Annotated in this window: 100 protein-coding genes and 6 tRNA genes (2 of these 106 running past the window's edge); 59 read left to right on the top strand and 47 right to left on the bottom strand. The window is 69.0% G+C overall.

Annotated features, from left to right (window positions below; all coding sequences use genetic code 11):
- Both ABEU20_RS20175 and ABEU20_RS20170 read left to right on the top strand, forming a co-directional pair.
- Positions 1–226, top strand: the 3' end of a protein-coding gene (locus ABEU20_RS20175) for a MarR family winged helix-turn-helix transcriptional regulator (protein ID WP_420166143.1). The gene continues 257 nt to the left of window position 1, outside the view; only the last 226 of its 483 coding nucleotides appear in the window; its start codon lies beyond the left edge, outside the window; its stop codon occupies positions 224–226.
- Entirely contained in the window at positions 223–1,821 is a 1,599-nt protein-coding gene (locus ABEU20_RS20170; RefSeq protein WP_420166142.1) for an MDR family MFS transporter, read from the top strand. The genes ABEU20_RS20175 and ABEU20_RS20170 overlap by 4 nt, the downstream gene beginning before the upstream one ends.
- 75 nt (positions 1,822–1,896) lie before the next feature.
- On the opposite strand, the gene ABEU20_RS20165 is transcribed toward ABEU20_RS20170, so the two are convergent.
- The 3 genes from ABEU20_RS20165 to glsA form a co-directional block, all read right to left on the bottom strand.
- On the bottom strand, positions 1,897–2,727 hold the full coding sequence (locus ABEU20_RS20165) for an ABC transporter permease (RefSeq protein ID WP_420166141.1): 831 nt from the start codon (positions 2,725–2,727) through the stop codon (positions 1,897–1,899).
- Complete coding sequence (locus ABEU20_RS20160; RefSeq protein ID WP_420166140.1) at positions 2,724–3,722, bottom strand: ATP-binding cassette domain-containing protein; 999 nt, start codon at positions 3,720–3,722, stop codon at positions 2,724–2,726. The genes ABEU20_RS20165 and ABEU20_RS20160 overlap by 4 nt, the downstream gene beginning before the upstream one ends.
- Before the next feature lie 135 nt (positions 3,723–3,857).
- Positions 3,858–5,678: a glutaminase A gene (glsA, locus tag ABEU20_RS20155; RefSeq protein ID WP_420166139.1), complete on the bottom strand. Its 1,821-nt coding sequence runs from the start codon at positions 5,676–5,678 to the stop codon at positions 3,858–3,860.
- A 165-nt stretch (positions 5,679–5,843) separates the two neighbouring features.
- Between glsA and dxs the strand changes: the two genes are divergently transcribed.
- A complete protein-coding gene (gene dxs / locus ABEU20_RS20150; protein ID WP_420166279.1) occupies positions 5,844–7,787 on the top strand; it encodes a 1-deoxy-D-xylulose-5-phosphate synthase in 1,944 nt (647 codons plus the stop codon).
- A gap of 6 nt (positions 7,788–7,793) precedes the next feature.
- Here the strand turns inward: dxs and ABEU20_RS20145 are convergent, their stop codons facing one another.
- Entirely contained in the window at positions 7,794–9,389 is a 1,596-nt protein-coding gene (locus tag ABEU20_RS20145) for an oleate hydratase (protein ID WP_420166138.1), read from the bottom strand.
- Between the two features lie 222 nt (positions 9,390–9,611).
- Between ABEU20_RS20145 and ABEU20_RS20140 the strand changes: the two genes are divergently transcribed.
- The gene (locus ABEU20_RS20140) at positions 9,612–10,427 is read left to right on the top strand and encodes a pentapeptide repeat-containing protein (protein ID WP_420166137.1); all 816 of its coding nucleotides are present in this window, start codon (positions 9,612–9,614) and stop codon (positions 10,425–10,427) included.
- 1 nt (position 10,428) lies between these two features.
- On the opposite strand, the gene ABEU20_RS20135 is transcribed toward ABEU20_RS20140, so the two are convergent.
- From ABEU20_RS20135 to ABEU20_RS20115, 5 genes are all read right to left on the bottom strand, one after another.
- Positions 10,429–11,865 carry a sugar porter family MFS transporter gene (locus tag ABEU20_RS20135; protein WP_420166136.1) on the bottom strand — a complete coding sequence of 479 codons (1,437 nt, stop codon included), beginning with the start codon at positions 11,863–11,865 and terminating at the stop codon, positions 10,429–10,431.
- 95 nt (positions 11,866–11,960) lie between these two features.
- Positions 11,961–12,977, bottom strand: a complete 1,017-nt coding sequence (locus ABEU20_RS20130; protein ID WP_420166135.1) for an iron-siderophore ABC transporter substrate-binding protein — start codon at positions 12,975–12,977, stop codon at positions 11,961–11,963.
- 102 nt (positions 12,978–13,079) lie between these two features.
- Positions 13,080–15,185 carry a 3-hydroxyacyl-CoA dehydrogenase NAD-binding domain-containing protein gene (locus tag ABEU20_RS20125; protein WP_420166134.1) on the bottom strand — a complete coding sequence of 702 codons (2,106 nt, stop codon included), beginning with the start codon at positions 15,183–15,185 and terminating at the stop codon, positions 13,080–13,082.
- Positions 15,186–16,418: a thiolase family protein gene (locus tag ABEU20_RS20120; RefSeq protein WP_420166133.1), complete on the bottom strand. Its 1,233-nt coding sequence runs from the start codon at positions 16,416–16,418 to the stop codon at positions 15,186–15,188.
- Positions 16,419–16,538: 120 nt separating this feature from the next.
- Positions 16,539–17,780, bottom strand: a complete 1,242-nt coding sequence (locus ABEU20_RS20115; protein WP_420166132.1) for an HRDC domain-containing protein — start codon at positions 17,778–17,780, stop codon at positions 16,539–16,541.
- A 267-nt stretch (positions 17,781–18,047) separates the two neighbouring features.
- Between ABEU20_RS20115 and ABEU20_RS20110 the strand changes: the two genes are divergently transcribed.
- Positions 18,048–18,899, top strand: coding sequence for an alpha/beta fold hydrolase (locus tag ABEU20_RS20110; protein WP_420166131.1), 852 nt, complete (start codon positions 18,048–18,050; stop codon positions 18,897–18,899).
- Here the strand turns inward: ABEU20_RS20110 and ABEU20_RS20105 are convergent.
- Complete coding sequence (locus ABEU20_RS20105) at positions 18,844–20,271, bottom strand: WS/DGAT/MGAT family O-acyltransferase (RefSeq protein WP_420166130.1); 1,428 nt, start codon at positions 20,269–20,271, stop codon at positions 18,844–18,846. The genes ABEU20_RS20110 and ABEU20_RS20105 overlap by 56 nt on opposite strands.
- 150 nt (positions 20,272–20,421) lie before the next feature.
- Between ABEU20_RS20105 and ABEU20_RS20100 the strand changes: the two genes are divergently transcribed.
- The gene (locus ABEU20_RS20100) at positions 20,422–21,600 is read left to right on the top strand and encodes an alpha/beta hydrolase (protein WP_420166129.1); all 1,179 of its coding nucleotides are present in this window, start codon (positions 20,422–20,424) and stop codon (positions 21,598–21,600) included.
- Here ABEU20_RS20100 and ABEU20_RS20095 read toward each other — a convergent pair.
- On the bottom strand, positions 21,597–22,196 hold the full coding sequence (locus ABEU20_RS20095; RefSeq protein WP_420166128.1) for a DUF3000 domain-containing protein: 600 nt from the start codon (positions 22,194–22,196) through the stop codon (positions 21,597–21,599). The two genes, ABEU20_RS20100 and ABEU20_RS20095, sit on opposite strands and share 4 nt — an antisense overlap.
- Positions 22,197–22,314: 118 nt before the next feature.
- On the opposite strand from ABEU20_RS20095, the gene hemE reads away from it, so the two are divergent.
- The 7 genes from hemE (at position 22,315) to ABEU20_RS20060 (ending at position 29,708) form a co-directional block, all read left to right on the top strand.
- The gene (hemE, locus tag ABEU20_RS20090) at positions 22,315–23,382 is read left to right on the top strand and encodes a uroporphyrinogen decarboxylase (RefSeq protein ID WP_420166278.1); all 1,068 of its coding nucleotides are present in this window, start codon (positions 22,315–22,317) and stop codon (positions 23,380–23,382) included.
- Complete coding sequence (locus ABEU20_RS20085; RefSeq protein WP_420166127.1) at positions 23,379–24,743, top strand: protoporphyrinogen oxidase; 1,365 nt, start codon at positions 23,379–23,381, stop codon at positions 24,741–24,743. Before hemE ends, ABEU20_RS20085 begins: the two co-directional genes overlap by 4 nt.
- Positions 24,744–24,747: 4 nt before the next feature.
- Entirely contained in the window at positions 24,748–25,443 is a 696-nt protein-coding gene (hemQ, locus tag ABEU20_RS20080; RefSeq protein ID WP_420166126.1) for a hydrogen peroxide-dependent heme synthase, read from the top strand.
- Between the two features lie 121 nt (positions 25,444–25,564).
- On the top strand, positions 25,565–25,999 hold the full coding sequence (locus ABEU20_RS20075; protein ID WP_420166125.1) for a hypothetical protein: 435 nt from the start codon (positions 25,565–25,567) through the stop codon (positions 25,997–25,999).
- 50 nt (positions 26,000–26,049) lie between these two features.
- Entirely contained in the window at positions 26,050–28,320 is a 2,271-nt protein-coding gene (locus ABEU20_RS20070; protein WP_420166277.1) for a molybdopterin guanine dinucleotide-containing S/N-oxide reductase, read from the top strand.
- Between the two features lie 36 nt (positions 28,321–28,356).
- Positions 28,357–28,707: a GntR family transcriptional regulator gene (locus ABEU20_RS20065; RefSeq protein WP_420166124.1), complete on the top strand. Its 351-nt coding sequence runs from the start codon at positions 28,357–28,359 to the stop codon at positions 28,705–28,707.
- Positions 28,704–29,708 carry a DUF1648 domain-containing protein gene (locus ABEU20_RS20060; RefSeq protein ID WP_420166123.1) on the top strand — a complete coding sequence of 335 codons (1,005 nt, stop codon included), beginning with the start codon at positions 28,704–28,706 and terminating at the stop codon, positions 29,706–29,708. The genes ABEU20_RS20065 and ABEU20_RS20060 overlap by 4 nt, the downstream gene beginning before the upstream one ends.
- On the opposite strand, the gene ABEU20_RS20055 is transcribed toward ABEU20_RS20060, so the two are convergent.
- The 6 genes from ABEU20_RS20055 to ABEU20_RS20030 form a co-directional block, all read right to left on the bottom strand.
- Positions 29,654–30,346, bottom strand: coding sequence for a hypothetical protein (locus tag ABEU20_RS20055; RefSeq protein ID WP_420166122.1), 693 nt, complete (start codon positions 30,344–30,346; stop codon positions 29,654–29,656). The two genes, ABEU20_RS20060 and ABEU20_RS20055, sit on opposite strands and share 55 nt — an antisense overlap.
- The gene (locus tag ABEU20_RS20050; RefSeq protein WP_420166121.1) at positions 30,343–30,705 is read right to left on the bottom strand and encodes a PadR family transcriptional regulator; all 363 of its coding nucleotides are present in this window, start codon (positions 30,703–30,705) and stop codon (positions 30,343–30,345) included. Before ABEU20_RS20050 ends, ABEU20_RS20055 begins: the two co-directional genes overlap by 4 nt.
- 150 nt (positions 30,706–30,855) lie before the next feature.
- Entirely contained in the window at positions 30,856–31,293 is a 438-nt protein-coding gene (msrB, locus tag ABEU20_RS20045; protein ID WP_420166120.1) for a peptide-methionine (R)-S-oxide reductase MsrB, read from the bottom strand.
- Between the two features lie 31 nt (positions 31,294–31,324).
- Positions 31,325–32,578 (bottom strand): glycosyltransferase family 87 protein, encoded by a 1,254-nt coding sequence (locus ABEU20_RS20040; RefSeq protein WP_420166119.1) that lies wholly within the window; start codon positions 32,576–32,578, stop codon positions 31,325–31,327.
- A gap of 52 nt (positions 32,579–32,630) precedes the next feature.
- The gene (locus ABEU20_RS20035; RefSeq protein WP_420166118.1) at positions 32,631–34,172 is read right to left on the bottom strand and encodes an alpha/beta fold hydrolase; all 1,542 of its coding nucleotides are present in this window, start codon (positions 34,170–34,172) and stop codon (positions 32,631–32,633) included.
- A 29-nt stretch (positions 34,173–34,201) separates the two neighbouring features.
- On the bottom strand, positions 34,202–34,990 hold the full coding sequence (locus tag ABEU20_RS20030) for a pyrimidine reductase family protein (protein WP_420166117.1): 789 nt from the start codon (positions 34,988–34,990) through the stop codon (positions 34,202–34,204).
- A gap of 22 nt (positions 34,991–35,012) precedes the next feature.
- Between ABEU20_RS20030 and zapE the strand changes: the two genes are divergently transcribed.
- The gene (zapE, locus tag ABEU20_RS20025) at positions 35,013–36,026 is read left to right on the top strand and encodes a cell division protein ZapE (protein WP_420166116.1); all 1,014 of its coding nucleotides are present in this window, start codon (positions 35,013–35,015) and stop codon (positions 36,024–36,026) included.
- 27 nt (positions 36,027–36,053) lie between these two features.
- Here the strand turns inward: zapE and ABEU20_RS20020 are convergent, their stop codons facing one another.
- Both ABEU20_RS20020 and ABEU20_RS20015 read right to left on the bottom strand, forming a co-directional pair.
- Complete coding sequence (locus ABEU20_RS20020; RefSeq protein WP_420166115.1) at positions 36,054–36,584, bottom strand: GNAT family N-acetyltransferase; 531 nt, start codon at positions 36,582–36,584, stop codon at positions 36,054–36,056.
- A 63-nt stretch (positions 36,585–36,647) separates the two neighbouring features.
- The gene (locus ABEU20_RS20015; protein ID WP_420166114.1) at positions 36,648–37,850 is read right to left on the bottom strand and encodes an MFS transporter; all 1,203 of its coding nucleotides are present in this window, start codon (positions 37,848–37,850) and stop codon (positions 36,648–36,650) included.
- Positions 37,851–37,908: 58 nt separating this feature from the next.
- Here ABEU20_RS20015 and ABEU20_RS20010 point away from each other — a divergent pair, with 58 nt between their 5' ends.
- Complete coding sequence (locus ABEU20_RS20010) at positions 37,909–39,294, top strand: GH1 family beta-glucosidase (RefSeq protein WP_420166276.1); 1,386 nt, start codon at positions 37,909–37,911, stop codon at positions 39,292–39,294.
- A 191-nt stretch (positions 39,295–39,485) separates the two neighbouring features.
- Here the strand turns inward: ABEU20_RS20010 and ABEU20_RS20005 are convergent.
- The 5 genes from ABEU20_RS20005 to ABEU20_RS19985 all read right to left on the bottom strand — a co-directional run bounded on the left by ABEU20_RS20005 (position 39,486) and on the right by ABEU20_RS19985 (position 39,995).
- Positions 39,486–39,560 (bottom strand) — tRNA-Val (locus ABEU20_RS20005).
- 59 nt (positions 39,561–39,619) lie between these two features.
- Positions 39,620–39,695 (bottom strand) — tRNA-Gly (locus ABEU20_RS20000).
- 55 nt (positions 39,696–39,750) lie between these two features.
- A tRNA-Val gene (locus ABEU20_RS19995) sits at positions 39,751–39,825 on the bottom strand.
- 1 nt (position 39,826) lies between these two features.
- A tRNA-Cys gene (locus tag ABEU20_RS19990) sits at positions 39,827–39,897 on the bottom strand.
- Between the two features lie 25 nt (positions 39,898–39,922).
- Positions 39,923–39,995: transfer RNA gene (locus tag ABEU20_RS19985), tRNA-Gly, on the bottom strand.
- 528 nt (positions 39,996–40,523) lie between these two features.
- On the opposite strand from ABEU20_RS19985, the gene ABEU20_RS19980 reads away from it, so the two are divergent.
- Positions 40,524–40,595, top strand: a tRNA-Val gene (locus ABEU20_RS19980).
- Between the two features lie 88 nt (positions 40,596–40,683).
- On the opposite strand, the gene ABEU20_RS19975 is transcribed toward ABEU20_RS19980, so the two are convergent.
- Positions 40,684–41,409: an SIMPL domain-containing protein gene (locus ABEU20_RS19975; RefSeq protein ID WP_420166113.1), complete on the bottom strand. Its 726-nt coding sequence runs from the start codon at positions 41,407–41,409 to the stop codon at positions 40,684–40,686.
- Positions 41,410–41,540: 131 nt separating this feature from the next.
- Here ABEU20_RS19975 and ABEU20_RS19970 point away from each other — a divergent pair, with 131 nt between their 5' ends.
- The 10 genes from ABEU20_RS19970 (at position 41,541) to pdxT (ending at position 51,312) form a co-directional block, all read left to right on the top strand.
- Positions 41,541–42,029 carry a TIGR02611 family protein gene (locus ABEU20_RS19970; RefSeq protein ID WP_420166275.1) on the top strand — a complete coding sequence of 163 codons (489 nt, stop codon included), beginning with the start codon at positions 41,541–41,543 and terminating at the stop codon, positions 42,027–42,029.
- 110 nt (positions 42,030–42,139) lie between these two features.
- The gene (gene thrS / locus ABEU20_RS19965) at positions 42,140–44,191 is read left to right on the top strand and encodes a threonine--tRNA ligase (protein ID WP_420166112.1); all 2,052 of its coding nucleotides are present in this window, start codon (positions 42,140–42,142) and stop codon (positions 44,189–44,191) included.
- Positions 44,188–44,748 (top strand): HIT family protein, encoded by a 561-nt coding sequence (locus ABEU20_RS19960; protein WP_420166111.1) that lies wholly within the window; start codon positions 44,188–44,190, stop codon positions 44,746–44,748. Before thrS ends, ABEU20_RS19960 begins: the two co-directional genes overlap by 4 nt.
- A gap of 94 nt (positions 44,749–44,842) precedes the next feature.
- A complete protein-coding gene (gene pgsA / locus ABEU20_RS19955) occupies positions 44,843–45,532 on the top strand; it encodes a phosphatidylinositol phosphate synthase (protein WP_420166110.1) in 690 nt (229 codons plus the stop codon).
- Entirely contained in the window at positions 45,529–46,434 is a 906-nt protein-coding gene (locus tag ABEU20_RS19950; RefSeq protein WP_420166109.1) for a phosphatidylinositol mannoside acyltransferase, read from the top strand. The genes pgsA and ABEU20_RS19950 overlap by 4 nt, the downstream gene beginning before the upstream one ends.
- Positions 46,431–47,558, top strand: coding sequence for a glycosyltransferase family 4 protein (locus tag ABEU20_RS19945; protein WP_420166108.1), 1,128 nt, complete (start codon positions 46,431–46,433; stop codon positions 47,556–47,558). The genes ABEU20_RS19950 and ABEU20_RS19945 overlap by 4 nt, the downstream gene beginning before the upstream one ends.
- On the top strand, positions 47,555–48,571 hold the full coding sequence (locus ABEU20_RS19940) for an NUDIX hydrolase (RefSeq protein ID WP_420166107.1): 1,017 nt from the start codon (positions 47,555–47,557) through the stop codon (positions 48,569–48,571). The genes ABEU20_RS19945 and ABEU20_RS19940 overlap by 4 nt, the downstream gene beginning before the upstream one ends.
- 205 nt (positions 48,572–48,776) lie before the next feature.
- Entirely contained in the window at positions 48,777–49,679 is a 903-nt protein-coding gene (gene pdxS / locus ABEU20_RS19935) for a pyridoxal 5'-phosphate synthase lyase subunit PdxS (protein ID WP_420166106.1), read from the top strand.
- A gap of 107 nt (positions 49,680–49,786) precedes the next feature.
- The gene (locus ABEU20_RS19930) at positions 49,787–50,608 is read left to right on the top strand and encodes an acyl-CoA thioesterase (protein WP_420166105.1); all 822 of its coding nucleotides are present in this window, start codon (positions 49,787–49,789) and stop codon (positions 50,606–50,608) included.
- 98 nt (positions 50,609–50,706) lie between these two features.
- A complete protein-coding gene (gene pdxT / locus ABEU20_RS19925) occupies positions 50,707–51,312 on the top strand; it encodes a pyridoxal 5'-phosphate synthase glutaminase subunit PdxT (RefSeq protein WP_420166104.1) in 606 nt (201 codons plus the stop codon).
- A gap of 27 nt (positions 51,313–51,339) precedes the next feature.
- Here pdxT and ABEU20_RS19920 read toward each other — a convergent pair whose 3' ends face one another.
- Positions 51,340–52,374: an alpha/beta hydrolase gene (locus ABEU20_RS19920; RefSeq protein WP_420166103.1), complete on the bottom strand. Its 1,035-nt coding sequence runs from the start codon at positions 52,372–52,374 to the stop codon at positions 51,340–51,342.
- A 293-nt stretch (positions 52,375–52,667) separates the two neighbouring features.
- Here ABEU20_RS19920 and ABEU20_RS19915 point away from each other — a divergent pair, with 293 nt between their 5' ends.
- The 10 genes from ABEU20_RS19915 (at position 52,668) to ABEU20_RS19870 (ending at position 64,064) form a co-directional block, all read left to right on the top strand.
- Entirely contained in the window at positions 52,668–53,420 is a 753-nt protein-coding gene (locus ABEU20_RS19915; RefSeq protein WP_420166102.1) for a YebC/PmpR family DNA-binding transcriptional regulator, read from the top strand.
- 97 nt (positions 53,421–53,517) lie between these two features.
- Complete coding sequence (ruvC, locus tag ABEU20_RS19910; RefSeq protein ID WP_420166101.1) at positions 53,518–54,093, top strand: crossover junction endodeoxyribonuclease RuvC; 576 nt, start codon at positions 53,518–53,520, stop codon at positions 54,091–54,093.
- On the top strand, positions 54,090–54,695 hold the full coding sequence (ruvA, locus tag ABEU20_RS19905; protein WP_420166100.1) for a Holliday junction branch migration protein RuvA: 606 nt from the start codon (positions 54,090–54,092) through the stop codon (positions 54,693–54,695). Before ruvC ends, ruvA begins: the two co-directional genes overlap by 4 nt.
- A gap of 14 nt (positions 54,696–54,709) precedes the next feature.
- The gene (gene ruvB / locus ABEU20_RS19900) at positions 54,710–55,816 is read left to right on the top strand and encodes a Holliday junction branch migration DNA helicase RuvB (RefSeq protein WP_420166274.1); all 1,107 of its coding nucleotides are present in this window, start codon (positions 54,710–54,712) and stop codon (positions 55,814–55,816) included.
- Between the two features lie 176 nt (positions 55,817–55,992).
- Positions 55,993–56,325 (top strand): preprotein translocase subunit YajC, encoded by a 333-nt coding sequence (yajC, locus tag ABEU20_RS19895; protein ID WP_420166099.1) that lies wholly within the window; start codon positions 55,993–55,995, stop codon positions 56,323–56,325.
- A gap of 132 nt (positions 56,326–56,457) precedes the next feature.
- A complete protein-coding gene (gene secD, locus ABEU20_RS19890) occupies positions 56,458–58,143 on the top strand; it encodes a protein translocase subunit SecD (protein WP_420166098.1) in 1,686 nt (561 codons plus the stop codon).
- 2 nt (positions 58,144–58,145) lie between these two features.
- Entirely contained in the window at positions 58,146–59,321 is a 1,176-nt protein-coding gene (gene secF, locus ABEU20_RS19885) for a protein translocase subunit SecF (protein WP_420166097.1), read from the top strand.
- 1 nt (position 59,322) lies between these two features.
- Complete coding sequence (locus tag ABEU20_RS19880; protein WP_420166096.1) at positions 59,323–61,071, top strand: ABC transporter substrate-binding protein; 1,749 nt, start codon at positions 59,323–59,325, stop codon at positions 61,069–61,071.
- Between the two features lie 8 nt (positions 61,072–61,079).
- Entirely contained in the window at positions 61,080–61,646 is a 567-nt protein-coding gene (locus ABEU20_RS19875) for an adenine phosphoribosyltransferase (protein WP_420166095.1), read from the top strand.
- An 81-nt stretch (positions 61,647–61,727) separates the two neighbouring features.
- Positions 61,728–64,064, top strand: coding sequence for a RelA/SpoT family protein (locus ABEU20_RS19870; protein ID WP_420166094.1), 2,337 nt, complete (start codon positions 61,728–61,730; stop codon positions 64,062–64,064).
- A gap of 87 nt (positions 64,065–64,151) precedes the next feature.
- Here the strand turns inward: ABEU20_RS19870 and ABEU20_RS19865 are convergent, their stop codons facing one another.
- Both ABEU20_RS19865 and ABEU20_RS19860 read right to left on the bottom strand, forming a co-directional pair.
- On the bottom strand, positions 64,152–64,946 hold the full coding sequence (locus ABEU20_RS19865; RefSeq protein WP_420166093.1) for a peptidylprolyl isomerase: 795 nt from the start codon (positions 64,944–64,946) through the stop codon (positions 64,152–64,154).
- Positions 64,946–65,800, bottom strand: coding sequence for a peptidylprolyl isomerase (locus tag ABEU20_RS19860; RefSeq protein ID WP_420166092.1), 855 nt, complete (start codon positions 65,798–65,800; stop codon positions 64,946–64,948). Before ABEU20_RS19860 ends, ABEU20_RS19865 begins: the two co-directional genes overlap by 1 nt.
- 195 nt (positions 65,801–65,995) lie before the next feature.
- On the opposite strand from ABEU20_RS19860, the gene ABEU20_RS19855 reads away from it, so the two are divergent.
- The 5 genes from ABEU20_RS19855 to ABEU20_RS19835 all read left to right on the top strand — a co-directional run bounded on the left by ABEU20_RS19855 (position 65,996) and on the right by ABEU20_RS19835 (position 72,419).
- Complete coding sequence (locus ABEU20_RS19855) at positions 65,996–66,676, top strand: MBL fold metallo-hydrolase (RefSeq protein WP_420166091.1); 681 nt, start codon at positions 65,996–65,998, stop codon at positions 66,674–66,676.
- A gap of 15 nt (positions 66,677–66,691) precedes the next feature.
- Positions 66,692–67,972, top strand: a complete 1,281-nt coding sequence (gene hisS, locus ABEU20_RS19850; RefSeq protein WP_420166090.1) for a histidine--tRNA ligase — start codon at positions 66,692–66,694, stop codon at positions 67,970–67,972.
- 46 nt (positions 67,973–68,018) lie between these two features.
- Positions 68,019–68,600, top strand: coding sequence for a hypothetical protein (locus ABEU20_RS19845; RefSeq protein ID WP_420166273.1), 582 nt, complete (start codon positions 68,019–68,021; stop codon positions 68,598–68,600).
- Between the two features lie 105 nt (positions 68,601–68,705).
- A complete protein-coding gene (locus ABEU20_RS19840) occupies positions 68,706–71,309 on the top strand; it encodes a helix-turn-helix transcriptional regulator (protein WP_420166089.1) in 2,604 nt (867 codons plus the stop codon).
- Between the two features lie 105 nt (positions 71,310–71,414).
- Positions 71,415–72,419, top strand: coding sequence for a malate dehydrogenase (locus ABEU20_RS19835; protein WP_420166088.1), 1,005 nt, complete (start codon positions 71,415–71,417; stop codon positions 72,417–72,419).
- A 41-nt stretch (positions 72,420–72,460) separates the two neighbouring features.
- Here the strand turns inward: ABEU20_RS19835 and ABEU20_RS19830 are convergent, their stop codons facing one another.
- From ABEU20_RS19830 to ABEU20_RS19820, 3 genes are all read right to left on the bottom strand, one after another.
- Positions 72,461–73,822, bottom strand: a complete 1,362-nt coding sequence (locus ABEU20_RS19830) for a hypothetical protein (RefSeq protein ID WP_420166087.1) — start codon at positions 73,820–73,822, stop codon at positions 72,461–72,463.
- A complete protein-coding gene (locus tag ABEU20_RS19825) occupies positions 73,819–74,130 on the bottom strand; it encodes a type VII secretion target (RefSeq protein ID WP_420166086.1) in 312 nt (103 codons plus the stop codon). The genes ABEU20_RS19830 and ABEU20_RS19825 overlap by 4 nt, the downstream gene beginning before the upstream one ends.
- A gap of 81 nt (positions 74,131–74,211) precedes the next feature.
- Positions 74,212–74,919, bottom strand: a complete 708-nt coding sequence (locus ABEU20_RS19820; protein ID WP_420166085.1) for a TetR/AcrR family transcriptional regulator — start codon at positions 74,917–74,919, stop codon at positions 74,212–74,214.
- Between the two features lie 243 nt (positions 74,920–75,162).
- Here ABEU20_RS19820 and ABEU20_RS19815 point away from each other — a divergent pair, with 243 nt between their 5' ends.
- From ABEU20_RS19815 to ABEU20_RS19785, 7 genes are all read left to right on the top strand, one after another.
- The gene (locus ABEU20_RS19815) at positions 75,163–76,698 is read left to right on the top strand and encodes an amino acid permease (protein ID WP_420166084.1); all 1,536 of its coding nucleotides are present in this window, start codon (positions 75,163–75,165) and stop codon (positions 76,696–76,698) included.
- Between the two features lie 4 nt (positions 76,699–76,702).
- Positions 76,703–77,590, top strand: coding sequence for an urea amidolyase associated protein UAAP1 (locus tag ABEU20_RS19810; protein WP_420166272.1), 888 nt, complete (start codon positions 76,703–76,705; stop codon positions 77,588–77,590).
- A complete protein-coding gene (locus ABEU20_RS19805; protein WP_420166083.1) occupies positions 77,587–78,249 on the top strand; it encodes an urea amidolyase associated protein UAAP2 in 663 nt (220 codons plus the stop codon). The genes ABEU20_RS19810 and ABEU20_RS19805 overlap by 4 nt, the downstream gene beginning before the upstream one ends.
- On the top strand, positions 78,246–80,231 hold the full coding sequence (locus ABEU20_RS19800; protein ID WP_420166082.1) for a 5-oxoprolinase/urea amidolyase family protein: 1,986 nt from the start codon (positions 78,246–78,248) through the stop codon (positions 80,229–80,231). Before ABEU20_RS19805 ends, ABEU20_RS19800 begins: the two co-directional genes overlap by 4 nt.
- A 153-nt stretch (positions 80,232–80,384) precedes the next feature.
- Positions 80,385–81,869: an MFS transporter gene (locus tag ABEU20_RS19795; protein WP_420166081.1), complete on the top strand. Its 1,485-nt coding sequence runs from the start codon at positions 80,385–80,387 to the stop codon at positions 81,867–81,869.
- Positions 81,870–81,883: 14 nt separating this feature from the next.
- Positions 81,884–82,441 (top strand): TetR/AcrR family transcriptional regulator, encoded by a 558-nt coding sequence (locus ABEU20_RS19790; RefSeq protein ID WP_420166080.1) that lies wholly within the window; start codon positions 81,884–81,886, stop codon positions 82,439–82,441.
- Positions 82,442–82,946: 505 nt separating this feature from the next.
- Complete coding sequence (locus ABEU20_RS19785; RefSeq protein ID WP_420166079.1) at positions 82,947–83,510, top strand: hypothetical protein; 564 nt, start codon at positions 82,947–82,949, stop codon at positions 83,508–83,510.
- A gap of 165 nt (positions 83,511–83,675) precedes the next feature.
- Here the strand turns inward: ABEU20_RS19785 and ABEU20_RS19780 are convergent, their stop codons facing one another.
- From ABEU20_RS19780 to ABEU20_RS19765, 4 genes are all read right to left on the bottom strand, one after another.
- Positions 83,676–84,518, bottom strand: coding sequence for a F510_1955 family glycosylhydrolase (locus tag ABEU20_RS19780; RefSeq protein WP_420166078.1), 843 nt, complete (start codon positions 84,516–84,518; stop codon positions 83,676–83,678).
- A 53-nt stretch (positions 84,519–84,571) separates the two neighbouring features.
- A complete protein-coding gene (locus tag ABEU20_RS19775) occupies positions 84,572–86,131 on the bottom strand; it encodes a multicopper oxidase family protein (protein ID WP_420166077.1) in 1,560 nt (519 codons plus the stop codon).
- Positions 86,132–86,265: 134 nt separating this feature from the next.
- Positions 86,266–87,213, bottom strand: coding sequence for a M56 family metallopeptidase (locus ABEU20_RS19770; protein ID WP_420166076.1), 948 nt, complete (start codon positions 87,211–87,213; stop codon positions 86,266–86,268).
- The gene (locus tag ABEU20_RS19765; RefSeq protein WP_420166075.1) at positions 87,210–87,587 is read right to left on the bottom strand and encodes a BlaI/MecI/CopY family transcriptional regulator; all 378 of its coding nucleotides are present in this window, start codon (positions 87,585–87,587) and stop codon (positions 87,210–87,212) included. The genes ABEU20_RS19770 and ABEU20_RS19765 overlap by 4 nt, the downstream gene beginning before the upstream one ends.
- Before the next feature lie 558 nt (positions 87,588–88,145).
- Here ABEU20_RS19765 and ABEU20_RS19760 point away from each other — a divergent pair.
- A complete protein-coding gene (locus tag ABEU20_RS19760) occupies positions 88,146–88,790 on the top strand; it encodes a M23 family metallopeptidase (RefSeq protein ID WP_420166074.1) in 645 nt (214 codons plus the stop codon).
- A 73-nt stretch (positions 88,791–88,863) separates the two neighbouring features.
- Here ABEU20_RS19760 and ABEU20_RS19755 read toward each other — a convergent pair whose 3' ends face one another.
- On the bottom strand, positions 88,864–89,229 hold the full coding sequence (locus tag ABEU20_RS19755; RefSeq protein WP_420166073.1) for a RidA family protein: 366 nt from the start codon (positions 89,227–89,229) through the stop codon (positions 88,864–88,866).
- Between the two features lie 118 nt (positions 89,230–89,347).
- Between ABEU20_RS19755 and ABEU20_RS19750 the strand changes: the two genes are divergently transcribed.
- Positions 89,348–90,373 carry an Rv2578c family radical SAM protein gene (locus ABEU20_RS19750; protein WP_420166072.1) on the top strand — a complete coding sequence of 342 codons (1,026 nt, stop codon included), beginning with the start codon at positions 89,348–89,350 and terminating at the stop codon, positions 90,371–90,373.
- A 22-nt stretch (positions 90,374–90,395) separates the two neighbouring features.
- Here the strand turns inward: ABEU20_RS19750 and ABEU20_RS19745 are convergent, their stop codons facing one another.
- The gene (locus tag ABEU20_RS19745; protein WP_420166071.1) at positions 90,396–91,547 is read right to left on the bottom strand and encodes an acetyl-CoA C-acetyltransferase; all 1,152 of its coding nucleotides are present in this window, start codon (positions 91,545–91,547) and stop codon (positions 90,396–90,398) included.
- Positions 91,548–91,707: 160 nt separating this feature from the next.
- On the opposite strand from ABEU20_RS19745, the gene ABEU20_RS19740 reads away from it, so the two are divergent.
- Positions 91,708–92,871 carry an AI-2E family transporter gene (locus ABEU20_RS19740; protein WP_420166070.1) on the top strand — a complete coding sequence of 388 codons (1,164 nt, stop codon included), beginning with the start codon at positions 91,708–91,710 and terminating at the stop codon, positions 92,869–92,871.
- A 5-nt stretch (positions 92,872–92,876) separates the two neighbouring features.
- On the opposite strand, the gene ABEU20_RS19735 is transcribed toward ABEU20_RS19740, so the two are convergent.
- Both ABEU20_RS19735 and ypfJ read right to left on the bottom strand, forming a co-directional pair.
- The gene (locus ABEU20_RS19735) at positions 92,877–94,391 is read right to left on the bottom strand and encodes an AMP-binding protein (protein WP_420166271.1); all 1,515 of its coding nucleotides are present in this window, start codon (positions 94,389–94,391) and stop codon (positions 92,877–92,879) included.
- Positions 94,392–94,458: 67 nt separating this feature from the next.
- Positions 94,459–95,400 (bottom strand): KPN_02809 family neutral zinc metallopeptidase, encoded by a 942-nt coding sequence (gene ypfJ / locus ABEU20_RS19730; RefSeq protein ID WP_420166069.1) that lies wholly within the window; start codon positions 95,398–95,400, stop codon positions 94,459–94,461.
- 193 nt (positions 95,401–95,593) lie between these two features.
- On the opposite strand from ypfJ, the gene aspS reads away from it, so the two are divergent.
- The 3 genes from aspS to ABEU20_RS19715 are packed head-to-tail and all read left to right on the top strand — an operon-like array spanning position 95,594 to position 99,592.
- Positions 95,594–97,375 (top strand): aspartate--tRNA ligase, encoded by a 1,782-nt coding sequence (gene aspS, locus ABEU20_RS19725; RefSeq protein ID WP_420166068.1) that lies wholly within the window; start codon positions 95,594–95,596, stop codon positions 97,373–97,375.
- 24 nt (positions 97,376–97,399) lie between these two features.
- Entirely contained in the window at positions 97,400–98,365 is a 966-nt protein-coding gene (locus ABEU20_RS19720; RefSeq protein WP_420166067.1) for a DUF389 domain-containing protein, read from the top strand.
- A gap of 48 nt (positions 98,366–98,413) precedes the next feature.
- Positions 98,414–99,592: a phosphotransferase family protein gene (locus tag ABEU20_RS19715; RefSeq protein ID WP_420166066.1), complete on the top strand. Its 1,179-nt coding sequence runs from the start codon at positions 98,414–98,416 to the stop codon at positions 99,590–99,592.
- 7 nt (positions 99,593–99,599) lie between these two features.
- Here ABEU20_RS19715 and ABEU20_RS19710 read toward each other — a convergent pair whose 3' ends face one another.
- Positions 99,600–100,346 (bottom strand): TetR/AcrR family transcriptional regulator, encoded by a 747-nt coding sequence (locus tag ABEU20_RS19710; protein WP_420166065.1) that lies wholly within the window; start codon positions 100,344–100,346, stop codon positions 99,600–99,602.
- A gap of 156 nt (positions 100,347–100,502) precedes the next feature.
- Between ABEU20_RS19710 and ABEU20_RS19705 the strand changes: the two genes are divergently transcribed.
- Positions 100,503–101,183 carry a PIG-L deacetylase family protein gene (locus ABEU20_RS19705; RefSeq protein WP_420166064.1) on the top strand — a complete coding sequence of 227 codons (681 nt, stop codon included), beginning with the start codon at positions 100,503–100,505 and terminating at the stop codon, positions 101,181–101,183.
- Positions 101,184–101,281: 98 nt separating this feature from the next.
- On the top strand, positions 101,282–101,440 hold the full coding sequence (locus tag ABEU20_RS19700) for a hypothetical protein (protein ID WP_420166063.1): 159 nt from the start codon (positions 101,282–101,284) through the stop codon (positions 101,438–101,440).
- A gap of 49 nt (positions 101,441–101,489) precedes the next feature.
- Here ABEU20_RS19700 and ABEU20_RS19695 read toward each other — a convergent pair whose 3' ends face one another.
- The 7 genes from ABEU20_RS19695 to ABEU20_RS19665 all read right to left on the bottom strand — a co-directional run bounded on the left by ABEU20_RS19695 (position 101,490) and on the right by ABEU20_RS19665 (position 111,158).
- Positions 101,490–103,127 (bottom strand): ABC transporter ATP-binding protein, encoded by a 1,638-nt coding sequence (locus ABEU20_RS19695; RefSeq protein WP_420166062.1) that lies wholly within the window; start codon positions 103,125–103,127, stop codon positions 101,490–101,492.
- A 22-nt stretch (positions 103,128–103,149) separates the two neighbouring features.
- A complete protein-coding gene (locus ABEU20_RS19690; protein ID WP_420166270.1) occupies positions 103,150–104,004 on the bottom strand; it encodes an ABC transporter permease in 855 nt (284 codons plus the stop codon).
- 8 nt (positions 104,005–104,012) lie between these two features.
- Positions 104,013–104,972, bottom strand: a complete 960-nt coding sequence (locus ABEU20_RS19685; protein WP_420166061.1) for an ABC transporter permease — start codon at positions 104,970–104,972, stop codon at positions 104,013–104,015.
- Positions 104,973–104,978: 6 nt separating this feature from the next.
- Entirely contained in the window at positions 104,979–106,553 is a 1,575-nt protein-coding gene (locus tag ABEU20_RS19680; RefSeq protein ID WP_420166060.1) for an ABC transporter substrate-binding protein, read from the bottom strand.
- A gap of 247 nt (positions 106,554–106,800) precedes the next feature.
- Positions 106,801–109,131, bottom strand: coding sequence for an arylsulfatase (locus tag ABEU20_RS19675; RefSeq protein ID WP_420166059.1), 2,331 nt, complete (start codon positions 109,129–109,131; stop codon positions 106,801–106,803).
- Positions 109,132–109,341: 210 nt separating this feature from the next.
- Positions 109,342–110,307 carry a TauD/TfdA dioxygenase family protein gene (locus tag ABEU20_RS19670; RefSeq protein WP_420166058.1) on the bottom strand — a complete coding sequence of 322 codons (966 nt, stop codon included), beginning with the start codon at positions 110,305–110,307 and terminating at the stop codon, positions 109,342–109,344.
- A gap of 44 nt (positions 110,308–110,351) precedes the next feature.
- The gene (locus ABEU20_RS19665) at positions 110,352–111,158 is read right to left on the bottom strand and encodes a TauD/TfdA dioxygenase family protein (RefSeq protein ID WP_420166057.1); all 807 of its coding nucleotides are present in this window, start codon (positions 111,156–111,158) and stop codon (positions 110,352–110,354) included.
- A 195-nt stretch (positions 111,159–111,353) separates the two neighbouring features.
- Between ABEU20_RS19665 and ABEU20_RS19660 the strand changes: the two genes are divergently transcribed.
- The 3 genes from ABEU20_RS19660 to alaS all read left to right on the top strand — a co-directional run.
- Positions 111,354–112,007 (top strand): helix-turn-helix domain-containing protein, encoded by a 654-nt coding sequence (locus tag ABEU20_RS19660; protein ID WP_420166056.1) that lies wholly within the window; start codon positions 111,354–111,356, stop codon positions 112,005–112,007.
- A gap of 45 nt (positions 112,008–112,052) precedes the next feature.
- Positions 112,053–113,459 (top strand): replication-associated recombination protein A, encoded by a 1,407-nt coding sequence (locus ABEU20_RS19655; RefSeq protein WP_420166055.1) that lies wholly within the window; start codon positions 112,053–112,055, stop codon positions 113,457–113,459.
- 151 nt (positions 113,460–113,610) lie between these two features.
- A protein-coding gene (gene alaS / locus ABEU20_RS19650; RefSeq protein ID WP_420166054.1) for an alanine--tRNA ligase crosses the window boundary here: on the top strand, positions 113,611–115,343 show its 5' portion. It continues 940 nt past the right edge of the window; the window shows 1,733 of its 2,673 coding nt (coding positions 1–1,733); the start codon lies at positions 113,611–113,613; the stop codon falls past the right edge of the window.

Below are 115,343 nucleotides of genomic sequence, written 5' to 3'. Positions count from 1 at the left end.
CGACGACAGGCGGGCTTTCCGCGTGCAGGTCTCCGAAAAGGGGGACGAGGTGTTGCAGACCGTCAAGGAACGAAGGTCCGCGCGACTGCGCACCCTGCTCGGCCAGTGGAGTCAAGAGGAGGCGGCGGCGGCGTTGTCCGCCGTCGAACGACTCACCGACTCGCTCACCGCGCGTCCGGATCCCTCGCTTCTAGTAGCCGATCAATGTGGGAGAGCACTTCGATGACGACACCAGTGGGGGAGAGCCGGGCAGGCACCGGCGAGGAGGCGATGACCCATCGCCAGATTCTCGAGGTCCTGGCGGGCCTCATCGCGGCGCTGTTCACGGCACTGCTGAGTTCGACCATCGTCTCGACGGCGTTGCCGACGATCATCGGTGAGCTGAAGGGCAACCAGACCCAGTACGCGTGGGTCATCACCACCGCGCTGCTGGCCAACGCGGCATCGACCCCGATCTGGGGCAAGCTCGCCGACCTGTTCAACAAGAAGATCCTGGTCCAGACGTCGATCGTGATCTTCGTGATCGGCTCGATCATTGCCGGCTTCGCGCACAACGTGCCGGTGCTGCTGGCCGCGCGCGTCGTGCAGGGCATCGGCATGGGTGGCCTGACCGCCCTCGTCGTCGCGATCATCGGCAGCATCATCCCGCCGCGCGACCGCGGTCGCTACTCCGGCTACATGGGTGCCGCGATGGCGGTGTCGATGTCGGGTGGCCCCATCCTCGGCGGCGTGATCGTCGACAGCCCGCTGGGCTGGCGCTGGTGCTTCTTCGTGTGCGTGCCGATCGCCGTGATCGCCCTGTTCCTGCTGCAGCGCACGCTGCACATCGCCACCGAGCGCAAGAGCGATGTCTCCATCGACTGGCTGGGCGCAACGTTGCTCACCGCGGGCGTCAGCATCCTCCTGATCTGGGTGTCGTTCGCGGGCAAGGCGGACTACTACGCCTGGATCTCGAAGGAGTCGGCGCTCTACGTCGGCGTCGGTGTCCTGTTGCTGATCGCGACCGTGATCGTGGAGTCGAAGGTGAAGTCGCCGATCATTCCGCTCGCCATCATCACCGAGAAGACGACCGGTCTGGCGATCATCGCCTCCATCGCGGTCGGTGTCGGCATGTTCGGTGCCACGACGTTCCTCGGCCAGTACTTCCAGACGGCGCGCGGACACTCCCCGACGATCGCCGGTGTCCTGACCATTCCGATGGTGATGGGCATGCTGGTCTCGTCGGTGGTCTCGGGCCAGCTGATCACCCGATTCGGTAAGTGGAAGCCGTTCATCGTCGGTGGCGCGGTGCTGCTGGTCGTCGGCTTCGGACTGCTCGGCACGATCGATCACGAGACCAGCCTGTGGCTGATCGGCGTGTACATCGCGATCGTCGGCGTCGGTGTCGGCAGCCTGATGCAGAACCTGGTGCTCGCCGTCCAGAACACCGTCAGCGTGCAGAACATCGGCTCGGCGAGTAGCTCGGTCGCGTTCTTCCGGACCTTCGGTGGCGCGATCGGTGTGTCGGTCCTCGGTTCGGTGCTCGCCACCCGGGTGACGACGCTGTCGGCCGACGGCTTCGAGAAGCTCGGCATCGACACGCACTCGCCGGGCAGCGGGGGCAACCTCGACCTCAACGCGCTGCCGGGGCCGATCGCGGACATCATCCGCGGCGCCTACGGTGACGCCACGGGCCTGCTGTTCCTGATCGCGGCCGCGGTCGCGCTGATCACGCTCGTCTGCGTGATCTTCATCCCGAACACCCCGCTCCGGAAGACCATCGACATCCAGAAGCCGACGGATTCCGACGAGGCGGCGGAGACCGCCGACGTCAACGCCTGACGTTCCGCAACACAGTCACGAAGACGGCCCGCAACCGAGACAGGTTGCGGGCCGTACTCGTCGGGGGATCCCGGTCTACGTCTTGCGGTTGTACAGCCGCATCGTCAACGGACCGAAGACGACGATGAAACCGGCGCACCAGATCAGCACGCCCGACATCTGGCCGAACTCGAAGGAGCCTTCGCAGAGCGCCCGCAGAGTGGTGACGAGGTGGCTGATCGGGTTGACCTCGACGAACGCCTGCAGCCAGCCGGGCATCGTCGAGGGGTCGACGAAGATGTTGCTGGCGAACGTGAGCGGGAACAGGATGAACATCGACACGCCCATGACGGCCTGTTCGGTCCGCATCAGCATCGCGAACATCGTCCACACCCACGACAGACTGAACGAGAACAACAGCAACAGCAGGACCGACAGCACCACTCCGACCACGCCGCCCGCCGGTCGGAAACCGAGGATCAGGCCGAGGATGAGGACGATCACCGATGCGATCGTGTAGCGGACGATGTCGCCGAACAGTGCGCCGACGAGCGGGGACGGCCGCCAGATGGGAAGTGACCGGAACCGGTCGAACACGCCCTTCTCGATGTCCTTGTTCAGTGTCAGCCCGGTGTACATCGTGATCATGACGACGGTCTGCACGAGGATGCCCGGGATGAGGAACTGGACGTAGGCGTCCGTCGAGCCGGCGAGCGCGCCGCCGAAGAGGAACGTGAACATCAGCGTGAACATGACCGGGAACATGGTCACGTCGAACAACTGCTCCGGAACATGCTTGATCTTGAGCAATGCGCGCCACCCGAACGACATCGACGTCGACAGCGCGTTCGGCCGCGGCGGCCGAGGCCCCGGCATCTGCAGGACGTTGCCGACCGCCTGCGCAGAGGTGGTGATGGTGTCGGTCATGACGGGGTCCCCTCGAAGGTGCCGGTGGCGGCAGTGGTCTCGGCGTTCTCGGCGCCGTGCCCGGTCAGGGCGAGGAACACCTCGTCGAGGCTGGGCTGGCCGAGAGCGAAGGTCGTGACAACGATGTTCTCGTCGTCGAGGGTGGCGAGCGCCCGCGCGACCCGCTGCGGATCGTCGATGCGTGCCGTGAGCGCCGCCGGATCGGATTCGAGCGAGACGGAGACGCCGAGCGTGCGTTCGAGCGTGACGGCCGCGTCGGCGCGCCGGGAGGGCTCGGCGACGCGGACGTGCAGCGCTCCGGACCCGACCGACGCCTTGAGCTGGCCGGTGGTGCCCTCGGCGATGACCTTGCCGTGGTCGATCACGGCGATCCGGTCGGCGAGCTGGTCCGCCTCGTCGAGGTACTGCGTGGTGAGCAGGACGGTGGTTCCCCCCGCCACCAGAGCGCGGACGATCTCCCACACCTGGTTGCGGCTGCGCGGATCGAGCCCGGTGGTCGGCTCGTCCAGGAAGATCAGTTCGGGGGTGACGATGATGCTCGCGGCGATGTCGATTCGTCGGCGCATACCTCCCGAGTAGGTCTTGACCTGGCGGCCGCCGGCCTCCTGGAGACCGAACGCCTCGAGGAGCTGGTCGCACCGGGAGCGTGCCGCGGCGCGCGAGTACCCGTAGAGCCGACCGAGCAGCATGAGGTTCTCGGTGCCCGTCAGATCCTCGTCGAGTGACGCGAACTGGCCGGTCAGGGAGACCTTGCCGCGGACCGTCTCGGCCTCCTTGGTGACGTCGTGTCCCAGCACCCGCGCCGAACCGCCGTCGATCGGCAGCAGCGTCGCGAGCATGCGGATCGTGGTCGTCTTCCCGGCGCCGTTGGGCCCGAGCACGCCGTACACGCCGCCCGTCGGAACGGCCAGGTCGACGCCGTCGACGGCGGTGTTGGAGCCGAAGCGTTTGACCAGTCCAGTGGTCTCGATGGCCAGTGCGGTGCCAGATCTCATGTGGTCCCCGTGGTCTCGTGTGGGCAATGTCGCAACTCGGTCGTCGTTCCAGCCTGTCGGATCCCGAGGGGCGGCGCAATCGATTTCCGGAGCATCGGACCGTCCCGTGTCCTCGGCGGTGGCCACGGGTCGGCGTCAGATCCGCCCGTGCTGCTCGAAGGTTCGCACCAGCACCTCGAGCTGTCCGTACGCGACCGCCGCCAGGCGTTCGAGAAGCGCGGACTTGACCTCCGGCGCCGCGGTCAGCCGGGCGAACCCGTCGGGCGGAAGAACGGCGAGGGTGAGTGTGGTGTCGGCGCGGACGTCGTTGAGATACGTCGAATCGAGCAGGGTCGGCATCTCCCCGAACGACATGCCGGCCGACAGCGTCGTGATCCGGTGAACCGAGCCGTCCTCGGACGTCACGGCGGTACTCGCGCGCCCCGAGAGAATGAGGTGGATGCCCGACGCGGGTGCGCCGCGCCGGGCGACCACCTCGCCGCGGGCGACGGTCCGCAGTTCCAGTTCGTCGGTGAAACGCTCGAACTGGTCGGTGGTGAGGTCGGCCAGGAGTGGATGCTGCTCGAGCTCGATCGTCTCCGGTTGCCGGCCGACGCCGCAGTGTCTGTCGAGCAGGACGTCCTCGCACCAGCGCGCCGCCGCGTCGGGGTCCGCGAACACTCGTCCGTGCGGATCGTCGGGGGACAGGCTCGACGTGGCGTGCCCGAACAGGGCGTCGGGGTCGACGAGGGCCGTGCGGCAGCCGGCGGCGGCGAGGTCGGCCCGCAGCAGTTCGATCATGCGGCGGGCGATGCCGCTGACGTCGTCGACCCGGCGTACGTCGACCACGACCACCTCGAGGTCCGCTCGTTCGGCATCGATCTCGCGCACCGCCGTCTCGGCACCGGCGAACAGCAGGTCGCCGTGCAGTTCGTAGATTCGTCCACGATCGCCGAAGGCCTCCAGTGACAGTTGCTCGGACTCGGTGCGCCGCGTGCGCGAGGGGGCCTCGACGATGCTGTAGCGCGCCCTGATCGACGAGCGGGCCGCCCGGGTGACGTGCAGGAAGTGCAGTTCCAGGTCCCGGGAGAGTTCGCGGCAGGCCTGCACGCCGCGGACGCTGTTGCCGTGCCGATCCAGGCGGGGCGAGTAGACCGCGATTCCCAATTGCCCCGGTAGGACAGCGAGGACGCCGCCGCCGACCCCGCTCTTGGCGGGCATACCGACCTCGGTCACCCATTCACCGGCGGCGTCGTACATCCCGCACGTCGTCATGACGCTGAGCACCCGCTCGACCAGCGCCGGGTTGAGGACCCGGTCGCGAGTCGACGGGTTGACGCCGTTGTTGGCGAGGGTGGCGGCCATGAGGGCCAGGTCGCGGCACGTGACCTCGATCGAGCACTGCCGGAAGTACACGTCGACGGCGTCGTCCGGATCGTCGGTGATGACGCCGAAGGACCGCAGCATGTAGCCGATCGCGCGATTGCGGTGTCCGGTGCGGGCCTCGGAGCGGTAGACGGCCTCGTCGAGGCCGAGGTTGCGTCCTGCGCACCGCGAATAGAGTGCGCGGATTCGTTCGAACTGCTCGGCCGGATTCGCGCCCTGCACGAGCGATGCCGCGGTGATCGCGCCGGCGTTGATCATCGGATTGCGCGGACGTTCGGTGTCCGGGTCGAGACTGATCTCGTTGAACGGCTCACCGGACGGTTCGACGTCGATCTTCTCGGCGACGGCGTCGACGCCGTGGTCGGCGAGGGCGAGCGCGTAGGTGAACGGCTTCGAGATGGACTGGATCGTGAACGGCACCGACGTGTCGCCGACCTCGTATACGTGGCCGTCGCCCGTGGCCACGGCGATACCGAAGCCGTCGGGGGCGACCGCGGCCAACTCCGGGATGTAGTCGGCGACCTCCCCGCTCGGGTTGGTTCGGACGACGTCGTACACGCGGGTGATGAACTCGTCCACAACGTTGCCCATGGAGCAACAGTAGGATGAGCGCACAGTCTTGGTTGTGTCATCCGGCACGGATCGCCGCGGCGGTGTCGTGGGAATCGATGCCGGACGGCACCGTTCCAGGCGGCTCCGTAGACTTGTCGGGCTGTCGTGTGACAGCCCGTGAACCTGCTGGAGGGAGCGATCTCGTTGGGTGTCCTTGCCCGCATCCAGACGCCTGACGACCTGCGTCGGCTCGACCCGGAGGAGCTCCGCGAGCTCGCCTCGGAGATCCGTGAGTTCCTGGTGCAGAAGGTGTCCGCGACCGGCGGCCATCTCGGTCCCAACCTGGGTGTCGTCGAGCTGACGCTCGCGCTGCACCGGGTGTTCGAATCCCCCTCCGACCCGATCGTCTTCGACACGGGCCACCAGGCCTACGTCCACAAGATCCTGACGGGCCGCAAGGACGAGTTCGATTCCCTGCGCAAGCAGGGCGGTCTGTCCGGTTACCCGTCGCGCGCCGAGAGCGAGCACGACTGGGTCGAGTCGTCGCACGCGTCCGCGGCGCTCTCGTACGCGGACGGCCTCGCCAAGGCCTTCGAGCTGTCCGGGCAGCACGACCGCCACGTCGTGGCCGTGGTGGGCGACGGTGCCCTGACCGGCGGTATGTGTTGGGAGGCGCTCAACAACATCGCGGCGGGCAAGGACCGGTCGGTCGTCATCGTCGTCAACGACAACGGCCGGTCGTACGCGCCCACCATCGGCGGCCTGGCCGACCATCTCGCGTCGCTGCGTCTGCAGCCCGGTTACGAGCGGATCCTCGACAACGGTCGTCGCATGGTCAAGAGGATGCCGTGGGTCGGACGCGCCGCCTACCAGTTGCTGCACGGCATGAAGGCCGGCCTCAAGGACGCCGTCAGCCCGCAGGTCATGTTCACCGACCTCGGCATCAAGTACCTCGGCCCCGTCGACGGGCACGACGAGGCCGCGATGGAGTCCGCGTTGCGCCGCGCGAAGGCGTTCGGTGGGCCGGTGATCGTGCACGCGGTCACCCGCAAGGGCATGGGCTACGCACCCGCGGAGAATCATCTCGCCGACCAGATGCACGCCACCGGAGTCATCGACCCGCTCACGGGCCGCGCCCGGGGGACGTCGGCCCCGGACTGGACGTCGGTCTTCTCGGCCGAGCTGATCGCGCAGGCCGAGCAGCGTGACGACGTCGTCGCGATCACCGCCGCGATGCCCGGCCCTACCGGGCTGGCTGCGTTCGGTGAGCGGTTCCCGGAGCGGATGTTCGACGTCGGCATCGCCGAGCAGCACGCCGTCACCTCGGCCGCGGGTCTCGCGCTCGGCGGGATGCATCCCGTCGTCGCGATCTACTCGACGTTCCTCAACCGGGCGTTCGATCAGCTGCTCATGGACGTCGCGCTGCTCAGGCAGCCCGTGACGATCGTGCTCGACCGTTCCGGGGTGACGGGCGCCGACGGTGCCAGCCACAACGGCATGTGGGACCTGTCGCTGCTCGGCATCGTCCCCGGCATACGAGTGGCGGCCCCGCGCGACGCGGCAACGCTGCGGGAAGAGTTGGACGAGGCGCTGGCGGTGAACGACGGGCCGACGGTGATCCGATTCCCGAAGGGCGCTGTCGGTGACGACGTCCCGGCGGTCCGCCGCCTCGACGGCGTGGTGGATGTGCTGCAGATGCCGGAGGATGATCGCGGCGACGTGCTGCTCGTCGCGGTGGGCTCGTTCGCCGGCGTCGCGCTGGAGGCCGCCGAGCGGCTCGCCCAGCACGGCATCACCGCAGCGGTGATCGACCCGCGGTGGGTCCTGCCCGTGCCCGAGTCCGTGATCAAGCTCGCCGAGAGCTTTCGGATGGTCGTCACGATCGAGGACAGCGGCCTGCACGGCGGTATCGGGTCCTCGGTGTCGGCGGCGCTCCGCGCGGCCGGTGTCGACGTCCCGTGCCGGGATCTCGGTGTGCCGCAGCAGTTCCTCGACCATGCGTCACGGGACCAGATCCACCGCGAACTCGGCCTCACTGCGCAGGACATCACCCGGCAGGTCACCGGTTGGGTCGTGGGACTGGACCGGGCGCGCCCCGGCGGGGGAATCGACGAGGGCGCGGACAGGTCGAACCCGGCCATCGGTTGACGGGATCTACCGGAAGGCCGCTTCCAGGGCCTTGACCCCGACCTTGGGGTCGAGCAGCCCGTGGTAGATCGGCGGGATCGCCTTGTCGACGGCGAACAGCGTGTAGACGGCGTGCATCGCGCCGTGCACCGAGTACTCGACGGTGAACACGACGTCCTCGGGCAGGGACGTGAACTGTCCGAGGAACGCGAAGTTCTGCGCCCCGTCGGGGACCACCTTCGGGCGATCCTCCGGGACGCGGCGGCTGAACAGGGCTGACGCGTACGGCATCATCACCGTCGTCACATCGGTGGTGGCCAGCACCTCGTCGAGCATGTCCTCGAAGCCGTACTGGTGGATCAGTTCGGTGAGGATCTCCGTGCCGGTGGCCTCCGACATCTTCTTCTTGACGTAATCGCCCTCGTTGTCGATCTCGAAGCCGTACCCCCACAGGGTGTAGATGTTCTCGGGTTGCTGCGCAAAGTGCGGTTGGTAGGCGATCACGGTCGACAGGTGCCAACCCGACTCGAACCACGTGGTCAGCGCGCCGGTCCCGGGTTCGTTGCCCGTGTAGTCGGTGATGCGGCGGAGCAGTCTGTCGCCGCGCATGGTGAGGGTGAACGACTCCCACTTGTTCTCGTCGACGTTGCCGTAGAAGGTGTTGGGGCGGCCGAAGTCGGATGCCTTCTTCGCGACCTCTTCCCACAGCGACCAGCTGCGGTCGACGCGGTCACGGATCAGTGCGGGTACGTCGTCGTTGCCCCCGTAGGTGGTGTCGGCCGTGATCGACCCGAGAGTGGCGAACATGTAGTCGTTCTCGCCCAGTTCGATGGCCGACGGGCCGCTCGCATCCTCGATGTGCAGCCGGGTCGCGCGGCGGGGCTGTCCGGCCTGGGCGAAGTCGATGTCGACCACCCGCGTCGCGAAACGGACGTCGACACCCTGGGTCCACATCCAGCGTTGCAGCGGGACGACCATCGAGTCGTACTGGTTGTAGACCGTGCGCCGGACGCCGGAGAGTGTGTGGATGCGGGGGAACTCCTGGACGAAGCGCAGGAAGTAGCGGCGCAGTTCGGCAGCGGAATGCCACTTCTGGAACGCGAACGTGGTGCGCCACATCTGCCAGAAGTTGGTGGTGAAGAAGTGATCACCGAACATCTCGTCGATGCGGCGGGCGCCGAGGGCCCGTTCGGGCAGGCCGAGCAGCCGCATCATCTCGAGCCGATCCCTGTTGTCGAGCCCCAGTTGCGACGCGTCGATGATGTTGTGCCGCGAATCGATCAGGCGCGCTTTGTCGTCGGTCCGGACCTTGTCGTTGAAGTCGCGGATCTCCTGCCGGACGCTGATGTCGGGGTTCTCGAGCGACGGGATCGACTCGAACAGATTCCACGTGCACCGGTACGCCTCCTCCTCGAGCATGCGTCCGCCGCGCGTGACCCAGCCGTCGGTGACGGCGGGGGATCGGGCACCGTCGAGCGAGCCGCCTTCGATGTCGAGTTGTTCGAGAATGTGGACGTTCTCGCCGGGGACTCCGGCGTCCCGGATCGCGAACGCTGCAGCCGCCATTCCGGCGATGCCGCCGCCGACGATCCAGATGTGGGCCGCTTTCGGGTCGACGCTCATGGGTTCCTCCCGCCGCGGCACGCCCGGTGGCACTCGTCCCGACCACGCCGGTGCCGCTCGGTGCGGCGTCGAGGGGAGCCACGACCAGTGTCGGCCGGGTCGTTCACGCCCGTCAACCGGTGGGCGAGGGCGGCGAGGCGAGTATCGCTGTCCGGCAATTGATTTGCCTGCATGGCCTGGATCGTGCGGAAATGGTGGTCCCCGATCCGTCAGGAGGTCCCGGTGCCGGAGCCGATCGTGTCGTCCGAGTTGGTCTCGGAGTGTTCGAGCTGTTTCGGTCTGTGCTGTGTCGCGCTACCGTTCGCCGCGTCGACCGACTTCGCCGTGGACAAGCCTGGGGGTGTGCCGTGCCGCAATCTGCTGGCCGATTCCCGGTGCGGGATCCACCCGCAGTTGCGGGACAAGGGTTTCACCGGATGCACCGTGTACGACTGCTTCGGCGCCGGCCAGCGGGTCTCGCAGGTGACGTTCGGCGGCACGAGTTGGCGCGAGGACCCGGACGTGGCGCGCGAGATGTTCGACGTGTTCCCGGTGATGCGGCAGCTCCACGAATTGCTGTGGTACCTGGACGAGTCGCTGCGGCTGCGTGTCGCGGAGCGGCTGCGTCCCGCGCTGGCGGCGTTGCGGGCCGAGACCGAGACCCTCACCGAGCAGTCGGCGGACGTGCTCACGGACCTCGACGTGGGCGCGCAGCGTGATGCAGTGAACGTGCTGCTCCTGCAGGTGAGCGAGTTGGTTCGGGCGCAGGCCCCGCGCCGTGGCCGGAATGGTCGCGGCGCCGATCTGGTGGGGGCGAAACTGGCGGGGAAGGATCTGCGCGGCGCGAACCTGCGGGGTGCGTGGCTGATCGGTGCGGACCTGCGAAGGGCGGATCTCCGGTGGGCCGACCTCATCGGTGCGGATCTGCGCGGCGCGGACGTCGGCGGGGCGGACATGTCCGGCGCGCTCTTCCTGACCCAGTTCCAGGTCAACGCGGCGCGTGGCGACGCGCGGACGGCACTGCCGGACGCGTTGTCGCGTCCGTCGCACTGGGGGTAGCTCAGCCGGCCTGTTCGAGGGTGCGCCCGCGGGTCTCGGTGACGAACCTGGTCACCACGAAGATGGAGACGACGGCCATCACCGCGTATCCGCCGTAGGTGAGCGACAGGTTCCAGTCCGCGAGCGACGGGAACGTGGCGGACACCAGGAAGTTGGCGACCCAGTTGGACGCGGTGGCGATTCCCACCGCGGCAGCGCGGACCCGGTTGGGGAACAGTTCGCTGATGAGCACCCACACGACCGGCCCCCACGACAGCGCGAAGAAGAAGACGAAGGCGTTGGCCGCGATCAGGGCGACGGTGCCGGAGGCGCCCTCGAGCGTGGCGACCGACTCGCCGATCTCGTTCGTCGTCACTGTTGCCGAATGGAAACAAATGGCAGCGGTGGCGAGGGACACCGCCATGCCCACCGACCCGATCAACAACAGGGGTTTGCGGCCGATGCGATCGATCACCGCGATCGCGACGAACGTGCCGATGATGTTGACGAGCGCGCTGACGACGCTGATCAGCAGCGAGCGGTCCTCGCCGAAGCCGACGGCCTGCCACAGCGTGCTCGAGTAGTAGAAGATCACGTTGATGCCCACGAACTGCTGGAGCGCAGCGAGCGCGATCCCCACCCACACCAGCGCCGAGACACCGGTGCTCTTGGCGAAGAGGGCCCGCACGCCCACCCGCGAACGCTCGGCTCCCAGAGAGGTCCGAATCTCCTCGATCCGGTGGCCGACGGCCTCCGCGTCCCCGCCCTCGAGTTCGCCGATGACCTTGCGTGCGGCGTCCTCCCGCCCGCAGCGGACGAGGTGTCGGGGCGACTCGGGGATCGTGAACGTCATGACGAGATAGAGCAGCGCGGGGATCGCTTCGATCGCGAGCATCCACTGCCACGCCTCGATGCCGAGGAGCACTCCGCGGCCACCGCCGGCGGCCTGGGAGATCGCGTAGTTGACGAGTTGGGAGACGGCGATGCCGAGCACGATCGCCAACTGGTACATCGAACCCAGGCGTCCCCGGATCGCGGCCGGGGCGATCTCCGCGATGTAGGCAGGTGCGATCACCGAAGCGAAACCGACTGCTACGCCGCCGAGTACGCGCCACAGCGTGAGGTCGACGATTCCGAACGGGAACGCCGAACCCAGGGCGCCGACGACGAACAACGCCGCCGCGATCTGCATGACGCGGATGCGGCCGAGGCGGTCGGCGATGGTGCCGGCGACCCAGGCGCCGAGCGCGGCCCCCAACAGGGTCAACGACACTGACAGCCCGGTCGCACCGGCCCCGATGTCGTAACGGTCGCGAATCGCGTTCACAGCACCGTTGATGACGGCGGTGTCGTAGCCGAACAGGAAGCCGCCGAGCGCGGCGGCCGCCGAGAAGAGCACGGCCAGCCCGACGGCCGCGTGAGCGGCCGGGGGCTGGCCTGTGGTGTCGAGGTTCGACATAGCTCGCCTCCCGCCGAAAGGAATGGTTCAGACGGGACGCTACGCCGAATTCGGTTGTCGCGGGGATCAACCGGACCGGGCGCTACGGCAGGTCGTCAGCCGACCTTCTCGGCGGCCTCGGACAGCTGCGGGGTGATCTTGTCGATGACCCACGGCGTCGCCAGGACGCCGGTGCGGCTCAGGCCGGCGACGACCTGGGTGTCGGACAGCGCGACGGCGCTGCCGCGCTGGACGGCCTTCAGCGAGCTGAAGCCGGGGTTCGCTGCGGCCTCGCTCTGATCGGAGACGAACGCGATGACGACATCGGCGTCGACCTCGTTGATGCGTTCGGCGGAGATGCTCGCGAAGAAGCTGTCGGGATCGCTGTCGGCGGCGATCTTCTCGACGCCGGGCGAGTTCACGAAACCGAGCTCGGTGAGGACCTGGACGCGCGGATCGGTCGGCTTGTAGACGTTGACCTGACCGTTGGTGGTGTCGAGATTGATCACCGAGAGGGTCTTGCCGGCGAACTCGGGATGCGCGGCCGCGGTGTCGGCGAGCATCTTGTCCATGCCGTCGATGAGGTCGGCGGCCTCGCCGGACTTGCCCATCGCCCGACCGACGATGGTGGTCTGGTCCTGCCACGTGGTCTGCCACGCCTTGCCGGGGTAGGCGACGGTGGGAGCGAGTGCGGACAGCTGACCGTACGTGGCCTGGTCGAAGCCCTCGTACGGCGCCAGGATCGCGTCCGGTCCCAGCGTGGCGATCGCCTCGATCGGCGTCGACGAGGTGGTGTCGAGGAGCGTGGTCCTGCTCGCGTCGAACTTGTCGGCCAGCCACGGCATGACACCGTTCTCGTCGGCGCCGTAGGAGTTCTTCGGCATACCGACCGGGGTGCCGCCGAGCGCGTACACGATGTCCTCGGCGTTCCAGCCGAGGGTGACGATCCGCTCGGGGGCCGCATCGATGGTGGTGGAGCCGAAGGTGTTCGCGATCGTGACGGGGAAGGCCCCGTCGGATGCCGCGTCGGCCGAGGTCGAATCGTCGCTGGACGAGCAGCCGGCGACGAGTGCGGTCGCGCTCAGCGCGGCGATGGTGGCGGCGATCCGACGCCGCTTGGTGAACGCGAACACCTGCAGACTCCTTCGTTGGGGTGAAGGGAAGCCTAACCTAGTGTGTGACGGCGCGAAGGGCGCGCCCCCGAAGCGGGAGCACGCCCTTCACGTGTGGGTGGGTCAGACGCTCGCAACGCCCTCGGCCAGGAACGTCTTGCCGTTCACGGCCTCCGACGTGCCGGTGCGGTCCAGGTACGGCGTGATGCCGCCGTTCCAGAAGCCGAAGCCGCCGCCGAGAATCAGGCACAGGTCGATGTCCTCGGGAGCGGCGACGACGCCCTCCTCGAGCATGATCGCGATCTCCTCGGCGAAGGCGCGGCGGGTGCGCTCGAGCACCTCCTCCGACGTCGACGGGTTGTCGCCCTGCTGCCACAGCGCGGCAACCTCGGGATCGACGACCTGACCCTTGTCGGTCCAGGTCCACACACCGGGCTTGCGCGCCTCGACGATCGCCTCGAGACCGGGCGACGGCTTGAACCGCTCCGGGTAGGCGGCGTTCAGCGTTTCGCCGGTGTGCAGCGCGATGGCCGGCCCGACGAGCGCGAGCAGCGTGAACGGCGTCATCGGCATGCCGAGTTCGGCGATCGCGTTGTCGGCCACGTCGAACGGCGTGCCCTCGTCGACCGCGTTCATGACCTCGCCGAGCGCGCGGATGAGCAGGCGGTTGAACACGAAGCCGGGCAGGTCGGCGGAGCCGACGGCCGACTTCTTGAGCGCCTTCGCGGTAGCGAACGCCGTTGCCAGAGTGGCGTCGTCGGTCTTCTCGCCCTTGATGACCTCGAGGAGCGGGAGCACGGCGACCGGGTTGAAGAAGTGGAAGCCCACGACCCGCTCGGGGTGCTTCAGGTCCGCGGCCATCTCGGTGATCGACAGCGACGAGGTGTTGGTCGCCAGCACGGTTTCGGGGGAGATGTGCTCCTCGAGCTCGGCGAAGACCTTCTTCTTGACGTCCATGTTCTCGAAGACGGCCTCGATGACGAAGTCGGTGTTCGCGAACGCGGCCTTGTCGAGCGAGCCGGTGACCAGGGCCTTGAGTCGGTTCGCGCCGTCCGGCGACAGGCGGCCCTTGGCGAGCAGCTTGTCGATCTCGCCGTGCACGTAGCCGACGCCCTTGTCGATGCGCTCCTGGTCGATGTCGGTGAGGATGACCGGCACCTTGAGCTGCTTGACGAACAACATCGCCAGCTGGCTCGCCATGAGGCCGGCGCCGACGATGCCGACACCGGAGATCTTGCGCGCCAACGACTTGTCCGGCGCTCCGGCCGGGCGCTTCGCGCGGCGGTTCACCAGATCGAAGGCGTACAGTCCGGCGCGCAGCTCGTCGGTCATGAGCAGATCGGCCAGCGCGTCGTCCTCGGCCGCGAAACCGGCGTCGAGCGACTTCGCGTCGGTGAGGTCGGTGGTGCGGGCCAGCTCGAGCAGCTCGACCGTGCGCACCGCGCCCGGCGCGTTGTTCTTGGTCTTGCCCTCGACGATCGCCTTGGCGCGAGCGATGGCCTCGTCCCACCCCGCGCCGCGGTCGATCTCCGGGCGAGCCGGGGTGATGTCGCCGGCGAGGACCTTCGCTGCCCAGGCCAGCGACTGCTCGATGAAGTCGGCGGAGCCGAGCACGACGTCGGCGATGCCGAGGTCGAGCGCCTTCTTCGAGTTGATGACCTTGCCGTTGTTGAGCGGGTTCTCGATCGCGACGGTGACGGCGCCCGCCGGCCCGATCAGGTTGGGCAGCAACTGGGTTCCGCCCCAGCCGGGGACCAGGCCCAGCATGGCCTCGGGCAGCCCGAGCGCGCCGACGTTGTCGGCGAAGGTGCGGTAGTGGCAGTGCAGCCCGACCTCGAGGCCGCCGCCGAGGGCGACGCCGTTCACGAACGCGAACGTCGGCACCTCGGACTCACGCAGGCGGCGGAACACCTTGTGTCCCAGGCGACCGAGCTCGAGGCCCTGCTCGCGGGTGGTGATGGACGGGACGCCCTTGAGGTCGGCGCCGGCCGCGAAGATGAACGGCTTGCCGGTGACGGCGATCGCGGCGGGATCGGCCTCGAAGGCCTCGCCCAGTGCCTTGTCGAACGCCAGCAGTCCGCGCGGACCGAAGGAGTTCGGCTTGGTGTGGTCGAAGCCGTTGTCGAGGGTGATCAGCGCGACCGGGCCGTCGATGCCCGGGACCGAGATCAGTTTGGTGTAGGCATTGGTGACGACCTCGTCGGCGAATGCGGTTGCGATGTCGGTCATTTACTTGGCTCCCGGCTCTTGGATCGACGCAGCGTAGTCGGCATGGTTGGGGTTCTCCCAGATGACGGTGCCGCCCATACCGAGGCCGATGCACATCGTGGTCAGGCCGTAGCGGACGCCCGGGTTCTGCGCGAACTGGCGCGAGAGCTGGGTCATCAGACGCACGCCGGACGACGCGAGCGGGTGGCCGCACGCGATGGCGCCGCCCCACTGGTTGACGCGGGGGTCGTCGTCGGCGATGCCGAAGTGCTCGAGGAACGCGAGCACCTGCACGGCGAACGCCTCGTTGATCTCGAACAGCCCGATGTCCTCGATCTTCAGACCCGTCCGGGCCAGCAGCTTCTCGGTGGCAGGCACGGGACCGATGCCCATGACCGCGGGATCGACACCCTGGAAGGCGAAGCCGACCATGCGCATGCCGACCGGCAGCCCCAGCTCCGTCGCGGTGTCCTCGCCGGCGAGGATCGCGGCGGTGGCACCGTCGTTGAGACCCGCGGCGTTACCGGCGGTGATGCGTCCGGCCGGACGGAACGGGGTCTTGAGCTTGGCGAGGTCCTCGAGCGTGGTGCCGGGACGCGGCGGCTCGTCCTCGGTGGCCAGGCCCCAGCCCGCCCCCGAGCGGGTCGCAACCGGCACGAGGGTGTCGCCGATGTGCCCGGCCTTCTTGGCGGCCTCGTACTTGTTCTGCGACGCGACGGCGTAGGCGTCGGTGCGCTCCTTGGTGATCGACGGGAACCGGTCGTGCAGGTTCTCGGCGGTGTTGCCCATCACGAGCGCGCTCGGGTCGACCAGGCGGTCGGCGAGGAAGCGCGGGTTGGGGTCGGCGCCCTCGCCCATCGGGTGGCGGCCCATGTGCTCGACACCGCCGGCGATGACGACGTCGTACTGACCGAAGCCGATGCCGGACGCGGTGGTGGTCACCGCGGTCATGGCGCCGGCACACATGCGGTCGATCGCGAAACCGGGGACCGTCTCGGGCAGGCCCGCGAGGATCGCGGACGTGCGGCCGATGGTCAGGCCCTGGTCGCCGGTCTGCGTGGTCGCGGCGATCGCGACCTCGTCGACCCGGGCGGGATCGAGCTGGGGGTTGCGGCGCAGTAGTTCGCGGATGGCCTTGACGACCAGGTCGTCGGCGCGGGTCTCGGCGTAGATGCCCTTCGGTCCGGCCTTGCCGAACGGCGTGCGGATGCCGTCGACGAAGACGACGTTTCTGGAGTTAGCGGAAGCAGCCACGCTGGATTCCTCCTGGCGGGAACGATGCGGTCACGCGGGTGCGATGACCCGACACGCACCACTGTAGCGCTAATTACCCGCCAGTAACATGTGGGGCGTCCAACCGCTCGTCTCGCCTGGTCAGGCCTTTGCGCGGATGGCCTCGACCAGGATCGGCACCAGCAGATCACGTTGCCACGGGCGTGCTCCGGCCGCGGCGAGAGCGGCGTCCACGGCGGCTGCCGCGTCGGTGTCGGACGTCGACGGCGTGGCGGGCGGTTCCCAGCAGACCCGACGCACGAGATCCGGGCTCAGCAGGTTCTCGACGGGTACGTGCACCCGCTCGCTCAGCTCCGAGATCCCAGCCTTCGCCGCGGCCAGTCGCGCCGCCGCGTCGGGATCGCGCTTGGCCCAGCGGCTCGGTGGCGGAGGGCCGGTGAACGGCTGGTTGACCGGCGGAAGCTCGCTCTGGGGCAGCATCCGCGCGCGCTCGAGTGCCCCGAGCCAGATCCGCGACGACCTCCGCTGACGCGGACCGCCGAACACGGGGAGTGCCCGCAGGGTGTCGATGCTCTTGGGATCGGCGCTCGCGGCCGTGACGATCGCCGAGTCCGGCAGGATCCGGCTGGGCGAGATGTCGCGCTTGCGGGCGATCTCGTCGCGGGTGGTCCACAGTTCCCGGACCGCGGCGAGCTGGCGCGGACTCTTGAGACTGTGGATCTGCGAGGTCCGGCGCCAGCGGTCCGGCTTGGGCTGCGGTGGCCCAGCCAGCCGAACGTGCTCGAATTCCTGTGCGGCCCAGTCCGTCTTGTCCTGCTCGGCGAGCTCCTTCGCCATCGCTTCGCGCAGTTCCAGGAGCACCTCGACATCGAGGGCGGCGTAGTTGAGCCACGCGTCCGGGAGCGGCCTGGTGGACCAGTCGGCGGCGCCGTGGCCCTTGCGCAACTCCAGTCCGAGCGTGCGCTCGACGATCGCGGCCAACCCGACGCGCTCGAACCCGGCGAGGCGTCCGGCCAGTTCGGTGTCGAACAGTGCGGCCGGCTCCAGGCCCAACTCGGCCAGGCACGGCAGATCCTGGTCGGCGGAATGCAGGACCCATTCGAGGCCGTTGATCGCGTCGCGGAGCGGTTCGAGATCGCCCGCGGTCGGAATCGGGTCGAGCAGGAACGAGCCGGCGCCCGCGCGGCGGAGCTGGACGAGGTAGGCGCGCGACGAGTAGCGGAAACCGGAGGCGCGCTCGGCGTCGACCGCCAACGGTCCCGTTCCGGCCGCGAGTCTTTCGGCGGCGTCGCGCACGCCCGCGGCGGTCTCGATCACCGGTGGCACACCGTCGGCCGGAACCAGGAGTGGCACGGGGGTGGTGGGCTCGGTGCTGTCTGGCATAGGCCAGAACTCTACGTGGGCAGAAACGATTTCCACGTCGGCGGACGCGTGTCCGTCCGTATTTCGCCGAAAAGCTGGACATGTGACCAAGAACACTGTCGTGGCGTGATTGCGCCGGTGGGCGCACCCTCGACGGCCGGGGGCTTCGGCCGGAATGCCGGAATGCTCCGCGGCAGAGCGGGTCATGAGGTAGAACAAGTTTCAGTTTTGCCGGTCCCGTTCGTGGGCAGCGCCGGCAGGGCGGGACACCAATCGAGAGGTAGTTCGATGGTCAACCTTGCGGCCGCCGTCGCTCCTGTCGGCGAGATGCCGGTCGGCTCGATGGTCGAGCTACCCGGGCGGGGCAGCACCTACGTGATCGACACGGGCGCCACCGAGCGCAATGCCGACAAGCCGACGCTCGTGCTCCTGCACGCACTCGCGTGCACCGGAACCCTGACCTGGTACCCGGCGATCGCCCGGCTCGCCGAGAAGACGCGGGTCGTGGTGCTCGATCAGCGCTGGCACGGGCGTGGCATCCGGTCGGAGCGGTTCACCCTCGAGGATTGCGCCGACGACGTAGCGGCCCTGGCCGATGTGCTCGGCCTCGACCGGGTCGTTCCCGTCGGGTACTCGATGGGCTCGCTGGTGTCGCAGCTCATGTGGAAGCGGCACCGCGATCGCGTCGCCGGCCTGGTGCTGTGCGCCGGTGCCGCGCACTTCAAGCGCAACTCCCGCGAGCGGGTCGCGCTCGAGTCCCTCAGCTACGGGCTGGGCGCCCTCAAGCCGCGCCCCGGCCCGGTGCCGGTCGGTGGACCGCGGTTCGGCGGCGACCGGGTGTGGGCGTACGCCCAGTTCCGGGAGACGAGCTACGGCGCTATCGGCCGCGCGACTGCGGAGATCGGCAAGTTCGATTCGACGGCCTGGGTGGGCGACATCGACGTCCCGACCGCCGTCGTGGTGCCCACGAAGGACCTCATCATCCCGCCGCGACGCCAGCGCTGGCTCGCGCGCCAGATCGCCGGCGCCGCGACATACGAGGTGGACTGCGGTCATTCGTCGTGCGTCATGAATGCGGATCCGTTCACCGAGGGGCTGCTGGCTGCTTCTTCTTCGGTGCTTGCGCGCGTGCAGCGCTGACCAACTCGGCGAGGGCCTCGGGGAACGCGTCCGCGAGGTCCCACAGCCGGGGCGCGAGCTCCTTGCACGAGACGAGACCCACGTCGAGCCGGCCCTCGAGCGACATCACGGTGATGTTGAGACCGGCACCGTGGAAGACCGGCCCGAGTGGATACATCTGCGTGATGCGGGCGCCCAGGAAGTAGAGCGGCATCGGCGGTCCGGGGACGTTCGAGACGACCAGGTTGTGCACCACCGGGTGCCGCTCGGCCAGCTTCAGCTTGGAGTACACGCGCATCGCGCTGCCGAACGTGGCCGGTGCCGCGAACTGCGCCCAGTCCTGCAGGAGCGTCGCGCCCAGTGATTCGGCGTGATGGTTCTTGTTGATCGCGTTGTGCTCGGCGATGAAGTGCAACCGCTCGATCGGGTCGGCGATCTCCGTGCCGAGTTGGGTGAACATCACCGAGATCTGGTTGGTGCCGGGACGATCCGACTTGTCGTGCACCGAGACCGGCACCGTCGCTACCAGCGAGCTGTCGGGGATTTCGTTGCGGTCCTCGAGGTACTTGCGGAGGGCACCCGCGCACAGGGTCAGAACGACGTCGTTGACCTTCACACCGAAGGCGTTCTTCACGAGCTTGACGTCGTCGAGGCTCAGTTCCTTGTAGGCGAGCGTCCGGCGGCCGGTGATCGCGCCGTTGAACGAGGTACGCGGCGCCGTGAACGGCGTCGGCATCGCCTCTCCCTTGCGGGCCCGGCCGATCCATCGCGGCAGCAACGTGACGCTCTCCGGTAGCAGCTTGACCATCTTGAGGGGGCGGGACGCGAACGACATCAGGCCGCCGACGGCGATATCGAGCGAACTCGCGCGGCCGGCGCCCTCGGGGAGCTGGTCGAAGTCCGGCCGGGGCGCGTCGGGTTCGAGCCCGCACAGCTGAGACATGAGATTGGAGCCGGTCACGCCGTCGACATTCGCGTGATGCATCTTCGACATGACCGCCACGGAGCCGTCCTCGAGGCCCTCGATGACGAACATCTCCCACAGCGGCCGCGAGCGGTCCATCGGCTGGCTGGCGATCGAACTGCACAGTTCGGACAGCTCGTCGCGTCCGCCGGGTGCCGGCACCGCGATTCGGTGGAAGTGCCGGTCGATGTCGAAGTCCGTGTCGTCGACCCACACCGGGTGATCCAGGTTGAAGCGGCTGTCCGCGAGCCGACGCTTGAAGCTGGGCATGGCTTTGACGCGAATCGCGAGTTCGTCGCGCAGTTTCGCGAAAGAATAGCCACCCGGAACCGTGGACCCGTCGAGGATGATCAGGCCGCACACGTGGAGCATCTGTGTCGGGGTTTCGAGGTAGAGGAAGCTGGCGTCCATTCCACTGAGTCTCTCCATGCAGTTAACGGTAGAACCTGTTCCAGTTTCCCGGGTGCGTTGTGACAAAGGTCATGGTTGAATGGCTTTATGTGGATCAGTAACCGGTTCCTGTTACGACAATTGGCAACTGCGGGCCTGGCAATAAATGCCCTTCGTCCGGTTCCCGGAATGCCGCTGTCGGTGCCGACCTTCCTGGCCGGCTGGCTCACCGCAGAGCTTGCTCCGCAGTTGCTCGCGGCCACGGCAGTCGACGCCGGGGTGCACGTCGCGCGCCACGGCGTGCGAGGCAAGGGCGACGCCGCCGGGGTCGCCGTCGCCGGGCTGTCCGTTGCCGGCCTCGCGGCGGTGATCGCCGCCGGACGGGGCGCACGTATGGAGGTCGAGGCCGCGCTCACGTCGGAGCTGGGACGCGACTACCGGGCCCTCGCCGGGGAATCGGCACCGGTCGTCGGGATGCCGTGGCGGCAGTTGGCGTTGCCGTTCCGGATGCGGCGCAAGGACGTCGTGCGGGTGCGCAACCTGGCGTACGCGCCGGGCGGCCGTCGGTTCCGGATCGACGTCTACCACCGCCGCGACACCCCGCAGGACGCCCCGGTCCTGCTTCAGGTGCACGGTGGTGGGTGGGTGATCGGGAGCAAGGATCATCAGGGCATCCCGCTCATGCTCGAGATGGCCTCACGCGGTTGGGTGTGCGCGGCGATCAACTATCCGCTCTCCCCGAGGGCGGTGTGGCCCGCGCACCTGATCGCGGTCAAGCAGTCGGTGGCGTGGTTGCGGGACAACGTCGCCGGCTACGGCGGCGATCCCGGCTTCGTCGCGGTCACGGGAGGCTCCGCGGGCGGGCACCTGGCGGCGATGCTGGCGTTGACCGCGAACGACCCGGGCCTGCAACCGGGCTTCGAGGACGCCGACACGTCGATCCAGGCGTGCGCCCCGCACTACGGCGTCTACGACTTCACCGGCGAGACCGGGATCAAGGCGACGCGCCAGCGTGTCGAGTCCGGACTCATGTCGATGGTCCTCGGCAAGAAGGCGCGCTTCCCCGAGGACTACGAGGCCGCGTCACCGCTCAACCACCTGCGCCGGGACGCGCCGCCGTTCTTCGTCGTGCACGGCACCAGCGATTCGTTCATCCCGGTCGGCGAGGCGCGGGAGTTCGTGCGCCGGCTGCGCGAGGTGTCGGACAACCCCGTTGCCTACGCGGAACTGAAAGGTGCGCAGCACGCGTTCGATATCTTCCCGTCGATCCGCAGTGCCGCCGTCGTGCAGGGTGTCGCCGACTTCCTGGGCTGGGCGCGGGCGTCGCAGCGAGGCGAGGACGCGCACGGGCGCGAGGACGTGGGTTAACGACTCCGCTTGCCGAGCTTGGTGACTCCGGCGGGCGGCAGGCCCGCGGCATAGGAGAGGACGTCGCAGAACGCCTCGACGTGGGAGGCCAGCTCCGTCGATGTCGCCGTCCAGGACGCCCGCAACTCCAACTGGTGTGCCCGGGGTGGGCCGGCGATGTCGCCGTAGCGCACCGAACTGGTCGCGGTCACCGTGCCGCCGAGAGCGACGATCTCGTCGGCCTTCTCGTCGAGCGCGTCGACCAGCCAACTCCATGCGACTTCGGGGAGCAGCGGATCGGCGGCGAGCGCGGGCTCGACGTCGGCCTGGATGTAGGCGACGAGCCGCATCGTCCCGTTCCACGCCTCGTCACCGTCCGGGTCGTGCAGCAGGATCAGCCTGCCGAAGGCGTCCCCCTCCGAGAACACTTCGTGCTCGCCGGTCGCGTCGCCGTCGTCGTGCCGCACCTCGGCGCCGATCGCGTAGCTGTACGGCGCGAGCCGCTGCGGGGGCCGGATCGGACCGACCTCGATTTCCGGGCGAACCACAGCCGAGTTCATCGCGTCGACGGCGGCGCGGAACTGGGCGGGTTCGTTGGGTAATCCCGGGGTCGTCACACCAGCGGACGTTAGACGGCTCACCTGGTGGCGCGGTGGAGGCGCGCCGATTCTGCCCCGGCGCCGGGTCATGGCAGCATGGACCCCGATGAGCGGCTTGGAAGATACGAATGCAGGGATGACCGGGCGCGCCGAGTACCCCGCCAGGCGGGTTCTCGACGACGCACCGTTGTTGGCGGCGGCCACGGGCCGTCCGGTGAAGCATCGACCCGTGTGGTTCATGCGTCAGGCCGGACGCTCGTTGCCCGAGTACCGGGAGATCCGGGCGGGAATCGGGATGCTCGAGTCCTGCTTCGATCCGGAGTTGGTCTGCGAGATCACCATGCAGCCCGTTCGCCGGCACAAGGTCGACGCGGCGATCCTGTTCTCCGACATCGTGGTTCCGCTCAAGGCGGCCGGTATCGACCTCGACATCAAGGCCGGCATCGGTCCCGTCGTGGAGAACCCGGTGCGGACGGTCGCCGATGTCGCCGCCCTGCCGCGGTTGGTGCCCGACGAGGTCGGCGCGGTCGCGCAGGCCGTCCGGCTGCTCACTGCCGAGCTGGGCGAGACGGCGCTGATCGGTTTCGCCGGAGCGCCGTTCACGCTTGCGTCGTACCTCGTCGAGGGCGGCCCGAGCCGCAATCACGAGCGCACCAAGGCGCTCATGCACGCCGACGCCAAGACGTGGCACGCGTTGCTCGGGCGCATCACCGACATCACGATCGCGTTCCTGCAGGCGCAGCTGCACGCCGGCGTCGATGCGGTCCAGCTGTTCGATTCGTGGGCGGGCGCACTGTCGCTGGCCGAGTACCGCGAATTCGTGCTGCCGCACTCCGAGCGCGTGTTCGCCGAGGTCGAGTCCGCGCACGTGCCGCGTATCCACTTCGGTGTCGGCACGGGCGAGCTGCTCGGTGCGATGGGAGAGGCCGGCGCCGACGTCGTCGGTGTCGACTGGCGCATCCCGCTCGACGTGGCCGCCCGCCGCGTCGGTCCGGGCAAGGCCCTGCAGGGCAATCTGGATCCGGCCGTGCTGTTCGCCGGCTGGGACGCGACCGAGAAGGAAGTTCGGCGCATCTGCCGCGAGGCGGACGCCGCCCTCGCCGCCGGGGCAACCGGGCACATCTTCAACCTCGGACACGGGGTTCTGCCGGACACCGATCCGGCCATCCTGACCGACGTCGTGGAGCTGGTGCATTCGCTGTGACCGGTAGGCGAGTCTCGGTCGCTGTCGTCGGTGGCGGCGTCACCGGGCTCGTCGCCGCATTTCGGTTGCGTCAGCAGCTGGGCGCCGACGCCGAGATCACCGTCGTGGAGGCGGGATCGCGGCTCGGCGGCAAGCTGCGGACGGTGCCCCTCGGTGACGGGCCCGTCGACGTCGGCGCGGAGGCGTTCATCGCGCGTCGTCCCGAGGTGGCCGAGTTGCTCGTCGAACTCGGCATCGAGGACCAGCTGGTCCATCCCGCCGGGCGGCAGCCGCTGATCTGGTCGGAGGGCGCGCTGCACCCGCTGCCCACGCGCACGCTCATGGGCATCCCGTCGACTGCACAGTCGGTCGAAGGGCTCGTGGATGCCGACACCCTCGCGCGCATCACGGCCGAGCCCACGGTCCCGTTCGACTGGGACGCGTCCGCCGATATCGACGTCGCGTCGCTGGTCGGCAGCCGGTTCGGCGAGCAGGTAGTCCGCCGGTCCGTGGACCCGCTACTCGGCGGGGTCTACTCGGGCCTGGCCGAATCGATCGGTGTGCGGGCTGCGCTGCCGGCGCTGGCAGCCGCTCTCGACGCCGGGGCGACGAGCCTCACCGCCGCCGTCACGGCGGCGCTGCCGACACCGTCACCCGGACCGGTGTTCGGCACCCTGCGCGACGGCTACGGCACCCTGCTCGACGCGCTGCGCGCCGCGGCCCGGCCGCACACCATCCTGGACGCCGCGGCGACCGATCTGCGCCGGGCCGGCGACGGGTGGTGGCTCGACCCGATCGGGCACGTCGACGGCGTCCTGCTCGCTGCGCCCGCTCCCGACATGATTCGCCTGGTCGCGGCCGCGGCACCGCGGCTGGCCGCCGCTGCCTCCGGCATCGAACTCGCGTCCTCCGCGGTCGTCGCGCTCGCTCTGCCGAACGACGCCGGGGTTCCGGAGAACTCCGGCATCCTCGTCGCGACGGGGGAGTCGTTGGGCGCCAAGGCATTCACGCTGTCGAGCCGCAAGTGGCCGCACCTGGCCGACCGTGAGGTCACGCTGGTGCGGGCGTCGTACGGCAGATTCGGGGACGCCGCCGTCGTCGACAACAGCGATGAACAGCTGATCGCGAAGGCGCGCGCCGACCTCGAGACGGTGACCGGGGTGTCGACCGAACCGGTGGACGTGTTCGTCCAGCGCTGGCACGGTGGTCTGCCGCAGTACGCGCCCGGTCACCTCGAGCGGGTCGCGGCCATCGAGTCCGCCGCCGACGGTGTGGACGGGCTCGAGGTCGCGGGCGCCTACCTGCACGGGGTCGGGGTTCCGGCCTGCGTCGCGTCGGCAACGACGGCCGCGACACGGCTCGCGGCCCGAGTGGCAGTATGAGGCCATGGCACGCCTCGATTTCGACAAGCTCAATTCCACCCTTCGCTACGCGATGTTCTCGGTCTTCCAGGTCCAGCCGGGCGTCCTCGGTGAGGACCGCGCCGCCGCGGTGAAGAACGCGCAGGACTTCTTCGCGTCCTACGAGGACACCGACACCGTCGTTCGCGGTATCTACGATGTCGCGGGTGTCCGCGCCGATGCCGACTTCATGATCTGGACGCACGCCGAGCACCTCGAGGATCTGCAGAAGCTGTACGCGGACTTCCGGCGCACCACCGACCTGGGACAGTCCAGCGACCCGGTGTGGTCCAACGTCGCGCTGCACCGCCCGGCCGAGTTCAACAAGAGCCACGTCCCGGCGTTCATCGCGGGCGAGGAGCCGGGCGACTACATCTGTGTCTACCCGTTCGTGCGCTCGTACGAGTGGTACCTGCTGCCCGACGCCGACCGTCGCAAGATGCTCGCCGATCACGGCATGGCCGGCCGCACCTACCCCGACGTCCGCGCCAACACGGTTCCGGCGTTCGCGCTCGGCGACTACGAGTGGATCCTCGCGTTCGAGGCCCCGAAGCTGGACCGCATCGTCGACCTCATGCGCGACCTGCGCGCCACCGAGGCCCGCATGCACGTGCGCGAGGAGACCCCGTTCTTCACCGGTCCGCGCGTCAGCGTCGAGCAGCTGGTCAACTCGCTGCCCTGATCTGATGCGACAACACCCCGCACCGGACAGGTGCGGGGTGTTGTCGCGTTCGGGGCGGTCCGAGGCGGCGTAGTGGCCGTACGATGAGTCCACGTCGGGGCCCACGAGAAGGGGCAGCGCGATGCGGATTTCACCACGGTTCCTCGGTTCCGGTGTTCTGGCGGTCGGCGTGGCTGCAGGTCTCGCGATGACGCCGATGTCCACTGCCTCGGCTGCGCCGACCGTCAACGCCTTCCAGATCCCCCTCGTCGTCAACACCGGCATCTGGGCGTGCAGCGGGATCCACACGTTTTGCTCCTACACCCCGGTTGCGATCACCGGGGAGGTCCCGGGAATGGTGACGTTCCCCGCTCGATACCCGGCGGAGCCGGGACGCCCGGCCGTCACGGGCAGCTATTACCTGCACTGGCGGAACCTGGCCACCGGCGCATTCGGGATGTCGGTGGTCCCGAACAGTGAGGCGGTGAGCGTGCACACCGGGGTCGGTCCGGTGGCGGCCTCTGTGACGGCGGAGGGTCAGGCGATCGCCGGCGCAGGCGTGTTCATCGTGCCCTGAGACACGCTGGCAGACTGAGGACCGTGAGTTCGGCGGCGCGGTACCAGCACATGGCGCACTGGGGCATGTTCGACGTCGAGTCCGTGGACGGTGACGTGAGCGCCGTGCACCCGTATGCGGGGGACGCCGATCCGTCCCCGATCCTCGGTAACCTGCCCGGGTCGGTGCGGCACCGAGCACGCGTCGCCGGTCCTGCGGTGCGGCGGGGCTGGCTCGAGTCCGGCCCCGGGCCGTCGGACATCCGTGGCGCCGACGAGTTCGTGGCGGTGTCGTGGGACGCGCTGACCGAGCTGCTGGCGCGCGAGTTGCGTCGCGTCGTCGACGAGCACGGCAACCGCGCGATCTTCGGCGGCTCCTACGGCTGGGCCAGCGCCGGCCGGTTCCACCACGCGCAGAGCCAGGTGCACCGGTTCCTCAACATGCTCGGCGGGTACACCCGGTCGGTGCACACGTACTCGCTCGGCGCGACCGGCGTCATCATGCCGCGGGTGGTCGGCACGCACTGGAAGCTGTTCGCCCGCTCCACCAACTGGGACGTCATCGCCGCCAACACGGATCTGATGGTGTGCTTCGGTGGGGTGCCGCTCAAGAACACCGCCGTCAACGGCGGTGGCACCAGCGAGCATCCGACGCGTGGCGCTCTCGACCGGCTGCGCGAGCGCGGCGGTGAGGTGGTCTCGATCAGCCCACTGCGCGACGATCTGCACGGCCGGTGCGAATGGATCGCGCCCGTCCCCGGATCCGACGTCGCGATCATGCTCGGCCTCGCACACGTGCTGGCGTCGGAGGGCCTGCACGACAAGGACTTCCTCGACCGCTACTGCGTGGGCTACGAGCGGTTCGAGAGCTACCTGCTCGGGATCGACGACGGCGTCGCCAAGACGCCGGAGTGGGCGTCGGCGCTGTCGGGGATGCCCTCCGAACAGATTGTCGCGCTGGCCCGCCGGATGGCCGCGGGCCGGACGATGGTCACCGTGACGTGGTCGCTCCAGCGGGTCCGGTACGGCGAGCAGGCCCCGTGGATGGGGGTCACGCTCGCCGCGATGCTCGGCCAGATCGGTCTTCCCGGAGGCGGATTCGGGCACGGCTACGGATCCATGAACGAGCCCGGACTCGCCCCGGTCCCGTATCCGCTGCCGACGCTGTTCCAGGGCAGCAACCCGGTCTCGGATCTGATCCCGGTGGCGGCGATCGCGGACCTGCTGCTACGCCCGGGGGAGGAGTTCGACTTCGACGGCCGACGCCTCACCTTCCCGGACACCCGCCTCGTGTACTGGGCCGGCGGTAATCCGTTCCATCACCACCAGGACCTCGCCCGGCTGCGCCGTGCGCTGGCGCGGCCGGACACAATCGTCGTACACGAGCCGTACTGGACTCCGATGGCCCGGCACGCCGACATCGTGGTGCCGTCGACCACGTCGCTCGAGCGCAACGATCTGGCCTGCACCCGCAACGATCCGTTGCTGGTCGCGATGCAGCAGGCGGTGCCGCGGTATGCCGACGCCCGCGACGACTACGACACGTTCGCTGCGCTTGCACACCGCCTGGGCTTCGGTGAGCGGTTCACCGAGGGCCGCACCACGCAGCAGTGGATCGAGCACCTCTACGAGCAGTGGCGCGGGTTCGTGCTGACGGACCCGGCGCACGTGGAGGCGCCCGCGTTCGACGAGTTCTGGCAGCGCGGGCACGTGCGGATGCGCACCGAGGACGGGCTCTCGCTGTTCTCCGATTTCCGGGACGATCCTCGCCGGAACCCGCTCACCACGCCGAGCGGGCGCATCGAGATCTTCTCCGCCGACATCGACAGTTTCGGTTACGACGACTGCGCCGGACACCCGCGCTGGTACGAGCCCGACGAGTGGTTGGGAGGGTCACGCGCGCAGCGGTTCCCGCTGCACCTGATCGCGAACCAGCCGCGGACCCGCCTGCACGGGCAGCTCGATCACGGCGCGACCAGTCTGGCATCGAAGATCCGTGGGCGCGAACCGATCCGGCTGCACCCCGACGACGCCGCCGAGCGGGGCCTCGCGGCCGGCGACGTGGTCCGGGTGTTCAACGACCGTGGAGCATGCCTCGCGGGTGCCGTGCTCGACGACGGCGTTCGGCGCGGGGTGGTGCAGTTGTCCACCGGCGCCTGGTACGACCCGCTCGACCCTGCCGATCCCGACTCGATGTGCGTGCACGGCAACCCCAACGTGCTGACGCCGGACGTGGGCAGCTCGCGCCTGGCCCACGGCTGCACGGGCCAGCACGTCCTGGTGCAGATCGAGCGTTTCGACGGTGAGCTGCCGCCGATCAAGGCGTTCGATCCGCCGCTCTGACTTGTTCTATTTGAACTAGAACAATATGGTGAGTGTGTGCTCATCCGTATCGATCAGTCGTCCGCCGTACCGCTGTACGAGCAGTTCGCCGCGAACGTGCGCGGCGCGATCGCCGACGGTTCCGTCGCGGCGGGGGAGCGGCTGCCCGCCGCCCGCGATCTGGCGGCGTCGCTGGACGTGAACGTCCACACCGTGCTCCGCGGATACCAGCAGTTGCGCGACGAGGGACTCATCGAACTGCGGCGCGGACGCGGTGCCGTGGTCGCCGCGGAAGCGCCGGCCCGGAGTCGGCTGCTGGACGCGGTGCGCGGGCTGGTCACGGAGGCCAAGCGTCACGGAATGAGTGCAGCCGACCTGCTGGATCTGGTGAAGAAGGAGATGACATGACCGACTCGATTCAGGCGCAGAAGGTTTCGTGGGTTCGCGGTCTTGCGGGTGCGTTGCTCGCGCCTGTCGTGGCGACCGCGACGGCCGTCGGCGTGCTGGCCGGCTGGTCGGACGAGCTACCCGACCCGGTCGCGGTCCACTTCGGGCCCGGTGGAGACGCCGACGGCTTCGCGTCCCGTGCGGCGGCGCTGTGGTCGCCGCTGCTCGGGCTCGCCTTCGCGGTGATCCTCGGCGGCATCCTTCTCCTGCTCACCCGGCGGGACGTCCGGGCCGCTCGCATGGGTGCCGCGACCGCCTCGGGAGTCGGCGCCGCCGTCGCGATTCTCCCGGCCGGACTCCTCGCCGGGCAGCGGGGGTTGGACGACGCGGCCGCCGCGTCCTTCGGCGGATGGTGGCTCGCGGTCTCCGCCCTGGTGGGGGTCGTCGCGGCATTCGTCGGGACGGTGCTGGTCGGTCGGCCTCCGTCGGCGTCGGCTGCGGTGGTGCCGCCCGCAGATGCGTCTCGGCTCGATCTGACGGACACCGAGAAGGTGGTGTGGACGGGGACGGCGACGATGCCGCGGTGGCTCGCCGTGGTGCTCGCGCTGGTGCCGATCGTGATCGTCGTGTCCGTCGTCTGGACGGCGTCCGAGGACGCGGTGCCGATGCTGCTGGTCGCGGCGGCCATCGGTGCGGTCCTGATGGGCCTGACCCTCGCACCGGTACATGTCGTGGTCGACGGCCGCGGGCTCGAGACGCGCTACGTGCTCACCGGCGGTCGCCGGCGCATACGGCTCGACGAGATCGCTCGCGCCGACGTGGTGACGATCGGGCTGATCAACCGGTACGGCGGCATCGGCTATCGGGTCGGCCCCGACGGTGTCGGGCTGCTGGTCCGCCCCGGCGCGGCGCTCCGCGTCACCCGCGGTGACGGCTCCAAGTTCACCGTCACCGTCGACGGCGCGGATCAGGCTGCCGCCGTGCTCAACTCGCTCGCCGCGCGGGGGCGCGTGGCCAGGTAGCGCGCCGCGGCAGCCGTCGCGGCGAGAACCAGGCAGACGACGGTGATCACCGCGACGAACGTCGCTGGTTCGGTGCTGAAGTCGCGCACTCGTGCCGCCCCCACGCCCGCCGCCGTTGCCGCCGCGGCGCCGGCGGGCAGAGTTGCGGCAAACCACCGAGCGGTGCTCCCCGAGCGCGGATCTCCGACCAGACGCAGGGCCATGAAGGTGCCCACGACTGCAAGTAGATACGCGAGCAGTCCCGTCATCGCGTACAGCCCGAACATGAGCTGGACGGGCTCGACCATGAAGGTATCCGGGGAGAAACCGATGACGAGGATCGGCAGCAGGAGCGCAAACCCGATGGCGACACCGACGAGTGCGACCGGGACGACGACGCCGAGTCGCAGCGAGCGTCCGGACAGCCCCCGCTCGTCTGCCCACGCACGCAGCGTTTCCTCGGGGTCGTCGCCGACGACGGCGCTGGCGGACCGGCCGTCCGCGTCGGCTGCGGCGAGTTCGTCCGACAGTTCGGTGAGCAGTGCGCGGCGGTCCGAAGGGCGTACGCCGGCTCTGCGCCAGACGCGTCCGGCATCCCGGAGAATGAGCGGGTCGGCCTCCGTACCCGGCGATGTACGCCCGGCGTTTGCCTCGGTCATGCGATTTCCTCCCCAGGTTTGGCTTCCGTTATCGGCGCCAGCAGCGCGGTGACACCCCTCGCCACCGTGAACCACTCGGCGGTGCCCTCCGCGAGTGCCGTCCGGCCGTCGTTGGTCAACGAGTAGTACTTCCGTGGCGGCCCCGAGTCGGATCGGCGGCTCTCGGATTCGACCAATCCAGCCTTCTCGAGGCGGGCGAGCAGCGGATAGGACGACCCTCCCGCGACCAGCAGATCCCGCTCGGCCAGTCGCTCGGTGAGTTCGTAGCCGTAGACGGGTTTCTCCTTCAGCAGGGCGAGCAGGCAGAGGTCGAGTACCCCCCGCAGGATCAGGCTGCGGCGCTCTACCGAAGGACTCATGCAGAGCAAGGTAGCACTACCGTGGTAAGCAAGGTAGTGAAATGCCGTTATGCCCCTACGGGCGTGGTCGAACACCGCCCCGCGCCCGAACTGACCCGCCGCGCCCGCGATCGCGCGGGCGGGAGACGAGTTCGGGAGCGGGGCCGACGACTAGGAACCGTCGGTCGGCTGCAGCGTGAGCGAGATGCTGTTGATGCAGTACCGCTGGTCGGTGGGCGTGGGGTAGCCCTCGCCCTCGAAGACGTGACCGAGGTGGCTGTGGCAGTTGCTGCACAGCACCTCGACGCGGTGCATGCCGAGCGAGTCGTCGGCCCGCAGGATCACCGCGTCGGAGTCGGCCGGGTCGAAGAACGACGGCCAGCCGCAGTGGGAGTCGAACTTCTCGGTGCTGCGGAACAGTTCGGCCCCGCACGCCCGACAGTTGTAGACGCCCTCGGTCTTGGTGTCCGTGTACTCGCCGACGTGCGGCGCCTCGGTGCCCGCTTGCCGGAGGACGCGGTACTCCTCGGGCGTGAGGTTCGCGCGCCATTCACCGTCGTTGCGGCGGAACTTCGGTTCGGGCAGGCCGGAATCCTGTGTGGAACTCATGCCACCACGCTAATACGTTCCGCCCGGCGGCTCAGACCTTCGCGGGCACGGTCGCGTCGGTAGGTGCGTCGACGGCGACGAGGAAATCGGGATCGATCCCCTTGTCGAGGCGACCCTCGCGCTTCGCGGTGAGGTAGCGATTGACCAGGACCGAGAAGATCACCACGATCAGCAGGCTCCAGCCGTACGTGGGCTTGAGGTACTCGACGGCGCGACCCTCCTCGACGAACCGGGTCGAGAACCAGGCGTCGGCGCTGAGGAATCCGTACGCGGCGAGCCACGCCGGCCAGTTCCGCATCACGCTGTTGCGCAAGACCACCGTCATCAGTAGCGGGAACAGCAGCATCGAGTAGTACATCTGGCCCAGCGACAGCAACAGGAACGACCCCACCATGAGCAACCCGGCCGTGGTGGTGACGAAGAACAGTTCGTCGTGACGGTAGTAGCGGTACAGCAGCCACAACGACACCGCGCCCATCGCCGCGAACGCGATCCGCAGCGCCCAGATCATCCCGACCGGCAGGCCGAAGTAGGTGCCATTGCCGACGATCGCGCTGTTGAAGTAGTCGCGCGACTCCATCAGGTACGGGAACGTGTGGTCGATGAACGCCATCGGGTCGGCGGCCAGTGGCCACGCCACAGCCATGAGGACCAACGGGATGCCGATCGCGGTGACGAACACCTTCCACTGGCCCCGCACGAGGGGTAGCAGCAGCAGCGGCGCGAGAATCGGCTTGATCGCGAAGGTGAGGCCGATCGCGGCCCCGGCCCACAGGTCCTTCTTGCGGAGAAGCAGGAACAGGAACGCCACCTCGGCAAGCAGGATGAGGCCGTTGATGTTCGAGAAGATCAGCGTGTTCGACACGGTCTCCGTGGAGAAGGCGGCGAAGATCAGGATCGGCGCGGCGATCGAGGTCCACGCGAGATCGAACATCTTCAACAGGATGAACAACGCGATGATCACCGCTACCGCGTTGGCCAGGATGAACAGCCAACGGGACTTCTCGGGATCGAGCACCGCGATCGGTGCCAGCAGCATGGTGCCGCTCGGTGGGTAGAGGTAGTGCGGATCCACCGAGTTGAAGTTGGCGGTGTAGACGTCCTGACGATTGAGGAACGCCAACGCTGCGTTGTAGACCGGCGCGTAGTCGTCGGTGATCGAACCGTTGACAGCCTTGACGACTATCCGGTGGATCACTGTCATCACGGCCAGAGGCCACATGACGAAATTGATGACCTCGGCGGTGGTGCGGCCCGTACGCGGCTCGAATCGTCGAAGGAACACTACGGCACGGTACACCGCCGCCGAGATTGTCGGGGTCGGCCACCCCGGACGGTCACGCGGGGCACATCCCCGCGTTCGGCGGTAGGGCTCCGGATTCGACGTAGCGCGAGAGGAACTGGCGCGCACAGTCCGAGTGTGTCGTCACGGGATGGCCGTAGCCTTCCCACGTGAGACCCGACCACGTGGCGCCCGCGCTCGTGAGCGTTCCGGTCACGGTCGGCAGTCCGGCGTTACCGACGATCGGATCCGCCGCGCCGGACAGCACCAGGACGGGCACCGGGACGCTGCTCGGCAGTGCCGGCGGCGGCATCGTCGGCCACGCCGAGCAACGCAGCAACTCCAGGGCCGCGTCGGAGCCGAAGGTGGGGTAGCGGGCGCCCCACTCGGTCTGCAGTTCGCGGGCGCGACCGGGTCCGGGCCACTGCTGACCGTCGCTGCACCGGGCGACGAACTGGCCGTCGGTGCCGACTGCTGCATCGGTAGTCGCCACGAGACCCGACAACGGCGCCACTTCGCCCCGCCCGGCGCCGGCGAGGACGTCGGACAGTTCCCGGACACGGTCCGGCTGATCGCTGCGCGGCGAGCCGAGGAACGCGGTGATCGTCGTGAGCAACGCGCTCGCCGACACCGTGCCGAGGTCGCCCGAGGCGGCCTTGTCGCGCAGTGCGATCACCGCCGCGGACGGATCGGGTCCGAGTGAGCAGTCGAGGGCGGCGCAGCGGCGCGCGAACGCCGCAAGTGCGGCCTCCTGCCCCTGCACGCGCTGTTCGGCCACGGTGGGCGAGTTCGCCGTCGTCGCGGGCGGCGAGTCGAGTACCAGGCGTCCGACCCGATCCGGGAACCGCGCCGCGTACGCCAGAGCGATCGACGCGCCGTTCCCGGTGCCGATCAGGCCCAGTCGGTCGACCTGCCAGGTGCGGCGCAACTGCTCGAGATCCTCCGCCGCATGCGCGGTGTCGAAGGCGAGTGCGGCGGGTTGCAGCGTGTCGGTGCAGGCCGTGGTGGCCTGACGACTCGCGTCCGCGACCCGGTCGGCATCGGCGGGGGTGCCGGCGGACTGCCCCAGGTCGGCGAGCGCCCGGCGGTCGAAGGTGCGGCCGCAGTCGATCGGCGTCGACGACCCGGTGCCGCGTCGGTCCACCGCCACGATCGGATGCCGCTCGAGCAGACCGGCGGCGGGGCCGACCGCGAGGGCGGCCAGTGTCGTCGCCGACGCGATGTCGGAACCGGAGGACAGAACGAGCGGGGCCGCGTCGGCGGGTGTCGCGGCGAGCCGGGCTCGGAGCGCGCCCACCTCGATCGTGCCCGAGGCCGGGCCGGTCGGGTCGATCGGCGCGGTGTAGCCGGCGCACTCCAGAACGAGACCGGCGGGGCCCGCGCCGAGCCCGAGACGCGTGAGTGTCGGCGCCGTGCAGTCGGACCACGCCAGGTCGCGGGTCGGCGGCTGCAACTCCGGTGCCTGCTGCGTCGAATCCGACGTCGGCGCGGATCCGCTGCCGTGTTCGACGACGGCGACGTCCGGGCGGATCGACGGTCCGGCACCACACGCGGTGCACACGGCCAGCACGATCGCGACGATCCCGATTCTCCGCATGCCGGACAGCGTGCCAGGTCGGTGACGGGTCACGCGCGCACCCACCGGGCCAGCAGCGTCCCGTCGCTGTCGGCCACCAGATGCTTCCGCGTCATCGCGGTCGGAACGGCGGCGGGGGAGACGGCGATCCGGCCCGCGCTGCCGCCGACGAGGTAGGGCGAGGTCGTCAGGCACAGCTCGTCCACGACGCCGTCCCCGATCAGGGTGCCGAACAGCGCGGGGCCACCCTCGCACAGGACGCGCAGTAGCCCCCGCCGGGCGAGTGCGGCCACGAGATCGGGTCCGCCGACCTCGCGTTCGGCGACGATCTCGACGTCGGCGCCGGCGTCCCGGAGGCGTTGCAGGCGTTGGGTGTCGGCGGCCGCGGAGGTCAAGACGATCGGTGGGACCGTGGTGTCGGTGAACAGCCGCGACTCGGGATCCAGCCGGGCGCCGGCGGTGACGACCGCGATCGGCGGGACCGCGGCCAGGCCCGCCCGCTCACGCCGCGCGACCGACGCCGGACCGGTGCGGGCGCCTCCGTAGTTCTCGCTGCGCGCGGTACCGGCGCCGACCAGGACGACGTCCGCGAGCTCGCGCAGCATCCCGAAGACGCGCTTGTCGGCGGGTGTTCCGAGGCCGGCGCTGACGCCGTCGACGGTCACGGCGCCGTCGATGCTCGACACGAAATTGGCGCGGACCCACGGCCGGTCGAGACGGTCCGGGTATCCGTACAGTGAACGGAGGTCGTCGTCGCTCAGCTGCGGCGGCTGCCCGCCGTTGCCTTCGTCCCGTGTGAGGTAGGTCGCAAAATCCAGACGGTGCACGTGTTCGATCACAGCACGTCGATACGCTCAGTGCATGCATGCACGTCTTGTCGATCGCAATCCGGTGGTGCCGGCCGATCAATTGGTTGCTCAGATGGTGCCGCCGGCGATGTTCGACGACGTCAGTTTCGCGTCCTACATCCCGGATCCGAAGGAGCCGAGCCAGGCCGCCGCGGTCCACAAGGCCGAGGAATTCGCCGGCAAGGTCGCCAAGATCCGCGCTGGTGGCCGCCGTGGACTGTTCGGTAAGAAGGCGCCGTCCACCGGTGCCGGTCTCTACCTCGACGGCGGCTTCGGTGTCGGCAAGACCCACCTGCTGGCGTCGATCTTCCACAGCTCGCCCTCGCCCAAGGCGTTCGGCACCTTCGTGGAGTTGACGCATGTCGTCGGCGCGCTCGGCTTCAACAAGGCCGTCGAAGAGCTCTCCTCGCACAGCGTGCTGTGCATCGACGAGTTCGAACTCGACGATCCGGGCGACACGATGCTCGTCTCGCGCCTGCTCACCGAGCTGTCGGCGCGCGGCGTCTCCATCGTCGCGACGTCGAACACCCTGCCCGGTCAGCTGGGCGAAGGCCGTTTCGCGGCGCAGGACTTCCTGCGTGAGATCAAGAAGCTCGGCTCGATCTTCGAGACCATCCGTGTCGACGGCCCCGACTACCGTCACCGTGACCTGCCGCCGGCCCCCGAGCCGACCGACGACGCCGACCTGATCGAGCGCGCCGATGCGATCGACGGTGCCACGCTCGACGACTTCGACGAGCTGTGCGCGCATCTGAGCACGCTCCACCCGTCGCGCTACGGCAAGTTGATCGAGGGCGTTCCCGCGGTGTTCATCAAGGGCGTTCACCCGGCCGCCGACCAGTCGGTCGCACTGCGCCTGGTGGTCCTCGCCGACCGCCTGTACGACGCGAGCATCCCGGTCACGGTCTCGGGTGCCAAGCTCGACGAGATCTTCACTCCGGAGATGCTGGCCGGCGGCTACAAGAAGAAGTACCTCCGCGCCACGTCGCGACTGCTCGCGCTCTCCCGTTTCGAGGTCGCGGCCTAGTTCGAACCTCCTGATGCAGCGCGGCCGTCAGAGGCTGCGCTGCATCACGAAGTCGTGGTGGGTCTGGGCGCCCACCCGGAACGTCTTGGTTCCGACCTTCTCGAAGCCGTTCTTGACGTAGAACCGCTGGGCCCGCTCGTTCTCCTGGTTGACGCCGAGCCACACGCCGGCACAGTTCGCGTTCCGCGCATGATCCACCGCCGCGTCCATCAGTGCCGCGGAGACGCCGGATCCGTGCCGGTCGGGCAGCACGTACAACTTGCTGATCTCCGTGGTGGGGCGCAGCGACAGCGCGGACCGGATGTCGTCGTCCTCGGGTGTTCCGTCGACGAGCATCACGTACCCGACGATCTCACCGTTGCTGGTCGCCTTGAGGACCGTGCGCGCCGGGTCGGTGAGGTATGCGCTGAACTTCTCGGCCGAGAGCACCTCGTCGATGAACGCCGCGATGTCCTCCTTGGTGGCGTGCGGGGGGCACGCGAGCGGGAAGGTCACCGCGGCGACGTCGGCGAGCGCCTCGGCGTCCCAGAGTCCGGCGCGGTCCACGGAAATCGTCACAGCTTCACCTCGAGTACGTCGGGTCCGTCCCGGTAAGTACACCACCTTCCGGGCCGGTCCCGGTCACGCGCCGGTGGGTGCGGACTCGGTCCGGGCGTCGCCGGACCGTGCTCGTGTCGGGGCGAAGGCGGGCGCGAGCACGAACAACACGACCGCGAACAGCAGGGGCGCCACGAACCCGATCCGGAGATCGGACAGCGCCGCGATCCCGCCGATGACACCACCGGCGATGACCGTGCCCGCGTAGTTGAAGAGGTTGATCCGCGCCACCACCGCGTCGGTCTGGTCCGGGGGCGCCAACCGGCCGGCGGCGCTGAAGCTGAGCGGCGCGATCACCGGCGCACCGAGGCCGACGATGAAGAATCCCGCGATGGCGACCGCGGGGGAGGGCGCGAGGACCGCGATCAGCAGACCGACGACGCTGATCGCGGCACCGACGCGCACGACCGCGATCTCGCCGAACCGGCGCACCCAGTAGTCCCCGGTCAGCCGTGAGATCAGTGCAGTCACCTGGTAGGCGCCCATCGCGAGGGCGGCGGTGCCGGCGTCGGACAGCAGCACCTCCTTGAGATACAGCGGCGAGTATGTGCCGATGCCGAAGTCGATCGCGTAGAAGAGCATCATTGCGATGCCGAGCGCCAGGAACGGGCGCAGCGGCACGGTCAGCGGTGCCGTGGCCGAGGTCTCGGCGCGCTCGTGTCCGGTGCGCAGCAGTCGCGGCCCGATCCATGCGCAGATCCCGGCGACCAGTGCTGCGGCAAGCAGCACCGACAGCTTGACCGACAGGTCGAGTGCCGAGCAGGCAGCGACATAGCCGGCGCCGACGATCGCCCCGACGCTCCACGAGGCATGGAACGACGAGAGGATGACCCGGCCGTAGGCGTGCTGGATGGACACGGCCTGCATGTTCGCTGCCGCGTCGACCATGCCGAGTCCGATGCCGTACAGCGCGAAGGCGGCGAGGAAGGCCGGTGTCGACGTCGTCATCGCGATGACCGCCGCGCCCACCGCGATGACGAACAGTCCGCTGCGCAGCGTGGTCCGGCTCGAGGTGGCCTTCGCGAGTTGTTCGGCCAGGACGCTGCCGACGCCGGCGACGATCGAGATTCCGACCACTGTGACGGCGACCAGGGTGTCGCTGAAGCCGAGGTTGTCCTTGAACTGCGGGAGTTGGGTGAGCAGCACCGCCAACAGGAACCCCTGCAAGCCGAACGCGACAGCCGTCGAGACGCGCGCCCCGCTAAGGGTTTTCGTGTTTCGAATCACTGAACGAGTGTCCAACATTCGGCTCCGTTTCGTGGCGTTCTCTGCTTCACTGCTCATCATGGCGGCAGAGCATCCGATTCCAGAGTTCCCCGACGGTTTCGTCTTCGGTGTCGCCGCGGCGGCGTACCAGATCGAAGGGGCGGTCGGTGAGGACGGCCGAGGCCGGTCCATCTGGGACGAGTTCTGTTCGGTCCCCGGCAAAGTCGTACGAGAAGAGACCGGCGACGTCGCGACCGACCACTACCACCGGTACCGCGAGGACGTCGCGCTCATGCGCGACCTCGGCATCGACTCGTACCGACTGTCGGTGGCGTGGCCCCGGATCCAGCCGGCGGGCAAGGGTGCCGTCAACGCCGCCGGACTCGACTTCTACGACCGGCTGATCGACGAACTGTGTACGGCCGGTATCTCTCCGGCCGTCACCCTGTTCCACTGGGATCTGCCGCAGGCGTTGCAGGACGACGGCGGCTGGCTGAACCGGGAGACGTCGTACCGCCTGTCCGAGTACGCGGCGATCGTGGGGGAGCGACTCGGCGACCGGGTCGGAATGTGGATGCCGCTCAACGAGCCCGTCGTCCACACCCTCTACGGCCACGCGCTCGGTGTCCACGCGCCGGGACTCGAACTCGGGTTCGGCGCCCTGCAGGCCGCGCACCATCAACTCCTCGGACACGGGCTGTCGGTGCAGGCACTGCGGTCGGCCGGGTGCGCGAACATCGGGATCGCGTCGAATCATGCGCCGGTCCACGCCGCGACCGACGCCGAGGCGGACGTCGAGGCCGCGGACGTCTACGACCACATCGTCAACTGGACGTTCGCGGACCCCGTGCTGCTCGGCAAGTACCCCGCGGACGAACTCGCCGCGCTCCTCACCGGGCCGGTCGACGACGACCTCGCGGTCATCGCGCAACCACTGGATTGGTTCGGAATCAACTATTACGAGCCGACACTGATCGCCGCCCCGCGCGACGGCGAGGGCACGGAGGGGGTCCTGGAGGTCGACCTGCCGCCGGGCATGCCTTTCGCGCCGGTCGCGCTCGAGGGCTACCCGAGGACCGATTTCGGGTGGCCCATCGTTCCCGACGGGCTCGCGGAAATCCTGACGATCTTCCGCGACCGCTTCGGTGCGGCACTTCCGCCGGTGTACATCACCGAGAGCGGGTGCTCGTTCCATGATCCGGCCCCGGACGCTGCCGGCCGGGTTCGCGACGAGCGTCGCATCGCCTATCACGCCGACCACCTCGCCGCGGTACGTGCCGCGATGGATGCCGGCGTCGACGTCCGCGGTTACTTCGTGTGGTCGATCCTCGACAACTTCGAGTGGGCCGCCGGGTATCGCGAGCGGTTCGGTCTGGTGCACGTGGACTACGACACTCTGGTGCGAACCCCGAAGGATTCCTTCCGGTGGTTCCAGCAGTTGCTCGCCGCGCGACCGAAGTCCTGAACTGGCGATCGACGGCGGAAAGGAACGAGCCCCAGCCGTGGATGGGGGGTCATGGCTGGGGCTCCGCACCATCGGGGGGATGGCATGTCCGACGATACCTGAGGGGTTCCTCATGTTCGAGTCGAACGTAGCCGACGAACGCGACCCCACATACGAAAAGAGGCACCTCGCAAGGAGGTGCCTCTTCTCGGTGGTGCGCGATACTGGGATTGAACCAGTGACCTCTTCCGTGTCAGGGAAGCGCTCTCCCGCTGAGCTAATCGCGCGGGTCTTGAATCGAAGATCCCGAAGAGCGGGTTCTCCTGATCGGCCCAGGGGTCGATCGTGGAGCGGATGACGGGATTCGAACCCGCGACCCTCACCTTGGCAAGGTGATGCGCTACCAGCTGCGCTACATCCGCATGGTCTTGCATATTCTGACACTCAAGTCTCTCAGCAGCGTACTGCTTCGAAACTTGGTGCGCGATACTGGGATTGAACCAGTGACCTCTTCCGTGTCAGGGAAGCGCTCTCCCGCTGAGCTAATCGCGCGAGGTGGAGACGGGAATCGAACCCGTGTGCACGGCTTTGCAGGCCGTTGCCTCACCACTCGGCCACTCCACCATGAAAGGTCGAGTCCAACCTCTCGAGCGGATGACGGGATTCGAACCCGCGACCCTCACCTTGGCAAGGTGATGCGCTACCAGCTGCGCTACATCCGCATTTCGCTCCGGTGGGGCGTTTCGGCCTCTCCGGTGCTGCTCCGGTGGGCGTTTCCGCTTTCCCGGTGCGGTGAGAACATTAGCGGACCATTTGAGAAAGGCACAAATCGCGAGGTCAGGGCCGAAAACGGGGATCCGGGGGGCTCTGTGGGGGTGCATTTCCCGGTGTATTTGGCGATAACCGACCTGCCGCTTCGAACTTTGCGGTCCGAAATTCGTCGAAGGCTCGGCCGCGAGGGCACCGGGGAGGAGCCGGTTCGATGCCCGAAGTGTCGAGAGGTGGATGCGGGCCGGTGAGTGTCGGAGGGAGTGCCTCGTCGTCGCGCCCGTGAGCTCCTCTCACGCGCCCGCGCACGTGCGCGTGAGAAGGCGGCAGGCGTGGCGCAGGGCCGGCGTCCGGAACGCCGTCCCGAGCCGGAGTGAGGGTCGTCGGCAAGGCGGAAACGAATGACAACCAGGGGATTCGTGTTCGGCGCAGGTGCGTGTTAGTGTTTCGTCTCGTTCGACCGCGAGCATTCGGCGCGGTTCGGTCCCGTGGCTCAGTGGAAGAGCGTCCCGTTCACACCGGGGAGGTCGCTGGTTCGATCCCAGCCGGGACCACAGGAAGAAAGCCCCATCCGGAAGTCCGGATGGGGCTTTCTTGTTCTCGACCTTCGACCCGCCCCGCCGAAGCGGGCGGATCGGTCGATCAGTCGATGTCGTACGTGATCGCCACATTCACAGTCAGTTCCTGCGAACCTGCCTGGATCGGCACGGCATCCGCCAGCGCCATGTCGGGTGCGCGCATGAAGGGATTCGGCGCACCTTGCGTCTGCGGAACCTCGACGATCGAGCGCACCTTCCCGAGTGTCACGCCGGCCGCATCCGCCATCTGTCGGGCCTGCTCCTGCGCCTGCTGGACGGCGCGGCTGCGTGCCTCGGCTCGCAGGTCGCTGTCGTCGGCGATGGAGAAACTCGTCTGCCGCACCCGGATGGCGTCCCCGGTGGCGGCCGCGGCCGCGTCGATGACCGCGCCCGCCTGGGAGATGTCGTGCAGGGTCGCGGTCACCTGGTTGCTGACCTGGTAGCCGTTGATCCTGCCGCTCTGCTCCCAGGTCGGATCGACTGTCAACTCACTGGTGCGAATGTCCTCGGTGGCGACGCCCTTGCTCTTCAGGGTCTCGATGAGGGCGGTGGCTCGCTGCGAGTTGTCCTGCAGTGCGGCCTGCGCCTCGGTTGCCTGGGTCTGCACGCCCAGTGTCACGGTCAGCGTGTCGGGGGTGCCCGCGATCGTGCCGGTGCCCTGGGCGCTGATCCCAGTCTGCTGGGTGCCCGGTGAGTCCGACGATCCGGAGGCGCAACCTGTCAGAACCAGTAGGCCGGTGGCCGCCGCTGCGACCGTCGCGATGGTGCGCTTCGTCTTGATTGTTGGCATCGGATCACTATTTCGGACCGAGGTGTCCACCGAGGCCGATTCGTCTGAATCGAACTCCCGGCCGGTCCGGGTCCGTCGGTACTCTCGAGGTACGCCGGTGGGCAACCGGCGCGGACGACGACGCGACGGTGGTGCGGATCATGGACGGTCAGGCGGTGAGCAAGCCCGTGCACGAGGACGCGCCGGAGGGGTCGTCCGAACGCGACGGATTCCATCCCATCGAGGACGCCGAGAACCGCTGGCTCCGCTGGCGCCGGCGAATCGCCCGAAACACGTCGTTGAACCTCGCCTACCGAATCGGGGTCGGGGTCGTCGGTGCCGTAGTGCTCGCCGTCGGCATCGTCACGATTCCCTATCCCGGACCGGGATGGCTGATCGTGTTCGCCGGGCTGGGCATCCTGGCCTCGGAGTTCGCGTGGGCCTACCGGCTTCTCCACTGGGCGCGCGCCCGCTACGACCGCTTCATGGTCTGGTTCTCCCACCAGTCCACCTTCGTCAAGGGCCTCGGGTTGCTGTTCACCACCGCCGTCGTTCTCGCGACGCTGTGGATCCTCGGGACCTTCGGACTGGTCGGCGGCTGGGTGGGCCTCGAACAGCCGTGGTTGGAGAGCCCTCTGTAGCGCTCGGGTGGCCGGGCCGTGGGACGGTTCCCCGAGTTGATCGGCCATGCCGATAACATGGGATCGCCCCTCATCCGGGGGCACACCCTCATACATAGGAGCGCATCGCCGTGACCACGCCCGCATCCGTCACCCCAGCCGCACGTGTCCAGGTGCCAGCCGGGACCACTGCGGGCACGGCGGTTCGCGATGCCGGACTCCCCGTCAAGGGGCCCGAGACGATCGTCGTCGTCCGTGATGCCGAGGGCAACCTCAAGGACCTGTCGTGGACGCCGGACGTCGACGTCGAGGTCGAGGCCGTCGCCGCCGACACCGAGGACGGCCGCAGCGTGATCCGGCACTCGGCCGCCCACGTCCTGGCGCAGGCCGTCCAGCAGGAGTTCCCGGACGCCAAGCTCGGCATCGGCCCGCCGATCAAGGACGGCTTCTACTACGACTTCCAGGTGGAGCGTCCCTTCACGCCGGAGGACCTCGCGAAGCTCGAGAAGCGCATGAAGAAGATCGTCAAGGACGCACAGCGGTTCTCCCGTCGCGTCGTCGACGATCTCGACGATGCCCGAGCGGAGCTCGCGAACGAGCCGTTCAAGCTCGAGCTCATCGACGACAAGTCGGGCATCGACGACCCGGAGGTCATGGAGGTCGGCGGCGGCGAGCTGACGATCTACGACAACCTCAACCCGCGTACGGGCGAGGTGATCTGGAAGGACCTGTGCCGCGGTCCGCACATCCCGACCACGAAGTTCATCCCGGCGTTCAAGATCACGCGCAGCTCGGCGGCCTACTGGCGCGGCGATCAGAGCCGTGAGGATCTGCAGCGCGTCTACGGCACCGCGTGGGAGTCGACCGAGGCGCTCGACAAGCACCTCGAGTTGCTGGCCGAGGCCGAGCGTCGCGACCATCGCAAGCTCGGTGCCGAACTCGATCTGTTCTCGTTCCCAGACGAACTGGGCTCGGGCCTGCCGGTGTTCCATCCCAAGGGCGGCATCATCCGTCAGGAGATGGAGAACTACTCGCGCAAGCGGCACGTCGAGGAGGGCTACGAGTTCGTCTACTCGCCCCACATCACCAAGGGGCATCTGTACGAGGTCTCCGGTCACCTCGACTGGTACAAGGACGGCATGTTCCCGGCGATGCACATCGACGAGGAGCTCAACGAGGACGGCACGGTCCGCAAGCCGGGCCAGGACTACTACCTCAAGCCGATGAACTGCCCGATGCACAATCTCGTGTTCGGGTCGCGGGGTCGCTCCTACCGGGAGCTGCCGTTGCGTCTGTTCGAGTTCGGCTCGGTGTACCGCTACGAGAAGTCCGGCGTCGTGCACGGACTCACCCGCGTCCGCGGCATGACGCAGGACGACGCGCACATCTACTGCACCAAGGAGCAGATGCGCGACGAGCTGACCACGACGCTGAAGTTCGTCCTGGGTCTGCTGAAGGACTACGGTCTCGACGACTTCTACCTCGAGCTGTCGACGAAGAACCCCGAGAAGTTCGTGGGTGACGACGCGCTGTGGGAGGAAGCCACCGAGACGCTGCGCGAGGTCGGCGAGGCGTCGGGCCTGAACCTGGTGCCGGACCCGGGCGGAGCCGCGTTCTACGGCCCCAAGATCTCGGTGCAGGTCCAGGATGCGCTGGGGCGCAGCTGGCAGATGTCGACCATCCAGCTCGACTTCAACCTGCCCGAGCGTTTCGACCTCGAGTACACCGGCAGTGACGGCACCAAGCAGCGTCCGGTCATGATCCACCGCGCGCTGTTCGGCTCGATCGAGCGTTTCTTCGGTGTCCTCACCGAGCACTACGCGGGAGCGTTCCCGGCGTGGCTGGCGCCCGTCCAGGTGGTGGGCATCCCGGTCGCCGAGGCGTTCGAGGACCACCTGTTCGACGTCGTCAAGCAGCTCAAGGCCGTCGGCGTGCGCGCCGAGGTCGACGTCAGCGACGACCGCATGCAGAAGAAGATCCGCAACCACACCACCCAGAAGGTGCCGTTCATGCTGCTCGCAGGCGAGCGTGACGTCGAAGCGGGGGCGGTGAGCTTCCGCTTCCGGGACGGCACCCAGGTCAACGGCGTGCCGGTCGCGGATGCGGTCGAGACGATCGCGGCGTGGATCGGTCGTCGCGAGAATGCTTCGCCCACAGCGGAACTCGTGGGCGGTGCCCAGTGACCGACCAGGCGGACGGCAACACCGACAACGGCACCCTCGTCGACACCGGCCCGGGTGATCCGGACCGGCTGCAGCGACTGTGGTCGCCGCACCGGATGTCGTACATCGCAGAGGCTCCCAAGGCGTCGAAGTCGAGCGAGGGGCCCTTCAGCGAGATCCCGAAGATGAGCGACGAGGAAGGCCTGATTGTCGCCCGGGGCGAGGCGGTGTACGCGGTTCTGAACCTGTACCCGTACAACCCGGGCCACCTGATGGTGGTGCCGTATCGCCGGGTCGCGGCACTCGAGGACCTCACCTCGGAGGAGAGCACCGAGTTGATGGCGTTCACGCAGCAGGCGATCCGGGTGATCAAGCGGGTGTCGAATCCGGACGGGTTCAACGTCGGGCTCAACCTCGGTGCGGCGGCGGGCGGTTCGCTCGCCGAACACCTGCACCAGCACATCGTTCCCCGGTGGGGTGGCGATGCGAACTTCATCACCGTCCTTGGCGGCGCGAAGGTGATGCCGCAGTTGCTCCGGGAGACCCGGGCGCTGCTCGCGGGGGCCTGGGACGCGTGATCTCCAAGGGCCGGCGGGGAAATCGCATGGCAGGATCGGATACGGGGTCCGCTGGGGCGCGCCACCGCGGTAGGTCGGGAGAGGGGGGAGAGGGATGCTGAGCTTCTTCGGGCGTGCGTCGGTGTCCAAGGTGACGGCACCGATGGGCAAGGCGTTGGTGAAGACGGGTCTCACACCCGATGCGGTGACCGTGATCGGCACCGTGGCCAGCATCGCGGGCGCATTGACGCTGTTCCCTTCCGGCCATTTGTTCTGGGGAGCCATGTTCATCTGGTTCTTCGTCATGTTCGACATGCTCGACGGCGCCATGGCCCGCGCGCGCGGCGGCGGAACACGCTACGGGGCAGTGCTCGACGCCACGTGCGACCGGATCGCCGACGGTGCCATCTTCTCGGGGCTCGCGTGGTGGGCGGTCTACCACGAGGGCAGCAAGAGCCTGCTGGTCGCAACGCTGATCTGTCTCGTGAGCTCCCAGGTGATCTCGTACGCGAAGGCACGTGCCGAAGCGAGCGGGTTGTCCGCGGACGGCGGCCTGATCGAGCGACCGGACCGGTTGATCATCGTCCTCGTGGGTGCCGGGTTCACCGGTATCGCAGGTCATTTCGACATTGCCTGGTTCCACTGGTCGGTCTACGTCGCGATGTGGGTCCTCGCGGCGGCGAGCATCGTCACGGTGTTCCAGCGGGTGCTCGCAGTGCGCAACTCCGCCGGCGCGCGTGACGTCCTGCCGATTTCGCCGAAGAACGACGAGCAGACCTCCGGTGCAGGGGAGGCGTCGACGTGAGTCTCGCCGAGCGGGCCGCCGACCTCGGTTACGCGACGGGGTGGCGTGTGGTTCGGGCCCTGCCCGAACGGGCGGCCGTCTCGATCTTCGATGCGGGCGCCGATTTCGCGGCGCGCCGCAAGGGCGGCCCACAGCAGTTGCGGCGCAACCTCGCCCGCGTGCTGGCTGTCGCTCCCGAGGACGTGCCGGACGATCTGATCCGGGATTCTCTGCGCTCCTACGCCCGGTATTGGCGCGAGGCTTTCCGCCTGCCGTCGATGGATCTGGCCGCGACGGCGGCCGCCGTCGACTCGAGTGTCGAGGGCCAGGAGTATCTCGAGCAGGCGATGGAAGCCGGCAAGGGTGCCATCCTGGCGCTGCCGCACAGTGGCAACTGGGACATGGCCGGGGTGTGGTGCACGCAGAGGTGGGGCGGCCTGTCGACCGTCGCCGAGCGGCTGAAGCCCGAGTCGCTGTATCTCCGGTTCGTCGACTATCGCGAGAGCCTCGGATTCGAGATCTTTCCGCTGAGCGGTGGTGAGGCACCCCCGTTCGTCGAACTGACGCACCGGCTGCAGGCGAACAAGGTCGTGTGTCTGCTCGGCGAGCGGGATCTCGCCGCGAAAGGCGTGCCGGTCACCTTCTTCGGAGAGCCGACCCGCATGCCCGCAGGGCCGGCCAAGCTCGCGATCGAGACCGGCGCGGTCCTGCTGCCCGTGCACTGCTGGTTCACCGACGGTGGTTGGGGATTCTCGATCGATCCGCCGATCGACGTCTCGGTCGGGCTCGACCGGGCCACGCAGTCGCTGGCCGACCGTTTCGCCGCGAACATCGCTGCCCACCCCGCGGACTGGCACATGCTCCAGCCGCTCTGGCTCGACGACCTCTCCGAGGCTCGTCGCGCCCGCATGGAGTCGCGATGAAGATCGGAATGGTCTGCCCGTACTCCTTCGACGTGCCGGGCGGCGTGCAGGCGCACGTCGTCGAGTTGGCCCAGGTGTTCATCGAGCGTGGGCACAAGGTGAGTGTGCTGGCACCGGCGTCGGAGGGCACGGAACTGCCGGACTTCGTCGTTTCTGCCGGCCGCGCGGTCGCGATTCCCTACAACGGATCGGTTGCACGCCTGACGTTCGGGCCCGTCTCGTACTCGCGGGTGCGACGGTGGATCGCCGACAACGACTTCGACGTGCTCCACATCCACGAACCCAACGCGCCGAGCCTGTCGATGCTCGCGATGAAGATCGCTGAGGGGCCCATCGTCGCGACGTTCCACACGTCGACCACGAAGTCGCTGGTGCTCAGCACCTTCCAGGGTGTTCTCCAGCCGTACCTCGAGAAGATCAGTGGCCGGATCGCGGTGTCCGAGCTGGCCCGGCGGTGGCAGGTCGAGTCCCTGGGCTCGGACGCGGTGGAGATCCCCAACGGCGTCGACGTGCCGGCCTTCGCGAACGCCGCGCCGCTGCCCGGATACCCACGATCCGGACCGACGGTGCTGTTCCTCGGTCGCTACGACGAGCCACGCAAGGGCATGGCGGTGTTGCTCGGCGCACTGCCCACGCTGGTCGAGAAGTACCCGGACCTCGAGATCCTGGTGGTCGGGCGCGGTGACGAGGAGAAACTGCGCAAGGAGGCCGGACGCCATGCCGGACATCTGCGCCTGCTCGGCCAGGTGAGCGACGCGGAGAAGGCGTCGGCCCTGCGCAGTGCCGACGTGTACTGCGCGCCCAACCTCGGCGGTGAGAGCTTCGGCATCGTGCTCGTCGAGGCGATGGCGGCCGGAACTCCCGTCGTGGCAAGCGAACTCGATGCGTTCCGCCGCGTTCTGCGCGACGGCACCGCGGGCCTGCTCGTCCCGGTCGGCGATTCGGTGGCTCTCGCGGCCGCGCTCGATTCCGTGCTCGGTGACGACGACCGGCGCCGGTCTCTGACCGACGTCGCGAGTGTCGTCGTCGGCGAGTACGACTGGCCTGTGGTGGCCGAGCAGATCCTGCGGGTGTACGAGACGGTGACCGTCGGATCGACCGGTGTGCGAGAGGTGCGTTCGTGACCTTCTCGGCTATGACCATCCTGATCCTCGCGTTGATCGCGGCTGCCGTCGCGGTCGTGGGGGCGTGGGCGTACGGCACGGCGAACCGGCTCGACCGCCTGCACGTGCGTTCCGATCTGTCGTGGCAGGCGCTGGACGCGGCTCTTGCCCGACGGGCTGTCGTGGTCCGGGCCATCGCGGCCGCGATGGCGTCGGCACCGGGCGAGAGCAGACGCCTGTCGACGCTCGCCGGTCAGGCGGAACGCGCGGAACGATTCCAGCGGGAGTCGGCGGAGAACGCGCTCTCGGGCGCGCTGGCGACCCTCGACGCCCACGCGTTGCCGCCGCAGCTGGTGGCCGAACTGGCCGACGCCGAGGCGCGGGTGCTGATCGCGCGGCGGTTCCACAACGACGCGGTGCGCGACACTCTCGCGCTGCGGACCCGCAGACCCGTCCGCTGGCTGCATCTGGGCGGTACGGCGCCGCTGCCGACCTACTTCGAGATCGCGGAGCGGACGGAGCCGTCCGGTCTGCAACTCGACGAGGTCCGCACGTCGGCGCGTGTCGTGATGCTGGGCGATCGCGGCCGGGTGCTGCTGGTGCGAGGTCACGACCCCGACAAGCCCGACACGTCGTTCTGGTTCACGATCGGCGGCGCCGTCGAGACGGGGGAGACCCTCCGTGCCGCGGCTGTCCGTGAGATCCACGAGGAGACCGGTCTGACGGTGGAGCCCGACTCCCTGCGGGGGCCGTTGTGGCGCCGGGTGGCGATCTTCCCGTTCGCCGGCGAACTGATCCGGTCGGAGGAGCTGTTCTTCGCCGTCCGTACCGAGGAGTTCGTCCCGCATCGGGGTGGTTTCACGGAACTCGAGCAGCGCACGATCCTCGAGCACCGGTGGTGCACCGCCGCCGAGATCCGGGCCATCCAGGGCGGCGGCGAGGCCGTGTACCCGCAGGACCTGCCCGAGCTGCTCGACGAGGCCAATCTGGCGGTCGTCCGGCGCGACGAACCCGAGGTGCGCGCCATCCGCTGACGCGCCGTCGTGACGGTCTCCGATCGGTGCGGACACCTATGACCGTCGCCACAACAGGCCAGGTATCGGGCACTGGCTATGGGGCGGCTCGGGGCGTCGTCATAGAATTGCCCACGCGCTGTGGCACTGCGAGCTCGAGCTGGGCTGAGCTGGTCCCGGCGTGTCAGACATTTCCCCGAAGCCGGCGAGAACCCAGGAGTTTGCTGTGAGCACCCCCGACACCACCCCCACTACCGGCACGGCGCGCGTCAAGCGGGGCATGGCCGAGATGCTCAAGGGCGGCGTCATCATGGACGTGGTCACCGCCGAGCAGGCCAAGATCGCCGAGGACGCCGGCGCTGTCGCGGTCATGGCGCTCGAGCGTGTGCCCGCCGACATCCGCGCCCAGGGCGGCGTCTCGCGCATGTCGGATCCGGACATGATCGACGGCATCATCGAGGCCGTCTCCATCCCGGTCATGGCCAAGGCCCGCATCGGCCACTTCGTCGAGGCCCAGATCCTGCAGTCGCTGGGTGTCGACTACGTCGACGAGTCCGAGGTCCTCACCCCGGCCGACTACGAGAACCACATCGACAAGTTCGCCTTCACCGTCCCGTTCGTGTGTGGCGCCACCAACCTCGGTGAGGCCCTGCGCCGCATCAACGAGGGCGCGGCGATGATCCGATCCAAGGGCGAGGCCGGCACCGGCGACGTCTCCAACGCCACCACCCACATGCGCAAGATCCGGCAGGAGATCCGCCGCCTGACCTCGCTGCCCGAGGACGAGCTGTACGTCGCGGCCAAGGAACTGCAGGCTCCCTACGATCTCGTCGTCGAGGTCGCCAAGGCCGGCAAGCTGCCCGTCACCCTGTTCACCGCCGGCGGCATCGCGACCCCCGCCGATGCGGCGATGATGATGCAGCTCGGCGCCGAGGGCGTGTTCGTCGGCTCGGGCATCTTCAAGTCCGGCAACCCCGCCGAGCGGGCCGCCGCGATCGTCAAGGCCACCACCTTCCACGACGACCCGGACGTGCTCGCCAAGGTCTCCCGCGGCCTGGGCGAGGCCATGGTCGGCATCAACGTCGACGACATCCCCCAGCCCCACCGCCTCGCCGAGCGCGGCTGGTGATCTTCGGCCGGTAGACAACCGACACGACGAACGCGGTGACGGCCCGGTGTGGCCGCCACCGCGTTCGTGCGTTGCTAGCCTGAGCGGATTCGGCGGAAGGGGCCCAGATGGCGAAGATCGAGCAGATCCTGGAACTCGAGCGGCTCGAGCGGGACATCTTCCGTGGGATCGCCACGGAGACGATGCTGCCGCGCACCTTCGGGGGCCAGGTCGCCGGTCAGGCGCTCGTGTCCGCCGTGCGGACAGTGGACGAGCACTTCCACGTGCATTCGCTGCACGGCTACTTCTTGCGCCCGGGCAATCCGGTGATGCCGATCGTGTACCTCGTCGACCGGATTCGTGACGGCAGATCGTTCACGACCCGACGCGTCACCGCCGTGCAGGACGGTCAGGCGATCTTCACGATGTCGGCGTCGTTCCACGTCCTCGACGAGGGCATCGAGCACGAGGACGTGATGCCGCCCGTTCCGGCTCCCGAGGATCTGCTCGACGCCGCGTCGCTCGCGTCCGAGGAGAAGTCGTGGGAGTTCCGGGAATGGGCCGACTGGGATCTGCGGTACGTGCCGGCCGAGCAGATTCAGCGTCGGAGGGGTGTGCCGGTGCAGCAGCAGGTCTGGTTCCGCTCCCGGGAGGAGCTTCCGGACGATCCGGTCTTCCACATCTGCACGCTCGCCTACATGAGTGACATGACACTGCTGGCGTCGGCGAGTACCACCCACCCCGACACCCCGATCCAGAGCGCGTCACTCGACCACGCGCTGTGGTTCATGCGCCCGTTCCGGGCCGACGACTGGCTGCTCTACGACCAGTCCTCACCGTCGGCGGGGTTCGGGCGCGCGCTGACTCAGGGACGCATCTTCAACCGCGAGGGCCATCTGGTCGCCGCAGTGGTGCAGGAAGGGCTCACGAGGTTTCTGCGGCGCGACTGACCGCGATCCGTGCACCGTCGGCGGATGTGAACTGCGGGAGTGGTGGCTGATAGCGTTTCCGAAGTCAACAAGCGTCGAACAGTGCAGGACTTCCACTCGTGACCAATCAACCGACGATCGGCGTGCTCGCACTTCAGGGCGATGTCCGCGAACACCTCGCGGCACTCGAATCCAGTGGGGCCCGTGCGATCGGCGTTCGCCGTCTGTCCGAACTCGAATCCGTCGACGGTCTGGTGATCCCGGGCGGCGAATCGACCACGATGAGCCGCCTGCTGTCGGTGTTCGAACTGCTCGAGCCGCTCCGTGCCCGCCTGAAGGACGGAATGCCCGCCTACGGCTCGTGTGCCGGGATGATTCTGCTGGCGAGCGAGATCCTCGACACCCGTCCGGACGCGCAGCACCTCGACGGGCTCGACATCACGGTGCGTCGCAACGCGTTCGGTCGTCAGGTCGACTCGTTCGAGGCCGACCTCGACTTCACCGGGATCGACGGAGATCCGGTGCGCGCGGTGTTCATCCGCGCGCCGTGGGTCGAGCGGGTCGGACCAGGGGTCGACGTACTGGCCCGGGTGCCGGAAGGCCCCGCCGCCGACCACATCGTGGCCGTGCGGCAGGGCCCTGTCCTGGCAACCTCGTTCCATCCGGAGGTCACCGGCGACGGTCGAGTCCACCAGCTGTTCGTGGACATGGTGCGGGGGAACTGACGCCCCGCACCGGTCACCGTCCGGTGGTCACCACGCGTTGAGAGCGTCGAGGATCTGAGGACGCGACTTCCACAGCTCTGCGGACCAGTAACCCCACGCGTGAGTGCCGTCGGACGTGAAGTCGTACGTCGCAGGGATCCCGAGGCTGTTCAGCCGCGCCTCGAAGGCGCGGGTGTTCATCAGCGCCAGCGACTCGAGGCCCATCGCGTTGGATGTGTTGAACGACGTCACCGAACCCGACGAGCCGAGCGATCCGCGCAGGTCGGACGAGCCGAGCGACCCCAGCAGCGCGCCCGGTGCGTCGTACTCGCCCGGCAAGCCGTTGCCCGACGAGATGTACATCGACAGCCCCTTCAGCATCGGGGCGAACACGAACGGGTCGTTGCGCATCCAGCGGCTGTCCCAGGGCGGGCCCCACATCGCGTCGGAGTTGTACCCACCGGAGTCGAGCATCGCGATGCGGATCATCTCGCGCATGCCGGGCGCCGACAGGTTGAGATAGCCCGAGTAGGAGCCCGCGAACTTGAACTGGTCGCGGTGATACGCGGCAAGCGTGAGTGCGGCGGACCCACCCATCGACAGGCCCGTCACCGCGTTGTTGGTGCGCGAGACGCCACGGGTCTCCAGGTAGGCGGGAAGTTCCTGGGTCAGGAACGTCTCCCACTTGTAGGTGACCTTCTGCCCGTTGAAGTTGCTCGGCGCGTACCAGTCCGTATAGAAGCTGGACTGGCCGCCGACCGGCATCACGAGCGTGACGTTGTCGACGGCGAACTGCTCGAGCGCGTTGGTCTCGAACGACCACGCGTTGCGATCGTCGCGCGCCCGCATGCCGTCGAGCAGATAGAGCGCGGCGTTGCCGCCGCGCGCCGCCCACTGGATCTGGACCTTGATCGGGCCCATCGACGAGTTGACCCATGCTTCCTCGTAGCCACCCCACGGGGCGGCGTTCGCGGTGGTCGTCCCCGACACCGCCGTCAGTGCGGGCAGCAGTAGAGCCGCTGCGGTGATTCCGATCAGTCGCTTCTTCAGACGGTGGGTGAATCCCGGTCTGTGAATGCGCATTCGTTCGCCTTTCCCCCACGATCCCGGCACCTGTATGTCCGCGCCCCCGCGCGAGAGACGCCGTCCGTCGTTCTCGATGTCACATCGTAGATGTCTCTGGAAGAGTCCATTGCGGACGACCCGCTGTCCTCGGAACGTCGGCAACATCTACCGGATCGTAACCTTCGGGAAGAGGCGGTGTGTCCGGTACGGACGGGTGTGCAGGTAGCATCGAACCTCCGACAAGCGTGCAGTGGAATTGCCGTGGCTTTGTCGTATCTGCCACGGTGCACTGCAGGAAGGGGCACCCACGAATGAGCGGCCACTCCAAATGGGCCACCACCAAGCACAAGAAGGCCGTGATCGACGCCAAGCGCGGCAAGATGTTCGCGAAGCTGATCAAGAACATCGAGGTGGCAGCTCGTACGGGTGGCGGCGATCCGTCGGGTAATCCCACCCTGTACGACGCCATCCAGAAGGCCAAGAAGAGCTCGGTCCCCAACGACAACATCGAGCGCGCCCGCAAGCGCGGTGGTGGTGAGGAAGCCGGCGGCGCCGACTGGCAGACCATCATGTACGAGGGTTACGGCCCCAACGGTGTCGCCGTACTCATCGAATGCCTCACGGACAACCGCAACCGTGCTGCCGGCGAGGTTCGCACCGCGATGACCCGCAACGGCGGCAACATGGCCGACCCCGGGTCGGTCTCGTACCTGTTCACCCGCAAGGGCGTCGTGGTGCTCGAGAAGAACGGTCGCACCGAGGACGACCTCTTGGAGATCGTGCTCGAGGCGGGCGCCGAGGAGATCAACGATCTCGGGGACAGCTTCGAGATCGTGTGCGAGGCCGGCGACCTGATCCCGGTCCGTACCGCGCTCGTCGACGCCGGTGTCGACTACGAGTCCGCCGATCCGGACTTCCGTGCGTCCGTCGAGGTTCCGGTCGACGCCGAGGGTGCCCGCAAGGTGTTCAAGCTCGTCGACGCCCTCGAGGACTCCGACGACGTCCAGAACGTCTACACCAACGTCGACGTCTCCGACGAGGTGCTCGCCGAACTCGACGCCTAGTCGCCCGCAGCGCCGACTGCGTGTTGGTGCATCGTCACGCGCCCACCTCCCGCTATGCTCGAACAACTGTTCGGAAAGTAGTGCGAGAGGTGGGCGCGTGCGCGTTCTGGGTGTCGACCCCGGCCTGACGCGGTGCGGATTCGGCGTCGTGGATGCCGGCCGCGGCCGGGAGGTGATACCGGTGGCGGTCGACGTCGTGCGGACCCCGCCCGACATGGAACTCGCATCGCGACTGCTGCGGATCTCCGACGCCGCGGACGAGTGGCTCGAACGGTTCCGCCCCGGCGTCGTCGCCGTCGAGCGGGTGTTCGCGCAGCACAACGTGCGGACCGCGATGGGAACCGCGCAGGCGGGCGGCGTCGTCGCGCTCGCCGCGGCGAGGCGCGGTATCCCTGTGTGTTTTCACACGCCGAGCCAGGTGAAGGCCGCGGTGACCGGCAGCGGCACCGCGGACAAGAAGCAGGTCACCGCGATGGTCACCCGCATCCTCGGGCTCGACACCGCACCGAAGCCGGCCGATGCGGCCGACGCGCTCGCACTTGCGATCTGCCATTGTTGGCGCGCGCCGATGCTCGATCGGATGGCGGCGGCCGAGGCGGCGGCGGCCGAGCAGAAGCGGCGGTACGAGGCACGGCTGAAGGAAATTGCGGCCGGAAAGGCAGGGACACGGTGATCGCTTCGGTTCGAGGGGAAGTACTCGAGGTCGGACTGGACCACGCGGTGCTCGAGGCCGCGGGTGTCGGGTACCGCGTCAATGCGACACCCGCCACGCTCGCGACGCTGCGGCGAGGCGACGAGTCACGTCTGTTGACCGCGATGATCGTCCGCGAGGACTCGATGACGCTGTACGGCTTTGCCGATGCCGAGTCGCGCGACCTGTTCGGTCTGCTGCAGACGGTGTCCGGGGTGGGACCGCGTCTGGCGATGGCGATACTCGCGGTGCTCGAACCCGAGGCGCTCCGGAAGGCGCTTGCCGAGGGCAATGTCACCGCACTGACCCGCGTGCCGGGCATCGGCAAGCGCGGCGCCGAACGCATGGTCGTCGAGCTCCGCGACAAGGTCGAGGCCGTCGCGGTCACGGGCGAGCTGCCGGGCGCGGGTGCCGCCACGTCGGCGAGTGTCGTCCGTGACCAGGTGGTCGAGGCGCTGACCGGGCTCGGCTTCCGACTCGATCACGCCGAGAAGGCCACCGATACCGTCGTGGCCGCGGATCCCGAGGCTCCGACGTCCGCGGTGCTGCGCTCGGCGCTCGCACTGCTCGGCAAGACGCGATGATCTTCGGCGACGGCATGGACGGTGGCGGCGAGCCGGAGGACGAGTCGGCCGTCACCGCGAACTTCGTCTCCGCGGACGGCGAGATCGAGGCGAGCCTGCGGCCCAAGAGCCTGAGCGACTTCATCGGCCAGCCGCGGGTTCGCGAACAGCTGCAGTTGGTGCTCACCGGCGCGAAGATGCGTGGTGGGACGCCCGACCACGTGCTGCTGTCCGGGCCTCCCGGCCTGGGTAAGACGAGCATGGCGATGATCATCGCCACGGAACTCGGTACGTCCCTGCGCCTCACGTCGGGGCCGGCTCTCGAACGCGCGGGCGACCTGGCGGCGATGCTCAGCAATCTCGTCGAGGGCGATGTGCTGTTCATCGACGAGATCCACCGCATGGCCCGCCCCGCCGAGGAGATGCTGTACCTCGCGATGGAGGACTTCCGCGTCGACGTCGTCGTGGGCAAGGGGCCGGGTGCCACGTCGATTCCCCTCGAGGTCGCGCCGTTCACGCTCGTCGGAGCCACCACCCGGTCGGGTGCGCTCACCGGGCCGCTCCGCGACCGGTTCGGCTTCACCGCGCACATGGATTTCTACGAGCCGCACGAACTGCAGCTCATCCTGCTCCGCTCGGCGGGCATCCTCGGCATCGAACTCGGCGAGGATGCGAGCGCGGAGATCGCCGGGCGCTCGCGGGGCACGCCGCGAATCGCGAACCGGCTGCTGCGCCGGGTCCGCGACTACGCAGAGGTCCGCGCCGACGGCATCATCACTCGCGAGATCGCGCAGGCTGCCCTCGCGGTGTACGACGTGGATCCGCTCGGCCTGGACCGGTTGGACCGAGCCGTGCTGGGCGCACTGGTCCGGAGCTTCGGTGGTGGGCCGGTGGGAGTGTCGACCCTCGCCGTCGCGGTGGGGGAGGAGCCGTCGACCGTCGAGGAGGTGTGCGAGCCGTTCCTGGTGCGCGCGGGCATGATCGCCCGGACACCCCGTGGTCGCGTCGCGACGGCGGCCGCATGGGCGCAACTCGGGCTCACTCCGCCCCCGGACGCCGCGGTCGGCGGAATCGAGGTGCGGGCCCGTGAGCCGCAGCTCGGCCTCTTCGATCCGAACGACACCGAGAGGGATGAATCCTGAGGTGATTCGCCGTTCGGCAACCAGCGTTGTTCGATATGAGCGAAATGCCATCGGTGACGATTTCCCTTTCGATCGACCCGCTAGTGGCACACTGGTCACTGCGCGGCACCGACCGGTTCCGTGATCATCGCCGTGTGTAACGCCTTACATGACGAAACCCGAGGACTGACTTCCCGATGGAATTGCTGTTTCCGCTTCTGATTCTTGCTCTGCTCGTGCCGATGTTTCTCGGCATCAGGCGCCAGAAGAAGGAGATGCAGAAGACGTCCGATCTTCAGGAATCCCTGAAGATCGGCGACCGTGTCATGACCACTGCCGGCCTGCACGCGACGGTGGCCGGGCTGGACGAGGGAACGGTCGACCTGGAGATCGCTCCCGGCGTCGTCACCACGTGGTCGCGGATGGTCGTCCGCGAGCACCTCGTCGACGACGAGCCCGCGGAGACCGAGGCCGTCGACCACGACGACGAGACCCCGGACGAGACGCAGCGTCGCCTGAACGGCGAATAGTGCGGTAGCCGCCCTCGTCGGCAGGATTCTCCTGTCGGCGGGGGCGTGTTCGCGCTCGACTCGTCGAGTGGCTCGCTTGTCCTTGCTTTGCGTCATCACCTGAACCGCACGTACCGAGGAGACAGACAGACCGTGGCACCTTCGACAGGATCGGTGCACCCAGTGCGCGCGCTCGCCGTTTTCACGGCGCTCGTCGCGGCGCTGTATGCCCTGGTCTTCTTCACCGGAGACAAGTCCCCGACGCCCGAGCTCGGGATCGACCTGCAGGGCGGTACACGCGTCACCCTCACCGCGCGGACACCTGACGGCAGCACTCCCAGCCAGGACAGCCTCCGTCAGGCGCAGCAGATCATCGAGACGCGCGTCAACGGGCTCGGCGTCTCCGGATCCGAGGTCGTGATCGACGGCGACAACCTGGTGATCACGGTCCCGGGTGACGACAGCTCACAGGCGCGTTCGCTCGGTCAGACCGCCCGCCTCTACATCCGTCCGGTCGTCGGTTCGCAGGCGGCCGCCGCTCCGGGCGCGCAGCCGGCGCCCGCGACGCAGGCCCCGACCACTCCGGCTCCTGCTCCGACGGAGCCCGCTGCGACACCGGACGCGCAGGAGCGCCCCTTCCCGGCGCAGAGCCCCACCGATACGACCGAGCCCGCCCCGCCGGCTGCGCCGGCGCCGGGAGAGCCGGTGCCCGGTTCGCCCGAGGCTGCCGCCGCCGAGATCGCGAAGGCGAAGGAAACGCGTCAGAGCGAGGATCCGGCGGTCCAGCAGCAGGCGATGGCCACGCTCGACTGCTCGGCACCCGACCCGCTGCAGGGCAACGACGACCCGAACCTGCCGCTCGTCGCCTGCTCGACCGACGGCACCACCGTGTACCTGCTGGCGCCGAGCATCATCGACGGCCAGGAGATCTCCGACGCCACCTCCGGCTACAACACGCAGCAGTCGCGCTACGAGGTCAGCCTGAGCTTCAAGTCCAGCGGCAGCACCACGTGGGCGCAGTTCACGGGTGCGAACATCGGCAAGCAGGCCGCGTTCACCCTCGACTCGAAGGTCGTGAGCGCCCCCGTCGTGCAGGGCGCCACCCCGGCCGGTAGCTCGACGTCGATCACCGGCCAGTTCAACCAGACGCAGGCGCAGGAACTGGCGAACACGCTCAAGTACGGCTCGCTGCCGCTGTCGTTCCAGGCGTCCGAGGCCGAGACGGTCTCCGCGACGCTGGGTCTGGCGTCGCTCGAGGCGGGCCTCATCGCGGGCGCGGTGGGCCTCGTGCTGGTCCTCCTCTACTGCCTGGTCTACTACCGCATGCTGGGTGTGTTGACCGCGCTGTCGCTGGTCCTGTCGGGCGTCATGGTCTACGCCGTGATGGTCCTGCTCGGCCGCTACATCGGGTTCACGCTCGATCTCGCCGGCATCGCGGGCCTGATCATCGGTATCGGTATGACCGCGGACTCGTTCGTCGTGTTCTTCGAACGCATCAAGGACGAGATGCGCGAGGGCCGCAGTTTCCGGTCCGCCGTCCCGCGTGGCTGGGCGCGCGCCCGCCGGACGATCCTGTCCGGTAACGCGGTCAGCTTCATCGCGGCCGCGGTCCTCTACGTCCTCGCCGTGGGCCAGGTGCGCGGCTTCGCGTTCACCCTGGGCCTCACGACGATCCTCGACGTGGTCGTGGTGTTCCTGGTGACGTGGCCGCTGGTGTACATGGCGTCCAAGTCCCGCTTCTGGTCGAAGCCGAGCGTGAACGGTCTCGGTGCGGTCCAGCAGGTCGCTCGCGAGCGCAAGATGGTCGCGGCGTCGACCTCGACCTCCGAGGAGGCATGAACATGAGTGAGTCGAACACCTCCGCGACCTCCCCCGAGGCGAGCGAAGCGAACACCGGCAAGGCCCTGCTGCCGCACCACAGTTGGCTGCAGCGCCTGTACACCGGCACGGGCGGCTTCGAGGTCGTCGGGCGCCGCAAGTTCTACTACCTGCTCACCGGCGCGATCGTCGCGCTGTCGCTGCTGAGCATCGTCGTGCGCGGCTTCACGCTGGGCATCGAGTTCGAGGGCGGCACCCGTATCCAGTTCCCGACCCCCGAGGGTGTCACCACGGAACAGGTCGAGACGGTCTACTCCGACACCCTCGGCCAGGATCCGGTCTCGGTGCAGACGGTGGGCTCGGGATCGAGCTCGTCCATCGAGATCCGTTCGGAGGCCCTGGACGCCGGACAGGTCAACGAACTGCAGAACGCGCTGTACGACGAGTTCCAGCCGAAGGACAGCAACGGCAACACGTCGAAGAATGCGATCAGCGTCGCCGACGTCAGCGAGACCTGGGGCGGCCAGATCACCAAGAAGGCGCTCATCGCGCTCGTGGTGTTCCTGGTGATCGTGAGTATCTACATCGGCATCCGCTTCGAACGGGACATGGCGATCGCGGCGATCGTCTCGCTGTTCTTCGACATGGTCGTCACCGCGGGTGTGTACTCGCTGATCGGCTTCGAGGTCACGCCCGCGACGGTGATCGGTCTGCTCACGATCCTCGGCTTCTCGCTCTACGACACGGTCGTCGTGTTCGACAAGGTCGAGGAGAACACCCGAGGGATCCTGCACCTGAACCGGCGCACGTACGCCGAGCAGGCGAACCTGGCCGTCAACCAGACCCTGATGCGGTCGATCAACACCACGGTCATCTCGATCCTGCCGGTGATCGCGCTCATGGTCGTGGCCGTGTGGCTGCTCGGTATCGGCACGCTCAAGGACCTCGCGCTCGTCCAGTTGGTGGGCATCATCGTCGGCGCGTACTCGTCGATCTTCACCGCGACGCCGATGCTGGTGTCGATCAAGGAACGGTGGGGGCCGGTCGCCGCGCACACCAAGAAGGTCCTCGCCAAGCGGGCTGCCAACGACACGCGCGGCGGCTCGCCGCGGCCCGAGACCCGCGTGGCCTCGGCGGCAGCCTCGGCGCCGCGACCCGGTGCGGTACCGACCGGGAAGCGCAACAAGAAGAGGCGTTGACATGCCGGACGCCAACAGTCCCCGCCGGCTCCGCCGCCGCGCGGTCAGGTCGATCGTCGCCCTGACCGCCGCGGCCGCGGTCGGCGCGACCGCAGCGTGCAGCAGCGAACCGACCGATCAGGTGCCCTCGCTCGGCTACGCGATCGACAACGTGGTCACCACCTACAACGGCAATACCGTCGAGGGTTCGGCGACCGGCGCCCTGCAGGCGCTCGGCCGGGTCCTCACCGGTATGAGCTACACGGGCCCGGCGGGGGCGCCGGTGGCGGACACCGACTTCGGGACCGCGAACGTGATGCCCGGCGACACGCTCACCGTGCAGTACCGGCTCAATCCGTCGTCGGTCTACTCGGACGGGGTGCCGATCGCGTGTGACGACTTCGTCCTGGCGTGGGCAGCCGGCAGCGGCCGCTTCACGCGGCCCGGCGACGGAGGCCCGGCGCCGATGTTCGACGCCGCCACACGCGCCGGCTACGCCGACATCGAACGGGTCGACTGCCAGCCCGGCGCCAAGGACGTCACCGTCGTCTTCTCGCCCGGCCGCGGCTATCTCGGCTGGCGGTCGCTGTTCGGTGCCACCGAACTGATGCCGGCGCACGTGGCCGCGCAGGCCGCCGGTGTGCCGGACCTGGTCGGCGCGATCCGTTCGGGCGATGCGGACGCGGTCGGGCGGATCGCCGATTTCTGGAACACCGGTTGGCGCCTCGAGCCGGGGGACCTCGAACTGGCGAAATTCCCCTCGTCGGGTCCGTACCGGATCGAGTCGTACACGAGCGACGGCGGTCTGGTGCTCGTCGAGAACGAGCGCTGGTGGGGCGTCAAGCCGCAGACCTCACGGATCGTGGTGTGGCCCAAGGGTACGGACGTGCAATCGGGTATGGACGCCGGTGACATCGAGGTCGTCGACGTCGGTGCGGGTTCGGTGCCCGGTCTCGATCCGGACGGCGGATTCGATGTCGCGCACGAGCCGTCGCGCAGTGTGGAGCAACTCGTGCTCGCCACGCGGGGCGTGTTCGGGTCGGCCGACGCCCGTCGGGCTTTCGCGCTGTGCCTGCCGCGGCAGCGCCTGTACGACGAACTCGGTCACCCGGGGTTCGACCGCGCCGACGGGATCGGATCGGGTGTCATCGACTCCCGGATCACCGGGCCGGACACGTTGTTCTATCCGTCGGCGGTGGCCGCCGAGGGCGGCATGTACACCGATCCCGATGTGCCGGGGGCCATCGAGGCGCGCGAGGCGGCCGGACAGCAGCAGCTGACGGTCCGCATCGGGTATCTCGGTCCGGACGAGCGGCGCGCGCGCACCGTCGGGATCATCGCGGAATCCTGTGCCGGGGCGGGCGTCATCGTCGAGGACGCGGGCTCGCCCGACTTCTCTCCGACGGCGCTGCGCGGCGGTGAGGTCGACGCGGTGCTGGCCGGCACGGCGTCCGCGGCCGGTGCCGCGGGGACGGACTCGGTCGACGACCCGGCGTTCGCGCTGCGGACCGGCAACGGCGACAACTTCGGTTCCTTCTCGAACCGCCGGTTCGACCAGGTCGTCGACCAGCTCGCGGTCGACGCGTCGCTCGCCGCCCGCATGTCGCTGCTCGGCGAGGCCGAGGCGATCCTGTGGAACGAGATGCCGACGATCCCGCTGTTCGATCAGCCGCGCACGATCGCCCACTCGAAGGGCATGCATGCGGTGGTGCCCAATCCGACGAGGTCCGGTTCGGGGTGGAACATGGACAGGTGGATACTTCTCAGGTGATTTCTCAGATGGATGCACCCGAAGCCACGTCCCCGGAACTCGCCTCGGCGCTCGAGCGTGCGGGTGACGCGGTCACCCGTCTGACCCGCTGGTGCGACGACTTCCCGACCGCCGGTGTCCGCTTCGCGGACCTCACGCCGGTGTTCGCGGACGGCCCGGGGTACCGGTCGGTCATCGAGGGCCTCGCGGTGGCCGGCGCCGGTGCGGATCTGGTTGCGGGCGTCGACGCCCGCGGCTTCCTGCTCGGTGGCGGCGTCGCGATGGAACTGGGGTGTGGTGTCCTGGCGGTCCGCAAGGCCGGCAAGCTACCGCCTCCGGTGCACTCCGAGAGCTACTCGCTCGAGTACGGCGCGGCGACGTTGGAGATCCCGTGCGACGCGCCCGATCTGAAGGGGCGTCGTGTGTTCGTGATCGACGACGTCCTGGCCACCGGCGGCACGCTGCTCGCGGCCGCGGAGCTGCTGGCACGGGCGGGCGCCGAGGTGATCGGTGTGGCCGTGGTCCTCGAGATCGAGGAGTTGGGCGGGCGGGGGCGGTTCGACCGGTACCCGCTGACGTCGCTGGTCAGAGTCTGAGGACTACAGTTGTGCCTGGTGGTGTAGCAGTGCCGCCAGGTTCCGAGTGGCCGTGACAGCGCGGTGGCAGGAGGTGACGGCATGACCCAGCATCTTGATCGTTCCCAGAACACTGATGCCACGAATACCGACGGGGCGACCCCCGCCGAGAAGAGCGCGCCGGTGCCGACGTCGGCGTCGCGGCGCGTGCGGGCGCGGTTGGCTCGCCGCATCACCGGGCAGCGCAACGCGCCGATCCGGCCCGTGCTCGAGCCGCTCGTCGCGGTCCACCGCGAGTTGTATCCCAAGGCCGATTTCTCGCTGCTGCAGCGCGCGTACGACGTCGCCGAGCAGCGGCATGCGACGCAGTTCCGCAAGTCCGGCGATCCGTACATCACGCACCCGCTGGCGGTGGCCAACATCCTCGCCGAGTTGGGGATGGACACCACCACCCTGGTGGCGGCGTTGCTGCACGACACGGTCGAGGACACCGGGTACTCGCTCGAGGAGCTGACGGCGGAGTTCGGCGACGAGGTGGCGCACCTCGTCGACGGCGTCACCAAGCTGGACAAGGTCGTGCTCGGTTCGGCGGCCGAGGGCGAGACCATCCGCAAGATGATCATCGCGATGGCGCGCGACCCCCGTGTGCTGGTGATCAAGGTCGCCGATCGTCTGCACAACATGCGCACGATGCGCTTCCTCCCGCCGGAGAAGCAGGCCCGCAAGGCCCGCGAGACGTTGGAAGTGATTGCGCCGCTGGCACATCGCCTCGGCATGGCGACGGTGAAGTGGGAGCTCGAGGACCTCGCGTTCGCGATTCTGCATCCGAAGAAGTACGAGGAGATCGTGCGTCTGGTCGCCGACCGGGCGCCGTCGCGCGACACGTACCTGGCGAAGGTGCGGGCGGAGATCAACGCGACGCTGTCGGCGTCGCGGATCAACGCGGTGGTCGAGGGCCGGCCCAAGCACTACTGGTCGATCTATCAGAAGATGATCGTCAAGGGCCGCGACTTCGACGACATCCACGACCTGGTCGGTGTCCGGATCCTGTGCGACGAGATCCGGGACTGCTATGCCGCCGTCGGCGTGGTGCACTCGCTGTGGCAGCCGATGGCGGGCCGGTTCAAGGACTACATCGCGCAGCCGCGGTACGGCGTGTACCAGTCGTTGCACACGACGGTGATCGGCCCCGAGGGCAAGCCGCTCGAGGTGCAGATCCGAACACGGGACATGCACCGCACTGCGGAGTTCGGCATCGCCGCGCACTGGCGGTACAAGGAGACCAAGGGCCGGCACTCCAACGACATCGCCGAGGTCGACGACATGGCGTGGATGCGCCAGTTGCTCGACTGGCAGCGCGAGGCGGCGGACCCGGGCGAGTTCCTGGAGTCGCTGCGCTACGACCTGGCCGTCAAGGAGATCTTCGTCTTCACGCCCAAGGGTGACGTTGTGACGCTGCCGGCGGGGTCCACCCCGGTGGACTTCGCGTACGCCGTGCACACAGAGGTGGGGCACCGGTGTATCGGCGCCCGGGTCAACGGCCGGCTGGTGGCGCTCGAGCGGACGCTCGAGAACGGTGAGGTCGTCGAGGTCTTCACGTCGAAGGCTCCCAACGCCGGGCCGAGCCGCGACTGGCAGACGTTCGTGGTGTCGCCGCGCGCGAAGGCGAAGATCCGGCAGTGGTTCGCGAAGGAGCGCCGCGAGGAGGCACTCGAGGCCGGCAAGGACGCGATCGCCCGTGAGGTGCGCCGCGGCGGACTTCCGTTGCAGCGCTTGCTCAATGCCGAGGCGATGACCGCGTTGGCCCACGAGCTGCGATACACGGACGTCTCGGCGCTGTACACCGCGGTGGGCGAGCACAACGTGTCCGCACAGCACGTCGTGCAACGGCTCGTGGCGCACCTCGGTGGCGAGACCGCCGTCGAGGAGGAACTGGCGGAGCGGTCGACGCCGTCGACCATCCCGACCCGGTCCCGGACGTCCGGAGACGTCGGTGTGCTGGTGCCGGGTGCTCCGGGCACCGTCGCGAAGCTCGCCAAGTGCTGCACCCCGGTCCCGGGCGACGAGATCATGGGGTTCGTGACCCGCGGCGGCGCTGTCAGCGTGCACCGCACGGACTGCACCAACGCGACGTCGCTGCGCGAGCAGTCGGAGCGGATCATCGACGTCGAGTGGGCGCCGTCGCCGACGTCGCTGTTCCTCGTCGCGATCCAGATCGAGGCGCTCGACCGACACCGGCTGCTGTCGGACGTCACGAAGGCGCTCGCGGACGAGAAGGTCAACATCCTGTCGGCCTCGGTCACCACGTCCGGTGACCGGGTCGCCGTCAGCAAGTTCACGTTCGAGATGGGCGACCCGAAGCACCTGGGTCACGTGCTCAACGTGGTCCGCAACGTCGAGGGCGTCTACGACGTCTACCGGGTCACCTCGGCGGCCTAGGAAGCCTCGGACACGGAGCTGACACAAAGTTGAAGGGTCCCTTCGCGCGCTCCACGCGCACGAAGGGACCCTTCAGCTGTCGGGGGGTCAGGCGACCTTGGCGGTCGCGATGGTGACCGTGTCGGTCGGTGCACCGTCGCTCGGGGCGGTCGAGCCGTCGACGCCCGCCGCCGCGATCTTGTCCAGGGTCGCGAGGCCCTCGTCAGAGATGGTGCCGACCACGGTGTAGTTCGGCTGGAGCAGCGAGTCCTCGAACACCAGGAAGAACTGGCTGCCGTTGGTATCGACGCCGGCGTTGGCCATCGCGACGGTGCCGCGCGGGTACACGACGGGGTTGTTCAGCGCCGGGTCGTTCGCCGCGAACTGGTTGGTCGGGTACTCGTTGGCATACCGGTAGCCGGGTCCACCGTTTCCGCGACCGCTGGGGTCACCGCACTGGAGCATGCCGAGGCCGGGGGCAGTGGAGATCCGGTGGCAGGGCGTGTTGTCGAAGTAGCCCTGCTCGGTGAGACTGACGATGCTGTTGACGCTGCACGGCGCCTCGCCGCGGTCGAGCGTCATGCCGATCGGGCCCTGCCCGGTGGTCAATGCGACGCCGACGGTGCCCGCCGTGGACACACCGGTCCCGTTCGGCGGCTGCACGTCCTTCGCGGCCGCGCCGGCCGCCGGGTACGTGCAGTCGACGGTCGGTGCCGCCGGTGCCGACGGCGCGGGCAGCGCCGGGTACTGCGACAGGTCGATCTTCGGGGCCTCGGGGGTGGTCCACATGCTCGACGAACTCGTCGAGCCGGCGGTGTCGGACGAGTTGCCGTCGTCGCTACCGCAGGCGGTCAGGAGGAGGGCGAGGCCGAGTCCGGCCGCCGCGAATGCCGTGCGCTTCATCAATCCAACCTCACGCTCGTGATGTCGACAGGAGTGGCGGGTTTGCCGTCGGCGCCGCCGCCTTCGGCGCCCGCCGCGGCGATCTTGTCGACAGTCGCGAGCCCGGTCTCGTCGATCGTGCCGAAGACCGTGTACTGCGGCGGCAGCGTCGAGTCGCCGTAGACGAGGAAGAACTGGCTGCCGTTGGTGCCCGCACCGGCGTTGGCCATCGCGATGGTGCCGCGCTTGTAGGTGACGGGCGTCTGTGCGGCGAGGTCGTCCGGCGCGTACTGATCGGTGGGGAACTCGTTGGCGAACTGGTAGCCCGGTCCGCCGGTGCCGGTGCCGGTCGGGTCACCGCACTGCAGCACCTTCAGCGAATCGCTGGTGGTGAGGCGGTGGCAGGTGGTGGCGTCGAAGTAGCCCTGCTGGGCGAGGCTGACGAAACTGTTGACGGTGCAGGGGGACTCGGCGTTGTTCAGCGTCAGCCCGATGGGGCCCTGCGTCGTCTCCATGCTCGCACTGACCGTCGCGGGCGTCGTCGGGATTCCCTCGGCGCGCGGCGGGGTGTTCGGCTTCGCGGCCGCCTCGGCCGGGGTGTAGGCGCAGTTGACGAGATCGGGCAGCGGCTCGGCGCGTCCCGCGGGCATCGCAGCGGCGCTGGGCGTCTCGGACGCGGCGGTGTTCTCCGTCGAGTTGTCGTCCTTGCCGGACAGCGTGACGACGACGGCGCCGACCGCGACCACGACGATGGCACCGACGATCGACCCGGCGATCGTCATCTGCTTGCGCTTCCGTGCGCGTTCGGCACGCCGTTCGAGCTGGCGTTCCAGCTTTCGTTTCGCAGCCTCACGGCGCTGCTGATTGCTCGGCACTGCAGTCGTCCTCCCGTACATCTCGTTCGGTTTGTTCGGAAATCTCCCGTGGTGCCCGTCACCGCACATGGGACATGCGCGAGTCTGCCACCTCAACCTGAGAGGATCCTGGCGGGGCGACGGCCTAGGCTGTACTGATCCACTCCGGACCCCGTTCGACCCCGTTAACCGCCCCGTACTCTAGGAGTTGTCGCCGTGCTCGTCACCGGATTCCCCGCCGGAATGTTCCAGACCAACTGTTACATTCTCGCGCACGACGACTCCGGGGAGTGTGTCGTCGTCGATCCGGGCCAGGACGCGGCCGAGCCGCTGATGCAGTTTCTCGCGCAGTCGGAACTCGACCCCAAGGCGGTGCTGCTCACGCACGGTCACCTCGACCACACGTGGTCGGTGCATCCGGTGTGCGAGCACTACGGAATCCCGGCGTACATCCATCCGGAAGACCGGTACATGCTCACCGATCCGGCGCGCGGTATCGGGTCGTCGATGAGCCAGATGATCGCGGGCGTCGAGTTCCGGGAACCCGGCGAGGTGATCGAGATCGCCGACGGTGACGAGTTGACCGTCGCCGGAATCGACTTCGTCGTCGACCACACGCCCGGTCACACACAGGGTTCGGTGGTGTTCCGCACCGAGATCGAGACCGAGGACGGTCCGCTCCAGGTGGCGCTGACCGGCGACACGCTGTTCCAGGGTTCGATCGGCCGCAGCGACCTGCCCGGCGGCAACCACGACCAGTTGCTGCAGTCGATCGCGCGGAAGTTGTTGGTGCTCGACGACACCACCGCGATCCTGCCCGGGCACGGGGGCTCGAGCTCGATCGGCCAGGAACGCGCGGCCAACCCGTTCCTCGTTGGACTGACCGCCTCCCAGTAAGGAAAAGTAAGCACCGTGAGTAAGTCAGGCCTCAGCAGCTTCTCGGCGCCCAAGGGCGTTCCCGACTACGTACCGCCGCAGTCCGCGGAGTTCGTCGCCGTGCGCGACGGACTGACCCGCGCCGCCCGGCTGGCGGGCTATGGACACATCGAGCTCCCGATCTTCGAGGACACCGGGCTGTTCGCCCGCGGCGTCGGGGAGTCCACCGACGTCGTCTCGAAGGAGATGTACACGTTCGCCGACCGCGGCGACCGTTCGGTGACGCTGCGTCCCGAGGGCACGGCCGGCGTGATGCGTGCGGTGATCGAGCACGGTCTCGACCGCGGACAGCTTCCGGTCAAGCTCAGCTACGCCGGGCCCTTCTTCCGCTACGAGCGGCCGCAGGCGGGCCGCTACCGGCAGCTGCAGCAGGTCGGTGTCGAGGCGATCGGCGTCGACGACCCCGCACTCGACGCCGAGGTGATCGCGATCGCCGACGCGGGCTTCCGCGGCCTGGGACTGGACGGTTTCCGCCTCGAGATCACCTCGCTCGGCGACGACACCTGCCGTCCGCAGTACCGGGAGCGCCTGCAGGAGTTCCTGTTCGGGCTCGATCTGGACGAGGACACCCGTCGCCGCGCGGAGATCAACCCGCTGCGTGTGCTCGACGACAAGCGTCCGCACGTCAAGGAGATGACGGCCGACGCGCCGCTCATGCTCGACCATCTGTCGGAGAGTGCCAAGGCGCACTTCGACCAGGTCCTCGCGCATCTCGACGCGCTCGGGGTGCCGTACGTCGTCAACCCGCGCATGGTCCGCGGCCTCGACTACTACACCAAGACGACGTTCGAGTTCGTCCACGACGGCCTGGGCGCCCAGTCCGGCATCGGCGGCGGCGGACGCTACGACGGTTTGATGGCGCAGCTGGGTGGGCAGCCGCTGTCGGGCATCGGCTTCGGCCTGGGTGTCGATCGGACGATCCTCGCGCTCGCGGCCGAGGGGAAGTCCGCCGGCAGTCCGGCCCGGTGCGAGGTCTTCGGGGTGCCGTTGGGCTCGGCCGCGAAGTCCGAGATGGTGAAGATCGCCCACGGGCTGCGTGCCGCGGGTATCCGCGTCGACATGGTGTACGGCGACCGCGGCGTCAAGGGCTCGATGAAGGCGGCGGACCGTTCCGGCGCCCGCCTGGCGCTGGTCCTCGGCGACGAGGACCTTGCGGCCGGCACCGTCGCGGTCAAGGACCTCAGCAACGGCGAGCAGACGTCGGTGTCGATGGAAGGTGTTGTCGCGCAGATCGGTTCGATTCTTGCCGACGCCTGACGGGCGGGCGGGGGAGGAGTTCTCCCTCGACCTGATCCCGGCGGCGATGCTCGCACCACGCATGCGCAGGGTCGCGCTCATCGCAGTCCTCATCGGGATCGTGGTGGGCGCCGTGGTGGCGTTCTTCGCAGCGCCACTGGTCGCGCTCGTGGTCGCAGCGGTGATCGCGTTGCCCACCGCGGTGTCGGCACTGCTGGCCACGCGGCGTCGAATCTGGCTGGCCGGGACGACGATCCACGCCTCCAACGGGCTGATCGAGAAGCGGGTCGACGTCGCGCAGGCGGTGAGCGTCGAGTTCGTGGTGCGCGCCGCCCGGATCAGCCAGGTCGCTGTCCGGATCGGTGACGGGCGGGTCGTCCGCACCGTCCCGCTCGCGCTCTACACCGCCGACGGCGGCCGGGAACTCGACGTGCTCGGCCTGCGCAAGCTCGCCGACGCGCTGTCGGCGAGCGAGGTGGCCCCCGCGGCCGGGGCGGCGTCGCTGCTGATCGACCAGTTGCGGGCGGAGGCGCGCGGCGCGGGCCTCGAGGAACGGCCGCTGTACCGCGCCGTCGCCCTGGTCCGCGACGCGGGGCGGGTGCCACAGACGACCCTGACCGACGAGGAAGTGGCGGGGTTGTCCAGCTGATCCGCGCCGAATGCGGTCGAACCGGACCGACCGTGCAGTAACTCCCTGATTGCGGGTTGCTCGGTTCGATGCGCCGGGCCCGCCGACAGGATTATCGTTCGAAGCATGGTCGGTCTCTGGCCCGTCCTGGACCGCAGGGCTGCGTTTGAGGGCGCGCAGGAACTGCTCCGCGACGGAAGGTCGTGCGGAGTGGTGCTGGTCGGTACCGCGGGTGTCGGCAAGACGACGATGGCCCGAGAACTCGTGGGTTCGCTGACCGGCGAGGCTCGCTGGATCGTCGGCACCGAGTCCACCCAGAGCATTCCCCTCGGGGCGTTCGCGCCGCACCTGGCCCGAACCACATCGCGTGACCCGGTGGTCGCTCTCCGGGCGGTCCGGGACGTGCTGGCCGAGGACGGGGCGGCCCCGGACGGCGGCGCCGCCATCGTCGGTGTCGACGACGCGCATCTGCTCGACGAGTTCTCCGCGGGCCTCGTGCACCAACTGGCCGTGGGCCGGGACGTGCGACTCGTCGTCACCGTCCGCAGCGGCGCCCCGGTCCCGTCGGCGATCGAGGCGCTGTGGAAGGACGGTCTGCTCACCCCGTTCGTGGTGAAGCCGTTCACCCGTGAGGAGATGGACGAGGAACTGCACCAGGTGCTCGGTGCCCCGGTCGAGCGGTTCAGTGCGGACGCCATCTGGGATGCGTCGGAGGGAAACCCGCTGTTCCTGCGACACCTCGTGGAGGGCGCGCTCGACGGCGGCACGCTGCGCCGGTCCGGCGGGGTCTGGCAGTTGCGGGGCCGGCCGGGAGTGTCCGCGGCGCTGGCGTCGCTGCTCGAGTCGCGGTTCGCCCGCACCCCGCGCGACGCGCTCGACGTCGTTGACTACCTGGCGTTCTGCGAGCCGCTCGAGCTCGAGGTACTCAGTGAACTCGTCAGCCGCCGGTCGATCGAGGAGGCCGAGCGCCTGGATCTGGTCCGCATGAGGAACGTCGGCAACGCCCATGTCGTGCGGCTGGCCCATCCGCTGTTCGGCGAGGTGATCCGCGACCGGGCGGGAGTGCTCGCCGCGCAGCGGATCAAGCGGCGGCTGGTGGAGGTGCTGCGCGAATCGCCGGACCCGGGCGTCGTCACGTCGATGCGGATCGCGGAGCTGGCCGTGGAGTCGGGTGTCGAACCCGACCCCGAACTGCTGGTGCGCGGCGCAGAGGACGCGATCGCGATGGCGAGCCTGGAACTCGGTGCCCGCCTGGCCGGGGCCGCCGTGCTCCGCGGAGGCGGTTTCGACGCGTCGTTCGCGCTCGGGCGCGCGCTGATGTGGCAGGGCAAGGGCGACGAGGCCGAGGAGGTCTTCGCGGCCGTCGATCCGGACGAACTGTGCGAGTACGACGTCGCGCGATGGTTGCTGACCCGAGTCGCGAGCCTCTATCTCGAGGCCGGCAGGCCCCAGGAAGCGGTGACTCTCTTCCGGCGTGAACGCGATCGGATCACCGACCCGATGCTGGCGGTGTCGGTCGTGGCCCTGGACGCAGTGCTGCACCTCTACGACCGAGACCTGGGGACGGCAATTGCCCTGGCCCGGCAGGTGGAGGCGGCGCCGGAAGCGCACCCGTGGGCCCGTGCGAGCGGTGTCTTCGCCGGGGTGGCCGCGCTGACGGTGTCGGGGCGCGGCCTCGAGGTGGGCGCGCTCGCGGCGTCCGCGTGGGAGGCGATCTCCCACGGCGACGGCCTGCTGCGTTTCCACATCGGCTACTTCGAGGTGCTCGCGCTGACGCTCGTCGGGCGGCTGTCGGTGGCGGAGTCGACGGCGGCGCGCTACCGGGAGATGGCGGCAGGTCAACCGAACAGTGCGGCGCTGGCCGATGTGGCGTCCGGCGTCGTCGAACTGACCGGCGGACGACTGGACGACGCCGCCGAGCACTTGACCGAGGCGCTCGCGGTGCTCGACCGCGAGACCCGCTCCGAGTGGATGCTGCTGGCCGCCGTGAGCCTGTGCCAGGTGCGGGCCGCGCAGGGCAGGGGCGCCGACGCGGCGGCCGCGCTCGCGATCGCGGAACGCAACTCCGGCCCCGAACTCGCGTTCTTCGACCCGTTGATCGACATCGCGCGGGCCTGGGTGGCGGGTTCGGCGGGGGAGGTGTCGGCGGCCGTGCACGCGGCCCGGCGTGCCGCAGAGCTCGCGGCACAGTCGGGACAGTACGCCGTCGAGGCGATCGCGCTCGACGTCGCGACGACGTTCGGCGACTACTCGACCGTGAGCCGGCTCGACCAACTCGCCGCTGTCGTGGACGGTCCGTTCGCCCGGGTCGCGGCGGCGCGGGCCCAGGCGCTCGCGAAGGCCGACGGCCCGTCGCTCGATGCGCTCGCGGCCGAGTTCGAACGCAGCGGGACGCTGCTGGCGGCCGCCGACACCTACGCGCAGGCGGCGACGGCCTACTCGCGGTCCAGCGATCGGCGCGGCGAGCTGACGTCCGCGGCCAAGGCGCACTGGCTTGCGTCGCGCTGCGACGGGGCCACCACGCCGGCGCTGGCGAAGGCCGCCCGCCCGCTTCCGCTGACCGACCGCGAACGCGAGGTCGCGGTGCTGGTGGGCCGGGGACTGTCGAACAAGGACATCGCCCGTCGCTTGGTGCTGTCGGTGCGCACCGTCGAGGGCCACATCTATCGCGCATGCGAGAAGCTGGCGCTCAGTCACCGCAGCGATCTGGCGAAGCTCGTCCAGGTGTGACGGACTGCACGATCCGAGATGGTCGTGGTATGTGACCGATCCCATTCTCCTGCGGTCGAATTCATGCCTACGGTGGAGGCTACGACTTCGATTCGAGGAGGCGGTATGCACACTGCACCTGCCGACCAGGCGCCCGTCACGGTCACCGTCACCGGTGCATCCGGCCAGATCGCCTACGGTCTGCTGTTCCGGATCGCCGCGGGTGACATGCTCGGCCCCGACGCCCCCGTCCGGCTGCGCTTGCTCGAGATCCCGGCGGCCGTCCGCGCCGCGGAGGGCGTCGCGATGGAACTCGAGGACGGCGCGTTCCCGCTGCTGAGCGACGTGGAGATCACCGACGATCCGACGATCGGATTCGACGGCGCGAGCGTCGCGATGCTGGTGGGCGCCCGGCCCCGCACGCAGGGCATGGAGCGGGGCGACCTGCTCGCCGCCAACGGCGCGATCTTCACCACGCAGGGGCGGGCCATCGAGGCCGCGGCCGCCGACGACGTCAAGGTCCTCGTCGTGGGCAACCCCGCGAACACCAACGCGCTCATCGCGATGAACAACGCGCCCGGCGTGCCGCGCACCCGGTTCAGCGCGCTGACCCGGCTCGATCACAATCGGGCCATCGCGCAGTTGGCGCACCGGACCGGAGAGCCCGCCGCGTCGATCCGGCGGATGACGGTGTGGGGTAACCACTCGGCAACCCAGTACCCGGACCTGTCTCACGCTTTCGTCGGCAACAAGCCCGCCGAGGACGCGGTCTCGGACCGGACGTGGATCGAGGACACCTTCATCCCGACAGTCCAGCAGCGCGGATCCGCGATCATCGAGGCGCGCGGTTCGTCGTCCGCGGCGAGCGCCGCGAGCGCGGCGATCGACCACGTGCGCGACTGGACCGCCGGCACGTCCGACGGCGACTGGGTGTCGATGGCGGTGTGCTCCGACGGTTCCTACGGCGTTCCGGAGGGGCTGATCAGCTCGTTCCCCGTCACCTGCGCCGATGGTGAGTTCCGGATCGTGCCGAATCTCGACATCGACGATTTCTCCCGCGCGAGGATCGACCTGTCGGTGGCCGAGCTCGCGCAGGAACGCGACGCCGTCCGCGCGCTCGGCCTCGTCTGACGACGGGGACCGATGACGACGGGGACCGAGCGCGCCGGACGTCAGCCCACGGCCGGGTCGTCGCTTTCGAGTTCGTCGAACCCGGTGAGCTCGTCGAACTCGACGCTGCCGATCACGGCGGGTGCGACCATGGGCAGCTCGCCGACGACCTCGTCGCTCGGTGCGGCGGTGGCCAGGAGGCCGGTTCCACTGCGGTGCACCGTGTCGTCGTAGGCGCCGCGCGGCTGTGATCCCATTCCGGTCGGCGCGTAGCCGGGAGCCGTGGGGTTGCCGGATGACGCGCGGACGCCCGTGTCGGGGCTCGCGGTGGTCGGCGGGGCGACCGCCGCGGGCTGCGCGGCCGACGGTCCACGGCCCGCCGATCCGGCCAGGGTCCCCACACCGCCAGCGCCGCCCGCGACGAAGCCGGGCACGAACCCGCCGCCGGCGCCGCCGGATGCACCGGCCCCTCCGCCGAACGAGGATGCGGTGGGCGCGAACTCCCGCCCCGAAACGGACGTGACGCTCGCGGAATGGGTCCGCGCCGGAAGCGAATCCCCTTGCTGTCCGGACGATTCGACGAGTGTCCTGCCGACGGACTCGAGCACCGACCCCGCGATCGCGATGGGTGACTGCCCACCCGCTGCCAGCAGGCCCGCCGCGGGCGCCGGAGGTGTGGGGACCGGGATCTCGGCGCCCAGCGCAGTCATCGCGGACTGGTGGCCGGCCAGTTCGGCGCGGGTCGCGGCGACCACCGAGAGCGCGCGTTGCAGATGATCGGCCGCCGCGGCCAGGAGCATCGTCTGGCCCGGGGGAGTGAGTGCCACCGGCGCCGCGGCGACAGCGGTCGCCACGAACGACTCGGCGACCGCGACGAGCTGGGCGTTGCCGCGCGAGACCGTGGCGGCGGCGTCCTGCGTGACGGACGCGATCGCGTTGCCGCGCTCGCTGAGCTGCTCGCCGGTGATCCGGACCTGCTCTCCCTGGGACTGCGCGGCGAGCGCCGCCGGTCCCTCCCACGCGCCGTCCAGGGCGCGCAGACCGGAGGCGCCCATCGACAGCGCCGTGTCGACGACCGACGACGACTGTCGCAACAGCACGGTGGGATCGAAGCCGCCGAACGATCCGGTGCCGAACGCGCTCGCGAGGTCGGCCACCGGCTGCAGCAACTGATCGATACCGGGCAACGGTGGTAGCGGCGGCAGTTCGGGAAGTGGCGGAAGCGCGGGAAGCGGCGGCAGCGCCCCCGCGGCGATGTCCGTGAACGGCGTGTTCAGCACCGGACCGAGCGGCGACGCGGCGAGCGCCTCCATCGGCGTCTGCGGAACCGGCATGTCCAGGACCGGTCCGACGGGTGAGGCCTGCAACAGGTCCAGCACGGTCGGCTGGGCCGGATCCGCGGTCGGCTCGGGCGTCGTCGTCATGCGTCGTCCCCCAGAGCGCTGCGGGCGTCGCCCAGGACGCGTCCGGTGGCGTGGTCGGTCACGTCGTACGCGTCGGCGATCGCGTGGGCGACCGCCCCGGTGCCCGCGTAATGGTTCGCGAGAGCGGCGACCGACCGCGCGTGTGCGGTCTGCGTGGCCGCGAAGGTAGCCAGGAAATCGGCGCCGATCGCGCCGAAAACCGGTGTCAGTGCCGCGACGTTCGCCGCGAGGTCCAACCCGCCCGCGGTCGCGATGTGTGTCGCGGCCCCCGCCGCGACGTCCCCGTACACCCGAATCTCATCGGGCACAGCAGAAAACCCGTCCATGATGACCCCCCATCGTTCGACTCGGGTCACACTGTAACCGACCGGCCGACCCGTGGACGGTCCTCACCGCCGGGGCTGTGGACAACTCCCTGTGAGCCGGTCGAGTTCCGCGCGTGCGACGGCTCTGACCTCGGTTGCCGGCCCGGAACGGCCCAGCACTCGCAGGACCGAGTCCGCCACGAGGTCGGGAGCCGGCGCCTGCGCCGGGGCGTCGGACCGGTCGACGGCGGCATCCGATCGTGCATTGATCGTCGCCTCCACGAGCCGGAACGGCAGCGACGCAGCCTCGGGTCCCACATCCGGATCACCGATCACCGCGATCGCCTCGAGAGCGAACTCGGTGTACAGCGCCATGAGTTCGATACGGAGCGAGCGGAATTCGGCGAAGCGGTCCGTCGTCACCTCGGGTAGCAGATAGAGGGCGCCGAGATTCCAGCGCGACTCGGCGAGTTGCGCGGCGTCGAACAGGGTCAGTGCGTAGAGGCGGACGACGGGGTCGCGGCAGTCCCGTTCCAGCGCCTCCGCGCACGCCAGGGGAGCGGTGACGGTGTCGAGCAGCAGGGCGGCGAGGATGTCGTCCTTGGTCGCGAAGTGGTGATACATCGACGCCTGCCGGATGCCGACGGCGTCGGCGATCATCCGCGTCGAGGTGCCGGTGAATCCGCGCGTCGTGAACAGTTCGGCCGCGGCGTCGAGGATCTCGTCTCGCGCGGTCGCGCCCGGCCGCGTACGCGTCTTCAGTCGTGGCCGTCCGGCGCCGGTCGTCGTCATGGCTCCATCCTTACAGGAAAGTGCTGCACAGCGTTTCGTGGTCCTGACCTGCGATTGTGAGCGACCGGACACCGGTCCGTAACCGGGGACACGCGTCGGCAACGGAAATAGCCTGTCGCGACCCACGATCGCAACCTGCGTGACATCGTGCGCGTCGTTCCGGCCCGAAAACTGTCGAGTGACAGAAACCGGTACCCGGGATTTCCGGGGAGGTGACGCTTTCCGTCTCTCGCAGGAGGGTTCATGACAGCCACCGTGACGACAGCGTCGAGCGACCGGGGCGACCTGGCCGAGTTCGGCTACGAGCAGCAGTTGCACCGCTCCCTCGGGAAGTTCGGGTCCTTCGCGGCCGGCTTCTCGTTCGTCTCGATTCTCACGACGATCTTCCAGCTGTTCGGGCTGGGCTTCGGCTTCGCCGGACCGGCGTTCTTCTGGACCTGGCCCGTGGTGTTCCTCGGCCAGTTCACGGTCGCGTTGTGCTTCGCCGAGATGGCGGCGCGCTATCCGATCTCCGGTGCGATCTACCAGTGGGCCCGGCGCCTCGGCGGCGCGCTCGCCGGCTGGTTCGCGGGCTGGTTCATGATCATCGCGCAGATCGTTACCGCGGCCGCCGCCGCGATCGCGTTGCAGGTGGTGCTGCCGTCGATCTGGAGCGGCTTCCAATTGATCGGCGACGATCCCGCTCTCACCTCGCCGGACGGCGCTGCCAACGCGGTCCTGCTGGGCTCGATCCTCCTGGTGCTCACGACCACGATCAACTGCATCGGCGTGAACTGGATGTCGCGCATCAACAGTATCGGCGTGACGTGCGAGATCGTCGGGGTCGTCGCCGTGATCGGAATGTTCTTCACCCACGCTCAGCGAGGCCCGGACGTCGTCTTCGACACCGGTGTCGCCGGCTCGCAGCCCGGATACATCTGGGCCTGGATCGTGTCGGGCCTGATGGCCGCGTACGTAATGGTCGGCTTCGGCTCGGCGGGCGAGCTGGCCGAGGAGACGCACAATCCGCGTCGGGTCGCGCCGCGGACGATCCGCCTCGCGCTGTCCGTGTCGGCGCTCGGCGGTGGCCTGATGATCGTCGGCGCGCTGATGGCTGCCCCGAGCCTCACCGACGGGCGCCTGGCCACCGAGGGCCTGCCGTACGTGCTGACCTCGATCCTGAGTTCGCCGTGGGGGACGCTGCTGCTGGTGGACGTCGCGATCGCGGTGTTCGTGTGCACCCTCGCGATCCAGACCGCCGCGTCCCGGCTGATGTTCGGAATGGCGCGCGACGGCAAGCTGCCCGCCAGCGACGTGCTCGCGAAGGTCAATCCCCGCACGGGAACTCCGATCGCCCCGAGCGTGCTGATCGGACTGCTGTGCATCGCCGTGCTGGCCGTGAACGTCGGCAACTCCGCGATCTTCGCGACGCTCTCGAGCGTGTGCATCGTCCTGATCTACCTCGCGTACCTCATGGTGACGGTGCCGATGCTCGTGCGCCGCCTGTCGGGGCGCCCGCTGGGCGGACCCGACGTCGACTCCGACGGCCGAAAGCTGTTCTCGCTGGGCGTGTTCGCGATTCCCGTCAACATCGCCGCCGTCGCCTACGGCGCCCTCATGGTCGTCAACCTGTCCTGGCCGCGCGCCGAGATCTTCAACCCCACAGGGGCGTACCCGATTCTGCAGTGGGCCGCCCCGCTGGCGGTACTCGCCGTGGTACTCGCCGGCGCCGCCTGTTACTCGTCGCGGGGCACCTCGCGCAGCGACCGAGTCCCCAACCCCGTCACGATCGGAGCCTGAAGTGATTACACCCGATCTCGTCGACCTCGTCGACCTCGTCGACGACACGTCCACCACCGCCACCGCCCGCGCGCACGCCCGTGCGCAGGCCGGGACGAGCACCGACGCGATGCCGGTCCTGCCCGCCTCGGCCTGGCCGACCCCGCCGGAGGGGGTCCGCGCGGATCGGCTCGTGTGGGCCGAGACGGTTCCCGGCGGCCGATACGCGTCCAGGGTGCTCGCCCGAGGCACCCGGATCCGGCTGCGGGACCTCGACGGCAACGCATGCGCCCACGTCCTGCTCTTCCGCGCCGACGCCCCCTGGGAGCGGCTCAACGTCGCCGACACCGTCAAGGTTCCGTGGCAGGCCTACCTCGGTGCCGGGCATCCGCTGCTCTCCGACGCCGGCCGCGTCCTCGCCACCGTCGTCGCCGACACCTCGGGACACCACGACGCGCTGTGCGGCACCACGAGCGTGGCGGCGAACGTGGCGAAGTACGGTGCCGGCGCCCTGCATTCGGCGTCGCCCGCCGGACGCGAGCTGTTCACGGTCGCCGCCGCCAAACACGATCTGGCTCCGCGGGATCTGCCGCCGTCGCTGTCGTTCTTCCACGGCGTGCGCGTCGGGCCGGACGGCGCCCTCGCCGGTACCGGAACGGCGGGTGCCGGGGCGCACGTCGACCTGCTGCTGCATCTGCCGGTGATCGTGCTGGTCGCCAACACTGCGCACCCCCTCGATCCCGCGCCGGAGTTCGCCACCACCGCAGTCGAGATCCTCGCCTGGTCCGCTCCCAGCGACCTCGCCGCACTCCCGAACGACGACCCCGAATACCGGCGTGCGGTCCTCAACACCGAGGACGCCTGGACTGCGCTGCACGGCGCCGCCGATTCCGATGGAAAGGACGCACGATGACCACCCTGCTCTCCGCCGCCGACCTGGCCCTCGTGCCGGGAGAGGTCGTCCTCGACGAAACCGTCGCCCCGCGCGGACCGTGGTCGGCGGTCGTCGCCGCGGGCGATGTCCTCACCATCGTCGACCTGCACGGCAACCAGGCGGTCGACACCCTGATCTACGCGGCCGGAGATCACTCCCGGCGCTACTCGGCGGCGGCCACGGTCGTCGGCGGGCGCAACCTGTTCCTCACCACCGACAGCGTGCTGCGTGACGACGACGGAAGCCCGCTCATGACGATCGTCGCCGACGAGGTGGGCAACCACGACACGGTCGGCGGCGCCTGCTCACAGGAGTCGAACACCCTGCGCTACGGCCACCACACCAAGCACCAGCACGCGTGCGTCGAGAACTTCCTGATCGAGGGCGCCCGCTGGGGGCTGGGCAAACGTGACCTGGTCTCGAACATCAACTTCTTCATGAATGTCCCCGTCGACCCGGACGGCGCGCTCGGCATCGTCGACGGCCTGTCCGCGCCGGGAAAGCGCCTGGCGCTGCGCGCCGACGTCGACGCGCTGGTGCTGGTCTCGAACTGCCCTCAGATCAACAACCCCTGCAACGGCTTCGATCCCACGGCCGTCCGCATGATCGTCACTCGACCGCAGGAGGTGCGGCCATGACTGCCAAGTGCACGGTGCTGCGACCCGGAATGGGCACCACGGTCCAGGACTACCCGGGCCGGACCGGGTACTGGCAGATCGGGGTGCCGCCATCGGGCCCGATGGACGACCTGTCGTTCCGTCTCGGCAACGTCGCGCTCGGAAACGCTGAGGGCGCGGCGGGTTTCGAGGCCGTGATGGCCGGCCCGGCGCTGCGGTTCGACGAACCCACGCACGTGTGCGTCACGGGTGCGCCGACCACCGTGTCCGTCGACGGCGCGCGCGTCCCGCAGTGGCGGCCGGTGCTCGTGCCGGCCGGGGGAGTGCTCGACGTCGGCGCCGTGTCCGGACCGGGACTGCGCGTCTACGTCCTGATCGCCGGTGGCCTCGACGTCCCCGAATTCTTCGGTAGCGCTTCCACCTTCACACTGGGGCGCTTCGGCGGGCTCGACGGTCGGACGTTGCGCGAGGGCGACGTCCTGGCCCTCGGCGATGCGCCGGTGTCGGCACCGGCGGCGGTCCCGGCCGATGCGGTGCCGGCGCTGTCACAGAGGTGGGAGATCGCCGTGACCGAGGGGCCGCACGGCGCGCCGGAGTTCTTCACCCGCGCCGACATCGACACGCTGTACCGCACCGACTACGAGGTGCACTTCAACTCCGACCGCACCGGGGTACGGCTGATCGGCCCGCAGCCCGACTGGGCTCGGCCCGCCGGCGGCGAGGCCGGGCTGCATCCGTCGAACATCCACGACAACGCGTACTCGATCGGTGCTCTGGACTTCACGGGCGACACCCCGATCCTGCTCGGCCCCGACGGGCCCAGCCTCGGCGGCTTCGTCTGCCCGGTCACGGTGGTCGCCGCCGACCGCTGGAAGCTCGGCCAGCTCGCGCCCGGCAACACCGTGCGCTTCGTCCCGGTCCGCGCCGACCGGGCCGCGTCGCGGCGGGACCTCGGGCTCGGCCGCCGGGCCGGCATGCCCGCGGTGCTCTCCACCGGAGGAGACGGCGACGACGGTGTGCTCGCCCGCCGCGATGGCGACACCGCGGTCACCTACCGCCGTTCGGGAGACGACAACGTCCTCGTCGAGTACGGCGACCTGGCGCTCGACCTGGCGCTGCGGGCGCGGGTGCACGCGCTGCACCGGCGGCTCGAGGCCGAGCGACCGGCGGGCCTGCTCGACCTGACGCCGGGGATCCGGTCGCTGCAGGTGCGGGTCGATCCGGACGTGCTGCCGGTTACCTCGCTCCTCGGCCTGCTGGCGGAGGCCGAGGAGCAGATCCCCGCCGCCAACGAGCTGGTGGTCCCGAGCCGCACCGTCCGGATGCCGCTGTCGTGGGACGACCCCGCGACCCGCGAGGCGATCGCGCGGTACATGCACGGTGTGCGCGCGGATGCGCCCTGGTGTCCGTGGAACATCGAGTTCATCCGACGCATGAACGGCCTCGACTCGGTGAACGACGTGTTCGACACCGTCTTCGGCGCCGACTACCTGGTCCTCGGCCTCGGCGACGTGTACCTGGGGGCGCCGGTCGCCACACCGCTCGATCCGCGGCACCGGCTGGTCACGACCAAGTACAACCCGGCGCGGACCTGGACGCCGGAGAACGCGGTGGGCATCGGCGGCGCCTACCTGTGCATCTACGGGATGGAGGGCCCGGGCGGCTACCAGTTCGTCGGCCGCACCACGCAGGTGTGGAATCACCGGCATCCGCAGGTGTCCGGGCCGTTCGAGGACGGGACGCCGTGGCTGCTGCGCTTCTTCGACCGGATCTCGTGGTACCCGGTCGAACCCGACGAACTGCTCGATCTGCGGGCCGATCTGGCGGCCGGCCGGGGATCCGGTGGGATCGAGATCGCCGACGGCAGCTTCTCGTTGGCCGAGCACGAACGGTTCCTCGCGGACAATGCGGCCTCGATCGAGACGTTCCGGGCGAAGCAGGCGATCGCGTTCGCCGACGAGCGACGGCGATGGGCCGACGCCGGCGAGTTCGCCCGGCGCTGAGGGCTCGATCACATCTCCCTCGTGGCGGGACGGCGATTTGCCACCGCGGGGTGAATGGGTGTTCACTCCAAGGTGAACGCTCATTCACCCCGGTCGTTCCGGAGCCGCTTCCCGCGGCCCCGGCGTCCGGCTCGCATGTCCGGAGATGATCCATTGGCCGCACGATCCCTCGTCACCGCGCTCCCCGGGGAGAAGGCGTCGCCGCGTCGCTCCAGCGCTCTGATGACCGCGGTGCTGTGCCTGTGCGGCACCCTCGTCTCGCTGCAGCAGACACTGGTCGTGCCGTTGCTGCCGGACCTGCGTCACATCCTGGACGTCAGTGCCGACAACGCGTTCTGGCTGGTCACGATCACGCTGCTGAGTGCGGCGGTGGCCACCCCGATCGTTTCGCGCCTGGCCGACATGGTCGGTAAGAAGCGCATGATGATGGTCTCGATGTCGGTGATGGTCAGCGGTTCGCTGCTCGCCGCGATCGGCGGCACCTTCGTCACGGTGCTCATCGGCCGCGGCATGCAGGGCTTCGCGTCGTCGCTCATCGCGGTCGGCATCGGAATCCTGCGGGACGAACTGCCTCGCGAGAAAGTGCCCGCAGCGACGGCGCTCATGAGTGCGACGCTCGGCATGGGCAGCGCGCTGGGGCTTCCGCTGGCCGGCGTGATCTATCCGCACCTGGGCTGGCACGCGATCTTCTGGATCTCCGCGGCAGCGGGAGCCGTGATGCTCGCGGCGGTCGCGTTCATCGTCCCCGAATCCAAGGTCCGCTCTCCCGGCCGGTTCGACATCGTCGGCGCCGTCATCCTCTCGGTGGCGCTCACCGGCCTGCTCCTCGGCATTTCCAAGGGCGGCGCCTGGGGCTGGGGCAGCGGCCGCGCACTGGGCTGCTTCGCGCTCGCGGCGATCGTGCTCGCAATCTGGATTCCGTACCAGCTGCGGGTCACCGACCCGATGGTGAACCTGCGGACGTCCGCGCGACGTCCGGTGCTGTTGACGAACATCGCGTCGATGATCGTCGGCTTCGCGATGTTCGCGAACATGCTGGCCACCACACAGCAACTTCAGATGCCCGAGAGCACGGGCTACGGGTTCGGGCTCAGTGTCCTCACGGCCGGCCTGTGCATGGTGCCGGCGGGCATGTCGATGGTGGTCTTCTCGCCACTGTCGGCGAAGATCACCGTGCGATTCGGTGCCCGGACGACGCTCATCACCGGCGCCCTCATCCTCGCGGCCGCCTACGTCATCCGGTTCTCGTTCAACGGCTCCGTCGCCCTGATCATCCTGGGGGCGATGGTCGTGAACATCGGCACGGCGATCACGTATTCGGCGATGCCCATCCTGATCATGCAGTCCGTGCCGATCACCGAGACGGCCGCGTCGAACGGGCTCAACTCGCTGGTCCGCTCGATCGGCACGTCGACGTCCAGTGCCGTCGTCACGGCGCTGCTGACCGCGATGACCATGGACGTCGCCGGCGTGCACCTGCCGACGCTCGACGCCTTCCGCACGGTCTTCGCGGTGGCGTGTGTGATGGCCCTGCTCGCCGCGGCGGTCGCGTGGTTCATTCCGCGGATGCCCCGGACGGTGCGTGTGTCGACCGTGGTCGAGGCCGCAGCCGAGGCCCGGGTGGAGACCGCATCGTGACTAGGGTGGGTGCGGTGAACGGAAAGTCCACGCGCGACAACATCATCGACGCCGCCCGTCGGCTGTTCTCCGAGCGCGGCTACACCGCCACGACGATCAAGGACGTCGCCGAACTGGCCGGCTACTCACCGGCGATGGTGATGAAGATGATGGGCAGCAAGGCCGAGTTGTACAAGGCGGCGGCGCCGACCCTGCCGTCGGTGGCCGACGACCCGCACTTCTGTGAGCACGAGGCCCCGGGATATCGACTGGTGCGCAACATCGTCGAGCGACGTGACGCCGAAGAGTCCGAACCGTGGGTGATGATGCCGCTGTTGATCCACGAGGCGCCGGATCGGAAGGCCGCGCAGGCCGACGCGCGCGAGCGCTACATCCGCGGGATCGCGGGCAAGATCGGTGACACCTCCGCCGACAAGTTGCCCACCCAGATGGTCGTCGCTGTCCTGCTCGGCCTCGCCGGCGGTATCCGGACGGTGGGAATCCTGTCCGCCGATGTGCTGGGGCCAGAAGACCTCGTCCGCCGCTACGGCGCCGTGGTCCAGTCGATCATCGACGGGATCCCGACGCCGTAGGCGGTGTTCGTCCGTGCCGACGCGCAGCCGGCGCGTCCCCGGCGATCGCCGCGAACCAGAGGCAGTCGACCGCCGTTGTGGCACAGTCGACCTGTCCGGGGGTAGACAGCGGGGGAGAAACGGTGCGGGGACGACGTGCAGTAGCGGGTGTGGCGGCAACGGGTCTTGCCCTCGTAGGGGCGGGCTGCGGAAGTGGAGGCTATGAAGCTTCTGACGACTCGGCCAATTCCGCGGCGGCGGCAACTGCGGCTCTGCCGGAGCGGGTAACCGTCGATCGACCGGGTCGGGTCGACATCGGCAATCCGGCTGATGAATTCCCTACCTGGCCGGGTCCGGAGCCCGCCGGGTTCCTGGGGCCCAGCCCACCCTCCGGCGAGCACGGAGAGATCATGGGCGCCCAGGCGGCCGCGGCGTATTCGGCGGCCCGCCACAATCCGGGCGCCCTCTGGAACGTGGACGGCATCGTCGAGTGGCTCGTCGTGAGCCCCGCGTCGTGAGCAGCGTCGTGACGAAGCTCCACAGGGCGTCGGTGCTGTGTGCGGGTGTGGCGATAGCGCTGGCAATGACCGGGTGCGCGACCGACGACGACCGACCAGCGACGAGCGTCGACATCCGGACGTTCGAGACTCGAACCGCGGTACCGCAGGTGGATTGCTCGTCCGGATCGGTATGGGAGTTCGGTCCCGCACGCCCCGGCACGGCCGAGAAGATGGTTCCGGACACCCCTCTGTTCGCCGAGGTGTGCCGCTACGACAGGCCCGGCGGAGAACAGACCCCGACCCCGACCCCGCCGCCGCTGACGGCGTCGGGTCGAATCGACGGTGCGGAACTGTCGGCTGTCGTGGACGCCTTCAACGCCGCCGCCGGCCCGGCGAATCCCCGCCGCTGCGGAGGGCCGGTGGGTGGCGGCCCGGACACTCTCGTGTGGGCCACCTTCCACTACGCCGACGGCCTCCCTGTGCGCGTCGCCTGGTCGGCACCGTGCCACCAGAGCGACAACGGCACCACGACTGCCGAGGGGCCGGCCGGTCCGATTCCGCCCTACTGGACCGACCCCGAACCGCGATAGCAACGACCGACGCCTGCGCGACCGTACGTTCCGTGATCGGGCGTGCCGGCCTGCCGCGGTGAGCAGGTGCGAGCGCTACGGGTCCTGTTGGTGTGCTCCCGGATTCTGTTCGGTCCCGCCCGCCGCGGCCGGCGTCCCTCCCGCAACGGGGCATGACGACGCCCGTCAGCGCAGGGTGTGCAGCTCTTGCGCGGTCGCCGCGTATGCGGTGTCGTAGTCGAGGGCGGTCAGGGCTTCGACGTCGCCGACCCGAGTGAACTCCTCCCAGGCCCGTCCGTCTCGGCTGCGCCACGCGTTGCCGCCGTCGTCCATGCCCCACAGTGAACCGTCGCGGCCTGCCGAGACCAGTCCCAGCGGCGGCGCCCCGGGAGTGGGCGCGAACGTGCGTGCACCGTCGGTGCTGAGCAGCGGCCCGTCCGGGGTGGCGGCCCAGATTCCGCCGGCGTTGACGGCCAGCGCCGACGCCCCGATGGCCGCACCCGGCGACCACGTCGCGCCCTCGTCCGCGGAGACCTGGATGCCCGACGACGTGTCGAAACCGACCAGGATGCGGCCGTCGCTCGCGAGGGCGTGGAAATCGACCTCGCCCACGAGCGAGCGCGACTCCCACGTCACGCCGCCGTCGGTACTCCGCGCGAGACCGAGCGGGTCGGGGGCTTCGCTCGACGGCCCCGGATGACCCGACGAGAAGAGTGTGTCGGTTCCGGGGATGCCGCTGAGTCCCATGAGGTCGTCGTCGGACGCGCCGATGCGCGTGGTGTTCCCGGACGGCGCGAGCGCGAGAAGGCCGGAATGCGTTCCGGCGAGCACTGTTCCGTCGGCATCGACGTGGAGACCGTGCAGGTGGTCCAGCTCGGGGCTCAGCGGCATGGTCGTCAGTCGCGGATTGATCACCGGGGTGGTGGTCGTCTCGGCGTCGGCAGTGCTCTGGGTGCCGCTGGTGCAGCCGGCGACGGCCAGTGCGGCCGCGGCGATCAAGGGTAGTGCGGCGGTACGGAATCGTGCCATCGAGTTCTTCTCCGTCGTCGGGGTGGGATGGGTGGTGCGCGGGAGCGTCGGGTTCAGCCGACGTAGGAGAGGACGGTCATCATCCCCGCCTCGCCGTGATACAGGTTGTGGCAGTGAACCATCCACTGTCCGGGATTGGTCGCGTCGAGGTCGACCTCCACGGTCCGGCCGGGAAGCACGAGCGAGGTGTCCTTGCGTGCGCCGGACCCGGAACTGTCCACCACCTGGTAGGTGTGCCCGTGGACGTGCATCGGGTGGAACATCATGGTGCCGTTGACGAAACGCAGGCGAACGCGTTCGCCCTCGGAGATCTCGAGGGGGATGTGGTCGGCGTAGGTGGCGCCGTTGATCGTCCATGTGTACCCCGACATCTCCATTCCGAGCACCAGGTCGTGAATGCGATCGGGCTCGCGAGCAGGCAGCCGGACGTCGGCCGGGGCGCGCAACTGCGCGCCCGTCACCGGGTTGGTGGTCAGTTCGGCCGGGCGGGCATCGGGACCGGGCGCCGCCCCGCCACCGGTCCGGAGGACGGCGAGAGCCTGGCCGTCCTTGCCCTCGGCGGAGGCGACGATCGGGAACGCGCCGTCGCCGAGCGTGACGGTGACGTCGAAGCGCTCACCCATGCCGATCAGCACGGAATCGGCTCCGAGAGGCTCGACCGGGAAACCGTCACTGTGGGTCACCGTCATCCGGTGACCGCCGACAGCGAACCGGAACGCGGTGTCCGCGGCCGCGTTGACGATCCGCAACCGGATGCGCAGACCGGGCCGGCCCGCGACCGTGATCGGGTCGACCGCCGTGCGTCCGTTGATCAGGTAGTGCGGGTACGCGACGTCCCCGGTGTCGGGGCCCAGCGGATTGGCCGGATCGGCACCCGTTCCCATCCCGCTCGTTCCCATCCCGCCCGTGCCGCCCATCGACCCGTGGTCCATGCCTCGCATGCCGCCCATCCCCGGCATGCCGTCCCGGCGCAGCGTCTCGAGCTGCTCGTCCGGGGTGCCGGCGGCACCGTCGAGCCAGTCGTCGAGGACGAGGACGGACTCGAGGTCGTAGTCCCGGCCGTCTGCGGGATCCTCGACGATCAACGGGGCGTACAGGCCGCGGTCCAATTGCATGCCGACGTGCGGGTGGAACCAGTGGGTGCCGGCGTCGGGCACGGTGAACTCGTAGCGGAACGCATCCCCGGGCCGTACCGCCGACTGCGTCAGGCCCGGGACCCCGTCCATGTCGTTGCGCAGGGCGATGCCGTGCCAGTGCACCGTCGACTCCTCCGGCAGGGCGTTGGCGAAGTCGACGCCGAGGACGTCGCCGCGCCGGACACGGATCTCGGGGCCGGGCACCCGGCCGTCGTAGGCCCACGTGTCGACGACGACGCCGCCGAGGTCGATCCGGTCCGGGCGTGCGCGCAGCGCCACGGGGACCGTGCGCCCGGTGCCGGTGCGCCGGGCCTGTTCGGCAGCGGTGACCGCGGGCGCACCCGGACCGACAGCCGTCGACGCGGTTGTGCCGGAACCGCACGCGGCGGCGACTGCGGCGGCGCCGATGCCGCCGGTGAGCAGCATGAATCGGCGGCGGGACAGGCCGCGCCGCGCAGGGGGGACTCGTTCGATCATTCGGGGGGCTCCTGGAAGTGGCGATCGTCCGATCGCTAGATCTACTGACCTACTTAGTAGGTTAGTAGAAATTTATCGGAGGTGCCCACGGGATGGCCCGGCTCACACGCGGGTCGTGCTGCGGTCCAGCCGGATCAGAGCAGTGTGGTGATGCACAGCATCCGGCCGGCGACGGCCAGTGCGGTGGCGCCGAGCGGGACTGCTGCGAGAAGGGTGATCGCCGCCCCGAGCTGGGCCCGGTTACGGACGCGGTCGCCGCGGCCCGCCGGCGAGGCGAGCCGGCCGGCCCGGTCGAGGACCGCGACGTCCCCTGCCCCCACGGCGCTGTCCGGAACCGGGCCCGCGCCGGTCAGTGCGACGAGCCCGTGCAGCAGCGTCCGCGGTTCGTGGGTGCGCATCGCCCGGTCGTCCGCGCACATCTCGAGCAGGCGGGCGATGTCGGCGGCGCCCGTCGTGAAGAGGGAGACGCGCGGAGCGGTGTCGGCGAGGGCACGCACGACTGCCAGGACCTGCGGGTGTCGCCCGCTGAGATGTGCACGCTCGTGCGCCAGCACCGCGTCGAGTTGGGGATGGTCGAGCGCCTTCAAGGCGCCGCTCGTCACCACGATCGCGTGCGGCCTTCCCGCGACGCAGTACGCGGCCCGCTCGGGTGCATCGAGTACGACGGCGTCGACACCGGCGATCCGGCGTCCCACCATGCGAGCGGAGCGGGCGTGCCCGAACGTCACGCGCCGCCGGTTGGCCAGGTCGCGCGTGAGCCGCACGCCCGCGCAGGCGACAGCCGTTGCCGCAGCAAGTGCCACGGCCGTGGTCGCGGACTGAGCGGCGGGAGTGCTGTGGGCTCGCGCGAACGCTTGCACGAGGTGTTCGCAGGCCTCCACGGCCGATGTTCCGGTGAGGGCCTCGGCGGCGATCACTCCGACGAACGCGGTCGACGCGAGCACCGCGGAAGCGATCGCCGCCAGCCAAGCGGCGACCCCCCATCGCGGCGCGATTCCGCTACGGGTCAGCCGCGGCAGGATTCGAGGTGCGGTGACGGCGATCGTGACGGCATACGCCGCCAGGCACGCCGCGGCGCTCATCCGTCGTCTCCCGGTGAGGTCAGACGGTCGAGCGCGATGCGCAGACTCGCCGACTGCTCCTCGGACATCTGCTCGATGAAGTGGGTGAGGACGAGGTCGGAGCGTCCACCGTCGTCGAAGGCGTCGCGCATCAGTCGAGCGGTGTGCTGTTCGCGGGTGAGCGTGGGCCAGTAGCTGAATGCCTTGCCGACCCGCTCGCGCTCGAGCCAGCCCTTGCGGTGCAGGTTGTCCATCGTGGACATCACCGTCGTGTACGCGATCGCACGCTCTTTCGCGAGCTGGTCGAAGACCTGCCGAACCGTGGCCGCGTCGCCGTGATCCCACAGTCGATCCATCACGACGGCCTCGAGCTCGCCGAATCCGCGAACACGCACACTTGCCTCCCGTTATCGTCGCCCTCAGGATACGACGCCGGGTGAGGTCCGGTCGCCGCGCGGAAACGTGTGGCAGGAACCGCCTACCGGGGTTCCGACCGATTGTTACGGTCTACGTACGTAGATAGTAGATAGCCTGGCGGCGTCCGCCGCCATCCTGTCCCGAGAGGCGGATCCACACGTCATGCACGCACTGCCACCTGCTCCGCAGCCGTACGGGGCCGTCGTGGTTCTCGTGCAGGGGTGGGGCGGAGGGTCGGGTTGCCGGAGCCGAAGGGGCAACGGCGGCAAGGGGAGTCGTCCTCGTTCTCGCGTGCTGCTCCGGGCTCGTTCCGGCGTCGGTCGACCGTACCGTCGGTTCCGCCCGCGCGATGTCGGGAATCCGCTGGTCGCAGCCGCATTCGGCGGGATTCGGATCGCCCGCGGCTCGAGGCTCGTCGCCGTAGGAGTTGCGCGGGCGACCGGGATGTGGAAGTTGTTCGTGTCGTGGATTCGTGACGAATACGTATCCGATGCGGTTCTACCGATCTGATCTAACGTTCGACGAAAGGGTGCGGGATGGCGGGTTCGAAGTGGCGCTTGGGGGTTCGGCGCATGGTGGCGGGAGTCGTGGCGGCGGCAGGGCTCACGGCGGGAGTCGCGGTGATGTCCGCTCCGGCTGCCTCCGCACAACCGGCGCTCCCGCCGTTGCCCAGCTCCTCCGAGATCACCGGGCTCATCGACCAGGCGACGTCGATGGTCGGAACCGTCGCCGGTGCCGTCCAGAGCCTCCAGAACCTGGACTTCGGCTCCAGTTCGGGTCTGCCGCTGGGCAGCCTCGGCCTCGGCGGCGTCGGACGTCCCGCTGCCGGGCCGATCTCACAGCGCTTCGGCGGCGGCCACATGGGCATCGACATCGCGGCGCCGATGGGTGCGCCGATTCTCGCGGCAGCCGACGGCGTCGTCATCAATGCCGGCCCGGCTTCCGGCTTCGGGCTGTGGATCCGAATCCGTCACAACGACGGCACGATCACCACGTACGGCCACAACGACGTCAACTTCGTCTCGGTCGGGCAGCGGGTGTCGGTGGGGCAGCGGATCGGCAACGTGGGTAATCGCGGCCAGTCGACGGGCCCGCACCTGCACTTCGAGGTCGATCTCCCGGGTGGCATCAAGATCGACCCCATTCCGTGGCTCGCCGCACGTGGCGTGCTCATGTTCTGATCCCCCACCGGTCGTCGAACGACGCGGGCCGCCCGTCGAGACAAGCTCGGCGGGCGGCCCGTGATCCCGCTTCTCAGTCGGCGACGACGGCGTCGGCCTCGATCTCGATCATCAGGTCGGAATCGATGAGCGCGCTCACCTCGAGGATCGTGGTGGCGGGCCGGATCTCGCCGAACACCTCACCGTGAGCGAGGGCGGCCTCCTCCCACTTGCTCATGTCGCGCAGGTACATCCGGGTGCGGATGACGTCCGGCAGGGACGCGCCGGCCTCGGTGAGCGACGCTGCGATGGTCGCGAGGGCGCCCCGGGTCTGCTCCTCGAGTGTGGCGCCGGGGGAGGTGGTGCCCGAGACGGCGATCTGGTTGCCGATCCGCACCGCGCGCGAGTAGCCGATCTTGGGCTCCCACTCGGAGCCGGACGAGATGTTCTTTCTGGTCATGGCGGAAATTGTGACAGTCGGATGTTTCCGCCGTGTTCCCGCCTACGGGCGGCATGTCGTCGAACATTGTTTCGAAGATGCGGTTGACACGGATTCGCACGCGTGTTCGACTGGATTCATGAGGTGGCAGGGGCAGACGCTCGACGCGGACGACGGTGCGCTCCCGGGGCTCGAACGTGCCGGGTTGGTACGCAGCATTCAGACGCCGGAGTTCGAGGGCATCACGTTTCACGAAGTGCTGTGCAAGAGTGCGCTGAACAAGGTGCCCGAGGAATCGGCGTTGCCGTTCCAGTTCACCGTCAACACGTTTCGTGGCTGTTCGCACGCGTGCCGGTACTGTTTCGCGCGGCCGACTCACGAATACCTGGACCTGGATGCCGGCAGCGACTTCGATTCCCAGGTCGTAGTGAAGATGAACGTCGCCGCCGTGCTCCGTAAGGAACTCGCCAGGCGGTCGTGGAAGCGCGAGCACGTCGCGCTGGGCACGAACACCGACCCGTATCAGCGGGCCGAGGGGCGGTACCGGCTGATGCCCGCGATCATCGGCGCGCTCACGGAATCGGATACGCCGTTCTCGATTCTCACCAAGGGCACGCTGCTCAGACGAGACCTGCCGATGCTGCGACAGGCAGCCGAGCGGGTGTCCGTCGGCATCGGGGTGTCGCTAGCGATCCACGACGCCGAACTCCAGAAGGCCGTCGAGCCGGGCACGCCGTCGCCGCGGGCACGTCTCGACCTCATCCGGGCGGTCACGGATGCGGGCCTGCCCTGCAATGTCATGGTGGCGCCGGTGATTCCGTGCCTCACCGATTCCACTTCGCACCTGGACGGGCTTCTGTCCGCGATCGCCGAGGCCGGTGCCACCGGTGTCACGATCTTCCCGATGCACCTGCGGGGCAGCACCCGCGGGTGGTTTCTGAACTGGCTCGCCTCCGAGCATCCGGCGCTGGTGCGGCGGTACCGGCAGCTGTACGGGCGCGGCGCCTACGTCACCCCCGAGTACAAGGCATGGCTCCGGGCGCGGGTGGAGCCGATGGTCGAGAAGTACGGGCTCGGTGGACGATCCGAGCATCGTGACACCCCGCCGCCGGAGCGTCGGGAACTCGTCGGAGCAGGGGCAGCGCCCGCACTGACCCTGTTCTGAGGGCCGCGGGCGCGCCCCTGCGTCAGCCGAGTCGTTCGACGATCAGCACGTTCGCGGTGCCGCCGCCCTCGCACATCGTCTGCAGGCCGAACCGCCCGCCCGTGCGCTCGAGTTCGTTCAACAGGGTGGCGAACAGCTTCGTACCCGTGGCGCCGAGGGGGTGGCCGAGGGCGATACCGCCACCGTTCACATTGACCCGGTCCGGGTCGGCTCCGGTCTCGGCGAGCCACGCCAGCACGACCGATGCGAACGCCTCGTTGACCTCGAACGCGTCGAAGTCGTCGATGCTCATCCCGGTCTTCCGCAGCGCGTACTCCGTGGCCGGAATCGGAGCGCTGAGCATGAAGATCGGGTCCGCACCGCGGACGCTGATGTGCTGGATGCGCGCTCGCGGCGTCAGACCGTGTGTCTTCACCGCTGCCGCCGACGCGACGAGAACCGCACTGGCGCCGTCCGAGATCTGACTCGCCAGCGCTGCCGTCAGGCGGCCTCCGGGTCGCAGTGTGGACAGCCGCGACATGGCCTCGAGGCTGGTGTCGCGGGGCCCTTCGTCAGTCCTGAAGTCGCCCACCGGAATCGTCTCGCCCGCGAACCGGCCCTCGACGATCGCCGCGTGCGCCCGTTCGTGACTGCGCAGCGCCCAACGCTCCATGTCGTCGCGGCTGATGCCCCACTTCTCGGCGATCAGTTCGGCGCCGTGGAACTGCGACACCTCCTGGTCGCCGTACCGGCGGTGCCACTCGGTCGACCCGGAGAACGGGTCCTCGAACCCGAACTCGCGTCCGGCCGTCATGGCCGCCGAGATCGGGATCCGGCTCATGCTCTGCACCCCTCCGGCCAGGATGAGGTCGGCTGTTCCACTCATCACCGCCTGGGCGGCGAAGTGCAGCGCCTGCTGGCTCGACCCGCACTGGCGGTCGACGGTCGTGCCCGGCACCTCCTCGGGGAGGCCTGCCGCCAGCCAGGAGGTGCGGGCGATGTTCCCGGCCTGGCCACCGATCGCGTCGACGCACCCGAAGACGACGTCGTCCACGGCCGCCGGGTCGACGGGGACTCGGGCCATGGCGGCCCGGATCACGGTGGCGCCCAGGTCGATCGGATGGACCGACGCGAGGGCGCCGTTCTTCCTCCCGATCGGGGTGCGGACGGCATCGACGATGTACGCCTCGGTCATGGACAGCTCCTCGCCGTTAATCAGTTAGATAATTAATCTATACCGCACGATGTGCGATACGTCCACCGCCGATTCGGCTGCGGCAACCTGCCCGCCCGACCCCTCGGTGGCGGGTAGGTTTCCGCGATAGGGCAGCAACCGTCACGGGGTGGAGGGTGCGATGAGTGGAGAGGAGTCGCGAGCCGGCCCGGACGGTCCGGCGCCGAACGGCCGCGACGACAGCCGACGGGCGAACCTGCGCTCGCTGCGTGTCGCGATCATCTACATCCTGCTCGCGGTTGGTGCCTATCAGATTTCCGGATGGCTGTTCCATCACCTCCGAGGCTTTCTCGGCATGCTGTTCCTCGCGTGGCTCGCCAGCGTCACCATCGAACCGGTCGTCGACCGCCTCGAACGGACGGGAATGCGCCGCGGCGTCGGTACCGGGTTGGTGCTGTTCGGGACGATCGTGTTCGGGATCGGGTTCATCGCGGTCTTCGGCGCGTTGCTGGCCGAGCAGCTCGGGCAGTTGCTCGGTGCGCTACCCGATGCCCTGACCCGCGTCACGGACTGGGCCAACCGCAAGTTCGGCACCGATTTCGCCACCGGCAAGGACCTCATCAACATCACGCCCGAAACGGTCCGGGATCTGGCCGAGAAGTACACGCCGGGGGTTCTGGGTATCGTCTCGACCCTTGTCGGGGTGGTCTTCCAGGCCGCGACGGTGCTGCTGTTCGTCTTCTACATGTCGGCCCAGGGCCCGCAACTGCGCCGCACGATTTCCAGTTGGTTTCCGGCCCGGCAGCAGAAGGTGATCGCGTCGGTCTGGGAGATCTCCGTGGAGAAGGCCGGCGGCTACGTGGTCTCCCGCGTCATCCTCGCCGCGTTCAGCGCGGTCGCCACCGGCATCTTCTTCCTGATCATCGGTGTCCCGTACTGGCTTCCGCTCGCGATCTGGACGGGCGTCGTCTCGCAGTTCATCCCGACGCTGGGCACCTACCTCGCGATCGGCCTGCCGGCCGTCATCGCCGCCGCCGCGCAGCCCCTCGATGCGGTGTGGGTGATCCTGTTCGGCACCGCCTATCAGCAGGTGGAGAACTACATCCTCCATCCGCGGATCACGTCGCGCACGGTGTCGATCCATCCGGCGGTGGCGTTCGGATCGGTGATCGTCGGTGCATCACTGTTCGGTGCGATCGGCGCGCTGGTCTCGGTGCCGGTGGTGGCGGTGATCCAGGCGATCGTCGAAACCTACGGTCGCCGATACGAGCTCGTGCAGGACCGGGAGGGCGCGGCGGAGCCCCCGGGCCGACCCGACGACGAGGAGGCCGACGGCGGCGACTGAGCGTGTCAGCGCGCCGTCCAGTACGGCGCCCGCAGCACCCGCTTGGTGAGCTTGCCCATCGTCGATCGGCCGAGATCGTCCCGGAACTCGACGGTCCGCGGAACCTTGTAGCCCGCCAGCGAGTCACGGCAGTGCGCGACGAGATCGTCGACGGCGGGCATCCGATCACGCGGCACCACCAGCGCCAGGACGGACTCGCCCATGTCGGCGTCGGGCACCCCGATCACCGCGGCGTCCGCGACGTCCGGATGGCTCACCAGCACGTTCTCGATCTCGGCGGGATAGATGTTGACGCCGCCCGAGATGATCATGTCGGTCTCGCGGTCGGTGATGAACACGAACCCGTCGTCGTCGACGTAACCGATGTCGCCGAGGGTGAACAGGCCCGGCCGGATCACCGCCTCCGACGTCTTCTGCTCGGCGTTCAGATACGCGACGGAACGACCGTCACGTTCCTCGAACGCGAGCCTGCCTTCGGTGCCTGCCGGGAGTTCGTTGCCGTCGGCGTCCACCGCGACGGCCCGGACGAACGGCGGACGCACCTGCCCGACACTGCCCGGGCGGCGCACCCAGTCGGCCGACGAGATCCCGCACAGCGGACCGGATTCGCTGCCGCCGTAGGAATCGAACAGCACCGGCCCGAACCAGTCGATCATCGCCTGCTTGACGTCGCGCGGGCACGCCGCGCCGGTGTGCGTGACCAGTTCGAGCGAGCCGACGTCGTATCGGCGGCGGACGTCGTCGGGCAGCGACAGCAACCGGTGGAAGTGCGTCGGAACCATGAGCGATGTCGCGATCCGGTACCGGTCGACGGTCGAGAGGACCGTCTCGGCGTCGAACCGCTCGAGCACGGTGACCGGCATGCCGCACGCGACGAGTCGCACGCCCGCGAGCGGGCCGGTGTGGTGCAGCGGGCCCACCACGAGGTGCCCGGGCCACTGGGCGAGCGGCAGCGCGCGCATCGACCGCACGTAGGCGTCCACCGTCGTGCCCGGGACCGGGCTGCCGGCAAGGGCATTGACGCCCTTCGGGGTTCCGGTGGTGCCCGACGTGTACGACAGGAACGGCAGCGCGGGCACGTCGGAGGGCGGGTCGTCGTCCGATGCCGCCGCGAGCCACTCCGGCCACGGGGTGACCGCGTCCGAGCCGCAGCGCCAGCCGACTACGAGGGGGACTCCGGCGATCCGGGCAGCCTCGGCGCCGACCTCGGCGTTCTCGGGTCCGACGAAGACCGCCGCGGCGCGCGCATCCGCGAGGATGTACGCGAGTTCCGGCGCCGTCAGGTGGAAGCTCGCGGGAACGGGGGAGCAGCCCGCGTGGATGATCCCGGCATGGGCCAGGACCGTCTCGGCCGAGTTGCGGGCGAATACCGCCACTCGCCGGTCCGGGCCCAGCTCGATCGCCCGCAGGGCGTTCGCGACCCGGTTCACCGTGCGGTCGACGTCGGACCAGGACAGCTCGACCCGGCCGTCGCGCAGCGCCACCTCTCCGGGGGCTTCGAGTGCGCGCTCACGATGCACGTTCGCCAATGGAGGCCTCCCGGAACTGTCGTCGAACATCGGTCCAGGACAGGCTAGGCGGAAAGGCTCAGCGCAGCGCGGGCGGATTGTTCAGGTCGCGGGCCGCGTACGTGTCGCACGCCGCGACCTTGCCGGTGTCCAGCCCCGCGAGAAACCACTGCTGCCGCTGGTCCGACGATCCGTGCGTCCACCCCTCGGGATTGACGCGGGCACCGGCGGACCGCTGGATGCGGTCGTCGCCGACGGCCGAGGCGGCCGACAGCGCGTCGCGGACGTCGGTCGGCGTGAGAGGCGCGAGGAGTGGAGCAGACCCGTCCGGGCCGGGCTGTGTCGACGCGTAGTGCGCCCAGACCCCCGCGTAGCAGTCGGCCTGCAGTTCGGTGCGAACCGCCTGCGACGTCGCGCCCCGAGGATCCTGCTGCGCGCGGCCGATGTCGCCGAGCTGGTTCTGGATGTGGTGGCCGAACTCGTGCGCGACGACGTACTCCTGCGCAAGCGCGCCGTCATTGGCGCCGAACCGATCGGTGAGAAGTTGGAAGAAGCTGGTGTCGAAATACGCGGTCGAGTCGGCGGGGCAGTAGAAGGGGCCCACGTCGCTGGTCGCGTTACCGCACCCGGTGTTCACCGCGCCCGAGAAGAGGCGGACCTTCGGCGCGACGTAGTCGACGCCGGTCTGTGCAGGCAGTTGTGGCCCCCACACTTCGTCGAGACTTCCCGAGGTGTAGACGACGCGGCAGTCGACGTCCCGGTTCGCGTCGACTCCGCTCCGGCACCTTTCCGCGAGCGAACTGCTCACGGCGCTCGCGCCGGTATCGACGGGCACGCCCGTCGAACCGCTCAGTCCCCCCAGCAACGAGCCGGGATCGCCGCCGAGGAGTAACGCGAGGACCAGCACGATCAGGCCGCCGGCGCCGCCACCGAGGACATATCTGCCACCCCGCCCGCCGCCTGCGCCTCCGGAGACCGATACGCGACCCGTGTCGACGTGTGCGCCTTCGTTGAACGTCATTCCGATGGCTCCCTGTCAGAATCTTTGTGTGCTGGTCGTAACAGCATTCCAGTAATCCGGGCGTGCGTTTCCGATAACACGAGGTGCCTCCGTAGGATCGCTGCAGACAGAACACCGTGCTGGAAGCACGAATCGACAACCGTGCTGCAAGCACGGATCGATCATTGTGTCGGATGATTGTGAAAGGAATCCCGTGCTGCGCACCCACCTGGCCGGCTCGCTACGACCCGAGCACGCTGAGCAGACCGTCACCCTCACCGGTTGGGTGGCCCGGCGGCGCGATCACGGCGGCGTGATCTTCATCGATCTCCGCGACGCGTCGGGCGTGTCCCAGGTGGTGTTCCGGGCCGGCGACGTCCTCGAGCAGGCGCACCGACTGCGCGCCGAGTACTGCGTCAAGGTCACCGGCAAGGTCGAGGTGCGCCCCGAGGGCAACCAGAACTTCGAGATCCCCACGGGCGCCATCGAGGTCAACGCGACCGAGCTCGAGGTGCTCAACGAGAGTGCCCCGCTGCCGTTCCAGCTCGACGACCAGGCGGGTGAGGAAGCACGCCTGAAGTACCGCTACCTCGACCTGCGCCGTGAGGGCCCCGGCCACGCGATCCGGCTGCGCTCGAAGGCCAACGCGGCCGCGCGCGCGGTGCTGGCGCACCACGAGTTCGTCGAGGTCGAGACCCCGACACTGACCCGCTCGACGCCCGAGGGGGCCCGCGACTTCCTGGTGCCCGCTCGCCTGCAGCCGGGCAGTTTCTACGCGCTGCCGCAGAGCCCGCAGCTGTTCAAGCAGCTGCTCATGGTCGGTGGCATCGAGCGCTACTACCAGATCGCGCGCTGCTACCGCGACGAGGACTTCCGCGCGGACCGCCAGCCCGAGTTCACACAGCTCGACATCGAGATGAGCTTCGTGACGCAGGAGGACGTGATCCTGCTCGCCGAGGAAATCCTGCACGCGGTGTGGAAGCTCATCGGCTACGAGATCACCACGCCGATCGAGCGGATGACGTACGCCGAGGCGATGCGCCGTTACGGCTCCGACAAGCCCGACCTGCGTTTCGACATCGAACTGGTCGAGTGCATGGACTTCTTCAAGGACACCACGTTCCGCGTCTTCCAGGCGGAGTACGTCGGCGCCGTGGTGATGCCGGGCGGTGCGAGCCAGCCCCGCAAGCAGCTCGACGCGTGGCAGGAATGGGCCAAGCAGCGCGGTGCGAAGGGCCTGGCGTACGTCCTGGTGGGCGAGGACGGCACGCTCGGCGGTCCGGTCGCCAAGAACCTCACCGACGCCGAACGCGACGGTCTGGCCGCGCACGTCGGTGCGAAGCCCGGCGACTGCATCTTCTTCGCGGCCGGCGCGACCAAGCCGATGCGTGCACTGCTCGGTGCCGCCCGCGGCGAGATCGCCCGCAAGCAGAACCTGATCGATCCGGACGCGTGGGCGTTCGTGTGGATCGTCGACGCGCCGATGTTCGAGCCCACCGCCGACGCGACCGCGAGCGGCGACGTGGCGCTCGGCTACAGCGCATGGACTGCGGTGCACCACGCGTTCACCTCGCCCAAGCCGGAGTCGATCGACACGTTCGACACCGATCCGGGCAAGGCCCTGGCCTACGCCTACGACATCGTCTGCAACGGCAACGAGATCGGCGGCGGCTCGATCCGTATCCACCGCAAGGACATCCAGGAACGGGTCTTCAAGGTGATGGGCATCTCGCACGAGGAGGCCGAGGAGAAGTTCGGCTTCCTGCTCGACGCCTTCGCGTTCGGCGCCCCGCCGCACGGCGGCATCGCGTTCGGCTGGGACCGCATCACCGCGCTCCTCGCGGGTGTCGATTCCATCCGTGAGGTCATCGCGTTCCCGAAGTCGGGCGGCGGAGTCGATCCGCTGACGGATGCACCGGCCCCGATCACCGCACTCCAGCGCAAGGAGTCGGGGATCGACGCCAAGCCCGAACCCACGGCAACCGAGTCCGAGTAGAACGCCGGGGCGGGGGGAACACACGTGCTGCACCTGCGCGTGATCTGTCCGGCGGACTTCACCGACGAGGTCCTCGCGCTGCTCGAGGAGGAGCCCGGCGCCACCCACATCACGGTGGCGCGGGGCTCCGCCGTCGAGCCGGCGGGTGATCTGGTCCAGGCCGACATCGCCCGCGAGTCCGCGAACGAAGTGCTCGACCAGCTCCACGAGCTACGCATCGAGCACATCGGTGCCATCACGCTCGTGCCGACCGAGACGGTGCTCTCGGACTCGGCGCGCGCGGCCGAACGCGCCGCCCCCGGCGACCCCGACGACACGGTCGTCTGGGAGGAGCTGATCTCCCGCACGCGCGAGGAATCCACGTTGAACGTCACGTTCCTGGCGTTCCTGACCATCGCGTGCCTGTTGGCCTCGGTGGGCATCGTCACGGATTCGCCGGTGACGATCGTCGGCGCAATGGTGGTCGGTCCCGAGTTCGGTCCGCTGGCCGCGCTCGCGGTCGCGGTTGCTCGCAGGAAGTTCAGCCTCGCGCGCCGCTCGCTGATCGCATTGGTGGTCGGGTTCCCGTTCGCGATCGCCGTCACGGTGGCGTGCACCCTCGTCGCGAAACTGCTCGGCTGGGTCGACCTCGAGACGATCGAGGACCTCCACCAGGTCGACTTCATCTACCGGGTCGGCCTGTCGTCGTTCATCGTGGCCCTGCTCGCCGGGGCCGCGGGGATGCTGGCCCTCGTGTCCGCAAAATCGGCCGCCCTGGTCGGCGTGTTCATCTCGGTCACCACCGTGCCCGCTGCGGGTTTCACGGCTGTTGCCGCCACCCTGGGGGAGTGGCGGGTCGCGCTGATGTCGGCGCTCCAGCTCGGCGTCAATCTCACCGGAATTGTGATCGCGGCCATCGCGGTCCTGCTTCTCCAGCGGGCGCGTACGCGCCGTGACCGAGCTGCAACCCGGAGTATTCCCAGCTCAGCGGCCTGGGTGCGCCGTCCCTGATCCCGAATGCCCGGCCTCCGGCGCCTCGGCCAGGTAGGTTGGTGAGCGATGACCGCAATATTGGCGGAACCCCTCTCCGAGGTAGTTGCCGCAGCCGAGAAGTTGCTCGCCCGTCGCACGGGCGCCGCTGTCCGACTCGTCGACCCCGTCGATCTCGGGGGGAGCGGCCGCACGATCGTGCTCCGAGTCCGGGTAGCCGAGAATCCGTTCTCCCTGCCGCGGACGCTCGTCCTCAAGCAGGTCCGCGAATCCTCCCGCACGGTAGCCGACCCCCGGCGGATCGAGTTCGACGGCGTCGACAGCAACTCGGTCGACGTCGCCTTCCTTCGCGAAGCGGTGTCGTACCAGTTCGCGACGGCGCTCGCGACGGAGAACCGGCCCGGCGCCGAGCTGCTCGCCTACGACTTCGAGGCCCGTCTGCTCGTCCTCGGTGACCTCGGTGATTCCGCCCCGTTCGCGACGCTGCTCAAGAACGCGGATCCCGACACGGTCACCAACTCGTTGATGGCGATGGCGCAGGCACTCGGCCGGATGCACGCCGCGACCGTCGGTCGCGAAGAGGACTTCACGGCGCTGCTGCGGCGAGCCGAGGTGGCCCACTGCGGCGACGTGGTGGCGGAGCAGGCCGCGGCCTCGCTCGAGACGGTGCCGGCGCTGCTCGCCGAACAACTCGGTGTCGAGGTCACGCCCGCCGTGCTCGAGGTGGCCGCCCGGGCCGGGAAGCTGTTCAGCGGCGGCCGTTTCCGAGCCTTCAGCCCCTCGGATCTCTGCCCGGACAACATCATCGTCAACGACGAGGGTGTCCGCTTCCTCGACTACGAGTGGGGTGGATTCCGCGACGCCACCCTCGACTTGGCGTACGCCCTGGTCTCGTTCCCGGCCTGCCTGTGCAGCATCGATCTGTCGTACGAGCGGGCGCGGGCGATGACCGAGGCGTGGCGCGCCGAGGTCGTGGGCATGTGGCCCGCCCTGGCGGACGACGACTTCCTCACCGAGCGCGTCCTCGACGCCCAGCTCGTGTGGGTGTGGCTCAGCACGTTCCTGTTCCTGCCGGAGGACTACACGCGGATCGCCGCCGTGCGCGGGCACCAGTTGTCCGCGCCGCGAGCCGAGGCTCTGCAGGCGCGTTGGGGGAGCCTGGCGACGTTCGCGGAGCAATCCGGCCACGAGGCCGTTGCAGAGCACGCCACGCAGGTCCTCGCGCGACTGCGCGAACGCATGCGCTGACAGCTCGTCAGCCGGCGTCTGCGGGGTTCGAGGCGCCGGCGACCAGCAGCTCTACGGACCGGCGCAGGTTCTCTCGCGCTGCCTGCTCCATGCTCGGCATGCCATCTCCGGGCGCCGCGTGTCCGAGCCCGCTCGCAAACGGGAATCTCTCGGCGAAGTCGGGGGCGGCCGCGGCCAGTGCGTCCAGACGGGTATTCCACGACGGTTCGTCGTCCTCCTCGGCACCCGACCGCGCGCGCCTCGCATCGGCGATCGTCCGTGCGGCCGCGGCGGAAAGCGAGTACGCCGACGAGGCGATCGCCACGACGTCCCGGCGATCGAAGCCGTAGGGCACGATCGTGCCGAGAAGGAGCTCGAAAGCCTGCTGCTGATGGGGTCCCAGCACCGGGCGCGCGGTCGCGATGTCGAGTAGCCACGGGTGCGCGAGATACAGCTCCAGGAGCCGTTCGGTCCACTCGATCACCGATACCGGTGCCGCCGTCCCGAACTCTCGGTGGACCCGGTCGTACATCAGGTCGAGGAGCTCCTCCTTCCCGTCGACGTAGGTGTAGAGCGCCATCGCGCTGCAGCCGAGGCGCTCGCCGATCGCGCGCAGCGGGACCGCGGTGTCGCCGCGTTCGTCGGCGACCTCGGTGGCGGCGTCGATGATCGTGGCAAGCGTCAGACCCGTCTGTGATGTGCGGTCCTCGCCCGGGGGTGTCCACAGCATCGACATCGTGCGTGACGTACGCGGACTTCCGGCTGACGCCTCCATCCCGTCTCCTTACGGTGTAAAGACTGCAGGTAGGGCATACTTTACAGCGTAAACCCAGGAGGTCGCGGAGACTGGCCGATTCGTGTCGGTTCGGCTGTTCCGACTCTCGTGTGGCGCTCCGGGGACGAGACTGGAGCGACTCGGAAGGGGTTCGGTATGGACATGGGTGCAGGCGGCGCGGTTCTGGGTGAGATCGCTGCGGGCGGTCCGTCGCTCGTGGTGGTGGCGCATCCGGACGACGAGAGTTTCGGATTGGGCGGGGTGCTGGCCGCGCTGGCGGTGCTCGGCGCCGACATTCGCGTGTTGTGCCTGACGGCCGGTGAGGCCAGCACACTCGGCGCTGTCGCGGACCTCGCCGAGATACGACGCGGCGAGCTGTCGGCCGCCGCCGCAAGCCTCGGAATCGGCGACGTCGCTCTCCTCGACTTCCCCGACGGCGGTCTGGACGGGGTGGACCCCGACGCGCTCGACGCGGTGGTCGTCGATGCGGTCGGGACGGCCGCGACGCTGGTCGTGTTCGAGTCGAGCGGCGTCACACGTCATCCCGACCATCGTGCGGCGACGGCGTCCGCTGTCCGCGTCGCGCGTGAACGAGGTCTGCGGGTGCTCGAGTGGGGAGTGGCACCCGCCGTCGCCGACGCGCTCAACGGCGAGTTCGGCGCGGCCTTTGCCGGGTTCGAGGGTGACGGCGTGCTCGATGTGGTCGTCGATCGTGAGATGCAGGCTGCCGCCATCGCGTGCCACGCGAGTCAGGCCACCGACAACCCGGTCCTGCGCCGGCGTCTCGAACTATCTGGACCCGTCGACCGGATTCGATCGACCGCACCGGCGCGCTGACCCGGCTCGGCCCGGTTGTGGGCACGAGCACATTGCCCTCAATACCCCAGGGGGTATCGTTGACGGCACGATCCACAACTTCCCCGAGGAGATTCATCGTGTGTTACCCCGTCACCTGCAAGACCTGCTCCAAGACCACATGGGGCGGCTGCGGCCAGCACGTCGACAGCGTCATGCGGACCGTCCCGGCCAGTGAGCGTTGCAGGTGCGAGAAGCCGGCCAAGTCGGGGTTCTTCGCGTCGCTGTTCGGCCGCTGACCGGGCCCGTCGACGGTCACGTGCAGAAGCCCGGTCCAAAGGTTCGGCGTCAGACCGCGGCAGGGTGCCGGTCGGTCGAGCGAACGTCTCGACGCGACGGATCGGGCAGCGGCACCGCGTCGATCAGTGCCCGGGTATAGGGATCGCGGGGCGTCGTGAATACGGTGTCCACCGGCCCCGTCTCGATCACCGACCCGGACCGCAGGACCGCGACCCGGTCGGCGACCTGGTGGACCACCGCCAGATCGTGGCTGACGAACAGGCACGCGAAACCCAGATCCTGCTGGATGGCGGTGAACAGTTCGAGCACTTCGGCCTGCACGGACACGTCGAGCGCGCTCGTCGGTTCGTCGGCGATGAGCAGCTTCGGCCGCAGCGCGAGAGCACGGGCCAACGCGATCCGCTGGCGCTGTCCACCCGACAGTTGGTGCGGGAACCGGTCGGCGAAGGCGGCGGGCAACCGGACGGCCTCGAGGAGTTCGAGCACACGACGGCGGCGGTCGACCGCGGAGCCGACGCGGTGCACGTCGAGCGGCTCGCGGACGCTGGCGCCGATCGTCAACCGGGGATCGAGCGACGTCGCGGGATCCTGCTGGACGAACGCCACGTCGCGCCGCAGTTCGCGCAGTTGCCGGGCGGACGTTTCACCGAGATCGTGTCCCCCGACCAGCACCCGGCCCCCGGTGAGCGGCACGAGTCCCACGGCGGCCCGGCCGAGAGTGGTCTTGCCGGAACCCGATTCACCCACGAGTCCGAGAACTTCGCCGCGACGGACCGTGAGGCTCACCTGGTCGACGGCGCGGAAGGCGGGACTCCCGTGACGCGCCGGGTACGTGACCGTGGCCGCGTCGAACTCGAGCACGACGTCGGCACCTGACGTCGGCGGCGGAGTCACGGCCACCTCCACGGGCAGTCGTGGAACCGCCGCCAGCAGGGATCGGGTGTACAGATGCGTCGGGGCGTCGAAGACCGCGTGCACGCTGCCGGTTTCGACGACGCGGCCGGCGCGCATGACGGCGACGCGGTCGGCGTGCTGTGCCACGACGCCCATGTTGTGGGTGATGAGCAGGATGCCCATGCCGGTTCGGCTGCGGATGCGGTCGAGCAGCGCCAGGATCTCGGCCTGCACTGTCACGTCGAGGGCCGTCGTCGGCTCGTCGGCGACGAGCAGATCGGGTTCGCCCGCCAGCGCGAGTGCGATAGCGACCCGTTGCTTCTGCCCCCCGGACAGCTGGTGCGGGTAGTAGTCCACGCGCCGCTCGGGGTCGGGGATCTCCACCTGCCGGAGGAGATCGACTGCCGCCGCGCGGGCGTCCGCCTTCGAGATCCGCCGGTGTGCACGGATCGCCTCCCGCAGCTGCCATCCGATGCGACGTACGGGGTTCAGCGCACTCTGCGGCTCCTGGAAGATCAGGGACACCGTGCTTCCGCGTAGGCGGTCGAGATCGGCGTCGGTCGCGCCCATCAGTTCAGTGCCGTCGAGGACGATCGACCCGCGTGCCGCGGCGCCGTCGGGTAGCAGGCCGAGGATCGCGCGGGCGGTCATGGACTTGCCGGACCCGGATTCGCCGACCAGGGCCACGATCTCACCGCGGGCGACGTCGAGTGACGCGGAGTCCACGGCGGGTCGTGCCGGCCCGAAGGTGATCGTCAGGTCGCGGATGTCGAGCAGTCGAGTGGTGGTCACGAGGAGTCCTTGGGATGGTGGGTCACCGCAGCCGGGACCGGGCGGCAAGGGCTTGCGAGATCAGGAGCAGTCCGAGTACGAGCACGACGACGACGGCGAGGGGGCCGACGGCGAAGAACGGTGAGTGGTAAGCGTTCTGCGTCCCCTCCTTGATGAGGGAACCGAGCGACGGGGTCGGCGGAGTGATGCCGAGGCCGAGGAAACTCATGGCTCCCTCGATGAACACTCCGACCGACATTGCCAGTGCGAGTTGCACCGTCAGCGGTTCGAGGCAGTTCGGTAGTACGTGTCGGCGCAGGATCCACCCCTCGTCGGCGCCGAGTGTCCTCGCGGCTTCGACGTAGGGAGCCTGCCGCACCGTGAGCACCGAGGTTCGGGTCAGTCGACCGAAGACCGGGATCTCGGCGAGCACGATCACCGTTGCGATCGTCCAGACGCCGGGCCCGATCACCATCGTGAGCGCGATCGCGAGGACGATGGTCGGGAACGCGAGGATCAAGTCGAACGCGCGTTGGATGACGGTGTCGATCCGGCCGTCACGAGTCGCGGCGAGACCGAGTAGTGAACCGATCACCGCTCCGGCCGGCACCGCCAGGAAGATCACGACGAGATCGATCCTGATGCCGTAGAGGGTTCGGGACAGGATGTCGCGTCCGACCGAGTCGGTGCCGAGGAGATGCTCACCGCTCGGACCGAGTAGCGCCGCGCCGGCGAATTGTTCGTCGGGCGCGTACGGCGCGAGCCAGGGCGCAGCGAGGCCGGCGAGCGCCACGACGCCCACCAGGACCACGCCGGCCAACCCACGGCCTCTGCGCAGCGCGGCCCAGCGCCCGAGCCGATCGGTGGCGGTCTTGGTCGCGTCCGGTGCGGACTCCATGGTGGTGCTCATGCCTGACCTCCCAGCCGGATGCGCGGATCGAGCCAGGCGTTGACGAGGTCGGTGATCAATTGGACGGCGACGAACAATCCGACGGAGAAGAGCAGCATCACTTGCACCACGGGGTAGTCGCGGCTCGAGATGGCCCGTTCGATCAGATGCCCCAGCCCCGGCCAAGCGAAGATCGCCTCGACCAGCACGGTTCCACCGAGTAGGTGTCCGACCTGGATGCCCAGCACCGTGACCGTCGACGGCAGCGCGTTGGGCAGGGCCTGCGTCAGCACGATGCGCCGGCGTGAGATACCCAACGCGCGGGCCGTGGTGACGTACGGTTCCGCGAGTTGGCTACGCAGCGATTCGGTGAGGAACCGGGTGAGCGCTGCCGCGATCGGCAGTGCCAGACACACGGCGGGGAGAATCAGATACTGCACCGAGATTCCGGGATCGTCGAGAAATCCCTTCCTGGGCACGCCTCCGGCGGGCAACACCGCCCACACCACACCGAACAGCACCACCAGGATCGTGCCGGTGACGAAATTGGGGATCGCGACGGCGGCGGTACCGAACGCGGTGGTGACGCTGTTCAGCCACGGCCGATCGATGGTCACCGAGACCGTGCTCAGCGTGAAGGCGATGACGATGGCGAGCAGCAGTGCCGCCACCGCGAGAACCATGGTGTTGCCGAGCGCGTCGAGCAGTAGGGAGCCGATGTCGCCGCCGAGGATCAGCGAATGTCCGAGATCGAACGAGGCGACACCGCCGAGCCATGAGAAGTACTGGCCTACTTGGGATCCGGTCAGGCCGAGCTGGTCGCGGAGGGACTCGAGCGCTTCAGGAGAGGAGTCCGGGCCGGCGAGGATCTGAGCGGGGTCGCCCGGCACCAGTCGCAGCAGGGTGAAGATCACGACCGAGCCGACGGCGAGCACGATCAGGGCGGACGGGATCCGACGGAGGCTGTAGCGCAGCATCGTTCGTCACCCACCCAGGTAGGCGTCACTCAGATCGAGCTCGCCCTTCTTGGTCCATCCCACGCCGTGGAGCGCAGCGGAAGTGGCCAGCTCGTTCTCATGGTTGAACAGGCCGATCACGAAGGCGTTGTCGAGCAGCTCGGTGTTCAGCTCGCGGTACGCATCCTCGGCGTCAGTGCTGCTCGGATCGGTGATCCCCCAAACCTTTTCGACCGCGGCCTGGTATTGGGCGTCGATGAAGTTCGACGTGTTCTTGTTCGCGTTGTACACGTAGGCGCTGGTGGGCAGGGTTGCCGGTGTGTACTGCGCGAAGGTGTGCTCGGTGATCCACAGGCCGCCGTAGGTGCCCGCGATCAGGTTCTTGAGGGTGGTGGCCTGGTCCTGAGGCTGGAGGGTGGTCTCGATCCCGACCGCGGCGAGGTCGGCCTGCAGGATCTGTGCGACTGCCTCGGATTCGGTGGATCCCGCCGTGTACGCGACGGGGATGACCGGCACGCTGCCGACCTCGCTGACCAGTGCCTTGGCCTTCTCGGTGTCGTGGGCGTACGTGCCGTTCAGATCCGCGTCGAAGGCGGGGGAGTACGCCGGCCAGGGCAGGTTGGCAAGGTTCCCGTGCCCCTGGTAGACGTCGGCGACGATCCGATCCCGGTCCACCGCGTGGGCGATCGCTTGGCGAAGCCGGATGTCGCTGAGGCCGGGTGCCTGCACATTGGCGCCGATGTACGCGGTGCGCTGGACACCGGTCTGGTCGATCACCTGGAAACCGGGATTGCTGCCCAGTTCGTCGGCGTCGCGGGGCGCAATGTTCAGCAGCAGGTCGAGTTGTCCGGAGCGCAGCTGCGATACCCGCGTCTGGGCGTCGGGGACGATGACGTACTCCACCCCGGCGAGGTGCGGCGCTCCGCCCCAGTACTGCTCGTTGGCGTCGAACGTGATCGACGCCCCCGGCTTCCAGGCGGCGAACCGGAACGCACCGGTCCCGTTGTAGCCCTTGCCGGTGTCGAGATCGGACAGGGTGTCCTGGTCGATGATCGGCATGACGTCGAACAGGTCGAGGAAATTCCCGGCAGGTCTGGCGAGCGTGAGCGTGATCGCGTGCGGATCGCTGGTGTCGAAGGCGGTGACCAGCGCGGCCGTGCGGGCGAGCTGCCCGGATCGGGCGGGATCGGCGTACCTCCGGATGCTGGCCTCGACGTCGGCCGAGGTGAACGGCTTGCCGTTGTGGAACGTCACGTCGTCGCGCAGTGTCAGGCGCACCGACAGCTTGTCCGCGGAGACCTCCCAGGACGTCGCCAGTTTCGGCTGCGGGTCGAGGCTGTCGGCGGGGTAACGGATGAGAGTGTCGTAGACCAGGCCGGTGATGGCGGCTTGCGCGGGGGCGCCCGAGTACAGCGAAGCGGGGGTCAGATCGCCGCCGTCGCCGATTCGAAGGATGCCGCCCTCCGTGACCTCGGTACGGGTGTCGGCGCCGGCCTGGTCGACCGCGGAGCTGCACCCCGCGGCGCCGAGGATACCGACGACGGACAGGGCGAGGGCTCCCAGGAGGGAGCGGCTCCGGGGGAGAGCGGGGCGGCTGAACACAGGGGGTCCTTTCGGGGACGTGTGGAGGGGGACGGGACGTGTCGGGGGCGGGGTGATCAGGCGTCGAAACCGGGGAGGAACTCGCGGGCGCCGATGTTCGCGCCGAGCGTGGTGACGGTGATGCCGCCGGCGGGCCAGGGCTGGAGAAGCTCTGAGGACCAAAGTAATTGGAGGGAATTAAATTGCGGAGGTATCGGATCCCCGTGCGTCGAATGCTTTACAGATCCGTCGCTGGATGGCGTGTCCGTCAATGCGTGACGAGCTCCGCCGCGAGCCGCTGAGTGTCGGTGGGCCGGCCGCCGGCCGCTTCGGTTTCGAGAGTGACCTCGCCGATCCGACCGGTGTACCGGTACTCGCCGTCGCGGGCGTAGTCGGAGGTGACCGGCGTGCCCGGGTTCGCACCCACCGTCAGCCGACCGGACCCGAACAGTGCCGTGCGTTCGACGCGACCTTCCCCGACGATCCGACCGTCGACGAGGATGCGACCGGTCCCGCCCCGCCCGATGCCTCCGCCGTCGTAGGCGAACACGTACTCGAGCAGGTGTTCGCCTGCCGCGAGCGACTCGGTGGCGCGTACGTGCGTGGTGACCAGGCTGCACAGGTTGTGGGCGAACGTCACCACCCCTTCCCGGACGTAGAAGGACAGCCCGTTGAAGGAGTTGCCCAGGCTCACCAGGACGCCGTCGGACACGGCACTGTCGGCCACTACGGGCACGCTCAGCCGAAACGACGTGTTCGATGTGCTGGGGAATGCGGCGGTCGGTAGTCGCCGTGTGCCGGCCGGCACGGTGACCCGCCCGCCCAGGTCGGGGACGCGGCGCCCTGCGACGGCCGCGTCCATGCGTTCGATGCCTCGATCATCGAGCGGCAGCACCTGGTGTAGTCGTGCCTGCTCCAGGAACAGCTCTTGCAGCGCGGCCAGCCGTTCCGGGTACTCGGAGGCCAGATCGGTGGCTTGGGAGAAGTCACGGGTGATGTCGTACAGCTCCCACGTGTCCTGGTCGAACGGAATGGGGTCGGTTCGCGACAGGTCCCACGGTGAACGGTGCTTGGTGACCGCGGTCCAGCCGTCATGGAAGATCCCGCGGTTACCGAAGATCTCGAAGTACTGGGTGAGGTGCCGGTCGGGCGCGGCGCCGTCGCGAAGCGCGTACAGCATCGAGGTGCCCTCGATGGGGCGCTGGGTGATCCCGTCGACCCGGTCGGGGTGGGGGATGCCGGCGGCCTCCAGGATGGTCGGTGCCACGTCGATGACGTGGTGCCACTGCGTGCGGACGTCGCCTCGATCGGAGATCCCCTTCGGCCAGTGCACGACGAGCCCGTTGCGGGTTCCCCCGAAGTGCGACGCGACCTGCTTGGTCCACTGGAAGGGGGTGTCCATCGCCAGGGCCCAGCCGACGGGGTAGTTCACATAGCTGGTCGGACCCCCGATCTCGTCGAGGCGATCCCGAATCTCGGCGGCGGTCTCCGGCAGTCCGTTGTAGGTCCGCGACTCGTTGAACGTGCCTGTCCGGCGCCCCTCGCAGGAGGCGCCGTTGTCGCCCAGAATGTAGAAGACCACCGTGTTCTCGAGCTCCCCGCCGGCGCGGAGAAACTCGATCAGCCGACCGACCTGCTCGTCGGTGTGCTCGGCGAAGGCCGCGTACATCTCCATGAGCCGCGCTGCGACGACGCGACCGTCGTCGTCGAGCTCGTCCCAGTGCGGAGCGCCGTCGGGCCAGGGCGACAGGAGCGTGTCGGGCGGGACGACGCCCAGCTCCTTCTGCCGCTCGAGGGTCTGCTCACGTTGCGCGTCCCAGCCGTGGCCGAACTTTCCGCGGTACCGGTCCCGCCACGAATCGGGAACCTGGAAGGGGGAGTGCGTGGCACCGAACGGCAGGTAGGCGAACCACGGGCGCTCCTTGTCGACGTCGCGCACCGATCGGATCCAGTCCCGGGTCTTGTCGACGAGGTCCTCGGAGAGGTGGTAGCCCTCCTCCGGTGTCGACGGCGGCTCCACCTGCGCGGTGCCGGAATACAGGTTCGGGTGGAACTGGTCGTCGGCCCCGCCGGTGATTCCGTAGAAGGTGTCGAAGCCCTCCCGGGTCGGCCAGTGCGTGAACGGGCCGACGGGCGTGATCTCGTCCTGCGGGATCTGGTGCCACTTACCGAACACGCCGGTCGCGTAGCCGTTCTCCCGCAACGTCCGCGCCAGTGGAGCGGCGTCCAGGGGTCGAACGCCGGTGTAGCCCGGGGCACTGGAGGAGAAATCGGTGACGACCCCCATCCCCACGCTGTGGTGGTTGCGCCCCGTGAGCAGCGCCGCCCGGGTCGGCGAGCAGATCGCCGTGGTGTGGAAGCGGTTGAACCTCAGCCCGTCGGCTGCCAACTGCTCGGCCACCGGCATCGAGCACGGCCCGCCGAAGGCCGACGAGGCCCCGAAGCCCATGTCGTCGAGCAGAATCACCAGCACGTTGGGTGCACCCTCGGGGGCGGTCACTCGCGGGGGCCCGGGGAAGGGCGCTTGCTGGTCGCGGACGTCGTGCGCGGCCTCGACCGGTTCCTGGGTGAGGTGGATAGGTAGCTGAGTGCGATCCATCGGGGCTCTCCTCTGTTCTGTACGGACAGTCGTGCGCACCGGTTCGAGAGGTCCGGGAATTCGCCCAGCTGCCGCTGACGTCGAGCCGCCGCGGGTGGCGACCTGTGAACAATCGGGTTCCGACGAGAGTGCCGCGGTGCCGCAATTCTCCTCCGTTCGCCGTGGCGCCGAAGGAGAATTGCGGTCGGTGACCTCTCCGGTACGGATGAATCAGGCGTCGAAGCCGGGGAAGCGGTCGGGGGTGTCGACGATCGAGAAATGCGCGGCGTCGCCGGCGAGGATGCGGCTGGAATCGCCGTCGACCGATACCGGGACGTCGCCGGCCAGGGTCACCCGGTGGACGCTGCGCTTGTGGGCGCCGAAGTCCGCGATGCCGTAGTGCTGGGTCGCGCGGTTGTCCCAGATCACCAGGTCGCCCGGCGTCCAGGCCCAGCGCAACGTGTTCTCGAGCCGGACGACCCGCTCCTGCAGGAGTTGGAACAGCGCGGCCGACTCGTTGGTCTTGAGTCCCACGAAGTTCTTGACGAAATGGCCGAGCAGCAGCGACCGCTCGCCGGTCTCGGGATGGATGCGGACCACTGGGTGCTCGATCTCGAACTTCAAGCGGGTGAAGTTCTGCATCGTCTCGTGACGGTTGACCGCAATGCCCTTGCGGTCGGCGTGCACGCCGGCATAGTCGTACTCGTTCGAGTGCACCGCCCACAGGTTGTCGACGAGGGCCCTGAGCGGGGCGGGAAGCTGCTCGTAGGCGGCGGTGGTCGAGGCCCAGGTGGTGGCGCCACCGTAGGGCGGGATGTCGACGGCCCGCAGAATCGATGCCTTCGGGATCCGGTCGACGAAGCTGACGTCGGTGTGCCAACTGTTGGCGGCCCCTTCGATGACCAACGTGCGGTTGTCCTCGGAGGTCAGCGTCGGATGAGTGGTGGTCTGGGACCCCAGGGTGCCGGCGAACCGGTACTGGATGTCGTCGGTGACGTGGTGCTGGCCGCGGAAGACGACGACCTTGTTCGCGGCCAGGGCGTAGCGGATCGCGTACGCGGTCTCGGCGGTGATGTCCCCGGAGACGTGTACGCCCTCGATCAGGGCGCCGATGTTCTCGCCGAGCTTGGTGACGGTGATGCCGCCGGCGGCGTAGATGTCGTGCGCGGTGGACGGGCGGGTCTCGACGGTGGTCACGATTGCTCCTCTGCTGTGGATGACGTGCGGTTCGAATGTGGTGTTCAGCGCGCGGGGACGGGTGCCTCGGGCGCGACCTCGATGCGATGGATCCGTCGTGGCTCGTCGCCGTAGTCGTAGATGGCGTTGTGCTGCACGAAGTGGTTGTCCCAGATCGCGATGTCCCCGACGCTCCAGCGGCGGCGGACGGTGAACTCCGGCCGAATCGACACGGACTTCAGCAGGCCGAGCAGCGCTCGGCTCTCGTCCTCGGTGACGTCGTCGATCGCGGAAGTGAACAGATCGTTGACGAACAGGGCCTCGCGTCCGGTCGCCGGATGCCGGATCACCAGCGGGTGCCTTGCCTCGGCAACATTCGGCAGTGGCGCGATCCGATGCGTCGCCGTCAGTCCGTACAGCGCTTCGCGGATCGGGGGCGAGAGTGCGTCGAGCGCCGCGTACTGGTTGGACCACAGTGTGTCGCCGCCGACCTCCGGCAGTACCTGCATGTGGAGGATGCTGAAACGTGACGGCTCCGCCCGCCACGCGACGTCGCAGTGCCAGCGGTTGGCCTGGTAAGCGCTGCCGTTGTCGGTGCTGATCACGCTGATCTCGCGGTATCCCTCGTCGCCGAGGTGAGCGAGGTGCTCGTGCGGGTACACGATGTCGCCGAAGTGCTGCGCGAACGCACGGTGGGTGGCGGGGTCGACACCTTGTCCGGGGAAGAACAGCACCCCGTGGCGGTGCAGCGCCGCCCGGACGAGGTCGACGTCGGCGCCGGACAGGGCCGCCACGTGCAGGCCGCGCACCTCGGCGCCGATCGCTCCGGCCAGGGGCGTGACGGTCACCGTCGAGTGTTCGAGTGTCGTCATCGGTCGTCCTCGAATCTGGGTGGGGGACAGGGGCGATCGTCAAAGTAATCGCGAGGTATTAATTTCCGGAATGGATTCGCTCCGCGTGCGTCCAGGGGTTTACAGATCACAGCCGGCGCGATAATCGCGGGCGCGGAACGGAGGTTCGGTGTCGGCGCGCCGAGTCGAGATCCTGCGCGATTAGGGTGAGCAGCCATGACTGCCAGACGCGGCCGCTACAGCGCCGGCCAGGAAACGCGGGTCCTCCTGGTGGAGACAGCCGAACGGTTGTTCGCCCGGCGTGGCTACGAGGCCGTCACGCTCGCCGAGATCCGCAGTGCTGCGGGGCAACACAATTCGTCGGTGATCGGCTACTACTTCGGGTCCAAGGAGAAACTACTCGAGGCCGTCCTCGAGCACCGCCTGCCGGCCATCAGCGCGGACCGTGAAGTGATGATCCGCGATCGGAGCACTGCCGACGGTCGGTTGACCGTTCGCGACGCCCTGTGGTGTCTCGTGCAGCCGCTCGCCGACAGTCTGCGCGAAGGAAACCACTACGTCGGTCTGCTCGACCGGCTGCTGGACGCCGAGATCCTGGGAAGCGTCTTCGTCTCGGCCGACCCCATGGTCACCGGCAGTGGCCTCGCCGTGGACCGGGCGCTGCACGAGGCCCTCGGCGATCTCCGGGAAGATGTGCGGCGGCAACGGATCATGATGGTCTACGCGAGTGCGCTGCGGACGCTGGCCCGCCTCGGCCGGTCGAGCGGGTCCCCCGATCACGGCGAGCTCTCGGCATGCATCGACGCGTGGGAGGGGTTGCTGTGCGCGCCGACGTCCGACGAGACCCGCCGTGCGCGCGCTCACTCCTGAGTGCGGCCGGCTCGGTGCGTCGGTGTCGGCTAGTAGCGTCGGGGCGTGACTGATTTCTTCGGCGACACGGACCCGGGCAGCGACACGGGCCTGTTCGAGGCGCCCGCCGCCGAGTCGGAGCCCGAGCCCCTCACATCGGTGCCACGGTCGGCGCCGACGTCCCATCCGGGCGCTCCGTTGGCCGTTCGGATGCGCCCCGCGGCGCTGTCCGAGGTCGTCGGCCAGCAGCATCTGCTGGCGCCCGGCGCGCCGCTGCGCCGTCTCGTCGAAGGCTCGGGCGCGTCATCGGTCCTGCTCTACGGCCCGCCCGGCACCGGCAAGACCACGCTGGCGTCGCTCATCTCCGGTGCCACCGGGCGCAAGTTCGAGGCGTTGTCGGCGCTGTCGGCCGGTGTCAAGGAAGTGCGCGGCGTCATCGAGCTCGCGCGGCGCCGACTGCTCCAGGGCGAGCAGACGGTCCTGTTCATCGACGAGGTCCACCGCTTCTCCAAGACCCAGCAGGACGCACTGCTCGCGGCGGTCGAGAACCGTATCGTGCTGCTCGTCGCGGCCACCACCGAGAATCCGTCGTTCTCGGTGGTCTCGCCGCTGCTGTCGCGGTCGCTGGTGCTGCAGCTGCAGTCCCTCACGTCCGACGACATCCGCGTCGTCATCGAGCGGGCCCGCGCCGACGAGCGGGGGCTCGGCGGTTCCGTCGAGATCGCCGACGACGCACTCGAGCATTTGGTCCGGTTGGCGGCCGGTGACGCCCGCCGGGCGTTGACCGCGCTCGAAGCCGCCGCCGGGACCGCGCTCGACCGCACCGACGAGCGGCCCGCGCTGCTCGACCTGGAGACCGTCGAGTCCAGTGTCGACAAGGCCGCCGTCCGCTACGACCGCGACGGCGACCAGCACTACGACGTCATCAGCGCGTTCATCAAGTCCATCCGCGGCTCCGACGTCGACGCCGCGCTGCACTACCTGGCCCGGATGATCACGGCAGGGGAGGATCCGCGGTTCATCGCCCGCCGCCTCGTCGTGCATGCCAGCGAGGACATCGGCATGGCCGACCCGACGGCGCTGCAGACCGCGACCGCCGCGGCGCAGGCCGTGCAGCTCATCGGGATGCCCGAGGCGCGGCTCGCGCTGGCGCAGGCCACCATCCATCTCGCGACGGCACCGAAGTCCGGAGCGGTGATCGCAGCCCTGGGCGCGGCGATGGCGGACGTCGCGGGCGGGAAGGCCGGCCTCGTGCCGCCGCACCTGCGGGACGGCCATTACGCCGGCGCCGCCCAGCTCGGGAACGCGGTCGGATACAAGTACCCGCACGACCACGCCGACGGTGTTCTTCCACAGCAGTACCCACCGGACGAACTGGTGGGCGTCGACTACTACGAACCGACCACGCACGGCGCCGAGAGAGAGATCTCGGGCCGGGTCGGGAAGCTGCGCAGGATCGTGCGGGGGCGCTGATCCGCCGTTCGGCCGGCGACCGCAGTCGCCGCCGAATAAATGGCGAGCGCCGGGGCGTTAAGCTTGCCCATGGCTGATTCGCGCCTCGGTGCCGATATCGGCTAGCTGAACACTGTGACATTTCGACGGACATACGTAAGGACGAACCCAGGTGCAGACCCACGAGATCCGTAGGCGCTTCCTCGACCATTTCGTCAAGGCGGGCCACACCGAGGTGCCCAGCGCCTCGCTGATCTTCGACGATCCGAACCTGCTGTTCGTCAACGCCGGCATGGTGCAGTTCAAGCCGTTCTTCCTCGGCCAGCAGACGCCGCCCTACGACACCGCGACGAGCGTGCAGAAGTGTGTCCGTACCGGTGACATCGAGAACGTCGGCGTCACGACCCGCCACAACACGTTCTTCCAGATGGCCGGCAACTTCAGCTTCGGCGACTACTTCAAGCGCGGCGCGATCAAGCACGCATGGGCGCTGCTGACCGACAGTGTCGAGGACGGCGGCTACGGCTTCGATCCCGAGCGCCTGTGGGTCACCGTCTACCTCGACGACGACGAGGCCCGCGACATCTGGAAGGAAGAGGCCGGCATCCCCGACGAGCGCATCCAGCGCCGCGGCATGGCCGACAACTACTGGTCGATGGGTGTTCCCGGTCCGTGCGGCCCGTGCTCGGAGATCTACTACGACCGCGGTCCCGAGTTCGGGGTCGAGGGTGGCCCAGAGGCCGACGAGGACCGCTACCTCGAGATCTGGAATCTCGTGTTCATGCAGAACGAACGCGGTGAGGGTTCCGGTAAGGACAGCTTCGAGATCCTCGGCCCGCTGCCGAAGCAGAACATCGACACCGGCATGGGCGTCGAGCGCGTCGCGTTCCTGCTGCAGGGCGTCGACAACGTGTACGAGACCGACCTGGTCCGCCCCGTGATCACCAAGGCCGAGGAACTGTCCGGCCGCACGTACGGCACCGACCCCGAGGCCGACGTCCGTTTCCGCGTGATCGCCGACCACGCGCGTACCGCCGTCATGCTGATCGCCGACGGCGTCAACCCGGGCAACGAGGGCCGCGGCTACGTGCTGCGCCGTCTGCTGCGCCGCATCATTCGTTCCGCGAAGTTGCTGGGCGCGGAGAAGCCGAGCATGCGCGAGTTCGTGACCGTCGTGCGCGACACGATGTCGCCGTCGTACCCGGAGCTCACCACCGATTTCGACCGCATCGTCGGTGTCGCGGTGGGCGAGGAGACGGCGTTCCTGCGCACCATCGCCGCCGGCTCGAAGATGTTCGAGGCCGAGGCCGACGAGGTGAAGGCCGCGGGCAAGAAGGTCTTCGGTGGCAACGAGGCCTTCGTCCTGCACGACACCTACGGCTTCCCGATCGACCTGACGCTCGAGATGGCGGCCGAGGCAGGCCTGAGTGTCGACGAGGCCGGGTTCCGCTCGCTCATGGCCGAGCAGCGCAAGCGGGCCAAGGACGACGCGCAGTCGCGCAAGCACGCGCACGCCGACCTGACGGTCTACAAGGAGTTCGTCGACCGCGGCGCCACCGAGTTCACCGGCTTCAACGAGCTGGTCTCCGAGGCGCACGTGCTCGCGCTCATCTCGAACGGCGTGCGCGTCCCCACCGCGACGGCCGGCCAGGACGTCGAGGTCATCCTCGACCGCAGCCCGCTGTACGCGGAGGCCGGTGGCCAGATCGCCGACGTGGGCACGATCTCGGCGAACGGCCTGCGGGTCAAGGTCAACGACGTGCAGAAGATCGCCAAGAAGGTGTGGGTCCACAAGGTCACCGTGACCGAGGGCCAGATCACCGAGGGTGACGTCGTGCTCGCGCAGGTCGACGCCGAGTGGCGCAAGGGTGCGACGCAGGGCCACTCCGGCACGCACATGGTGCA

It is taken from the genome of Rhodococcus parequi (genome assembly GCF_046042785.1).
In the GTDB taxonomy this organism is placed as follows: Bacteria; Actinomycetota; Actinomycetes; order Mycobacteriales; family Mycobacteriaceae; genus Prescottella; species Prescottella parequi.
The sequence above is the reverse complement of the archived record's forward strand: the minus strand, read 5'-3'. Positions and strand labels throughout refer to the sequence as shown.

Excerpts from the sequence above, each read along its gene's own strand:
- ABEU20_RS20170 (WP_420166142.1), top strand. The coding sequence starts at position 223 with ATGACGACACCAGTGGGGGAGAGCCGGGCAGGCACCGGCGAGGAGGCG.
- ABEU20_RS20165 (WP_420166141.1), bottom strand. The coding sequence starts at position 2,727 with ATGACCGACACCATCACCACCTCTGCGCAGGCGGTCGGCAACGTCCTG.
- ABEU20_RS20160 (WP_420166140.1), bottom strand. The coding sequence starts at position 3,722 with ATGAGATCTGGCACCGCACTGGCCATCGAGACCACTGGACTGGTCAAA.
- glsA (WP_420166139.1), bottom strand. The coding sequence starts at position 5,678 with ATGGGCAACGTTGTGGACGAGTTCATCACCCGCGTGTACGACGTCGTC.
- ABEU20_RS20145 (WP_420166138.1), bottom strand. The coding sequence starts at position 9,389 with ATGAGCGTCGACCCGAAAGCGGCCCACATCTGGATCGTCGGCGGCGGC.
- ABEU20_RS20135 (WP_420166136.1), bottom strand. The coding sequence starts at position 11,865 with ATGTCGAACCTCGACACCACAGGCCAGCCCCCGGCCGCTCACGCGGCC.
- ABEU20_RS20125 (WP_420166134.1), bottom strand. The coding sequence starts at position 15,185 with ATGACCGACATCGCAACCGCATTCGCCGACGAGGTCGTCACCAATGCC.
- ABEU20_RS20115 (WP_420166132.1), bottom strand. The coding sequence starts at position 17,780 with ATGCCAGACAGCACCGAGCCCACCACCCCCGTGCCACTCCTGGTTCCG.
- ABEU20_RS20110 (WP_420166131.1), top strand. The coding sequence starts at position 18,048 with ATGGTCAACCTTGCGGCCGCCGTCGCTCCTGTCGGCGAGATGCCGGTC.
- ABEU20_RS20105 (WP_420166130.1), bottom strand. The coding sequence starts at position 20,271 with ATGGAGAGACTCAGTGGAATGGACGCCAGCTTCCTCTACCTCGAAACC.
- ABEU20_RS20100 (WP_420166129.1), top strand. The coding sequence starts at position 20,422 with ATGCCGCTGTCGGTGCCGACCTTCCTGGCCGGCTGGCTCACCGCAGAG.
- hemE (WP_420166278.1), top strand. The coding sequence starts at position 22,315 with ATGACCGGGCGCGCCGAGTACCCCGCCAGGCGGGTTCTCGACGACGCA.
- hemQ (WP_420166126.1), top strand. The coding sequence starts at position 24,748 with ATGGCACGCCTCGATTTCGACAAGCTCAATTCCACCCTTCGCTACGCG.
- ABEU20_RS20075 (WP_420166125.1), top strand. The coding sequence starts at position 25,565 with ATGCGGATTTCACCACGGTTCCTCGGTTCCGGTGTTCTGGCGGTCGGC.
- ABEU20_RS20070 (WP_420166277.1), top strand. The coding sequence starts at position 26,050 with ATGGCGCACTGGGGCATGTTCGACGTCGAGTCCGTGGACGGTGACGTG.
- ABEU20_RS20060 (WP_420166123.1), top strand. The coding sequence starts at position 28,704 with ATGACCGACTCGATTCAGGCGCAGAAGGTTTCGTGGGTTCGCGGTCTT.
- ABEU20_RS20055 (WP_420166122.1), bottom strand. The coding sequence starts at position 30,346 with ATGACCGAGGCAAACGCCGGGCGTACATCGCCGGGTACGGAGGCCGAC.
- ABEU20_RS20050 (WP_420166121.1), bottom strand. The coding sequence starts at position 30,705 with ATGAGTCCTTCGGTAGAGCGCCGCAGCCTGATCCTGCGGGGGGTACTC.
- msrB (WP_420166120.1), bottom strand. The coding sequence starts at position 31,293 with ATGAGTTCCACACAGGATTCCGGCCTGCCCGAACCGAAGTTCCGCCGC.
- ABEU20_RS20035 (WP_420166118.1), bottom strand. The coding sequence starts at position 34,172 with ATGCGGAGAATCGGGATCGTCGCGATCGTGCTGGCCGTGTGCACCGCG.
- zapE (WP_420166116.1), top strand. The coding sequence starts at position 35,013 with ATGCATGCACGTCTTGTCGATCGCAATCCGGTGGTGCCGGCCGATCAA.
- ABEU20_RS20010 (WP_420166276.1), top strand. The coding sequence starts at position 37,909 with ATGGCGGCAGAGCATCCGATTCCAGAGTTCCCCGACGGTTTCGTCTTC.
- ABEU20_RS19975 (WP_420166113.1), bottom strand. The coding sequence starts at position 41,409 with ATGCCAACAATCAAGACGAAGCGCACCATCGCGACGGTCGCAGCGGCG.
- pgsA (WP_420166110.1), top strand. The coding sequence starts at position 44,843 with ATGCTGAGCTTCTTCGGGCGTGCGTCGGTGTCCAAGGTGACGGCACCG.
- ABEU20_RS19945 (WP_420166108.1), top strand. The coding sequence starts at position 46,431 with ATGAAGATCGGAATGGTCTGCCCGTACTCCTTCGACGTGCCGGGCGGC.
- ABEU20_RS19930 (WP_420166105.1), top strand. The coding sequence starts at position 49,787 with ATGGCGAAGATCGAGCAGATCCTGGAACTCGAGCGGCTCGAGCGGGAC.
- ABEU20_RS19920 (WP_420166103.1), bottom strand. The coding sequence starts at position 52,374 with ATGCGCATTCACAGACCGGGATTCACCCACCGTCTGAAGAAGCGACTG.
- ABEU20_RS19915 (WP_420166102.1), top strand. The coding sequence starts at position 52,668 with ATGAGCGGCCACTCCAAATGGGCCACCACCAAGCACAAGAAGGCCGTG.
- ruvB (WP_420166274.1), top strand. The coding sequence starts at position 54,710 with ATGGACGGTGGCGGCGAGCCGGAGGACGAGTCGGCCGTCACCGCGAAC.
- yajC (WP_420166099.1), top strand. The coding sequence starts at position 55,993 with ATGGAATTGCTGTTTCCGCTTCTGATTCTTGCTCTGCTCGTGCCGATG.
- secF (WP_420166097.1), top strand. The coding sequence starts at position 58,146 with ATGAGTGAGTCGAACACCTCCGCGACCTCCCCCGAGGCGAGCGAAGCG.
- ABEU20_RS19880 (WP_420166096.1), top strand. The coding sequence starts at position 59,323 with ATGCCGGACGCCAACAGTCCCCGCCGGCTCCGCCGCCGCGCGGTCAGG.
- ABEU20_RS19875 (WP_420166095.1), top strand. The coding sequence starts at position 61,080 with ATGGATGCACCCGAAGCCACGTCCCCGGAACTCGCCTCGGCGCTCGAG.
- ABEU20_RS19870 (WP_420166094.1), top strand. The coding sequence starts at position 61,728 with ATGACCCAGCATCTTGATCGTTCCCAGAACACTGATGCCACGAATACC.
- ABEU20_RS19865 (WP_420166093.1), bottom strand. The coding sequence starts at position 64,946 with ATGAAGCGCACGGCATTCGCGGCGGCCGGACTCGGCCTCGCCCTCCTC.
- ABEU20_RS19845 (WP_420166273.1), top strand. The coding sequence starts at position 68,019 with ATGCTCGCACCACGCATGCGCAGGGTCGCGCTCATCGCAGTCCTCATC.
- ABEU20_RS19840 (WP_420166089.1), top strand. The coding sequence starts at position 68,706 with ATGGTCGGTCTCTGGCCCGTCCTGGACCGCAGGGCTGCGTTTGAGGGC.
- ABEU20_RS19835 (WP_420166088.1), top strand. The coding sequence starts at position 71,415 with ATGCACACTGCACCTGCCGACCAGGCGCCCGTCACGGTCACCGTCACC.
- ABEU20_RS19830 (WP_420166087.1), bottom strand. The coding sequence starts at position 73,822 with ATGACGACGACGCCCGAGCCGACCGCGGATCCGGCCCAGCCGACCGTG.
- ABEU20_RS19820 (WP_420166085.1), bottom strand. The coding sequence starts at position 74,919 with ATGACGACGACCGGCGCCGGACGGCCACGACTGAAGACGCGTACGCGG.
- ABEU20_RS19815 (WP_420166084.1), top strand. The coding sequence starts at position 75,163 with ATGACAGCCACCGTGACGACAGCGTCGAGCGACCGGGGCGACCTGGCC.
- ABEU20_RS19805 (WP_420166083.1), top strand. The coding sequence starts at position 77,587 with ATGACCACCCTGCTCTCCGCCGCCGACCTGGCCCTCGTGCCGGGAGAG.
- ABEU20_RS19800 (WP_420166082.1), top strand. The coding sequence starts at position 78,246 with ATGACTGCCAAGTGCACGGTGCTGCGACCCGGAATGGGCACCACGGTC.
- ABEU20_RS19780 (WP_420166078.1), bottom strand. The coding sequence starts at position 84,518 with ATGGCACGATTCCGTACCGCCGCACTACCCTTGATCGCCGCGGCCGCA.
- ABEU20_RS19775 (WP_420166077.1), bottom strand. The coding sequence starts at position 86,131 with ATGATCGAACGAGTCCCCCCTGCGCGGCGCGGCCTGTCCCGCCGCCGA.
- ABEU20_RS19770 (WP_420166076.1), bottom strand. The coding sequence starts at position 87,213 with ATGAGCGCCGCGGCGTGCCTGGCGGCGTATGCCGTCACGATCGCCGTC.
- ABEU20_RS19760 (WP_420166074.1), top strand. The coding sequence starts at position 88,146 with ATGGCGGGTTCGAAGTGGCGCTTGGGGGTTCGGCGCATGGTGGCGGGA.
- ABEU20_RS19755 (WP_420166073.1), bottom strand. The coding sequence starts at position 89,229 with ATGACCAGAAAGAACATCTCGTCCGGCTCCGAGTGGGAGCCCAAGATC.
- ABEU20_RS19750 (WP_420166072.1), top strand. The coding sequence starts at position 89,348 with ATGAGGTGGCAGGGGCAGACGCTCGACGCGGACGACGGTGCGCTCCCG.
- ABEU20_RS19745 (WP_420166071.1), bottom strand. The coding sequence starts at position 91,547 with ATGACCGAGGCGTACATCGTCGATGCCGTCCGCACCCCGATCGGGAGG.
- ABEU20_RS19740 (WP_420166070.1), top strand. The coding sequence starts at position 91,708 with ATGAGTGGAGAGGAGTCGCGAGCCGGCCCGGACGGTCCGGCGCCGAAC.
- ypfJ (WP_420166069.1), bottom strand. The coding sequence starts at position 95,400 with ATGACGTTCAACGAAGGCGCACACGTCGACACGGGTCGCGTATCGGTC.
- ABEU20_RS19715 (WP_420166066.1), top strand. The coding sequence starts at position 98,414 with ATGACCGCAATATTGGCGGAACCCCTCTCCGAGGTAGTTGCCGCAGCC.
- ABEU20_RS19710 (WP_420166065.1), bottom strand. The coding sequence starts at position 100,346 with ATGGAGGCGTCAGCCGGAAGTCCGCGTACGTCACGCACGATGTCGATG.
- ABEU20_RS19705 (WP_420166064.1), top strand. The coding sequence starts at position 100,503 with ATGGACATGGGTGCAGGCGGCGCGGTTCTGGGTGAGATCGCTGCGGGC.
- ABEU20_RS19690 (WP_420166270.1), bottom strand. The coding sequence starts at position 104,004 with ATGGAGTCCGCACCGGACGCGACCAAGACCGCCACCGATCGGCTCGGG.
- ABEU20_RS19685 (WP_420166061.1), bottom strand. The coding sequence starts at position 104,972 with ATGCTGCGCTACAGCCTCCGTCGGATCCCGTCCGCCCTGATCGTGCTC.
- ABEU20_RS19675 (WP_420166059.1), bottom strand. The coding sequence starts at position 109,131 with ATGGATCGCACTCAGCTACCTATCCACCTCACCCAGGAACCGGTCGAG.
- ABEU20_RS19665 (WP_420166057.1), bottom strand. The coding sequence starts at position 111,158 with ATGACGACACTCGAACACTCGACGGTGACCGTCACGCCCCTGGCCGGA.
- ABEU20_RS19660 (WP_420166056.1), top strand. The coding sequence starts at position 111,354 with ATGACTGCCAGACGCGGCCGCTACAGCGCCGGCCAGGAAACGCGGGTC.